The organism is Cyanobium sp. Aljojuca 7A6 (assembly GCF_024346455.1).
GTDB lineage: Bacteria > Cyanobacteriota > Cyanobacteriia > PCC-6307 > Cyanobiaceae > Cyanobium.
The window spans coordinates 1-110,757 of record NZ_JAGQCY010000012.1; the positions used below are offsets into that span (position 1 = coordinate 1).

The 110,757-nt window shown below is 67.3% G+C and carries 114 protein-coding genes, 2 tRNA genes and 1 pseudogene; 55 read left to right on the forward strand and 62 right to left on the reverse strand.

The annotated features are described in order from the left end of the window. Positions 1–124: pseudogene (locus KBY95_RS11090) on the reverse strand (photosystem II D2 protein (photosystem q(a) protein)); the annotation flags it as partial. A 153-nt stretch (positions 125–277) separates the two neighbouring features. Here KBY95_RS11090 and KBY95_RS11095 point away from each other — a divergent pair. Together KBY95_RS11095 and KBY95_RS11100 are read left to right on the forward strand one after the other, a co-directional pair. Beyond that, positions 278–844 carry a photosystem I assembly protein Ycf4 gene (locus KBY95_RS11095; RefSeq protein WP_254965065.1) on the forward strand — a complete coding sequence of 189 codons (567 nt, stop codon included), beginning with the start codon at positions 278–280 and terminating at the stop codon, positions 842–844. A 1-nt stretch (position 845) separates the two neighbouring features. After that, the gene (locus KBY95_RS11100; RefSeq protein WP_254965066.1) at positions 846–1,589 is read left to right on the forward strand and encodes a peptidylprolyl isomerase; all 744 of its coding nucleotides are present in this window, start codon (positions 846–848) and stop codon (positions 1,587–1,589) included. A 7-nt stretch (positions 1,590–1,596) separates the two neighbouring features. On the opposite strand, the gene ilvN is transcribed toward KBY95_RS11100, so the two are convergent. Then, entirely contained in the window at positions 1,597–2,127 is a 531-nt protein-coding gene (gene ilvN / locus KBY95_RS11105) for an acetolactate synthase small subunit (protein WP_254965067.1), read from the reverse strand. 88 nt (positions 2,128–2,215) lie between these two features. Next, positions 2,216–3,175 carry an alpha/beta fold hydrolase gene (locus tag KBY95_RS11110; protein ID WP_254965068.1) on the reverse strand — a complete coding sequence of 320 codons (960 nt, stop codon included), beginning with the start codon at positions 3,173–3,175 and terminating at the stop codon, positions 2,216–2,218. A gap of 25 nt (positions 3,176–3,200) precedes the next feature. On the opposite strand from KBY95_RS11110, the gene KBY95_RS11115 reads away from it, so the two are divergent. Genes KBY95_RS11115 through KBY95_RS11130 form a run of 4 tightly spaced genes read left to right on the forward strand, consistent with a single transcriptional unit; the run spans position 3,201 to position 5,782 of the window. After that, positions 3,201–4,367 carry a N2,N2-dimethylguanosine tRNA methyltransferase gene (locus KBY95_RS11115; RefSeq protein WP_254965069.1) on the forward strand — a complete coding sequence of 389 codons (1,167 nt, stop codon included), beginning with the start codon at positions 3,201–3,203 and terminating at the stop codon, positions 4,365–4,367. A gap of 26 nt (positions 4,368–4,393) precedes the next feature. Continuing rightward, on the forward strand, positions 4,394–4,492 hold the full coding sequence (gene petM / locus KBY95_RS11120) for a cytochrome b6-f complex subunit PetM (protein WP_015108796.1): 99 nt from the start codon (positions 4,394–4,396) through the stop codon (positions 4,490–4,492). 58 nt (positions 4,493–4,550) lie between these two features. Continuing rightward, positions 4,551–5,513 (forward strand): NAD(P)H-binding protein, encoded by a 963-nt coding sequence (locus tag KBY95_RS11125; protein ID WP_254965070.1) that lies wholly within the window; start codon positions 4,551–4,553, stop codon positions 5,511–5,513. A 53-nt stretch (positions 5,514–5,566) separates the two neighbouring features. After that, positions 5,567–5,782, forward strand: coding sequence for a hypothetical protein (locus tag KBY95_RS11130; protein WP_254965071.1), 216 nt, complete (start codon positions 5,567–5,569; stop codon positions 5,780–5,782). On the opposite strand, the gene KBY95_RS11135 is transcribed toward KBY95_RS11130, so the two are convergent. Next, positions 5,763–6,371 (reverse strand): pseudouridine synthase, encoded by a 609-nt coding sequence (locus KBY95_RS11135; RefSeq protein ID WP_254965072.1) that lies wholly within the window; start codon positions 6,369–6,371, stop codon positions 5,763–5,765. The two genes, KBY95_RS11130 and KBY95_RS11135, sit on opposite strands and share 20 nt — an antisense overlap. A 233-nt stretch (positions 6,372–6,604) precedes the next feature. On the opposite strand from KBY95_RS11135, the gene infA reads away from it, so the two are divergent. After that, on the forward strand, positions 6,605–6,874 hold the full coding sequence (gene infA / locus KBY95_RS11140) for a translation initiation factor IF-1 (protein WP_015108791.1): 270 nt from the start codon (positions 6,605–6,607) through the stop codon (positions 6,872–6,874). A 6-nt stretch (positions 6,875–6,880) separates the two neighbouring features. Here infA and KBY95_RS11145 read toward each other — a convergent pair whose 3' ends face one another. Beyond that, positions 6,881–7,171 (reverse strand): hypothetical protein, encoded by a 291-nt coding sequence (locus KBY95_RS11145; protein ID WP_254965073.1) that lies wholly within the window; start codon positions 7,169–7,171, stop codon positions 6,881–6,883. A 120-nt stretch (positions 7,172–7,291) separates the two neighbouring features. After that, positions 7,292–8,773, reverse strand: a complete 1,482-nt coding sequence (locus tag KBY95_RS11150) for a DEAD/DEAH box helicase (protein WP_254965074.1) — start codon at positions 8,771–8,773, stop codon at positions 7,292–7,294. 139 nt (positions 8,774–8,912) lie between these two features. Between KBY95_RS11150 and KBY95_RS11155 the strand changes: the two genes are divergently transcribed. The 4 genes from KBY95_RS11155 to KBY95_RS11170 are packed head-to-tail and all read left to right on the forward strand — an operon-like array spanning position 8,913 to position 12,814. Then, complete coding sequence (locus KBY95_RS11155) at positions 8,913–10,070, forward strand: NAD(P) transhydrogenase subunit alpha (RefSeq protein WP_254965075.1); 1,158 nt, start codon at positions 8,913–8,915, stop codon at positions 10,068–10,070. After that, positions 10,067–10,360, forward strand: a complete 294-nt coding sequence (locus KBY95_RS11160) for an NAD(P) transhydrogenase subunit alpha (protein ID WP_254949625.1) — start codon at positions 10,067–10,069, stop codon at positions 10,358–10,360. The genes KBY95_RS11155 and KBY95_RS11160 overlap by 4 nt, the downstream gene beginning before the upstream one ends. 8 nt (positions 10,361–10,368) lie before the next feature. Further along, positions 10,369–11,787, forward strand: coding sequence for an NAD(P)(+) transhydrogenase (Re/Si-specific) subunit beta (locus tag KBY95_RS11165; RefSeq protein WP_254965076.1), 1,419 nt, complete (start codon positions 10,369–10,371; stop codon positions 11,785–11,787). 16 nt (positions 11,788–11,803) lie between these two features. Beyond that, the gene (locus KBY95_RS11170) at positions 11,804–12,814 is read left to right on the forward strand and encodes an alpha/beta fold hydrolase (RefSeq protein ID WP_254965077.1); all 1,011 of its coding nucleotides are present in this window, start codon (positions 11,804–11,806) and stop codon (positions 12,812–12,814) included. Here KBY95_RS11170 and KBY95_RS11175 read toward each other — a convergent pair. After that, positions 12,789–13,139 (reverse strand): ferredoxin, encoded by a 351-nt coding sequence (locus tag KBY95_RS11175; protein ID WP_254965078.1) that lies wholly within the window; start codon positions 13,137–13,139, stop codon positions 12,789–12,791. The genes KBY95_RS11170 and KBY95_RS11175 overlap by 26 nt on opposite strands. Next, entirely contained in the window at positions 13,136–14,368 is a 1,233-nt protein-coding gene (locus KBY95_RS11180) for a 1-deoxy-D-xylulose-5-phosphate reductoisomerase (RefSeq protein ID WP_254965079.1), read from the reverse strand. The genes KBY95_RS11175 and KBY95_RS11180 overlap by 4 nt, the downstream gene beginning before the upstream one ends. 104 nt (positions 14,369–14,472) lie before the next feature. On the opposite strand from KBY95_RS11180, the gene KBY95_RS11185 reads away from it, so the two are divergent. Both KBY95_RS11185 and KBY95_RS11190 read left to right on the forward strand, forming a co-directional pair. Then, positions 14,473–14,691, forward strand: coding sequence for a hypothetical protein (locus tag KBY95_RS11185; protein ID WP_254965175.1), 219 nt, complete (start codon positions 14,473–14,475; stop codon positions 14,689–14,691). A 99-nt stretch (positions 14,692–14,790) separates the two neighbouring features. Then, the gene (locus KBY95_RS11190; protein ID WP_254965080.1) at positions 14,791–15,732 is read left to right on the forward strand and encodes a DUF368 domain-containing protein; all 942 of its coding nucleotides are present in this window, start codon (positions 14,791–14,793) and stop codon (positions 15,730–15,732) included. A gap of 16 nt (positions 15,733–15,748) precedes the next feature. Here KBY95_RS11190 and KBY95_RS11195 read toward each other — a convergent pair whose 3' ends face one another. From KBY95_RS11195 to KBY95_RS11205, 3 genes are read right to left on the reverse strand one after another with little or no spacing between them, the layout of a single operon-like run. Continuing rightward, positions 15,749–16,897: a glycosyltransferase family 9 protein gene (locus KBY95_RS11195; RefSeq protein ID WP_254965081.1), complete on the reverse strand. Its 1,149-nt coding sequence runs from the start codon at positions 16,895–16,897 to the stop codon at positions 15,749–15,751. Next, positions 16,894–17,931: a glycosyltransferase family 2 protein gene (locus KBY95_RS11200; protein ID WP_254965082.1), complete on the reverse strand. Its 1,038-nt coding sequence runs from the start codon at positions 17,929–17,931 to the stop codon at positions 16,894–16,896. Before KBY95_RS11200 ends, KBY95_RS11195 begins: the two co-directional genes overlap by 4 nt. Before the next feature lie 15 nt (positions 17,932–17,946). After that, positions 17,947–18,711, reverse strand: coding sequence for a hypothetical protein (locus tag KBY95_RS11205; RefSeq protein ID WP_254965083.1), 765 nt, complete (start codon positions 18,709–18,711; stop codon positions 17,947–17,949). 225 nt (positions 18,712–18,936) lie between these two features. Between KBY95_RS11205 and KBY95_RS11210 the strand changes: the two genes are divergently transcribed. Further along, complete coding sequence (locus KBY95_RS11210; RefSeq protein WP_254965084.1) at positions 18,937–20,301, forward strand: tetratricopeptide repeat-containing glycosyltransferase family protein; 1,365 nt, start codon at positions 18,937–18,939, stop codon at positions 20,299–20,301. On the opposite strand, the gene KBY95_RS11215 is transcribed toward KBY95_RS11210, so the two are convergent. Further along, a complete protein-coding gene (locus tag KBY95_RS11215; RefSeq protein WP_254965085.1) occupies positions 20,235–21,434 on the reverse strand; it encodes a glycosyltransferase in 1,200 nt (399 codons plus the stop codon). The two genes, KBY95_RS11210 and KBY95_RS11215, sit on opposite strands and share 67 nt — an antisense overlap. 137 nt (positions 21,435–21,571) lie before the next feature. Between KBY95_RS11215 and KBY95_RS11220 the strand changes: the two genes are divergently transcribed. Continuing rightward, positions 21,572–22,597, forward strand: coding sequence for a hypothetical protein (locus tag KBY95_RS11220; protein WP_254965086.1), 1,026 nt, complete (start codon positions 21,572–21,574; stop codon positions 22,595–22,597). A gap of 3 nt (positions 22,598–22,600) precedes the next feature. Here KBY95_RS11220 and KBY95_RS11225 read toward each other — a convergent pair whose 3' ends face one another. From KBY95_RS11225 to KBY95_RS11245, 5 genes are read right to left on the reverse strand one after another with little or no spacing between them, the layout of a single operon-like run. Beyond that, entirely contained in the window at positions 22,601–22,876 is a 276-nt protein-coding gene (locus KBY95_RS11225; protein WP_254965087.1) for a hypothetical protein, read from the reverse strand. After that, a complete protein-coding gene (locus KBY95_RS11230; protein WP_254965088.1) occupies positions 22,873–24,393 on the reverse strand; it encodes an HlyD family efflux transporter periplasmic adaptor subunit in 1,521 nt (506 codons plus the stop codon). Before KBY95_RS11230 ends, KBY95_RS11225 begins: the two co-directional genes overlap by 4 nt. Further along, entirely contained in the window at positions 24,393–27,344 is a 2,952-nt protein-coding gene (locus tag KBY95_RS11235) for a peptidase domain-containing ABC transporter (protein ID WP_254965089.1), read from the reverse strand. The genes KBY95_RS11230 and KBY95_RS11235 overlap by 1 nt, the downstream gene beginning before the upstream one ends. Continuing rightward, on the reverse strand, positions 27,341–28,171 hold the full coding sequence (locus KBY95_RS11240) for a peptidylprolyl isomerase (protein WP_254965090.1): 831 nt from the start codon (positions 28,169–28,171) through the stop codon (positions 27,341–27,343). The genes KBY95_RS11235 and KBY95_RS11240 overlap by 4 nt, the downstream gene beginning before the upstream one ends. After that, a complete protein-coding gene (locus tag KBY95_RS11245) occupies positions 28,168–31,080 on the reverse strand; it encodes a glycosyltransferase (RefSeq protein ID WP_254965091.1) in 2,913 nt (970 codons plus the stop codon). The genes KBY95_RS11240 and KBY95_RS11245 overlap by 4 nt, the downstream gene beginning before the upstream one ends. A 55-nt stretch (positions 31,081–31,135) precedes the next feature. Here KBY95_RS11245 and KBY95_RS11250 point away from each other — a divergent pair, with 55 nt between their 5' ends. From KBY95_RS11250 to KBY95_RS11280, 7 genes are all read left to right on the forward strand, one after another. Beyond that, positions 31,136–32,785, forward strand: a complete 1,650-nt coding sequence (locus KBY95_RS11250) for a hypothetical protein (RefSeq protein ID WP_254965092.1) — start codon at positions 31,136–31,138, stop codon at positions 32,783–32,785. Then, positions 32,782–33,096, forward strand: a complete 315-nt coding sequence (locus tag KBY95_RS11255) for a hypothetical protein (protein WP_254965093.1) — start codon at positions 32,782–32,784, stop codon at positions 33,094–33,096. The genes KBY95_RS11250 and KBY95_RS11255 overlap by 4 nt, the downstream gene beginning before the upstream one ends. A gap of 51 nt (positions 33,097–33,147) precedes the next feature. Next, positions 33,148–33,390, forward strand: a complete 243-nt coding sequence (locus tag KBY95_RS11260; RefSeq protein ID WP_254965094.1) for an AbrB/MazE/SpoVT family DNA-binding domain-containing protein — start codon at positions 33,148–33,150, stop codon at positions 33,388–33,390. After that, entirely contained in the window at positions 33,387–33,806 is a 420-nt protein-coding gene (locus tag KBY95_RS11265) for a type II toxin-antitoxin system VapC family toxin (RefSeq protein ID WP_254965095.1), read from the forward strand. The genes KBY95_RS11260 and KBY95_RS11265 overlap by 4 nt, the downstream gene beginning before the upstream one ends. Positions 33,807–33,988: 182 nt before the next feature. Then, on the forward strand, positions 33,989–34,237 hold the full coding sequence (locus KBY95_RS11270) for a CopG family transcriptional regulator (RefSeq protein WP_254965096.1): 249 nt from the start codon (positions 33,989–33,991) through the stop codon (positions 34,235–34,237). Next, on the forward strand, positions 34,222–34,599 hold the full coding sequence (locus tag KBY95_RS11275; RefSeq protein ID WP_254965097.1) for a type II toxin-antitoxin system VapC family toxin: 378 nt from the start codon (positions 34,222–34,224) through the stop codon (positions 34,597–34,599). The genes KBY95_RS11270 and KBY95_RS11275 overlap by 16 nt, the downstream gene beginning before the upstream one ends. A gap of 8 nt (positions 34,600–34,607) precedes the next feature. Then, positions 34,608–35,948 carry a DUF6880 family protein gene (locus KBY95_RS11280; protein WP_254965098.1) on the forward strand — a complete coding sequence of 447 codons (1,341 nt, stop codon included), beginning with the start codon at positions 34,608–34,610 and terminating at the stop codon, positions 35,946–35,948. 13 nt (positions 35,949–35,961) lie between these two features. Here KBY95_RS11280 and KBY95_RS11285 read toward each other — a convergent pair whose 3' ends face one another. After that, entirely contained in the window at positions 35,962–36,366 is a 405-nt protein-coding gene (locus tag KBY95_RS11285) for a type II toxin-antitoxin system VapC family toxin (RefSeq protein WP_254965099.1), read from the reverse strand. After that, the gene (locus KBY95_RS11290; RefSeq protein WP_254965100.1) at positions 36,363–36,614 is read right to left on the reverse strand and encodes an AbrB/MazE/SpoVT family DNA-binding domain-containing protein; all 252 of its coding nucleotides are present in this window, start codon (positions 36,612–36,614) and stop codon (positions 36,363–36,365) included. The genes KBY95_RS11285 and KBY95_RS11290 overlap by 4 nt, the downstream gene beginning before the upstream one ends. A gap of 347 nt (positions 36,615–36,961) precedes the next feature. Here KBY95_RS11290 and KBY95_RS11295 point away from each other — a divergent pair, with 347 nt between their 5' ends. Beyond that, positions 36,962–37,186 (forward strand): AbrB/MazE/SpoVT family DNA-binding domain-containing protein, encoded by a 225-nt coding sequence (locus KBY95_RS11295; protein WP_254965101.1) that lies wholly within the window; start codon positions 36,962–36,964, stop codon positions 37,184–37,186. After that, positions 37,183–37,527 (forward strand): type II toxin-antitoxin system PemK/MazF family toxin, encoded by a 345-nt coding sequence (locus KBY95_RS11300; RefSeq protein WP_254965102.1) that lies wholly within the window; start codon positions 37,183–37,185, stop codon positions 37,525–37,527. Before KBY95_RS11295 ends, KBY95_RS11300 begins: the two co-directional genes overlap by 4 nt. Before the next feature lie 14 nt (positions 37,528–37,541). Here KBY95_RS11300 and KBY95_RS11305 read toward each other — a convergent pair whose 3' ends face one another. The 3 genes from KBY95_RS11305 to KBY95_RS11315 form a co-directional block, all read right to left on the reverse strand. After that, positions 37,542–37,946, reverse strand: a complete 405-nt coding sequence (locus tag KBY95_RS11305; RefSeq protein ID WP_254965103.1) for a hypothetical protein — start codon at positions 37,944–37,946, stop codon at positions 37,542–37,544. A gap of 261 nt (positions 37,947–38,207) precedes the next feature. Next, positions 38,208–38,645 (reverse strand): hypothetical protein, encoded by a 438-nt coding sequence (locus KBY95_RS11310; RefSeq protein ID WP_254965104.1) that lies wholly within the window; start codon positions 38,643–38,645, stop codon positions 38,208–38,210. Further along, complete coding sequence (locus tag KBY95_RS11315) at positions 38,623–39,486, reverse strand: sterol desaturase family protein (RefSeq protein WP_254965105.1); 864 nt, start codon at positions 39,484–39,486, stop codon at positions 38,623–38,625. Before KBY95_RS11315 ends, KBY95_RS11310 begins: the two co-directional genes overlap by 23 nt. Positions 39,487–39,663: 177 nt before the next feature. Here KBY95_RS11315 and KBY95_RS11320 point away from each other — a divergent pair, with 177 nt between their 5' ends. The 5 genes from KBY95_RS11320 to KBY95_RS11340 all read left to right on the forward strand — a co-directional run bounded on the left by KBY95_RS11320 (position 39,664) and on the right by KBY95_RS11340 (position 46,400). Then, positions 39,664–40,386 carry a response regulator gene (locus KBY95_RS11320; protein ID WP_254965106.1) on the forward strand — a complete coding sequence of 241 codons (723 nt, stop codon included), beginning with the start codon at positions 39,664–39,666 and terminating at the stop codon, positions 40,384–40,386. After that, positions 40,383–41,753: a cell wall metabolism sensor histidine kinase WalK gene (locus KBY95_RS11325; RefSeq protein WP_254965107.1), complete on the forward strand. Its 1,371-nt coding sequence runs from the start codon at positions 40,383–40,385 to the stop codon at positions 41,751–41,753. Before KBY95_RS11320 ends, KBY95_RS11325 begins: the two co-directional genes overlap by 4 nt. Positions 41,754–42,354: 601 nt before the next feature. Further along, on the forward strand, positions 42,355–43,209 hold the full coding sequence (locus KBY95_RS11330) for a class I SAM-dependent methyltransferase (protein WP_254965108.1): 855 nt from the start codon (positions 42,355–42,357) through the stop codon (positions 43,207–43,209). 117 nt (positions 43,210–43,326) lie between these two features. Further along, positions 43,327–45,408 (forward strand): hypothetical protein, encoded by a 2,082-nt coding sequence (locus tag KBY95_RS11335; RefSeq protein WP_254965109.1) that lies wholly within the window; start codon positions 43,327–43,329, stop codon positions 45,406–45,408. 59 nt (positions 45,409–45,467) lie between these two features. Beyond that, positions 45,468–46,400 (forward strand): hypothetical protein, encoded by a 933-nt coding sequence (locus KBY95_RS11340; protein ID WP_254965110.1) that lies wholly within the window; start codon positions 45,468–45,470, stop codon positions 46,398–46,400. Positions 46,401–47,136: 736 nt separating this feature from the next. Here the strand turns inward: KBY95_RS11340 and KBY95_RS11345 are convergent. The 3 genes from KBY95_RS11345 to KBY95_RS11355 all read right to left on the reverse strand — a co-directional run bounded on the left by KBY95_RS11345 (position 47,137) and on the right by KBY95_RS11355 (position 51,687). Continuing rightward, complete coding sequence (locus KBY95_RS11345) at positions 47,137–48,714, reverse strand: sulfotransferase (RefSeq protein ID WP_254965111.1); 1,578 nt, start codon at positions 48,712–48,714, stop codon at positions 47,137–47,139. A 370-nt stretch (positions 48,715–49,084) separates the two neighbouring features. Beyond that, a complete protein-coding gene (rfbA, locus tag KBY95_RS11350) occupies positions 49,085–50,041 on the reverse strand; it encodes a glucose-1-phosphate thymidylyltransferase RfbA (RefSeq protein WP_254965112.1) in 957 nt (318 codons plus the stop codon). A gap of 170 nt (positions 50,042–50,211) precedes the next feature. Beyond that, a complete protein-coding gene (locus KBY95_RS11355; protein WP_254965113.1) occupies positions 50,212–51,687 on the reverse strand; it encodes a WcbI family polysaccharide biosynthesis putative acetyltransferase in 1,476 nt (491 codons plus the stop codon). A 94-nt stretch (positions 51,688–51,781) separates the two neighbouring features. Here KBY95_RS11355 and KBY95_RS11360 point away from each other — a divergent pair, with 94 nt between their 5' ends. After that, on the forward strand, positions 51,782–53,251 hold the full coding sequence (locus tag KBY95_RS11360) for a DUF563 domain-containing protein (RefSeq protein ID WP_254965114.1): 1,470 nt from the start codon (positions 51,782–51,784) through the stop codon (positions 53,249–53,251). 5 nt (positions 53,252–53,256) lie between these two features. On the opposite strand, the gene cysS is transcribed toward KBY95_RS11360, so the two are convergent. From cysS to polA, 4 genes are read right to left on the reverse strand one after another with little or no spacing between them, the layout of a single operon-like run. After that, on the reverse strand, positions 53,257–54,732 hold the full coding sequence (gene cysS / locus KBY95_RS11365; RefSeq protein ID WP_254965115.1) for a cysteine--tRNA ligase: 1,476 nt from the start codon (positions 54,730–54,732) through the stop codon (positions 53,257–53,259). Further along, positions 54,729–55,874: a dTDP-glucose 4,6-dehydratase gene (gene rfbB, locus KBY95_RS11370; protein ID WP_254965116.1), complete on the reverse strand. Its 1,146-nt coding sequence runs from the start codon at positions 55,872–55,874 to the stop codon at positions 54,729–54,731. The genes cysS and rfbB overlap by 4 nt, the downstream gene beginning before the upstream one ends. 31 nt (positions 55,875–55,905) lie before the next feature. Further along, complete coding sequence (gene rfbD / locus KBY95_RS11375) at positions 55,906–56,805, reverse strand: dTDP-4-dehydrorhamnose reductase (RefSeq protein ID WP_254965117.1); 900 nt, start codon at positions 56,803–56,805, stop codon at positions 55,906–55,908. Positions 56,806–56,848: 43 nt separating this feature from the next. Continuing rightward, on the reverse strand, positions 56,849–59,791 hold the full coding sequence (gene polA, locus KBY95_RS11380; protein WP_254965176.1) for a DNA polymerase I: 2,943 nt from the start codon (positions 59,789–59,791) through the stop codon (positions 56,849–56,851). A gap of 62 nt (positions 59,792–59,853) precedes the next feature. Here polA and KBY95_RS11385 point away from each other — a divergent pair, with 62 nt between their 5' ends. Both KBY95_RS11385 and KBY95_RS11390 read left to right on the forward strand, forming a co-directional pair. Continuing rightward, the gene (locus tag KBY95_RS11385) at positions 59,854–60,429 is read left to right on the forward strand and encodes a DUF1643 domain-containing protein (RefSeq protein ID WP_254965118.1); all 576 of its coding nucleotides are present in this window, start codon (positions 59,854–59,856) and stop codon (positions 60,427–60,429) included. Beyond that, entirely contained in the window at positions 60,387–60,629 is a 243-nt protein-coding gene (locus tag KBY95_RS11390) for a hypothetical protein (protein WP_254965119.1), read from the forward strand. Before KBY95_RS11385 ends, KBY95_RS11390 begins: the two co-directional genes overlap by 43 nt. Before the next feature lie 18 nt (positions 60,630–60,647). Here the strand turns inward: KBY95_RS11390 and gltX are convergent, their stop codons facing one another. The 6 genes from gltX to KBY95_RS11420 form a co-directional block, all read right to left on the reverse strand. Further along, on the reverse strand, positions 60,648–62,090 hold the full coding sequence (gene gltX, locus KBY95_RS11395; RefSeq protein ID WP_254965120.1) for a glutamate--tRNA ligase: 1,443 nt from the start codon (positions 62,088–62,090) through the stop codon (positions 60,648–60,650). Positions 62,091–62,114: 24 nt separating this feature from the next. Continuing rightward, positions 62,115–62,188 (reverse strand) — tRNA-Asp (locus KBY95_RS11400). Positions 62,189–62,449: 261 nt separating this feature from the next. Beyond that, complete coding sequence (locus KBY95_RS11405) at positions 62,450–62,638, reverse strand: hyperconserved protein Hcp (RefSeq protein WP_006043540.1); 189 nt, start codon at positions 62,636–62,638, stop codon at positions 62,450–62,452. A 36-nt stretch (positions 62,639–62,674) separates the two neighbouring features. Continuing rightward, a tRNA-Trp gene (locus KBY95_RS11410) sits at positions 62,675–62,747 on the reverse strand. Positions 62,748–62,812: 65 nt separating this feature from the next. Next, positions 62,813–63,283 carry a 50S ribosomal protein L19 gene (rplS, locus tag KBY95_RS11415; RefSeq protein WP_254965121.1) on the reverse strand — a complete coding sequence of 157 codons (471 nt, stop codon included), beginning with the start codon at positions 63,281–63,283 and terminating at the stop codon, positions 62,813–62,815. Between the two features lie 42 nt (positions 63,284–63,325). Beyond that, on the reverse strand, positions 63,326–63,688 hold the full coding sequence (locus KBY95_RS11420; RefSeq protein WP_254965122.1) for a peptidase: 363 nt from the start codon (positions 63,686–63,688) through the stop codon (positions 63,326–63,328). Positions 63,689–63,751: 63 nt separating this feature from the next. On the opposite strand from KBY95_RS11420, the gene map reads away from it, so the two are divergent. Beyond that, positions 63,752–64,612, forward strand: coding sequence for a type I methionyl aminopeptidase (map, locus tag KBY95_RS11425; RefSeq protein WP_254965177.1), 861 nt, complete (start codon positions 63,752–63,754; stop codon positions 64,610–64,612). Between the two features lie 4 nt (positions 64,613–64,616). Here map and KBY95_RS11430 read toward each other — a convergent pair whose 3' ends face one another. Then, entirely contained in the window at positions 64,617–65,333 is a 717-nt protein-coding gene (locus KBY95_RS11430) for a short-chain dehydrogenase (RefSeq protein WP_254965123.1), read from the reverse strand. A 63-nt stretch (positions 65,334–65,396) separates the two neighbouring features. Between KBY95_RS11430 and KBY95_RS11435 the strand changes: the two genes are divergently transcribed. Both KBY95_RS11435 and KBY95_RS11440 read left to right on the forward strand, forming a co-directional pair. Beyond that, positions 65,397–66,503 (forward strand): phosphotransacetylase family protein, encoded by a 1,107-nt coding sequence (locus KBY95_RS11435; protein WP_254965124.1) that lies wholly within the window; start codon positions 65,397–65,399, stop codon positions 66,501–66,503. Between the two features lie 39 nt (positions 66,504–66,542). Beyond that, the gene (locus tag KBY95_RS11440) at positions 66,543–67,055 is read left to right on the forward strand and encodes a DNA recombination-mediator protein A (RefSeq protein WP_254965125.1); all 513 of its coding nucleotides are present in this window, start codon (positions 66,543–66,545) and stop codon (positions 67,053–67,055) included. Between the two features lie 11 nt (positions 67,056–67,066). Here KBY95_RS11440 and KBY95_RS11445 read toward each other — a convergent pair whose 3' ends face one another. Continuing rightward, positions 67,067–67,516, reverse strand: coding sequence for an NfeD family protein (locus KBY95_RS11445; protein WP_254965126.1), 450 nt, complete (start codon positions 67,514–67,516; stop codon positions 67,067–67,069). 111 nt (positions 67,517–67,627) lie between these two features. On the opposite strand from KBY95_RS11445, the gene KBY95_RS11450 reads away from it, so the two are divergent. Both KBY95_RS11450 and KBY95_RS11455 read left to right on the forward strand, forming a co-directional pair. Then, the gene (locus tag KBY95_RS11450) at positions 67,628–68,536 is read left to right on the forward strand and encodes an SPFH domain-containing protein (RefSeq protein ID WP_254965127.1); all 909 of its coding nucleotides are present in this window, start codon (positions 67,628–67,630) and stop codon (positions 68,534–68,536) included. Positions 68,537–69,292: 756 nt separating this feature from the next. Continuing rightward, the gene (locus tag KBY95_RS11455; protein ID WP_254965128.1) at positions 69,293–70,273 is read left to right on the forward strand and encodes a hypothetical protein; all 981 of its coding nucleotides are present in this window, start codon (positions 69,293–69,295) and stop codon (positions 70,271–70,273) included. A gap of 86 nt (positions 70,274–70,359) precedes the next feature. On the opposite strand, the gene KBY95_RS11460 is transcribed toward KBY95_RS11455, so the two are convergent. After that, entirely contained in the window at positions 70,360–70,848 is a 489-nt protein-coding gene (locus tag KBY95_RS11460; RefSeq protein WP_254965129.1) for an MAPEG family protein, read from the reverse strand. 60 nt (positions 70,849–70,908) lie between these two features. Between KBY95_RS11460 and KBY95_RS11465 the strand changes: the two genes are divergently transcribed. After that, complete coding sequence (locus KBY95_RS11465; protein ID WP_254965130.1) at positions 70,909–71,400, forward strand: YajQ family cyclic di-GMP-binding protein; 492 nt, start codon at positions 70,909–70,911, stop codon at positions 71,398–71,400. On the opposite strand, the gene KBY95_RS11470 is transcribed toward KBY95_RS11465, so the two are convergent. Both KBY95_RS11470 and KBY95_RS11475 read right to left on the reverse strand, forming a co-directional pair. Beyond that, positions 71,391–72,047, reverse strand: coding sequence for a hypothetical protein (locus tag KBY95_RS11470; RefSeq protein ID WP_254965131.1), 657 nt, complete (start codon positions 72,045–72,047; stop codon positions 71,391–71,393). The genes KBY95_RS11465 and KBY95_RS11470 overlap by 10 nt on opposite strands. A gap of 135 nt (positions 72,048–72,182) precedes the next feature. Beyond that, complete coding sequence (locus tag KBY95_RS11475; protein WP_254965132.1) at positions 72,183–72,566, reverse strand: hypothetical protein; 384 nt, start codon at positions 72,564–72,566, stop codon at positions 72,183–72,185. A gap of 866 nt (positions 72,567–73,432) precedes the next feature. Between KBY95_RS11475 and KBY95_RS11480 the strand changes: the two genes are divergently transcribed. The 3 genes from KBY95_RS11480 to ggt are packed head-to-tail and all read left to right on the forward strand — an operon-like array spanning position 73,433 to position 79,850. Then, the gene (locus KBY95_RS11480) at positions 73,433–74,338 is read left to right on the forward strand and encodes an SHOCT domain-containing protein (RefSeq protein ID WP_254965133.1); all 906 of its coding nucleotides are present in this window, start codon (positions 73,433–73,435) and stop codon (positions 74,336–74,338) included. Between the two features lie 5 nt (positions 74,339–74,343). Beyond that, positions 74,344–78,060: a hydantoinase B/oxoprolinase family protein gene (locus tag KBY95_RS11485; RefSeq protein WP_254965134.1), complete on the forward strand. Its 3,717-nt coding sequence runs from the start codon at positions 74,344–74,346 to the stop codon at positions 78,058–78,060. Next, positions 78,057–79,850 (forward strand): gamma-glutamyltransferase, encoded by a 1,794-nt coding sequence (ggt, locus tag KBY95_RS11490; RefSeq protein ID WP_254965135.1) that lies wholly within the window; start codon positions 78,057–78,059, stop codon positions 79,848–79,850. Before KBY95_RS11485 ends, ggt begins: the two co-directional genes overlap by 4 nt. 3 nt (positions 79,851–79,853) lie before the next feature. Here the strand turns inward: ggt and KBY95_RS11495 are convergent, their stop codons facing one another. Genes KBY95_RS11495 through KBY95_RS11505 form a run of 3 tightly spaced genes read right to left on the reverse strand, consistent with a single transcriptional unit; the run spans position 79,854 to position 81,775 of the window. Further along, complete coding sequence (locus tag KBY95_RS11495; RefSeq protein ID WP_254965136.1) at positions 79,854–80,375, reverse strand: HdeD family acid-resistance protein; 522 nt, start codon at positions 80,373–80,375, stop codon at positions 79,854–79,856. 56 nt (positions 80,376–80,431) lie between these two features. Beyond that, entirely contained in the window at positions 80,432–80,818 is a 387-nt protein-coding gene (locus tag KBY95_RS11500) for a hypothetical protein (protein ID WP_254965137.1), read from the reverse strand. Between the two features lie 51 nt (positions 80,819–80,869). Further along, the gene (locus KBY95_RS11505) at positions 80,870–81,775 is read right to left on the reverse strand and encodes an SMP-30/gluconolactonase/LRE family protein (protein WP_254965138.1); all 906 of its coding nucleotides are present in this window, start codon (positions 81,773–81,775) and stop codon (positions 80,870–80,872) included. A 68-nt stretch (positions 81,776–81,843) separates the two neighbouring features. On the opposite strand from KBY95_RS11505, the gene KBY95_RS11510 reads away from it, so the two are divergent. Then, positions 81,844–82,611 (forward strand): potassium channel family protein, encoded by a 768-nt coding sequence (locus KBY95_RS11510; RefSeq protein ID WP_254965139.1) that lies wholly within the window; start codon positions 81,844–81,846, stop codon positions 82,609–82,611. On the opposite strand, the gene KBY95_RS11515 is transcribed toward KBY95_RS11510, so the two are convergent. Next, on the reverse strand, positions 82,539–84,023 hold the full coding sequence (locus tag KBY95_RS11515; RefSeq protein ID WP_254965141.1) for an NAD(P)/FAD-dependent oxidoreductase: 1,485 nt from the start codon (positions 84,021–84,023) through the stop codon (positions 82,539–82,541). The two genes, KBY95_RS11510 and KBY95_RS11515, sit on opposite strands and share 73 nt — an antisense overlap. Positions 84,024–84,178: 155 nt before the next feature. Between KBY95_RS11515 and KBY95_RS11520 the strand changes: the two genes are divergently transcribed. The 4 genes from KBY95_RS11520 to KBY95_RS11540 are packed head-to-tail and all read left to right on the forward strand — an operon-like array spanning position 84,179 to position 88,121. Continuing rightward, positions 84,179–85,147 (forward strand): GTP-binding protein, encoded by a 969-nt coding sequence (locus tag KBY95_RS11520; protein ID WP_254965142.1) that lies wholly within the window; start codon positions 84,179–84,181, stop codon positions 85,145–85,147. A 7-nt stretch (positions 85,148–85,154) separates the two neighbouring features. After that, positions 85,155–86,255 (forward strand): WD40 repeat domain-containing protein, encoded by a 1,101-nt coding sequence (locus KBY95_RS16295; protein WP_261353655.1) that lies wholly within the window; start codon positions 85,155–85,157, stop codon positions 86,253–86,255. Further along, positions 86,252–87,241 (forward strand): metal ABC transporter solute-binding protein, Zn/Mn family, encoded by a 990-nt coding sequence (locus KBY95_RS11535; protein ID WP_254965143.1) that lies wholly within the window; start codon positions 86,252–86,254, stop codon positions 87,239–87,241. Before KBY95_RS16295 ends, KBY95_RS11535 begins: the two co-directional genes overlap by 4 nt. A gap of 34 nt (positions 87,242–87,275) precedes the next feature. After that, positions 87,276–88,121 carry a metal ABC transporter permease gene (locus KBY95_RS11540; RefSeq protein ID WP_254965144.1) on the forward strand — a complete coding sequence of 282 codons (846 nt, stop codon included), beginning with the start codon at positions 87,276–87,278 and terminating at the stop codon, positions 88,119–88,121. Here the strand turns inward: KBY95_RS11540 and KBY95_RS11545 are convergent. From KBY95_RS11545 to hemL, 12 genes are all read right to left on the reverse strand, one after another. Next, positions 88,118–88,834 carry a 3'-5' exonuclease gene (locus KBY95_RS11545; RefSeq protein ID WP_254965145.1) on the reverse strand — a complete coding sequence of 239 codons (717 nt, stop codon included), beginning with the start codon at positions 88,832–88,834 and terminating at the stop codon, positions 88,118–88,120. The two genes, KBY95_RS11540 and KBY95_RS11545, sit on opposite strands and share 4 nt — an antisense overlap. A 32-nt stretch (positions 88,835–88,866) precedes the next feature. Then, positions 88,867–89,157 carry a hypothetical protein gene (locus tag KBY95_RS11550; protein WP_254965146.1) on the reverse strand — a complete coding sequence of 97 codons (291 nt, stop codon included), beginning with the start codon at positions 89,155–89,157 and terminating at the stop codon, positions 88,867–88,869. A gap of 83 nt (positions 89,158–89,240) precedes the next feature. Further along, positions 89,241–89,552 (reverse strand): hypothetical protein, encoded by a 312-nt coding sequence (locus KBY95_RS11555; RefSeq protein ID WP_254965147.1) that lies wholly within the window; start codon positions 89,550–89,552, stop codon positions 89,241–89,243. A 32-nt stretch (positions 89,553–89,584) separates the two neighbouring features. Next, entirely contained in the window at positions 89,585–89,905 is a 321-nt protein-coding gene (locus tag KBY95_RS11560; RefSeq protein WP_254965148.1) for a hypothetical protein, read from the reverse strand. Positions 89,906–89,934: 29 nt separating this feature from the next. Next, entirely contained in the window at positions 89,935–90,252 is a 318-nt protein-coding gene (locus tag KBY95_RS11565; protein WP_254965149.1) for a hypothetical protein, read from the reverse strand. A 376-nt stretch (positions 90,253–90,628) separates the two neighbouring features. After that, positions 90,629–91,510: an ion transporter gene (locus KBY95_RS11570; RefSeq protein WP_254965150.1), complete on the reverse strand. Its 882-nt coding sequence runs from the start codon at positions 91,508–91,510 to the stop codon at positions 90,629–90,631. After that, a complete protein-coding gene (locus KBY95_RS11575; RefSeq protein ID WP_254965151.1) occupies positions 91,510–92,229 on the reverse strand; it encodes an ABC transporter ATP-binding protein in 720 nt (239 codons plus the stop codon). Before KBY95_RS11575 ends, KBY95_RS11570 begins: the two co-directional genes overlap by 1 nt. Then, positions 92,226–93,059, reverse strand: coding sequence for an ABC transporter ATP-binding protein (locus KBY95_RS11580; RefSeq protein ID WP_254965152.1), 834 nt, complete (start codon positions 93,057–93,059; stop codon positions 92,226–92,228). Before KBY95_RS11580 ends, KBY95_RS11575 begins: the two co-directional genes overlap by 4 nt. Further along, entirely contained in the window at positions 93,056–93,946 is an 891-nt protein-coding gene (locus KBY95_RS11585) for a branched-chain amino acid ABC transporter permease (RefSeq protein ID WP_254965153.1), read from the reverse strand. The genes KBY95_RS11580 and KBY95_RS11585 overlap by 4 nt, the downstream gene beginning before the upstream one ends. Before the next feature lie 4 nt (positions 93,947–93,950). Further along, positions 93,951–94,880, reverse strand: a complete 930-nt coding sequence (locus KBY95_RS11590) for a branched-chain amino acid ABC transporter permease (RefSeq protein WP_254965154.1) — start codon at positions 94,878–94,880, stop codon at positions 93,951–93,953. A gap of 7 nt (positions 94,881–94,887) precedes the next feature. Next, positions 94,888–96,087: an ABC transporter substrate-binding protein gene (locus KBY95_RS11595; RefSeq protein ID WP_254965155.1), complete on the reverse strand. Its 1,200-nt coding sequence runs from the start codon at positions 96,085–96,087 to the stop codon at positions 94,888–94,890. Beyond that, the gene (gene hemL, locus KBY95_RS11600; RefSeq protein WP_254965156.1) at positions 96,084–97,412 is read right to left on the reverse strand and encodes a glutamate-1-semialdehyde 2,1-aminomutase; all 1,329 of its coding nucleotides are present in this window, start codon (positions 97,410–97,412) and stop codon (positions 96,084–96,086) included. The genes KBY95_RS11595 and hemL overlap by 4 nt, the downstream gene beginning before the upstream one ends. A gap of 123 nt (positions 97,413–97,535) precedes the next feature. On the opposite strand from hemL, the gene KBY95_RS11605 reads away from it, so the two are divergent. The 3 genes from KBY95_RS11605 (at position 97,536) to KBY95_RS11615 (ending at position 100,205) form a co-directional block, all read left to right on the forward strand. Continuing rightward, a complete protein-coding gene (locus KBY95_RS11605) occupies positions 97,536–99,014 on the forward strand; it encodes an FAD-linked oxidase C-terminal domain-containing protein (RefSeq protein WP_254965157.1) in 1,479 nt (492 codons plus the stop codon). A gap of 3 nt (positions 99,015–99,017) precedes the next feature. Then, positions 99,018–99,827 (forward strand): glycosyltransferase family 25 protein, encoded by an 810-nt coding sequence (locus KBY95_RS11610; RefSeq protein WP_254965158.1) that lies wholly within the window; start codon positions 99,018–99,020, stop codon positions 99,825–99,827. Positions 99,828–99,917: 90 nt separating this feature from the next. After that, on the forward strand, positions 99,918–100,205 hold the full coding sequence (locus tag KBY95_RS11615; protein ID WP_254965159.1) for a hypothetical protein: 288 nt from the start codon (positions 99,918–99,920) through the stop codon (positions 100,203–100,205). 23 nt (positions 100,206–100,228) lie between these two features. Here KBY95_RS11615 and chrA read toward each other — a convergent pair whose 3' ends face one another. The 4 genes from chrA to KBY95_RS11635 form a co-directional block, all read right to left on the reverse strand. Then, complete coding sequence (gene chrA, locus KBY95_RS11620; protein WP_254965160.1) at positions 100,229–101,557, reverse strand: chromate efflux transporter; 1,329 nt, start codon at positions 101,555–101,557, stop codon at positions 100,229–100,231. A gap of 648 nt (positions 101,558–102,205) precedes the next feature. After that, on the reverse strand, positions 102,206–103,009 hold the full coding sequence (locus KBY95_RS11625) for a class II glutamine amidotransferase (protein ID WP_254965161.1): 804 nt from the start codon (positions 103,007–103,009) through the stop codon (positions 102,206–102,208). A gap of 40 nt (positions 103,010–103,049) precedes the next feature. Next, positions 103,050–104,105 (reverse strand): sulfate ABC transporter substrate-binding protein, encoded by a 1,056-nt coding sequence (locus KBY95_RS11630; protein ID WP_254965162.1) that lies wholly within the window; start codon positions 104,103–104,105, stop codon positions 103,050–103,052. Positions 104,106–104,220: 115 nt separating this feature from the next. Then, positions 104,221–105,315, reverse strand: coding sequence for a sulfate ABC transporter substrate-binding protein (locus KBY95_RS11635; RefSeq protein ID WP_315858916.1), 1,095 nt, complete (start codon positions 105,313–105,315; stop codon positions 104,221–104,223). Positions 105,316–105,459: 144 nt separating this feature from the next. On the opposite strand from KBY95_RS11635, the gene KBY95_RS11640 reads away from it, so the two are divergent. The 4 genes from KBY95_RS11640 (at position 105,460) to KBY95_RS11655 (ending at position 106,883) form a co-directional block, all read left to right on the forward strand. Next, positions 105,460–105,891: an Rrf2 family transcriptional regulator gene (locus KBY95_RS11640; RefSeq protein ID WP_254965163.1), complete on the forward strand. Its 432-nt coding sequence runs from the start codon at positions 105,460–105,462 to the stop codon at positions 105,889–105,891. Positions 105,892–106,070: 179 nt separating this feature from the next. Next, positions 106,071–106,502: a Crp/Fnr family transcriptional regulator gene (locus KBY95_RS11645; RefSeq protein WP_254965164.1), complete on the forward strand. Its 432-nt coding sequence runs from the start codon at positions 106,071–106,073 to the stop codon at positions 106,500–106,502. A 12-nt stretch (positions 106,503–106,514) separates the two neighbouring features. Next, on the forward strand, positions 106,515–106,622 hold the full coding sequence (locus tag KBY95_RS11650) for a helix-turn-helix domain-containing protein (RefSeq protein WP_254965180.1): 108 nt from the start codon (positions 106,515–106,517) through the stop codon (positions 106,620–106,622). Positions 106,623–106,691: 69 nt separating this feature from the next. Beyond that, positions 106,692–106,883 (forward strand): hypothetical protein, encoded by a 192-nt coding sequence (locus KBY95_RS11655; protein ID WP_254965166.1) that lies wholly within the window; start codon positions 106,692–106,694, stop codon positions 106,881–106,883. Here KBY95_RS11655 and KBY95_RS11660 read toward each other — a convergent pair. Then, complete coding sequence (locus KBY95_RS11660) at positions 106,871–107,893, reverse strand: sulfate/molybdate ABC transporter ATP-binding protein (RefSeq protein WP_254965167.1); 1,023 nt, start codon at positions 107,891–107,893, stop codon at positions 106,871–106,873. The genes KBY95_RS11655 and KBY95_RS11660 overlap by 13 nt on opposite strands. 107 nt (positions 107,894–108,000) lie before the next feature. Between KBY95_RS11660 and cysT the strand changes: the two genes are divergently transcribed. Next, the gene (gene cysT, locus KBY95_RS11665) at positions 108,001–108,852 is read left to right on the forward strand and encodes a sulfate ABC transporter permease subunit CysT (RefSeq protein ID WP_254965168.1); all 852 of its coding nucleotides are present in this window, start codon (positions 108,001–108,003) and stop codon (positions 108,850–108,852) included. 36 nt (positions 108,853–108,888) lie between these two features. Then, positions 108,889–109,794 carry a sulfate ABC transporter permease subunit CysW gene (gene cysW, locus KBY95_RS11670; protein ID WP_254965169.1) on the forward strand — a complete coding sequence of 302 codons (906 nt, stop codon included), beginning with the start codon at positions 108,889–108,891 and terminating at the stop codon, positions 109,792–109,794. Here cysW and KBY95_RS11675 read toward each other — a convergent pair. Next, entirely contained in the window at positions 109,727–110,683 is a 957-nt protein-coding gene (locus KBY95_RS11675) for a cation diffusion facilitator family transporter (protein WP_254965170.1), read from the reverse strand. The two genes, cysW and KBY95_RS11675, sit on opposite strands and share 68 nt — an antisense overlap. Between the last annotated feature and the right edge of the window lie 74 nt (positions 110,684–110,757).

Consider the following 110,757-nt stretch of genomic DNA (forward strand, 5'->3'; position numbering starts at 1 on the left):
AGGCCGTTGGGAACAGCAGCAGACCGGACCACCCCACGAAAACGAAGCGGTCGCGCTTGAGCCAGTCGTCGAGGACGTCGAACCATCCACGGGTGGCCGGTGCACGCCCTAGGGCGATCGTCATGGGTGAAAGCGGTGCGGATGACCCGCAGGGCTGTGGGTTACCGGGGGATGGTAACAACGTTGATCCGCCCCCCGCGCCAGGCGACACGGGCTGAAACTGACGCCTCCGGCACGCTTCACGGCAGGATGGCCACCCACTGCCCTTTCGTCCCGCATGGCTTCGCCTGGCGTCGCTTCCCCTTCCGCCGACGAGCAGGTGCTGGAGCAACCGGTGCTCGGCTCCCGGCGTCTCTCCAACCTCCTGGTGGCGGCCGCCGTCAGCATCGGAGGCCTTGGTTTCGTGCTCACGAGCGCCTCCAGCCGCTTCGGCCGCGATCTGCTGCCCATTGGCCACCCCGCCGCCCTGGTCTGGGTGCCCCAGGGACTCGTGATGGGGCTCTACGGGGTGGCGGCGCTGTTGCTGGCCATCTACCTCTGGCTTGTGATCGGCATCAATGTGGGCTCGGGCAGCAACCGCTTCGACCGGGGGGCTGGCGAAGCCCGTATCAGCCGCCGCGGTTTCCGCCAGCTGATTGAGGTGGTGATTCCGCTGCGGGAGATCCAGGCGGTGAAGGTGGAGGTGCGGGACGGCCTCAGTCCGCAGCGGCGCCTGGCCCTGCGCGTCCAGGGTCGTCGGGACATGCCCCTGACCCGGGTGGGGGAACCGATGCCCCTGGCCGACCTTGAGCTGGCGGGTGCCCGCCTGGCCCGCTTTCTGGGTGTTCCCCTGGAGGGCCTCTGACATGCGACAGCGCGATGGACGACACCGCACGAACCCCGCGTCCCTGGGCTGGCGGCTGCTGCTGCTGCTGGTTCTCGGCCTGACACCCCTCGGACTGGCGGCCTGCGCCGCCGACACCGGCAACCGACCGCTGGGATGCGAAGCGGCCAACACCCCTTGCCTGGAGGGCACGGCGGTGGTGGCGATGGAGACCAGCAAGGGTCCTGTGGAGCTCCGGCTCGACGGCGCGGCGGCCCCCCTCACCGCGGGCAACTTCGTCGATCTGGTGCGGCGAGGTGCCTACAACGGCACCGTGTTTCACCGGGTTGTGAAGGAGCCGGTGCCCTTCGTGGTGCAGGGCGGCGATCCCAGCAGTGCCGACCCGAAAGTGGCCCCCGGTGACTACGGCTCGGGCAGCTTCGTGGACCCTGCCAGTGGCGAGTCCCGACTCATTCCCCTGGAGCTCAAGCTCAGCGGCGCCCCGGAACCACGCTACGGCGAGGAGATCACCACCCCGACAGCCACGCGCCAGCTGGCCCTCACCCACGAGCGCGGCGCCATCGCCATGGCCCGCTCCGCCGACCCCAATTCGGCCAGCGCCCAGTTTTATGTGGCCCTGCAGGCGCTGCCTGAGCTGGATGGCCGCTACGCGGTGTTCGGCCGGGTGAGCAAGGGCATGGAGGTGATCGACCGGATCCAGCAGGGGGACAAGTTGATCAGGGCCCGGGTGATCGAAGGGGGCACGCTGGTCAAGCAGAAGCCTTGAGGCCCTTTCAGGCCGGGACCCGCTTGTCGGAGACGGTGGCCTTGAGCAGCTCGGTGTTCACCCCCGAGGCTCGCTCCAGGGCCACCTTGCCCGTGCGGGCGATCTCCAGGATTCCGTAGGCCTCAAGCAGCCGCTCCAGGGCTACCAGCTTGCCCGGATCCCCCACCACTTCCAGGGTGAGGGCGTCATCGGCCACGTCCACCACCTTGGCCCGGAAGACCTGCACCAGATCGAAGATGGCGCCGCGATTCTCCGCGGGCGCCGACACCTTGAGGAGCATCAGCTCCCGCTCCACCGCCGGAATGGTGGAGAGGTCGATCACGCCGAGCACGTTGATCAGCTTGTTGAGCTGCTTCGTCATCTGCTCAAGGGTGCGGTCGTCCCCTTCCACCACCATGGTCAGGCGCGACATGCCCCGGTGCTCCGCCGGCCCCACGGCCAGGCTCTCAATGTTGAAACCCCGCCGGGCGAACAGACCGGAAATGCGGCTCAGGGCGCCCGATTCGTCTTCCACCAGCACCGAGAGGGTGTGCTTCATGTCGGGCTCGTGAGCGGGGTGCGGCGGGGGACCGGGGGGAAAGCCGGCACGGTCTAACCAACGGTACGCGCCAGGGGACGTCGTCCCTTCAGCCCGTCTCCAGACGCTCCAGCCAGCGGAGCACCGCGCCACCGAAGGCGTCAGGGGTTTCATCGTGGGGACAGTGGCCGCAGGAGGGGATCACGTGCAGGTCGAGGTCGCTGCGCAACCGCAGGCACTGCTGGGAGACCTCCAACGGCACCAGCCGATCCTGGCCGCCCCAGACCAGCAGGGTGGGCCGCCCCAGCCGTTGCAGCAGCGAGACGGCGGTGGCCCGGTAGGGCCGCAGGGCCATGCCGATGCTCATGGCCCGCAGGGCCCTGACCGCTCCGGGGCGTCGAGCGGGCCGGGCGATCAGCCGACGCAGCTCCTGGTCACCGATCACCGGGTGGTGGTAGGCCGACTGGATGCCCAGGTCGAGCAGGGGGGAATGGGCCAGCAGCGGAACCAGCAGCTCCAGGGGCAGGAGCCGCAGCAGGAGATGGATCACCCCCCGTTGCAGTCGCCGTCGCCAGGGGCGGCGGCGGGGCGGGCGCCGCCCGGCCATCAGCAGGCTGGGATCGGGGAGGGGAGCCGCCACCACGGCCCGCACCCACTGCGGGGCATAGACGCTGCAGGTCAGGGCCACCAGGCCACCGAGGGAATGGCCCACCAGCACCGCCGGCGCCTGGACCACCTCCGCCAGGAACGCCTGCACCTGGCGGGCCCACAGGCGGTTGTCCAGGGCCTGATGGCGATCCAGCCCCGGCTGGCTGGAGGCACCGAAGCCGATCAGATCGAGGCTGTAGACGCACCACCCCGCCGCCGCCAGGGGGCCGGCGTTGCGGCGCCAGTGGCCGCTGGCGGCTCCGAAGCCGTGCAACAACAGCAGCGCCGGTCGGTCAGGGCTCCCCAGGCGGCGCCAATGGCAGCTCTGGCCGCGCCAGAGCCACTGGGCGTGATCGCCCCACTCAGCTCCCTCCTGCGGTGCGACCTCCCCGGGGGCAGGCTGGGGGTCGGCGGACGACACCGATGGTTGCGGCAAGGACCTGGACTTGAGCGAACCCCCTCACTATTGCGAAGGTGCGGCCCTGGTGGAGACCGGTGACGGCTTCTTCCGAGCCGCCTCGCGGCCGGCCAGGGATTTCGGCGTGCTGCTGGCACGGACGCTGGCCGCCCGAGGGCTGGACGGTCCCTTGCGGGTCCTCGATGGCATGGCGGGCTGCGGCATCCGGGCTCTCCGTTATGGCCTGGAGGGTGGTGCCGGGGCGGTGTGGGCCAACGACGCCGACCCGGATCGCCTGCCCCTGCTGGAGCGGAATCTGTCCCGGTTGCCGGTGGGGGTGGAACGGCAGCTGAGCACCGCCACCGCCGAGCAGCTGCTGGCCGGTTGCCTGGTGGAGGGGCGTCGCTTCGAGCTGGTGGATCTGGATGCCTTCGGCTGTCCGGCCGCCCTGGTTCCCCTGGCCCTGGAGGCGGTGGCCTTCGGCGGCGTGCTCTACCTGGCCAGCACCGACGGACGTTCGGCCACGGGCCATGACCGCCGGGCTGCCGTGCGCCGTTTCGGTGCCGCCGCCAGGGCTCACCCCGCCAGCTGGGAGATCGCCCTGCGCCTCCAGCTGGGGTTGCTGGCCCGGACCGCCTGGGCGATGGGGCGGGGGATCCTCCCCATACTGAGCTTCAGCGAAGGGCGGGCGTTCCGCACCGCCGTGCGCCTGGAGCGGCATCCCGCCGGCGGAGAGGAGGCCCAGCTGGGCCTGGTGGCCCATTGCCACGGCTGCGGCGATCAGCAGGTGCAGAGCCTGCTGCGGCTCGGACGCTGGCGGCCTTGCGATTGCCCTGGAGCTGCATCGGGCGAGGCGCCGTCCCTGGCGGTGAGTGGCCCGCTCTGGATCGGCCCCCTCCAGGATCCCGCCACGCTCACGGCGATGCTGCAGGAGGCCGAGGCGGGCAAAGCCCACCTGGACCGGCCTGGACGGCGGCGGCTGGAGCGGCTCCGGGACGATCCGGCCACGACACCCCGCTGCTGGCCGGTGGACGCGATTGCCCGCCGCCTGGGTCAGGGTCCGCCGCCGCTGGCGGCGCTGGTGGCGGCGCTGACGGCGGAGGGTTTCGCCACGGCGGCCAGCGGGGTGATGGCCGGCCAGCTGCGCACGGAGGCCCCCTGGCCCCTGGTCGTGGCGACGGCCAGGAGGTTGGCGGCCGCAACGGCTGCTAGATAGGTAGCCCGTTCCCCTTTGTCCGGGCCATGGCCTCTGAAATCTTCGGCACCGCCGCCATCTTCTGGGTGCTGATCCCCGTCGGGCTGGCGGGCGGCGCCCTGCTGCTCAAGCTCCTCAACGACTGAGCAGCGCGCCGGGGACTGACGCACCCCTAGGCTCAATCTCCTTCCCTTGCAGGGGTCCATGAAGGTTCTGGTCATCGGTGGAACAGGAACCCTCGGTCGCCAGATCGCCCGTCGTGCCCTCGACGCCGGCCATGTTGTCCGCTGTGTGGTGCGCTCCCCTCGCAAGGCCGCCTTCCTTCAGGAATGGGGCTGTGATCTCACCCGCGGCGACCTGCTGGAGCCCGCCAGTCTGGATTACGCCCTGGAGGGCCAGGAGGCGGTGATCGATGCTGCCACGGCCCGGGCCACCGACGGTGGCAGTGCCTATGAGATCGATTGGGATGGCAAACAGAACCTCTTCGCGGCCTGTCGCCGCGCCGGCTTGAGCCGACTGGTTTTCATGTCGTTGCTGGGTGCCTCCAAGCACCGTGGCGTGCCGCTCATGGACATCAAGGCGTGCACCGAAGAGTGGCTTGAGGCCTCCGACCTCGACTACACGATCCTGCGCGGTGTCGCCTTCATGCAGGGCCTGATCAGCCAGTTTGCGATTCCGGTGCTGGAGAGCCAGACCGTCTGGGTGAGCGGGGCGCCGACGCCGATCGCCTACATGAACACCCAGGACGTGGCCCGTTTCGCCGTGGCGGCCCTGGAGCGACCCGACACGATCCGGCAGGCGTTCCCGGTCGTGGGTCCGAGGGCCTGGATCACCGGGGAGATCACCCAGCTTTGTGAGCGCTACAGCGGCCGCGAAGCCCGGGTGTTTCGGGTGCCGCCGGTGCTCCTGGGGCTGATGCAGTCGGTCACAGGCTTCTTCGAAGCCAGCCTCAACGTGGCCGAACGTCTCGCCTTCGCCGAAGTGGTGGGCGGAGGCGAGCCCCTGACGGCGCCGATGGAGGCCAGCTACGCCGCCTTCGGCCTCGATCCGGCCGAAACCACTCGGCTGGAGGATTACCTCAAGGAGTACTACGACACGATCCTGCGGCGCCTGCGGGAGATGGAGTCCGACCTCGACAAGGAAGCCAAGAAGAAGCTTCCCTTCTGAAGCGGTGCCACGCGCCAGTTCGTGTGTACTATTGCAGGGGTTTGCCGGCTGTCATGGCGATTTCCCAGATCAAGAACCTCCAGCGGCGTCTGGCCAACCTGGAGGAGGAGGCCATCGGAGAGCTCACACGGGCCTGTGGCCACGAGCTCTGGGCGTCGTTGGGCTTCGATGCCTTCGACACCCTTGAGGATCCCGATCGTCGTGCCCGGGCGAACTATTACTACGGTCAGCTTCAGACGGTCAGGGAGCTCAAGGACGCCCTGATCTGAGCAGGGCCGCCAGGCGTTCTTGCTCCAGGGGGCTCACGGCGCGCCAGGCGCCGGGGGCCAGGCCGACCAGATCCAGGGGCGGGCCTCCGTCCATCAGGTCGATCGCCGTCCGCAACAGGCGCAGCGTGGGGAGACCCACAGCGGCGGTCATGCGCCGTACCTGCCGGTTGCGCCCCTCGCGCAACTCCAGTTCCAACCAGTCGGTCGGCACCCGCAGGCGGTGGCGGATCGGCGGATCTCTCTCGGGAAGGGCGGGGTCCGCCACGGCCCGGGCACGGGCCGGCAGGGTGCGTCGCCCCTGCACCATCACCCCCTGGCAGAGGCTGTCGAGGGCCGCTGCGGTGATGACACCCTCCACCTGCACCAGATACCGGCGCCAGTGACCCCTGGCCGGATCGGTGAGCCTGGCCTGCAGTTGCCCATCGTCGGTGAGCACGAGCAGTCCTTCGCTGTCTGCGTCCAGGCGACCGGCGGCATAGACGCCCGGCTGATCAATCAGCTCGGCCAGGGTGCCCCAGGGGCTGCCCGGTTCCGGACGGAACTGGCTGAGCACCCCGTAGGGCTTGTGGAGCAGCAGGGTGGTGGTCACGGCCCCGCGGGATCAGGAGCTTTCCCGGGCCCGCCAGAGGTTGACCACGCCGATCGAGATGAGCAGCAGGCCCAGATCCATCGCGATGGGAGGAAGGATCATGGGGTGGGGCCTGGGCGCTTGGTCGGCTGACCCTATCGCTCCGGTCTTCTCACCGTGTGACGGGCTTTGGAGCAGGCACGGCCGACGCTTAAGCTGAACCTCTGTTGTTTTCCTCAGGCCACCCTTCCCGCATGATCGAAACGTCCGGTGTGATCGAAAAGGAGCAGGGCAACGGGTTCTACCTGGTCACCCTTGAGCAGCCTGCCGGTCACCAGTGTCTCTGCCGGGCGGCGGGCAAGCTCACCAAGTTCCGGATCAAGCTGCTGGCCGGCGACAAGGTGTTGGTGGAGATCAGCCCCTACGACCTGACCCGGGGCCGCATCACCTACCGGGAGCGCAACGCCGGAGCCACCGGCCCCCGGCCAGGGGGGAACCGTCCCGGCGGTCCCAGGCGTCGCTGAGCCGGCTCAGATCTCCAGCAGGCCGTCCGTTTCGGGACGGCGGCCGAGGTGCAAGTCTCTGGGCACCATCAGAACATTGGCCTGAAGCAGTTCGGGGTGGTCTTCCAATGTGAGGAGCCACTCACGGAATTCCTCGTTGATGGCATAGCTGTCTTCGAACAGCTCGCGGCCATCGAGGGCAGCCCGGCGGGCCAGGGCCCAGCAGACCGCCACGGTCACGCGGCGATGGACGGCAGCATCAAGGGGGGCATCAAAACATTCGTCCTGTTCGCTGGAATCGCCTCTTGGCCTGTCCATCGGAATGATCTCGGTGGATGTCCTGTGGTGCCCACGTTGGCGGCTGGTGGACGCGTCGACGGTGTTGGTTGTCACATCGTTGCAGGAAAAGCGCCTGCAACAAGTCAAATGAAGCCAATTTTAAGCCAATTGGCGACGAAACACCGGCAGTTCGGGGCCGCTGACGCTGAGCATTCGTCCGGCATCGTCCGCCAGGGCCTGCAGGGGCAGGCGCTGGTCGCCACCCAACGGGCCGGCCGTGCCAGAAGCCGCGTCCGTTGGGCGCGTCCGGATCACATAGGGCTCACTGACGGTCCAGCCCCGGGCATAGCCGATCAGCAGGGGATCGGCCGGTGCAAAGACATAGGACGGCCGTCGCGGGATGGTTTCCTGACTGGAGCGATCCCCATCCATGCGCACGGCCCTGGTGATCGCCTGAACGAAGCGGCTGCGGGTGACCACGGTGGTCAGGTAGGCCACCACCCGTAGTCGGGGGGCATCGAAGCCTTCGGCGCACATGTCGATGCTCACCAGCCAGTCGGCCTCCCCGGCCTGGAACGCTGCCAGGCGCTGGGCCGCCTCCGGGTCCTGGGAGTGCACCAGATGCACCCGGTCCCCTTCCTTGGCCAGCAGGTCGGCGATGGCGCCCGCATGGCCGATGTCGCGGGCGACCACCAGGCCGCCGGCCCCCGGATGCTCCAGCCGGACCCGCTCCAGGCGGCGGCGGGCCTGGAGAAGCAGCCGCAGGGCGATCCCGCCCCGATCCCCCGGCCGGATGGCCCGACGCAGGTTGCGGGCCCGCCAGCTCTCCCGCAGCTCCGCCGACAGGGGGGAGGTCTCGGTGTCCCGTCCGTCTTCCGGGCGCCCGTGTTCCACCCAGCCGTCCTGGAACCGGAATTCCAGGGGCCGCACATCGCCGGCAGCGATCAGGGCACGGGGCTCGACGCAGAGGTCCGGAATGATGCGCTCGGCCGGGCCGTCCTGGTCGTGCATCCGGATCCGGCGGGCGGAACAGAAGCCGAGGTTGTCGGCGCGGAAGGGGGTGCCGGTGAGCCCCAGGCGCAGCTGGGCGCCGCCGCTGAGGCTGCTGAAGGCATGCCCCCACGCCGTGGCCTCCGGTTCGAGGGGATCGAGGCCCAGGTGGTGCACTTCGTCGGCGATCGCCAGCCAGCGCCTGCCCTGATGTTGGCGGCCCAGCTCCCGCTCCAGGCGCAGCCGGTGCAGGGCGGCTGCCTGGTAGCTGAGCAGCAGGCCCTGGCCGGGCGGCGAGGTGGCGGCTCCGCCTGGGGTTTCCCACTCCTGCAAAACCAGGCCGAGGCGGGCGGCGGCGCTGATCCATTGGCGCGCGATGGCGCTGCGGTGGCAAAAAACCATGAACCGATCCAGCCGTCCTTCCCGTTGCAGCTGCTGGAAGGCAAGCAGGGCCCCCAGGGTCTTGCCGGCGCCGGGACCGGCGTGCAGCAGCACGTCCTGCCCCCCGGGACTCGCCGCGACCAGCCGGGCCCGCAGCAGCTGAATCAGGCGCCGTTGCCAGGCCCGGGGCTCGGGGCCGCGGGGGGCGCCGGGGCTCCCCGACACAGCGGCCTCGCGGCGCAGACCCAGATCGAAGGACGGTGGCGCCATGGGCTGATTCTGCTGGGCTGGCGAGGGGGCTGCCGCCAACGGCGGTCGCGTCCGGTGGGCGTGTCCGCACATTGGCGTCTGGGTGCTTGCCGTCCACGGCGGGGCTGTCTATCGCGGAAGAACTGTGTGTGGCCCCGCGTTGGTCAAATTGCTGATTCCCAGGGAGACGGCTCCCGGTGAGCGGAGGGTCGCCGCGACCCCCGAAACGGTCAGGCGGCTGGTGGCCAAGGGGGCGACCCTGCAGGTGCAGCGGGGGGCGGGCCAGTCGGCCGGCTTCCTTGATGACGACTACGCCGCCGTGGGTGCCGAGCTATGGGACGGGGAGGCTGGGGCCTGGGGGACGGTCGACGGGGTGCTCTGCGTGCAACCCCCCCCGAGCGAGGAACTGGGCCGCCTGCGCGATGGATCCCTGCTGGTGGGCCTGCTGGCCCCCTACGGCGCCACCGCCCTGGTCCAGGCCCTCAACGAACGGCGGGCCTCCGCCATCGCCCTCGAGCTGCTGCCCCGGATCACCCGGGCCCAGTCGATGGATGTGCTGTCGTCGCAGGCCAACATCGCCGGCTACAAGGCGGTGCTGCTGGCGGCGGCGGCCCTCGATCGCTACGTGCCGATGCTGATGACCGCGGCGGGCACGATCCAGCCCTCCCGGGTGCTGATCCTGGGGGCGGGCGTCGCTGGTCTGCAGGCCCTGGCCACTGCCCGTCGTCTGGGCGGTGTGGTGTACGTCTCGGATGTGCGGCCGGCGGTGAAGGAACAGGTGGAATCCCTTGGGGGCCGTTTCATCGACCCGCCCCAGCTGGAGGAGGCCCCGGCCGAGGTGGGGGGCTACGCCCGCCAGGCCAGTGAGGCCTTCCTGGCGGCCCAACGCCAGCAGCTGGCCGACCAGCTGGCCCTGGCCGACATGGTGATCTGCACCGCCCTGGTGCCCGGCCGGCCGGCTCCCCGCCTGATCAGTGAGGCGATGCTTGACGGCATGCGGCCCGGTGCGGTGGTGGTGGATCTGGCCGTGGCCCAGGGGGGCAACTGCTTCGGCACGATCCCCGGGGCCACGGTGGAGCGCCGGGGCGTGCTGCTGATCGGGGCCGACACCCTGCCCAGCACCGTGCCCAACCACGCCAGCGCCCTCTACGCCCGCAACATCGCCACCCTGGTGGAGCACGTGCTGGGCGAAGACGGCTTCCGGCTGGATCCGGAGGATCCGATCCTGGATGGCTGTCTGCTCACCCACGCCGGCGCCTGCCGCCGCGACGACATCGTCGTGACCGCCGGCCTGACCCCCATCGGAGCCCGTTCATGAGCGTTCTGACGCAGTCCCTCTGGGTGCTCCTGCTGGGCAGCCTGCTGGGTCTGGAATTGATCGGCAAGGTGCCCCCCACCCTGCACACCCCGCTGATGTCGGGGGCCAACGCCATCAGCGGCATCACCGTGCTGGCGTCCCTCACCCTCATCCAGCAGGCCGGAGACAACACGGCCCTGCTGGTGATCGGAGCCCTTTCCCTGGGCTTCGCCCTCTACAACGTGATCGGTGGCTTCCTCGTCACCGATCGCATGCTCGCCATGTTCCGCCGCAAGGGCGATAGCCGATGACCTTTTCCATGGATGCTTTCGCTGCCGGCATTGATCTGGCGGCCGTGCTCCTGCTGGCCCTTGGCATCAAGGGCCTCTCCAAGGTGAGTTCCGCCCGCGGGGCCAACGCCCTGGCTGCCCTGGCCATGGGACTGGCCGTGGTGGGGCTGCTGATCCAGATCCGGCCCGATCCGATCGCCTGGCTCTTGATCGCCGCCGGCAGTGCCGCCGGCGGCCTCGCCGGTCTGGTCACCGCCCGCCGGGTGCCGATGACCGCCATGCCGGAAACGGTGGCCCTCTTCAACGGCTGCGGCGGCATGGCCTCCCTGCTGGTGGCCATGGGTGTGGCCCTGTTCGATGGCGGCAAGTCCGACATCGTCGCCCTGGTGTCGATCGCCGTGTCGGTGTTCGTCGGCGCCATCACCTTCAGTGGCTCGATCGTGGCCATGGCCAAGCTTCAGGGCTGGCTGGACACCCCCGGCTGGACCCAGAGTCGCCTGCGCCACGGCGTCAACATCTCCCTGGCGGTGCTCTGCCTGGTATCGGCCCTGCTGCTGCCCGGAGATCCGTCCGGCCTGCCCCTGTGGCTGCTGATGGGGGGCTCCACCCTGCTGGGCATCGGCGTCACCCTGCCCATCGGCGGGGCCGACATGCCGGTGGTCATCTCCCTGCTCAACTCCTATTCCGGCGTGGCGGCCGCGGCGGCGGGCTTCGTGGTGGGCAGCCAGCTGCTGATCGTGGCTGGCGCCATGGTGGGCGCGGCGGGCCTGATCCTCACCCAGGTGATGTGCACGGCCATGAACCGCTCCCTGGTGTCGGTGCTCTTCGGTGGGGCCCTCGGGGCCAGCGCCGCAGCCGTGGGCGGTGGCGGCAGCGAGGCCGGCTACACCCGCATCACCAGCTGCAGTGCCGAGGAATGCGCCATGGCCCTGGAGCAGGCCGAGCGCGTCGTGTTCGTGCCTGGCTATGGCCTGGCGGTGGCCCAGGCCCAGCATTCCCTGCGGGAGCTGTCCAAGTTGCTGGAAAGCCATGGGGTGGAAGTGAGCTACGCCATCCATCCCGTGGCGGGACGCATGCCCGGTCACATGAACGTGCTGCTGGCCGAGGCCGACGTTCCCTACGAGCAGATGCTGGAGATGGATCTGGTCAATCCCGAGTTCCCCCGCACCGATGTGGTGATCGTGCTGGGGGCCAACGATGTGGTGAACCCCCAGGCCAAGAACGATCCCACCAGCCCCCTGTACGGCATGCCCGTGCTGGAGGTGGATCAGGCCCGCCAGGTGTTCGTCGTCAAGCGCAGCCTGGGGGCCGGTTATGCCGGCATCAACAACGCCCTGTTCGAAATGCCCCAGACCGCCATGGTCTTTGGTGACGCCAAGGCGGTGCTCAACGGCCTGCTGAGCGAGCTCCGTTCCATGGGCGTGGGCAAGACGAAGGTGGCGGCCTGAGGCTGGGGCCGGGGTGGTGAGCCAACTTCCCCACCATCTCGGCCTGCCGGCCTTCCGGCAGCGCACCCCCTGGATCGGGGGGGATCTGCAGACCCTGCGGGACACCCTGCGGCCCCTGCGCTTCCCCCCCGAGCGCGCCGAGGCGTTGTCCATCCCCCTGGCGGACGGCGGCCAGCTGTTCGGCCTGCTGGACCGCCCAGACGCCAAAGAGCCGCTAGGTCTGGTGGTGGTGCTGCATGGTCTGGGGGGCTCCAGCGATGGCCAGGGCCCGCGGCGCCTGGCCCTGGCCCTGGTCGCCGAAGGCTTCGCCGTGCTGCGCCTCAACCTGCGGGGCGCCGGGCGTGGCCGGCCCCTGGCCCGAGGCACCTACTGCGCCCTCTGCAACGAGGATCTCCGTCCGGCCGTGGCTTGGGCCCGGAAGCTGGCGGCCGAGCTGCCGCTGTTTGGCGCCGGCATTTCCCTGGGGGGCACGGTGCTGCTCAACGCCGGCCTGGGCGGCCTGGGCTTTGATGGCCTGGTCAGTGTCAGCGGTCCCCTTGATCTGGGGGTCTGCGCCGTGCAGTTTGAGCGCCGCCGCAACCGGGTGTACCAGCGCTGGCTGATGCAGCGCCTGCGGGAGCAGACCCTGGCCGATCCGGGGGGGCTCCAGGAGGCGGAACGTCAGGCGCTGGTGGGCCCGAAGCGTGCCCGCACGATCCGGGCCTTTGATGCGGCCATCACGGCGCCGCGTTGGGGGTTCGCCACGGTGGAGGCTTACTACGCCGCCGCCAGCCCCCTGGTCTCCCTGCTCGAAGGCCAGCCCCTGCCCCCCAGCCTTCTGCTCCATGCCGGCGACGATCCCTGGGTGCCGGTGGGCCCGCTGCGGCAGCTGACTGCTGCCGGCACGGGATCGGCCCTGGAGGTGCTGATCACGCCCCAGGGGGGCCACAACGGCTTCCATGCCCCCGGCGACGGGCCGGCCTGTTGGGCCGATCGGCTGGTGGTGGCCTGGCTGAAGCGCCTCAGCCGGGGGGAAGGGGGTGGTTGAAGGGGGTGCGGCGGACGATCCACTCCTCGATCGGCACCCCGCCGACCACATGCTCGCGGACGATCCGCTCGATCCGCTCGGGGGTGACGCCGCCGTAGGTGACTCCCTCCGGCCAGATCAGCAGCACTGGCCCATCGCAACAGAGGCGCAGGCAATCGGCCTTGGTGCGCAGCACCACGCCTTGGGGCCGCCCTGGCTCCTCCAGCCCCAGCTCGCGCACCAGCTGCTTGAGCCGGTCCCAGCTGGCCGCTCCGATGGCCGGGTCGCCACAGAGCGCCTTGGTGGGCGTGGCGCAGAGCAGCAGGTGGTGCTGAACGCCGCTCACGCCGGCAGCGCCTGCAGGGCGGCCGCCTCGACGGTGGCCTGGCGGGCCCAGGCGTCCACGGCCAGCACGTCGTCAAGGGACGGCTCGCCGTGGTGGTCGGCCCGGTGCCGGTCACAGACCCGCTCGATCAGTTCGGGGATGGCGAGGAAGGGAATCGCCTCCTCCAGGAACAGGGCCACGGCCTGTTCGTTGGCGGCATTGAGCACCGCCGGCATGGTGCCGCCGGCGCGTCCGGCGGCGTAGGCGAGCGCCATGCACGGGTATTTCTCCCGGTCGGGGGCACGGAAGGTGAGCTGGCCCACGGCGGTGAGATCGAGGCGGCGCCAGGGGGTGTCCAGCCGCTCCGGCCAGCTGAGGCAGTAGAGCAGGGGCAGCTTCATGTCGGGCCAGCCCAGCTGGGCCAGCACCGAGGAATCGGCCAGTTCCACCATCGAGTGGATGATGCTCTGGGGGTGGATGACGATCTCGATGTGGTCGTAGTCGAGCCCGAACAGGTAGTGGGCTTCGATCACCTCCAGACCCTTGTTCATCAAGGTGGCGGAATCCACCGTGATCTTGCGCCCCATGCTCCAGTTGGGGTGGCTGGTGGCATCGGCCACGGTGGCCTTGGCCAGGTCGGCGGCGGGCCAGTCGCGGAAGGCCCCGCCGGAGGCGGTGAGCTGGATCCGCCGCAGCCCTGGTGTCGGTACGCCGGTGGAGAGACGGGCGGTGTCGGCCCAGGGGGTGCCCTGCAGGCACTGGAACAGGGCCGAATGCTCCGAATCGGCGGGCAGCAGGCGGCTGCCGCTGCGCTTCAGCTCCGGCAGCACCACCGGGCCGGCGGCGATCAGGGTTTCCTTGTTGGCCAGGGCCAGGTCCTTGCCGGCCCGGATCGCCGCCAGGGTGGGCAGCAGACCGGCGCAGCCGACGATGCCGGTGACCACCAGATCGGCGCTGGGCCAGGCGGCCGCGGCCTCCAGCCCCTCCGGGCCGCCCAGCAGTTCCGGCAGACGGGCCGGGCGGGTGACGCTGTCAAGGCTGGTGAGACGGTCGCGCAGCTCGGGGAGGCGCTCGGCATCGGCCAGGGCCACCGCTTCGGGGGCGTGGCGCTGGATCTGCTCGATCAGCAGGTCGAGGTTGTTGCCGGCGGTCAGGGCCACCACCCGAAAGCGGTCGGGGAACTCCTCGACCAGTTCGAGCGTTTGGGTGCCGATCGAGCCGGTGGAGCCGAGCACGGAGAGGGCTTTCATCGGAACGGCCCGGAGCTGCAGGGCGCCAGTCTCCCATTGCCGGCTGCATGGCGACCTCGCCGGGTCTGCAGCGCGTCACACTGAAGCGACTTGCGGCGTGTTGCGTGCTCTGGCTGAAGCGCTGGAACTTCATCGAGCGGGCCCGTATGGAAAGGGAGCTGTGGGAGGCCTTCGAGCGCCGGGAGGACATCGAGGCGATGGTGGCCAGCTGTCCGGCAGACGACGCCTTTCGCCTTGAGGTGTGGCAGACAACCCTGGGCCGGATCCGCAAGATCGAACAACTGATGGCGGGCAAGGCGCCCACACCACCCACCGATTCCTGAGCCTCAGACGGCTGCCTTGGCGGGGGTTGCGCTGTTGCCCTTTTTGGAGCACCGGCCGCCCCTGCCCCGGCAAGATGCCCACACCTCAAGGCCCCTTCCATGGCTGACGCCCCTGCCGCCACACCCTCGCCCGGCTGGCCCTACGTGCTTGGCTGCGGCCTCGCCATGGGTGCGGCCGATGTTGTGCCGGGGGTGAGCGGCGGTTCGATGGCCTTCATCCTTGGCATCTACGGCCGGTTGCTGGAGGCGGTGGCGGGCTTCGATCTCAAGCTGTTGCGGCTGCTGGGCCAGGGGCGCTGGGCCGACGCGGCGGCGCAGGTGCACCTGGGTTTCCTGGTGCCCCTGCTGGCCGGAATCGCCAGCTCGGTGCTGTTGCTGGTGCGGCCGATCACCTGGCTGTACGTCGCCCATCCTGTGTGGCTGTTCGCCTTCTTCTTCGGCCTGATCGTGGGCTCGATCGTGTTGATCGCCCGCCATGCCCACTGGGGCGCCAGCGGTCTGGTGGCGATGGCGGTGGGCGCGGCGGGCGCCCTGGTGTTCGTCACCCTGGTGCCGGTGACGATGCCCCACGACCCCTTCACCCTGTTCTGGAGTGGCGCCGTGGCGATCATGGCGATGATCCTGCCGGGCATCTCCGGCTCGTTTCTGCTGCTGGTGCTGGGCCAGTACCAGCACGTGATGGAGGCGGTGAAGGGCCTTGATCTCGCCACCTTGGTGCCCTTTGCGGCCGGCTGCGCCATCGGTCTGGCGGTGTTTGTGCGGCTGCTGCGCTGGCTGCTGGCCCGCTGGCATGGCCAGACCGTGGCCCTGCTGGTGGGGGTGATGGCCGGTTCGCTCTGGAAGATCTGGCCGTTCCGCACCGTTCTGGAGAGTGCCACCAACGCCAGGGGAAAAGTGATCGTGCTGCGCGATGCCCTGGCGGCTCCCCCCGATGGCGGCGCCCTGGTGGCGGCACTGCTGCTCGCGGCGTTCGGCATCGTGCTGGTGATGGGCCTGGAGTGGCTGCAGCAGCGGGCGGGGGTGGCTGAGATGGGGGGCTGAGGCCGCCGTCGCTCAGTTAAGCGGGCCCGTTCTGTTGCCAGGCCCGCTGCACCAGGGGCCACACCGCCTCGGGGGGCAGACCCTCCATGCAGGCGTGCTGCTCCAGCGGGCAGGCGGGGTTCTCGAAGCGCAGCTGCTGGCAGCCGTTGCAGCGGTGCTGGCTGCGGCTGATCCAGACATGGTCGGCCCGGGGGGCCCAGAGATCCCGGGGGCTGGATCCGAGGCCGCCCGCGTCGGTGCCGAACAGGGCCACGGTGGGGCAGCCGGCGGCCGCCGCCAGATGCAGCGGCCCGGAATCGACGGCGATGCAGAGCCGGCTGTGGGCGAGGGCCCCCACCAGCGCAGGCAGGCTGAGGCGCCCGCGCAGATCACGCAGGCCGGCGGCGCGGGCGAGCAGGGCCCGTTCAAGCCGATCGCCGGGCTGGCGCGGTTCGGCGGGGGGAGGGCCGCCGATGAGGCCGATGCCTCTGGCGGCCAGGCCCAGTTCCAGCTGCAGCTTTTCGAGCAGGGCCAGCCAGTTCTCCAGCGGCCAGAGCTTGGCGGCTCGCTCGCCGTTGACGGCGATCAACACCGGTGGCAGCCCCGGGGGTGGGGTCTCGGCAGGGAGCTCCACCCGCTCGAAGTCGGTGTCCACCCAGGCGACGCGGCAGTGCAGTTCGCGGATGCTGTTGCTGCCGATCCAGCCGCCGTAGCGCTCCATCAGGGTGGGACTGGCCCAGTGGGGATCGAGGGCCAGGGCCTGGAGAGGGTGGTCGCCGGGGGGAATCGGTGCCGCTCCGACCACGAAGCGGGGCGCCAGGGCCCGGGTCCAGGCGGCGGTGTGGGGGGCGTGGCCGTCGGCGTTGATCACCAGAGCTACCCCGTCGCCGTTGGCCCGATCTGGCACAGACCGGCGCCACTGGGCCAGGGCCGCCAGGGCCGCGGGGCCCTGCTCCGCCAAGGGCAGGCTGGCATCGATCCAGGGGTTGAGCCGCTCCAGCTCCCGGGTGCGCTGGCTGCCCACGTAGGTGAGTTGGGCGCTGGGATACTTGTGGCGCAGCCCCCGCAGCAGCGGTTGCAGCACCACGTAGTTGCCCAGCTTGGCGGCCCCGAGCACCACGATCTGCGGCCGGGGGCCGAGGTCCTGGTTCTGGAAGCGGCGCATCAGGCCCGGCAGGGTGGTCATGGCAGCACCGCCTCGACGGGGGCTTCGGCGGCCTGGGGAGGGGCTGAATCCAGGTCCCACTGGCTCAACCACCGCCGTATCCAGCTGCCGCGGTGGGGCTGCTCCAGGCGCCTCTGGCTGTGCAGCCAGAGGCTGTTGAGCAGGAAGGTGGTGCGGTTGCAGGCTTCCAGCCGTGGATCACTGGCGATGGTGGCGCTGGCCGTGGGGTTGGCCCTCAGCTGCACGCTCTGGAGGTCGTCCGGGGTGATCCACGCGATGGCCTCGCAGGCGCGCAGGCGCTCGGCGTAGTCGAGGTCTTCGCAGTAGGCCGGGTGGAAGTTGGCATCAAAGAGCCCCACCCGGTTCCAGGCGGCCGGTGTGATGGCAAAGGCGGAGAACTCCTGCGGGGCCGGCAGCAGCGGCAGGAACTGGGGACGGGACGGCTCGATCCGCTCGATCACCTGGGCCAGGACCCCTGGGGCGAAGGCCACGTCGTTGTTGACCAGCAGGGCGAAGGGCGCCTCGGGAAAGGACGTGAGGATCGCGTTCCAGCTGGAGGCCACCCCCTGGTTGGCGAAGGGCCGCGCCACCCGCACCCGCCCGATGCCGGCGGGCGGCTCCCGCTCGAGTTGGGCCAGCAGCCGGCTGAGGGCGTCCGTGTCGGGGAGGCCTGAGGCGATGCTGTTGTCGACGATGGCGAGGGTCTCGACGGGGTGATCGAGGCTCTCGAGCAGCCGCAGAAGCAGATCGGGCCGGTTGAGAATCGGAATCCCCAGCAGGGGAATGGCCGTGGGCCTGCGGCTGTGGGGGCTGACGCCATCCAGCCGCTGCCAGAAGTCCTCGACCGGCGAAAGGTCGCCGCTGAGGGAGGCGTACTGGGCCAGGCAGCCCCAGAGATCGGGGTTGGTGAGGTCGCAGCGGCTCGGGGCCGCCGGCAGGGTGGAGAAGTAGGTCTTGATCCAGAGAAAAAGGAGGGACCTTGCAGCTGCAAGGTCCCTCCGCTCCAGACATGTGAGGTAGTTACGGGCGAAGCGGGTCTGTTCCAAGCGGGACACCGGTGGCTGGGGTCATCAGCCGAAGGTGATCGAGTCGCCCTGGGCGGAGATGAAGGCCGTCTGGCTGTAATCGAAGGCGTATTCCTCGCCGCCGATGATGAGCAGATCGCCGTCGCCGGCGCCGAAGATCTGGGTGCCGTTGCCGATGTCGCCCCTGGCGTTGAAGAACACCATGTCGATGGCGGAGTCGTTGCCGAGGTCGATCCAGGTGTTCTGAACCTTGGCGGAGAAGTCGAGAACGTCGGCCCCCAGGCCCAGCAGGAAGGTGGAACGCCTGACCTTGCCGCCGAAGATCAGGGTGTCATCACCGGCGCCGGCGCTGATCCTGACGGAATCGGCCTTGTCGGTGATGGTGAAACTGTCGGCACCATTGCCGGCCGAGAAGGTGGTGTCCTTGAGGGCACCTGTGATGGCGGTGTTATCACCTGTGCCGAGAGAAATGGTGCCCTTGGTGATGTCGGTGGCGATCAGGGTGTCATCGCCAGCGCCTGTGCTGATGGTGGTGTTTCTAGCATTGCCGGTGAAGGTGACAGTGTTGTCATCCCCGTTGCCGATATAGGAAGTGTCCTTGGAGGCTCGCGAGAACGTGGTACGCGTGTCACCGGCTGAGGGCTCCTTGATGCCCACATCATCGATTTTGCGGCCCTGGTTGGGGAAGACGCGGGAATTGACGGTGCCACCGTTGAGGCTGGTGAGGACCCTGGCCCCGGAATCGGTTGTTTGGGAGATCGTCTCGCCGGGGTTCGGCACGAAGATCGAAAGGGTATCGGAGGAAGCCATTCGACAAGAACTGCCGCTTATTTGGTTGAGAGCTTAGGGCATGGTTTTTGAGTTATGTGTATCCCAGACATCGTTTTCCTCGATAATTCTTGAACATCTCACCAGCAGTGGATGAAAACTTAACGTTGCCCTTGCTGGGCCTTTGGTGTCTTGTTAGCACCTACATGCAGGTATTCAGGAGATACATTGTTGTCGCTGGGTTCTTTCTGTTTCAGGATTGCTGTCATGCCAGCGCTTTCCGGTGATTCCGACTTTGAGCAGGTTCTTCAGGAAGCCAAGGAGGCGGAGAGCCGGCAGGAATGGTGCGAAGCCGCCTGCATTTACCAGGAACTGATTCAGGCCCATGCAGCAAATGGGCCTCTGCTGCTGCGGACCGCCAATGCCCTCTGGCTCTCGGATCAGCCCGAGGAGGCCCTGGCGCTCTACCGGCGGGCGTCCCTGCTGCTGCCGTCCAGCCCCGCCCCCTTCATGGGCCTCGGCAACAGCCTGCGCGACCTCAACCGCTTTGAGGCGGCGGATCGCGCCTTCCGGGCCAGCCGCCAGCTGCGGGACGGCCCGGAAGTGGCCTGCAACCATGCCTCGGTGCTGATCGGCCTGGAGGCTTACGACGAGGCCTATGCCCTGGCGGAGCGCCGTTTCGAGCTTGCCAGCCACGCCCCAGGACCGGAGGGGGGCGTGGGGGCGGTGGTGGCCAGGGCGCGGCGGCTGCAGGTGCGCACCGAGCAGGGCCTCGGGGATGGCCTGCAGTACCTGCGCTGGATTCCCCCCCTGATGGTGCAGGCGGCGGCCCGGGGCCAGCAGGTGGTGCTGGAGGTGGAGCCATCGCTGGTGGCGCTGCTGCAGGTGGGGCTGGCCTGGTTGCCCCAGCCACCGGAGGTGCGGGCCCGACCCGAACCCAACGGAGACGGCCAGGGGGATCCCGTTGGTCCGGACGTGGTGAGCCTGCTGTCGCTGCCGGCGGCCCTGGGTGGTGCCCCCTGCCCCCAGCCGCCGGGGCCGGATGGGCGGGGCACCTACCTGCAGGGCCTGGACCCCGCCGCCTCTGCTGATGGCTACGGCCGGCCACCGCGGATCGGGCTCACCTGGGCCAGCGGCCGCAAACTCAGTGATGGCTTCACCCGCCGGGAATACCGCAAGCGCAGCCTGCCTGCCGCTGCTCTGGTGCGGCTGGTGGAGGGGCTGGTGGCCCTGGGGTGCGAGCCGGTGCTGCTGCAGCAGGGGGAGGACCGGCAACTGGCGGAGCCGGTTGGCCACCTGTTCGGCGCGGCCATCGATCCAACGGGTGATTTTCTCGCCACGGCCAGGGTGCTGGCCGGCACCGATCTGCTGATCACGGTGGACACGGCCATGGCCCACCTGGCCGGCGCGATGGGCCATCCGACCTGGGTGCTGCTGCCCTTCAGCGCCGATCCCCGCTGGCTGAGGCAGCGGCACGACAGCCCCTGGTACCCGAGCCTGTGCCTGTTCCGCCAGGGCGATGACCGCGACTGGCGGCCGGTGCTGGAGGCGGTGCTGCAGGCCCTTCAGCGCAGCAGGCGCAGGCTGCGGATCAGGGCTTCGAAGGCTTCGGCGGACCGGTTCACCTCGTAGCGGGCCGCGACGGTGGCCCGGCCGGCTGCGGCCACGGTCGCGAAGGCGGGCGGGTCGGCCAGCACGGCCAGCAGGGTTTCGGCGAGGCGATCGGAGTCGTTGAAGGGCACCAGCAGCCCGTTGTGGCCGTGCTGGATCACCTCGTTCAGCGGTGGGTTGTCGGAGGCCACCACCAGGGCGCCGGAGGCCATCGCCTCCAGCAGGCTCCAGGAGAGGGCGTAGGGATAGGAGAGATGGACGTGGGCGGCACTGATGCGGAACAGGGCCAGCAGGTCGCGGTGCGCCAGGGGCGGCAGGACATGGACGCGATCCAGGGGCAGTCGGTGACCGAGCAGGGCCAGCAGTTCGCCCTTGTGGCCCTCAGGGTGGGACGAGGGGGCGCCGTAGCCGCTGCCGGTGCCCCCCACGATGACGGCCCGGGCGTCCGGGCGGGCGGCCAGCACGGCCGGCAGGGCCCGCAGCAGGCTGCGGAAACCGCGCAGGGGTTCGAGGGTGCGGCTGGCGAAGCTGATCACCGGATCGCCCTTGACCAGGGTGGGGCCGCCCTCCAGCCGCAGGCTTGTGCTGCCGCTGGCGGCGGGCGGCAGGGCGAGGCCTTCGTGCAGCACGTGGAAGCGGCGGCGCAGGTGGGCGGGAAAGGTGTCGCGGGCGAAGCGGGTGGGCACGACGCAGGCGTCGGCGTCGGCTACGGCCGCCAGGCCCATCAGGTTGCCGCGGCGCCACTGGGCCCGCAGGGCCAGGGAGGGTTCGCCCAGATCGGCATCGAAGCCGTAGCCAAGCAGCAGCGGGTTGGCAAAGAGCTCGGGGTAGGCGATCAGCACCGCCTCGGGCCAGATGTCGCGCAGGTAGAGACATTCCCCCCAGCCGCTGTGGGCGAGCACGGCCTGCGGGCGGTAGCCCTGGTCACGCAGCTGCAGGCAGCGCTCCTGGACCCGGGCGGCCCGGTGCAGGTTGGTCTCCAGCAGCGGATCCACCAGTCCCGCCGGCAGGGCGGGCGTCTGCCAGGCGTAATCGAGCCGCTGGCCGCGAGGCGTGGCACCCAGACCGAGGACGCGGTGGCCGCGGCGTTCAAGGGCGGGGGTCAGATCACGAAACTGGCCGGGATGGTTCTGATGGATCAGCAACAGTTCCATCTGCTAACGCTATTACAATCCCGCTGCCTGAACTGACCTGCGTGATGTCGCTCTGGAGCCGTCTGTTCGGACGCCGGGATACGGTGAGCTGGGGTGAAAAAAAGCTGCAAAAAGATAGCGGTCTCCTGGATACACTGGTGAGTGATCCAGGCACCATCCCGATGGAGATGGATCGCCGGCCCCAGATCACGCCCTGGTCGGCGGCGCGGCTGGGCACGATCTTCATGGATTTCGCCCACGAAGCCACCCCCACCCGGCTGGCGGAGGCGCGGCTGGCACGCCAGTGCCTGTCGAAGTTCTGGTTGAGTGCACCGATCGATGCGCTGGAGCTTCTCTATGGCTCGGCGGTGGGCCAGAGCTATCGCCAGATGATCGGGACTGAGCTGGCCTCCCAGCCCCTGCTGCGCGATGAAGAGAGTTGGAGAGACCATCTCTCCGAACGGCTCCAGAGCGGCTTCGATCGGCCGGAAATGGCCAATGTGTTGCTGGCGGTGATGCCCTATTTCCGCCGCGGCAAGATGAAAGTGCGCAACTGCGAACAGAATCTTCCCGACTGGCTGCTCGAGGACTACGCCAGCCTGTTCGAACCGGAACTGCTGCCGCGCCTGCGCCAACCCAGCCCCCTCGAGCGCCGGGCCCTGGCGCCGGCTGGAGCTGGGGCTGGGGGTGTGGCGTCGGTGGCCCCAGAGCCGGAGCTGCCACCGTTGCCGCAGCTCTCGGCCTTCACCGGTGCCCAGGCCCTGCAGCTCACCGGCAGCGAGGAGTTCCTCACCCGCCTCAACGGGCTGGTGAATCTGTTCGAGATCGACCCGGACGACGGGGCCATCCTCAAGGAGCTGGGCGGTTTCCGTCGCCAGCTTGGCCAGATCTGGCTGGACACCCCCGACGACCAGCTGCAGCCCCTGTTCGAGAGCAGCTTCGGCGACCTTTACCGCAAGTTCCTGCGCAGCGGCTACGCCGGAACCCCCCTGGCGGAGGAAGACCGGCAGCTGCGGGGCCAGCTGGCCCACTACGTGCGCAACATGACCCGCCCCAAGGCCACCCAGGTGGTGCTGGCGGTGCTGCCCTTCTATCCCCCCGGCAAGATCGGCTTCGCCGGCGGCGAGCAGTTCATGCCCCAGTGGCTGCTGGGGGCCCTGCCCAGCCTCTACGCGAAAAGCTAGTCCTCATTCGTGGAACTCCTTCCACAGCAGCCAGTAGGTGAGGTAGCCGAGCAGGGGCAGCAGGATCATCGGGGCCAGGGCGAACAGGGCCACCACCGGCGGCAGGTGCAGCACCAGCCAGAGCAGCACCAGGCCGTAGGCGAGGAAGGCCACGGTGATGCCCACCGACCGTCGGCGCAGGCGTTCCCTGAGGCGCAGGCGCCAGGCCTTGAAGCGCCGCCGGCGGCGTTGCTCGGGCGGCACGAAGCGCCACCAGTCGCCTTTGGGCCTGTCGCTCACTGGAAGCGCAGACGCTGGAGATTGCGGCGCTGATCTTCAAACAGGCCGGTGAGCAGGCTGATCACGCGCCGCTCGCGCAGCTTGATGTCGGCGGTGAGGGCCATGCCGGCCTGGAGCGGCACGCTGCCCGCGTCGGGCAGGGGGATGGTCTGGCGGCCGAGCTTGAGGATGACCGGAAAGTGGAGACCCTCCGCCTGGGTGCCGAGCACCTTGGTCTGCTCCTCGGGGGTGAGGGCATCGGAGCCGATGCGCTCCACCTTGGCCGGCAGATAGCCGAAGGTGCTGGCGGGGAAGGTCTCGATCGAGAGCTCGGCGCTCTGGCCCACCTGCACGAAGCCGATGGCCTTGTTGGGCAGGTACACCTTGGCCCGCAGGGAATCCTGGGGAACCACCTTCAGCAGGGGCGTGGTGGCGGCGGCGCCGACCACGCTGCCGGCGCTGGCGTCGACGTCGAAGACGAGCCCATCGGCGGGGGCGGTGAGCAGGCCGTACTGGATCTGGAGGCGGGCCTGGCGGATCTGGGCGTCGAGATCACTGATCTGGCGCAGGTTGGCTTCGATCGTGGTGCGCAGCTCCACATCGGTGCCGGAACCGGTGTTGACCAGCTGGGAGCGCAGGCGGGCGATCTCGCTCTCCTCTTCGGCCAAGTTGGTGCGCAGGTCCTGCATCCTGTTGCGGGCCTCGAGCAGCTGCACCTCGCTGACGGCGCCATCACGCACCAGGGACTGGTAACGGCGTTCGATGTCGGCGTAGATGCGCAGGGAATCGCGGTAGCCGGCCAGGCGGGTGGTGCTCTTGGCCAGTTCCTCGCGGGCGGCCTGCAGGCGGCTGCTGAGCTCGCGGGCGCGGTCGCTCAGCTGGCGCTGCTGGTTGGCGGTGAGGCCGGCGGTGGCGGCCTCTTCGCCCAGGGTCACCTTGGCGACGCGGTTCTCGTTGAGCAGCCGCTCGCGGATGCTCTCGGCGGCGGCCAGCTTGCTGCGGGGTTCGCGCAGGTCGAAGCGGATCAGGGGCTGGCCCTTGGTCACCGCTTGGCCTTCCTTCACCAGCACCTCCTCCACCACACCAGGGACAGGGGAGGCGACGTCCTTGACGGTGCTGGTGGGCTCGAGCTTGCCCGGCACGGCCACGGTTTCGGAAATCGGCGCGGTGACACTCCAGAGGCCGAGGGCGGCCACCCCGCCCACCCCCGCCCAGACCAGCAGGCTGGAGCTGCGGCGGCTCTTGCGCAGCACCACCGTTTCCCGGAATGACCACTCCTGGACGTTCTCGGAGCCGGTGGTGGCCAGGCCACTGCCGAAGGGGTGGCTGACGGTCGAGGGATCGCTGGGGTCGCCGGGGGGTGGGGTCTCCACCGTGGGGGCTCCGGCGGGCAGGGAGCCCTGGCCCACCAGATCGACGCGCACCGGAATCACCGGGTGGCGGCGGCGGGCGCGGGGGGAGCGCAGCCAGTCGACGCAGCCGTCGAGCAGGGAGACCAGGCGGGAGGCGGGATCGGAGGAACGTGGTGGGGCGGCCATCAGCTGAGACCCTCCTGGTTCTGGCTGCGGAAGAGGGCGTAGTACCAGCCGCGTTGTTGCATCAGCTGGCGGTGGTTGCCCTGCTCCATCACGGCGCCTTTGTCCATCAGCACGATCAGATCGGCGGGCTGGACGGTGGAGAGGCGGTGGGTGATGAAGAAGACCGTGCGGCCGCGGAAGGCCTCGAACAGGTTGATGCACACCTGGCGCTCGGTGCTGGCGTCGAGGGCGCTGGTGGCCTCGTCGAGGATCAGCATCCGGGGGTTCTGGAGCACGGCCCGGGCCAGGGCGAGGCGCTGGCGCTGGCCGCCGGAGAGGCCGGCACCCCGTTCGCCGACGCTGGAGTTGTAGCCCTGGGGCATCTGCATGATGAAGTCGTGGGCGCAGGCGATGCGGGCGGCGCGGATCATCTCGGCGGCGGTGGCATCGGGCTTCACCATCAGCAGGTTTTCGCGGATGGTGCCGTCGAAGAGGAGCGAATCCTGGGGCACCACGCCGATCTGGCGGCGCAGGGAATAGAGCTCCACCTTGCCGATGTCGAGGCCATCGATCAGCACGCTGCCCCGCAGGGGGGCGTAGAAGCGGGAGAGCAGCTTGAGCAGGGTGGATTTGCCGCTGCCGGAGCCCCCCACCAGTCCCACGAAAGAGCCGGCGGGGACCTCCAGATCCACGCCATCCAGCACCAGGGGGCCCTGGTCGCGGAAGCGGAAGCCCACATCCACGAACTGCACCCGGCCCTGCAGGGCGGGCAGGGGAATGTTGCTGGCCTGTTCGGCGGTCTGCTCGGTGTCGCGGTCGACAACGTCGGCCACCATGCGAAGGGCCTGGGTGTTGAACTGGAAGTCCTGCCAGGTGCCCACCAGCTGCACCAGGGGCTGGCGGATGTAACTGGCGAGGATGTTGAAGGCGAACAGGGCGCCAATGTTGAGTTGGCCCTGGATGATCAGCCAGATCGCCACGGCGATCACCACCAGCTGACCGAGGTTGCTGAGGAAGTTGGACAGGTTGGCGATCGCTTCGCGGGTCACCTTGAGCTTGAAGTCTTCGCCGATGTAGGCGGAATAGCGGTTCTGAAATTCCCAGCGGGTCTTGAGTTCGGCGTTCTGGGATTTGATCGTCTGGATGCCGGTGATCGCTTCGTTGAGGAAACTGGAGGCCCGCACGGCCTGGGCCATGGTGCGGTTGATCTGGCTGCGCACCAGGGGATTGCTGACCAGGCCCACGGCGGCGATCAGGGGCAGGGTGGCCAGGGTCACCAGGGTCAGCAGGGGGCTGATGGCGAAGAGGATCGCCAGGTAGATCAGGCTGAAGGCGAAGTCCACCAGGGTGGGCAGGGTCTGGCCGAGCAGGAAATCGCGCAGGCGATCGAGCTGGGAGAAGTAGAAGGTGATCTGGCCCACGGGGCGGGCATCGAAGAAGCCCTGGGGCAGCCGCACCATCTGGTCGAGGATCGTGGCCTTGGCGTCCTGGTCGACGCGGTTGGCCAGATCGGTGAACAGGAAGCTGCGCAGCGTTTTGAAAATGCTCTCCAGCAAGGTGGCGAGCAGCATCACGCTGGCGATGCTGACCAGGGCGCCGATGTTGCGGCTGGCCACCACGCTCTGGATCAGCACCATCAGGCCGAGGGGGAAGACAATCCGCAGGGCGTTGATCAGCACCGAGGCCGCCAGCACCTCGATCAGCTCGCGGCGGTGCTGGCGCAGAAAGGGGAAGTACCAGCTCCAGCTGAAGCGCTGCTGCTTGGCATCCGGTTTGCGATCGAAGAGCAGCAGCTCCACCAGGCCGCCGTCGTGGGTGATCAGCTCCTCGGCCGGCACCAGCAGGGCGCCGAGCTCGGCCTCCAGCAGGCGGGCACGGCCATCGGGCTCCACACCATCGAGCAGGCCGAAGTGGCCGTTCTGGTACAGCAGGGCCGGGGCGGGCACGCGAGCCAGGCGGCTGGCGGGCACGCGGGAGAGCACCACCCGCAGGCCGAGGGTGTCCATGATCTGACCGATGTTGACCAGGTTGAGCTGGTCCTGGCGCTGCAGGATGGCGTCCACTTGATCGGCGAGGGCGTCGCGGTTCAGGGGCAGACCGAAGTAGTCGGCCAGGGCCTGGCAGAGGGCGATCGGTACGGCGCGGTTGCCGCTGGCGCGGCCCAGGGCGAGCTGGCCGCTGCGGTCGCCGGCGCGGCGCGGCGGCGGTTCGAGGGCGGGGGCATAGGTGCCGCCGGACTCCTCGGCCAGCACGGTGGGAGCGAGGGGTTCGGGGCCGAGGCTGATCGGTGCTTCCGCCTCCCGGGGGATCGCCAGGCCCACCAGCCGCAGCCAGGGGGCCTCGGGGCCAGGGGGCACCAGCGGCCGATCCGACCAGGGCTCGGCCAGGGGGAGGCCGCTGCTGGCGTACCAGCGGAAGCCGGGGGGCAGGCCCAGCTCGCCCGGGGCGCCGGGGCGCAGGCTGCGCAGGCGCACCTGCTCGGCGGGCAGGGGCCAGTCGTCGAGGAGGGCTTCGCCGTAGGCCTCCCGCTGGGCCAGGGCCAGCAGCAGGGTGTGGAGCTCGGCGGCGCTGGGCTGGTTGGCGAACCAGGCGGCGAAATCGGGATGGCCGGCCAGCAGATCGCGGAAGGCGGCCGCCGGGAGCTGGAGGGCCTCCACTTCGGTGGTGGCGCGCAGGTGTTCGCAGGGGTCGCGGCGCAGCAGGCCGGCCCAGCCGGCCAGGGATCCGGGGCCGAGGCGCTCGATCGTGCGCAGGCCCCGGCCGCTGGGGCTGGGGCCGAGGCTGCGCAGCTGGCCGCTGCAGAGCAGCAGCAGGCCATCGGGCAGCACATCCGGGCGCAGGACCGTCTGGCCGAGGCGGAAGCGCAGGGGCTCCAGCAGGGAATCGATCGCGTCGCGGCGGGCGGGGGGGAGGCGGTCGAAGGGGGCGAAGTCGTTGAGCAGGCCGCTGATGGCTCCGGGGGAGGAGGTCATGGGCTGTCGTCCTCCTGCAGCAGGGCGAGCATCGCGTCGAGGGGCGGCAGCGGCTGGCCTTCGAGGAGGAGCCGCGCCCGCTGCTCGAGCCATTCCTCGAAGAGTTCGCCCATCATGCGCTCCCTGGTGGGTTCGTTCAACTCGGCGGGCAGGAACTGTTCGAGCCTGAGCACCACCCAGCTCTCGCCGGCCTGGAAGGGTTCGAACAGCTGGCCGGGGCGGCCGCGGCGCAGGCGGCTGACCAGGCTCTCGTGGCCGGCGGCCAGCGGCAGGGGGCCGATCTGGCCGCGGCAGTGGCGCTCGGGGCCTTCGGAATGGAGTGGCGCCAGGCCGTCGAAATCGGCTTCCCCCTCGGCGATCTGGTGGTGCAGTTCGGCGGCGAGGTCCTCGCTGTCGACGCGCAGCAGCGAATAGACCACCTGGTCGAGCTCGGGCTTGCGCTGCAGGAAGCGCACTTCCACCTCGTCCTCCCAGCGGCAGCGCACCAGGCGCTGCAGGCGCTGCTTCTGGGTGGCGAGGATGCGCAGGTCGTCGAAGACCAGGCCGCGCTCCTGGAGCCAGCCGGGCACGTGCTCGTCGTCGTGGATGCCGCGGCGCTCCAGGAAGGCGGCCATCAGGGTCTTTTCCTCCTCGATGGGCAGGGGGATGGCGTGGACGAGCTGGTCGAGCACCCAGGCGCGGGCCAGGGGCCTGGCCTGGCCCTGCTGGCGGATGAGGCGGTTGAGCTCGGAGAGGGCCATCCAGGGGCGGCCGGGGGGCAGTTCCACCACCGCCGGCTCGGGCAGGCCGGAGAGGGGTTCGGGCAGGGTGTCGCGGGCGGTGCTCATGGGGAGGGCGGCCGGTGGGGCAGCTGCAGGCGGGTCAGCGCGTCGGCCATCAGGGCCAGGCCGCGCTCCCGGCTCCAGGTGGCGCGGGCGTAGTGGAAGGCGGCGGCGGCCATGGTGCGCCAGGTGTCGTCGTCGTCGGTGAGCTGGAGCACGGCCTGGCACCAGTCGTCGGGGTTGCGGGCGATCAGCACCTCCTGGCCGTGGCGCAGGCCGGTGGCTTCGGCGGCCAGGGGGCTGAGCACCTGGGGCAGGCCGTGGGCGGCGGCGGCCACCACCTTGCCCTTGAGACCCGCACCGGAACGCAATGGCGCCACGAAGACGCGATGGCGGGCATACACCGTGGCCGGATCGGCCACCCAGCCCTCCACGACCACGCCGGCTTCGGCAGCCCAGCGGGCGGCAAGTTCAGCTTCGAGGCCGCTGCCATAGAGGTGCAGCCGCAGTTCGGGCCGCCTCTGCTGCAGCGCGGGCCACACCTGCAGCAGGAAGGCCTCGACGGCGTCGCGGTTGGGGGGATGGCCGTAGCTGCCCAGGAAGGCGAGGCCCGTGCGGCCCTCGAGGGGGGCGGGAGCCTCCGGGCCGTGCACCACCCAGGGGCAGGCGGCGGTGGCGGCCTCGCCGAGGGTTTCGGCCTCGATCACCGCCCGCTCCACCTCGGAATAGCTGAAGGTGAGATCCACCTGGCGCATCACCGCCAGCTCCTGGCGCTTCACCTCCTCCACCGCTTCGAGGGCGCGGCGGCCCGCCTCGCCCTCCAGAGCCTCGGCGCGGGCGGCCCGCAGCTGGCGTAGGTGGTGCAGATCGGCATTGCAGAAGAGCAGGCGGGCCTGGGGGGCGTGGCGCTGGATCAGGGGCCGGGCCGGGGCGGCCACCGTGTGGCGGGTGAGATAGATGAGGTCGAACTCGCCGCCCCGTTCGCTCAGGAACTGCTCCAGGGACAACACGAAGGGGGCGTGGAGGCACTCGATGCCGCGGCGCTGCAGCGCGTCGCTGTAGTTGGCCAGCCAGGCCAGGTTGAGGGGGAGGAGTGACACCTTCCAGCCCAGGGCCTGGAGCAGTTCGATCTCCACCAGGGCGGCGTGGCTGCCGGCATCGCGATCGGGCCGGGGGGTTTCCTGGTCGAGGAACAGGGCGCGGCCGAGGATGCCCCGGTCCTTGATGGTTTCGGCGCCGGCGTGGCTGGGCTCAAGGCTGCCCTCAAAGGCCGCGGCCCATTTCTGCTGGAAGACGGGGCCGTTGACCGCCTGGAAACGCTTGAGGCCGGTGGCGGCACCCGTGTCGGTGCCGCAGCTCAGGCCCTCGTGGTGGATCACCCGGGCCAGGGGGGCATAGCGCACGGTGTGGCCGGCCTGGCGCACCTTGAAGGCCAGGTCGGTGTCTTCGTAGTAGGCGGGGGAGAATTCGGGGCTGAAGCCGCCGAGCTGGTTCCAGAGCTCGCGGCGGATGGCGAGGGCGGCGGCGCTGACGTAATCCACCTGGCGGCCATAGGCCATGCGGGGGTCGTGGGGGTTGCCGCCGCGGCCGTAATTCCAAGGCTCGCCGTTGCCCCAGACGATGCCGCCGGCCTCCTGCAGGCGGCCGTCGGGATAGAGCAGCTGGGCCCCCACCAGGCCGATGTCGCCCCAACGGTCGAAGGGATCGAGCAACTCCTCCAGCCAGGCGGCGCAGGGTTCGGTGTCGTTGTTGAGCAGCACCAGAAAGGGGGCGCGGGCGGCGGCGGCGCCGCTGCAGCAGGCCTGGTTGAAGCCGCGGGAAAAGTCGTGGCGGATGACCTTCACCCCGGGGGCCTCGGCGGCCAGGGCGTCCGCCGTGCCGTCGCTGGAGCCGTCGTCGACCACCAGCACCTCGAAGGGAACACGGGTGGGGGCGTAGGCGATCGCCGCCAGGCAGCGGCGGGTGACGCCGTACTGGTTATGCACCGGGATCACGATCGACACCAGGGGATCGGCCGCGATCGGCAGCTGCAGGGGCTGGCGCGGCACGGCGCCGCCGTCGGGGCCGGTTTCCTGGTTTGAGGCGCCGCGGGGCAGGGGGTGCTCGAGCAGGCGCTGCAGCAGGGGCAGGTCGGCGGGCAGGGGCGTGCCGTGGGCATCGGCCCAGCAGAGCCAGGTGCGCAGGCTGCGGTAGCGCTCGCGGGCCAGGGGCGAAAGCTCGTCGGGGAAGGGGGGACGGGCGTGCTGCTGCAGGGCCGCCCAGGGGGTGAGGTGGAAGGGCAGCAGCTCGAAGCGCTGATCCAGCACCTGGCCGGCACCGGTTTCCAGCTGCAGGTGGTGGATGGTGCCGTCGGCGAGGGCGGTGGGCAGCAGCAGCTGGAAGGGCCAGGGCCCCTGGGGCAGGGGCTCGGGGGGGGCGATCGGCAGGGTGGTGCTGCCGTCGAGGCGCAGCAGCAGGGGCTCGGGGCCGCGGCCCCAGCCGTGCAGCAGGGGGGTCTGCAGCTGGGTGAAGGCGCCTTCGCGGATGGGACCGTGCTGGCGCTGCTGGTCGATCTGGCTGTAGGTGTCGGCATCAAGGCGCATCGGACTGCCGGGCAGTTCGGTGCCGCTGGCCTCGACCAGCACCCGCAGCACCAGCCCCTGGGAATAGGCGGGCAGGGGGTGGGAGGGGCCCCACCAGAAGCGGAAGCCGCAGGGTTGCTCGATGCCCAGTTGCAGCAGATCAGGCCGGGCCTGGGCCGCCATCAGCTCGGCGATCAGCCGGCGCTGGCCTGGATCGAGCAGGTCGTCGAGCACCAGCTGCAGGCGCAGGGGCGCGGCCTGGGGCTGCAGGGGCCAGGGGCAGGCCCAGCCGGCCAGGCCGCTCTGGGGGCTCCAACCCTCCAGCTGGCCCACCAGGCCGGGGCGACGCCATTCGGCGAGGGAGGCGGTGGTGGGTTCCAGGGTGCCGGGCGGCTCGGCGAGCATCGCAGCCATGCTGGAATCGTTGGCGGAACCCTATTGCCCCTGTCCCGCTTTGTCTCGTTCCGCCATGGACCCGGCAGGCGGTGAACCGATGCTGCGGGTGCCGTTGCGGTTGCTGCGGGAGCTGGCGCTGCCCTACCCGGCGTATCACCAGCTGATCGCCGCGCTGCGGGCCGAGGCGGGCGTCGCTGCCGACGATCCCCTGCTGGCGGAACTGACCGAAGCCAGTGCCACGGCCCTGCGGCAGGCCCTGGAGCAGCGCCAGCTGGAGGCGGCCCTGGCCGCCCACGACGACCTGCTGGACCACCTGATCGAGCTGGCGGCGGTGCGGCCGCAGGTGGCGGCGGTGCTGTGGCAGCGCTACGGCGATCTGCTCGGCCAGCTGACGGGTCAGGTGCACGAGCGGTTGGTCCCCCGCGACGGGGCGCCGGTGGATTTCAGCCTTGCCGAGCGGGCCGGCGACGGGGCGCTCTGCCTGCGCATGGCGGCGATCCTGGAGCCGACGGCGGCCCAGCCCTGGGCGGTGCCCGATTGGTTGCCGGTGCTGGAGCAGCAGCTGGTGCAGCATGGCGCCCTGGCCTGGCAGCAGAGGGTCCCGGTGGAGGCGGCCGCCGCCGGGCCCTGCCTGGATCTGTTCCTGCGCCTGGGCCAGCTGCTGGATCCCGTGCCTGCGTGGGTGGAGCTCGCCTGCCGCGCCGCGATGGGCCAGGTGATCGAAGCGGTGCCCCCCGCCGGCGCCCTGGAGGAGTCGGAGCTGGCCCTGCTGGTGGCGCGGGTGGGGCGGCTGCCGGTGGCGGCGGAGCAGCGCGCGGCCTTCGATGCCGCCCTGCTGCGGGCCCGCTTCAGCCTGGAGCTGCTGCAGCAGGGCCGCGGCACGGTGGGCCGACCTGCCGCCGAGGGCCTGGAGGTGCTCGAGGCCGAGTGGCTGGAGGAGGACGACGAGGCGCCGGCGCCCTCCCTGCCGGCGGTGGAGTGGCGCCCCGGCGCTCTGGTGGTGGAGCTGGATGCGCTGGAGCTGCAGCTGCTGCGCCACGCCGAAGGCCCCCCCGAGAGCCTGGAGGAGGCCCTGGCCGAGCTGCGCCGCCGCCACCACGACAGCGACTTCTGGGGCGCGGCCGCTGGGGAGCCCGACCCGCTGGAGCTGCTGCGCCGCTTCGAGCTGGAGGCCGGCTTCTACGCCACCACCCAGGCGCCGCTGGAGAGCCTGCGGCAGTGGGCCCGGCCGGCGCTGCAGGCCTTGCTGCAGGCCCAGGTGTGGAGCGGCGACGGGGCCACCCTGGAGCTGTGGGAACCGTGGGGGCAGGCGGGCCAGCGGCGCCAGCCGCCGCGCGGCTCCGAGCTGCTGGAGCGGCTGGGTGGTGGTGAGGTGCTGCTGGTGGGCGAGACCCCCGAAGCGTCCGAGGTGCTGCTGGCGGCCCATCGGGCCGGCCGGCTGTTTGCGGGGGGGGCGTTTGGCCTGCGCTGCCTGGCGGTGCCCGAGAGCCGGCATCCGCAGCGGCCCGCGGCTGGCTTCGAATACAGCCTGGAGGCCCTGGTGGCGGCGGTGGAGGCGCTGTACCAGGAGAGGCCGTTCACGGTGCTGCTGGCCGGGGGCGGGGCCTACCGGCTGCCCCTGGCCCAGACCATCGGCAGCCGCTACGGCGTGCTGGCGGTGGCGGGGGCCACGTCGCTGGCGGCGTGGCTGGGGGGCGAGGCGGTGCCGGAGCTGGGCCGATGAGCGACCCGAGCGGCAGGCAGACCGACTGGCGGGCGGTGATCGCGGCCCACCCGCTGGAGAGCCACGAGGCGGCTGAGTGGTTGCGGTACGGGGTGGCCCTGAGCCAGCTGATCGAGCCCTCGGCCGAGGAGCGGCAACAGCAGCAGCAGGTGGGGCTGGCCTTTGCCCACGCCGAGGCGCTGGGGGCGTCGAAGGAGGCGGTTGCGCTGAGCCAGCGGCAGGCGACGCTGCTGAGCCTGGCCCAGGCCCTGGAGCTGGCCGGCGCGGGAACCGCGGCGGCGGCGCTGGGGCGCCTGGTGGACTGGCCGTGAATGGCGGCGTACCTGGCTTACTCTGGTAAGGCTCCGCGCCGGAGGCCGCCCATGGATGCCCTGCTCACGTTGTCTTCCAAGGGGCAACTGGTGATCCCGGCCAGGTTGCGTCAGCTGCTGGGGCTGCGGACGGGGGATCGGCTGGCCCTGAGCCTGGAACCGGATGGGCTGCGCCTCACGCCACTGGGCACCAGCGCAGGAACATCGGCCCATGCGCTCATCGGCTGCCTTGGCTACCGCGGACCAGCCGTGCCGCTGCAGCAGATGGATCCGGCCTTGTATGCCGCCCGATGAGCCTGCCTGTCGCCCTCGACACGAATGTTCTGGTGAGGCTGCTCACCAATGACGATGCGGAGCAGGCCCGGCGTGCGGCAGACCTGATTGATGCGAGTGTCGGCTGTTTTGTGCCGATCACGGTGGTGCTGGAGCTGGAGTGGGTGCTTCGAGGCGCCTATCGGCTGCCACGGGAGGCCGTGATCCAGGCGGTCGAAGGCTTGATGGCCATCCGCCAGGTGCATGTGGAGCAGGAGGAGCTGGTGCGACGCGCTCTGGGCTGGCATCGGCAAGGCATGGACTTTGCCGATGCCATGCACCTGGAGCGCAGCGAGGGCTGTGGAGCCATGGTCAGTTTCGATCGTTCCTTTGCCAGCCTGGTGGTGGATCTGGAGATCTCGCCCAGGGTGACGGAGCCTCCAGAGGCGCTGACGTAAGGCTTCCTCACAGCGACGCGGGCATCTTGGTATTGGAGAAGCGCACCAGCTGTTGGTGCCGGGCGTGAATGGCGGCGGGCGCGGCGTTGTGTACAGCCTGTACAGGTCTGTCGTCGGCCCCCGCGAACCCGGCGTGTTCCCCTCGGGATCCTCCGGACGGTCTGGCGTCCACGGCGCTTACGATGACGTCATCTGATGACGGGCATGTCGTGCGCACCATCGTGGATTTGCCCGAGGGCGAGCGCGATCAGCTGGATGCCCTCTGCTCCCAGCGGGGCATTTCCCGGGCCCAGGCGCTCCGGGAGGCCCTGACCCTCTGGCTGGAGCGGGAGCGGCCACGCCACGGGGAGGTGTTCGGGCTCTGGAGCGAGCGTGACCTCGATGGGGTGGCCCTGCAGCGGCGGATGCGGCAGGAGTGGGACGAGCGCTGATGGGGTTGCTGCTCGACTCCAACATCCTCATTGATGTGTTGCTGGGCAAGGATGTTGCCTTGCGGTGGATCCAGGCCCAGCCCCGCTGTTCCATCAGCGTGATCACCTGGATCGAGGTGCTGGTGGGTTGCGGCCCTGGCGAAAGCGAGGCGGTGGAGGTGTGGTTGCGAGGGTTCCACTGCCTGCCGCTCGATGGCGCCGTGGCCCGGGAAGCGGTCGACTGCCGTCGCGCCCTGGGGCTGAAGGTGCCGGACGCCATCATCCTGGCCACCGCCCGTTGCCATCAGCTGCGGCTGGCCACGCGCAACACCCGGGATTTTCCGGAGGAGCTGGTGGGTGTGGTTGTCCCCTACACCCTCTGAGGCATCCCGTGGCCAGCAAGCGCAGCCTCAATGCCCGCAACCTGGAGGCCCTGGGGGCGGCGGCGTTGGCGGAGCTGCTGATCGAGGTGTCCAGTGGCCAGGCGGTGATCCAGCGGCGGCTGCGCCTGGCGCTGGCGGCGGCGGAGGGGGCCAGTGGCGCGGCGCAGGAGGTGCGCAAGCGGCTGGCGGCGATCGATCGGGCCCGCACGTTTGTGAGCTCGGCCCGGCGCCCGGCGCTGCTCAGGGATCTGGAGGCCCAGCGGCAGGCGATCACCGGCCCGATCGCCGCCGAAGACCCGCGGGGGGCCTGCGAGCTGCTGCTGCGCTTTCTGGAGATCTCCGCCGGGGTGCTGGCGCGCTGCTCCGACAGCACCGGCGCGGTGAGCGGCGTGTTTGAACGGGCCGCTGAACAGCTAGGACCGCTGGCGCTGGACGCCCAGCTGGCGCCCGAGACCCTGGCCGAGCACGCCGCCGAGCTGCTGCTGGACAACGACCACGGCCCGTTCGATGGGCTGGTGCCGGCCCTGGCGGAGGCGCTCGGCGACGCTGGCCTGCAGCGGCTGGAGCGCTGCTGCCGTGAGGGCGGCGCCCGCGGCGGCAGCCGGCTGCTGATCCAGATCGCCGTGGCACGGGGGGATGTGGAGGGCTACCTGGGCCAGTTCAGCGCCGCGGATCTGCGCCGGCGCCCGATCGCCGCCGCGGTGGCCCAGGTGCTGCTGGCCAACGGTCGGGCGGTGCAGGCCCTGGAGATCCTGGATGGCGCCAGCGCAGACAACCCAGGCCGGCTCGATGGCGCCTGGCTGGACAGCCGCCTGGCCGTTCTCGAGGCCCTGGAGCGCCCCGCCGAAGCCCAGGAGCTGCGCTGGCAGTGGTTCAGCCGCTCCCTCTCGATCCCGCATCTGCGCGACTACCTGCGGCGCCTGGAGGCCTTCGAGGATGGCGAGGCGGAGGAGCGCGCCTTTGGGGTGGCCGAGCAGCATCCCAGCCGCCTGCTGGCGCTGGAGTTCCTGGTGGGCTGGGGGGCGCTGGCCCGGGCCGCCCGGCTGGTGCTGGCCCACACCACGGAGTGGGACGGGGAGGCTGTTGCGATCCACAGCGCCGCCGCCGAGCGACTCAGTGCCGACCACCCCTTGGCGGCCACGCTGCTGCTGCGGGCGATGGTGTGGGGGGCGCTGGAGCTGGGCCGCAGCCAGCGCTACCGCTACGCCGCCGAGCACCTGCGCAGCTGCGATCTGCTGGCCGACCGCCTCGACGACTGGCAGGGCCACCCCGACCATGCCGCCTTCGTGGCGCGGCTGCGGGAGCGCTTCGGGGGGCGCTGGGGCTTCTGGAGGTTGGTGGAGGCGTGAGGAGTCGGATGGGCTAGGGGACGTGGAGCAGCTCAGCGGCGAGGCCCTGTTGCTGCAGAAGGGTCACGGCCTGCCGATCAAAGGACAGGAACGTGTCGCCACCGAGCCACTGACCCTGGTGGGCGATGACCGCATCGGCGAAATCACCGCCGGCCTCCAGTTGCCACAGACCCACCTCCACGGCAGCGCGATCGAGGCTGACGTTGCCGGCGGCCATCAGGGCCCGGATCGCGGCGGCGATCTCAGCCACCTGGAAGGCGTAAACGCGGCGCAGCACCCAGACGAACTCGCAGAGGGCCGGCAGGGCCACGGCGATCTGCTCGGCGCTGCGCAGTGCCGCGATCGCCGCTTTCGACTGGGAGGGGTCGTCGCCCACCACGGCGCGTACCAGCACGTTGGTGTCGGCGGTGATCCTCATGGCTCCCCGGCCCAGCCGGCCGCGGCGGCCGCCTGGATCTCCTCGAGGCTGGCCACCTTCGGGCTGCGGCCCGCGAGGTGGCCGATGAAGGCCTCGATGCTGCCGGGGGGCTGGGCGGCGCGCACCTCGATCCGTCCGCCCGGAAGCGTCGTCACCTCGATCTGCTGGCCCGGCTGCACCCCGAGATGGCGCAGCAGCTCGCGGCGGAGAGTGACCTGGCCCTTGGCGGTGACGGTGAGATGGGCCATGGGTACACACCACCAGCCATTCAATTGTAAGGCATTCTGCCCTTACTGCCGATGGCCGATGGCACCAAGCGCTCTAGGCAGGTCGCCTGTCGGCTGCAGGTGGGTGCCGGGGCTGCGGTTGGTGGGGCTGCGTTCGGTGGGGTGGGGTCGGCGGATGGATGCGGCGATCTGTACAGGCTGTACAGGTCTGGGCCCGGCCGGGCGGACAGGACCCTATGGCCTTGAAGCCCCGGAGATGGATCAGCGTCAGCCCGCAGCTTTGCCGCATGCTCGTAAGGACGCCTTACGACAAGGAGGCTTCCGGCCTAGGGTGAAGTCCAGTGATTGGTTTGCCAGCGATGCCATCGATGGAAGTCGCCACACTCACCGCCAAGGGGCAGGTCACGGTGCCGAAGGCGGTGCGTGAGGCCCTGGGATTGCGGCAAGGCGATCAGCTCAGTTGGGAGTTGGAGGACGGCTCGGTGCGTGTGCGGGCCGTGGCGCCGTTGGATCTTGTCTATCTGCAGGGGCTGGAGAGCAGCCTGGGCGAGTGGAGCAGCTCGGAGGATGAGGAGGCGTTCCGCGATCTATGAGCACCTTCGACAGGTACGCGGTGGTACGGGTGCCGTTCCCTTTCACGGATCGGCAGGTCCAGAAGCTGCGGCCCGCGGTGGTGCTCTCCCAGAGCGACTTCCAGCGTGGTTGCGGCCATCTGCTGCTGGCGATGATCACCTCAGCGCGGCAATCCTCGTGGCCCCTCGATTGGCCCCTGGCAGATCTGCAGGCTGCAGGTCTGCCCCAGCCCTGCCTGGTGCGCTTCAAGTTGTTCACCCTTGATGAGCGGCTGGTGTCGGGGGGCTTGGGTTCTTTGGCCCCCGCCGATCGCGCCGGTGTGGAGGCCCAACTGGGCAAGCTGTTGCCCACCGCGACCTGAGCGCTGCCAAGGCCTCATGGTGGTGGTGGTCCTGCGGAAGGATCCGGCGTTCTGTACAGGCTGTACAGATCCGGGATCTGGCCGGGCGGACAGGAGCGGATCGCGCCCGCAGGCTTCAGCACCGTGCCCTGATTGATGTGCTGGAGGGCCGCGAGCCGTGGGTCCATGGCGTCAAGCAGGCGCTGGCCGAGCTGGTGGCCACCGACCTTCGCGGGCAACACAGCTTGCGCGCGCCGGATGCGCTGCAGGCCGCCTGTTGCTTGCCGCTCGGCAGGTGCCGGGGCTGCGGTTGCTGGTGGTGTCCTGAGTCGATCCGCTGTGCACCCCTTCACAATGGCGTGATGAACCGTTCCGCTGACTGGCTGCACCAGGCGTCCGCCGATCTGGACCAGGCCCTGGTCAGTGCCGGGGCGGGTCATCACGAATGGGCCTGCTGCACCTCAGCCTCGGACAGCAGGTGTGGGGTCATGGGCTGGCCCGATCAGGTGATGCGCCAGGTCAAAACCTGGGCGGTGCAGCAGGGTGAGCAGGCTCCCTCGCGCTCACCCCCGAGGAGCACGCCGCCCTGATGGCGGCTGGATCACGCTTCGCGATGGCGCTGGGACGCGAGGCCCGCTGGGTGTGGTTCCGCCGGCCGGGCGAGGCCAACGGCGACTGAGGCCCAGCGGGGGTGATGACCACTACTGGGCCTGGACCTCAATTTCCTGTTTCGAAACGACGCCATCACCGTTCTCATCGGTCATGCTGAAGGCCCGGCTATACATGCCGAAGCGTCGGATCCTGGGCGCCCGGCCGAGGCCCTGGTCTGCGTTGAGATTGACGAAGGCCTTGAATTCAGCGAAATCGAGTTGCTTGTCCTGATTGGCGTCGGCCTTGAGGAAATTGGCCTGGGCCTGGGCGCGCTCGGATGTGGCGGTTGCCGGCAGTGCCAGCGCCATCCACAGGGCCGTTGCCGAGGCAAGACGGGTGGCGAAAGAGCGTTTGGTGTTCATGGTGGTAACTCCGATGGGATTGACTGAGGTTGACTGTTGGGTGGCGGCAGCCGCTGATGACGACAGACCGATTAACGATGGCTTTGGATGCGAACGCAAACGATTAGGCGGACTGGTGTCCAGCACCCGGGGGCCCGAACAGGATGGAAAGCCGTTGTTTCCAGCCGGACTTCGCTGCCCTGAATTCAGCGAACATGGCCAGCCACTCGCCAAACACGATCTTGAAAGGATTGAGCGTTCTGGCTTGGCCGGCCAGTCCGTAGCGGAGCGTTTCCTTGGCCGGATGCTCCGTGAAGGTGCCGAAGAGCCGGTCGAAGACAATCAGTGTGCCACCAAAATTCTTGTCGAGGCATGTTTCGTTGCAGGCATGGTGGAGCCGGTGATGGGACGGGCTGTTCAAGATCCATTCCAGGAACCCAAGGCGTGGCAGCCACTCGGAATGGATGAAGAACTGGTAGCCGAGGTTGAGGCTGAGAGCGATCAGAATGGCGATCGGGTGGAACCCAATCAGAGCCAGCGGGACGTAAAAGAGATAGTGACCGGATAATCCCGCCGTCCATCCGAGCCGAATGCCAGCGGTCAGATTGATCCGGGTGGGGGAGTGGTGCACCGCGTGGGACGCCCACAACCAGCGCACCTGGTGGGAGGCACGGTGATGCCAATAGTAGACAAACTCCACGATCACAAAGAACGCGATCCAGGCCAGTGGCGATGCCAGATCAATGTCGAAAAGTCGATGGTTGTAGGCCAGGAAAAGGGGCACCGAGACGATCGCGGCCTCCATCGTCCGGATGATCTGGTGGCCGAAGGCGATCACGAAGGACGCCGCGGTTTCATCGATGTCATGGGTGTCGACACGGGCGAGGCGGCTGGCGGTGTATTCCAGTGCCATGAGCCCGACGACGATGGCGAGTAACAGGGGCCCCAATGCAGTGCGGGCGGCCGCAATCGGACTGGGATCAACCATGGGATTCAGCACGTGGTGCGAGGTGGCCAACCAAGAAGGTAAGGGGCCAACTTGACGGGGGTTTTTCCGTGTGGAGGCGTTTTGCGGAGATTTGTGGCCAGACCTTGTCAGTTTGTGCATGAGCCACACCAACGCCTGCCGAACGGCTACAGAGGGTGCACCTCGCCGAGCCTGGGAATGGGCGCAGAGCCAGCCAAGATCCTTGTGGTCGATGATGATGACGATATCCGAGGGCTCCTCATCGGCGCCCTGAGCGAGGAGGGGTTTGCTGCCAGGGGCGTTCCCGATGCGGGACGCATGGACGCCGCCATCGCGCTCGAGCGACCCGACCTCGTCATCCTCGATCTGATGCTCCCCGGTGAGGACGGCCTGTCGATCTGCCGGCGGCTGCGCGCGGCCTCGTCGATTCCCGTGATCATGCTCACGGCCCGAAGTGCCGAAGTCGATCGCATCGTGGGACTCGAACTCGGTGCCGATGACTATGTGACGAAGCCGTTCTCCAAACGGGAACTGGTGGCCCGGATTCGATCCGTGTTGCGCCGTGGCGGACCGCCGGCAGGACGCAACCCGCCCCAGGAGGTGCTCCGGTTCCATCAATACACGGTGGATGTGAATGCGCGACGTCTTTCCGATGCATCAGGACGGGACATTGCCCTGACCAGCGCTGAATTTGATTTGCTTGTCTGCTTCGTGCAGGCACCCCAGCGCGTGCTTTCGAGGGATCTGCTGCTGGAGAAGGTCCATCAGCGCCGAGGGGATCCCTTTGACCGCTCCATCGATACCTTGGTGTCGCGGCTGCGGAAGAAGATCGAAGCGGCCAGCGACAACGAACGGCTCATCGCCACGATCCGAAGTCATGGCTATCTGTTCACGCCAACGGTGCAGGTTGTGACGGGATGAAAACGTCCCTTGTCGTTCGCCTCGGCCTGACCCTGGTGGTCACGCTGCTCACGATCTCCGTGATGGCCGCGGCCTATGTGTTGCGTCGGTCGCCCATCAACGGGCAGGCAACGCTCCCCTCGCCGGCCAAGGTGGCGGCGATGGCTGATCTGCTCGACGGGCTCTCCGACGAGGCGCGGGCGAAGATCCTGCCGGCGCTGTCGACTCCAACCCTCGAAGTCACGCTCGAACCCCATCCGGGGCCCGCGCTCAGTCCGGCGGCGCCGGACGAGCGGCCACGGAACGAGCTTGCCGCTGCCTACCGGGCGGCGATGCCGAACCGTTCCATCGGGCTGGATGTCTGGCGAACCGGGCGGCCGATGGACGGCCTGCCATCGCTGCTGCGCAGCGCCGATGAACGACGCGTTCTGAGCACCAGCTTGGACCGCAACACGCTGCTCGTTCTGCGATCCCGGGAGCTGTTTCCTGTGACCAATCTCGGCTTACCCCTCGGCTTCGGCGCCGGGCTGCTGGGGACGATCTTCGCCACGCTCATGCTGGTGTTCCTGTTGCGTCAGATCCGTCCGCTGGAAGAGCTGGCGCGTGCCGTCGACAGCATTGATCTGAACGCTGACCCCCAACCGATCCGGGACGTGGGGTCAGCGGCGCCGGAGATCCGCGCCCTCGTGGGAGCCTTCAACCGGCAACAGGAGCGGCTGTCGCGGCTGTTGCAGGCGCGCCTTGCCCTTGTCGGCGGTCTCCAGCACGATGTCAGGACATTGGCCACCAAGGTACGGCTGCGTTTGGAGAACGCACCCACCTCCCAGGGGCTGGACCATGCCATCGCGGACCTCGACGACATGGTGCGCCTGCTGGATGATGCCCTGCTCGCCACCCAAGGGACCGAGACAGCGACGGAGGATGGGCTCGAACTGGTCGACATCCACGCCTTGCTGAGCCTGGAACTGGAGGCGCGACTGGACCAGGGCGTCAGCCTCGACGGGGTTGGGGATGGGCCGACGCCTCGGCTCTACGTGCTGGGGAACCGCCTCGCCCTGCGGCGGGTTTTTGCCAACCTGATCGACAACGCCCTGAAGCATGGTCACCAGGCGCGGATCGGGGTGGCCAGGATGCCGCCTGATCGGGTCGTGGTGACCATTGATGACCGCGGGCCCGGCATTCCAGCGGCGATGCGTGAGTGGGTGCGCGAGCCGTTCGTTCGGCTTGAGCGTTCGCGGGCGCGAACGACCGGTGGCTCCGGGCTTGGTCTCGCCATTGTCAGCAACCTGGTGGCCCGTCACCATGGCCTCTTCACGATTGCGGACGCACCTGGGGGCGGTGCCAGGGTCACCGTGGAACTGCCGCAGTTCCGGGCTGATCGGGCTTGAGGGCCACGGTGGCCGGGCGGCAGGGTGAGCCGCTTCTCGTTGTCGAGTGCTCTGATCGGCGCCTCGAACGTTGGATGCGAATGTTCCGTCGCCGAGATTGATGATGACGTGGTCTCCAAAGTCTTCGACATGGCCGTAGCGGCGCCAAGTCCGGACTGCTTGACTAGTACGCCAGTACCAGGGGAGGCGCATCCGTGGTTCCCCTTGGTGATGGGTTCTGTGGGCGGATCCGGCGTTGTGTACAGGCTGTACAGGTCTGGGATGTGGCCGGGCGGACAGGGTCGGATCGCGCTCAGCTCTCCGCTTCGAGCCGAGCATGGTGTTGGCGGCCAGGTGCTGCGGGGGAGTCACCGCCCACAGGCCGGCAACCCAGGCATCAGGCGGCACAGGGATGGATGCAGCGGCGACCCCGGCGGCAGCCAGAGCGGGCTGGAGCCGCGAAGGACGGACAGGCCGATCAGCAGGGCCCAGAGCCAGGTGAAGCGGGAACCACCGGGGAGAATCATTGGCTGATGGTGGTGGCGCACGTGGCGACTCCTGCTTAGGCTTCCACCATCAATCATGAGTAGTATTGGTGCAAGCTGGAATCCGTCCGCAGCTTATGCCCAACGAAGGGATCTTGGCGCTGCACGATTTGCGGCGCAGCTACAGCAGCTTTGAGGAGTTTCAGCCTGATCTTCCGTCGCTTCTGCAACAGGGGAGCCTGCTGCCCGATTGCATCGAGGTAACCCGGGCTTTGGGGATGCTGGAGCCGCTCACTGGCGAGCACATCCCACCGGAGTTGATTGAGGTCCAGGGCACCAACTACCGCGAATCACTGATCGCCAATGGGCTGTTGAGTCGTAACCGGGCGCTTCTGCTCGTACTAGAGCAGGCCTACGGAACCCTAGACAAACTGGCTAAGCAGGACATTTACTTGGTGGAGGCTCTCTCTGGCTTCGCTTTGTGGTTGCAGCATCACTTGGGAGAAGAGAGATTAATTTGCAGCGAGTATCTTGAGCAGGCAGAGCAGACATTCACTGACATTCTCCACCAAGATCTATGCGCCCTCACCTTCAGTGATGCCAGCTTCGACTTGGTGATCTGCAATGAGCTTTTCGAGCACGTGGCTGATTTGGAGCTAGCCTTTAGGGAAATTGCTCGGGTGCTGCGGCCCGGGGGGCGGCTGCTGGCTACCTGCCCGATGGCATTCGGGCAATGGGAGTCGATCGAGAAGGCTCAGTCTGATCCTCACGGAGGCCAACCGCTGCTGTTTTCTGAAGCTGAGTTGCATGGGGATCCGATTCGGCCTGAGCTGGGCTCGCTTGTGTTCCGGATCCCTGGGTGGGAGGTGCTTGAGAAGTTGAATGCTGCAGCCTTCGGAGTGGTTACGATCGAGCACGTTGCTAGCTGGAAGCACGGGGTTTTGGGCTCTGATCTTCCAGGGGTGTTGGTGATTAATGCAGTGGCAGTATAGAACTCTGAGCGCCTTCAATCCGCTCGCTTGCCAATCCATTTATGCTTTTCCATTCAATTCACCTGTAAGCGTCAACAACAATCTGAGCTAATGAAAGTCCTAGAACAGGAAACACTGATGGATCTCCGGATCGATATATTGAGGGAGCCAATGATTCTTGATCACTGGCGGAAGCTTTACAGGAATTACTCAGACACTAGAGACGCAAGAGCAACAGATCTTGCGAATATCGTATCAAGACTTTCCAGGGCAGAGATTGACCTCAAGCCATTGGGAGCCAATCCGTATCTCATCGACATTCTCACTTCAGGTGATTCCAAGCACATCCAAAATGAAGATATTTCTGGCGCTGCTGATGATCAATCTGACCTTGAACCTGAACTTGAAGAGGCTCATAGACTTTGCGATTCTGGCGACTTTATTAAGGCGAAGCGAATCTTGGTAAAGCTGGTCAAGTCGAAACAGATGCACATCAGCTCTTGGGCACAATACTTTCTTGGAAAGTGCCTGTACGATCAATATCAACTGGTCGCTGCGTTGAGCACTTGTCAGAATCTTCTATCTGCTGAAGCGGCTCCATTTGATGTGGTTGCTCGCGCTCAGGAGCTTATGAGGTCAATTCAGGATGGCCTTAACTATCAAGTAGAAACATGTTCAAGTCATATAAAGCCTTCATTTTATCATAAGCAGCTGCTCAAAATGAGACCTCTTACTACGATCTTGCTCGAAACTAGCTATGAATGCTATCTCCACTATCAACGCGTTGGATTCAGACTTGGCATCAATCCAACGCCGTGGTTCGAAACTAGAACGTATCTTAAGAATAACCAAGACATATCTCATGCAGGATGTTGCCCCTTCTTCCACTATCTTGCAGCTGGTCAAAAAGAGGGGCGTATCGCCGCTGATCATGGTTCAAGATTTTCTTCTCAAGTGCGCAATCAGGCATCTTTGACGAAGGATCTGTATGAAGAGGCTCGAGGATGGCTAAAGACTCTAGAGTGTGATAAGCAATTATCGGACGACGAGCTAGCGAAACTTCTTGAAACTCCTTATGTCTTATCTATTTCACACGATAGCTACTATTCGTCGCCAGGAGGTATTCAGCTTTGCATCCAAAGAGAACAATTATGCTTCGAAAAAAAGGGAATCCAGTACGTCCATATTTACCCAAGGCAGCCATCGCCGATGCCTCTGCATGAAAGAAATCCATACTCAGAGATAGTTGTCAGCCGAAACGGTGTTAAGCAGGGAATTTCAACAATGCATAGCTTTTGGCATGCAATCAGTTGCTATCCATCAGAAGCATTTGTGATTCACAGCTTGCTCGGCATTTCTCCAGAAGACATTGTATTGCTGATATCTCAATGCCCAGCAAATGTCCGACTCCTCTATTGGATGCATGATTACTCTGCTCTATGTAGCTCTTATCAGCTATTGAGAAATAAGGTCTCATTCTGTGGGGCACCATCTCTTGATTCAAAACAGTGCACATACTGCTTTTTTGGTAATAGTAGAATTGGTAATGTGCGTGGTCTCAGCATGCTCCTAGGTCTTCCCCAGGCTGAGGTTATTTTCCCGTCCCATGCAGCGCTGACAGTATGGAGGAATGGCGCGGATGCTTCATCTTTGATGTTTCCAACAAAGTATAGTGTTATTAACCATATCTGCTTGAATAGATCAGAAAGTATAAGCCGAGACTATGAAAAGCGACTTCCTCGGATTGGATATCTTGGGCATCCGACCTACGCGAAGGGCTGGGATACCTTTGAGAGCCTTATTAGAGATCCGGAACTTTTTAACCGATTTGACTGGTTCCATCTTGGTGCGACTACTGCAAGTCTTTCGGCTGACATTGAGTTTGTTGATGTGAATATATCGGACTCTTTAGATGCCATGATTCGTGGGGTGAGGGATGCAGAAATAGACTTTGCTTTGATTTGGCCTCAATGGCCTGAAACCTTCTGCTTGACTGCCTATGAAGCGGTCATTGGAGGTGCTAACATTATTACGAATGTAGACTCGGGCAATGTTGCCGCTTTTGCGGCGTCAATTCCCTATGGCCATGTTTTGAAAAATGATTACTCAACCCTAAAGTCATTTCTTTTGGACCTGACTTCTGAAATGCTGTTAGCACTTAGCTTCCCATATCAGGTAGAGTATGAATATAGTCAAATGACGGCAGAGATGTTCCAATGAATATGAAAAAGTGCTGCTACACCTCTGTAAATCTCGCGTATTTGTCGCGAGCACGTGTCTTGGCGTCTACATTTAAGAGCTTCCATTCAGACATCGACTTTATTCTCGTACTTTCAGATATTTATCCGACTGGCATTTCTCTTGACATACAAGCAGAGCCATTTGATCAGATTGTTTTTAGCCATGAGTTGGGTATTCCCGATTTCTGGCAGTGGAGCTTTAAACACAACGTTGTTGAGCTGTGCACAGCTGTAAAGCCTGCCGCGGGCCTATTCTTTCTTTCTCTTGGCTACGATCAGGTGATGTATATTGACCCTGACATAGCTGTGTTTGCATCGCTTGAGTCCCTCTTTGCTCTGCTTGGTACGCACTCCGGATTACTAACGCCTCACCAACTCACCGTGGCACCAGGAGATCTGCTATCGATTAAGGATATTGAGTTGTGTACTTTAAAGCATGGTCTTTATAACTTAGGATTCTACGCTGCTCGAAATGATCAACAAGGCCGAAGCTTTTTGGAGTGGTGGAACTCAAGAGTCCAAAGATTTTGCTACGAAGACGTTCCATCTGGAATCTTCACAGATCAGAAATGGTGTGACTTTGCTCCCATTTATTTCGACAACTTCTTTGTGGTAAGAGATCCTGGATGCAATGTCGCTAGCTGGAATATTCATGAACGAGCAATCTCAATCACAGATACCGGCCCTGTAGTCAACACGAACTATCCGTTAAGATTTTATCACTTCACGAAGTTTGGCGGGGCTGGACTTGTAATGACGCAGCAATATGCAAAGACAGCCGAAACTATTGAGATCTGGTTCTGGTATGGGAGAATGCTACAAGAGATGTCACATAATCTTCCTCCTAGTGGTCATTACTACTATGGACATTACCAGGACGGCCATAAGATTCCACAGGCAGAGAGAGATCTGTATCGTACATGCCCTGAAATATTCCCGTCAATTCCATATAAGGCCCGAAGATCTGCTTGAGGTTAGATATCGTTATCATGACTTGAGGAGCTTGTAAGCCCTTAAACTACCACATGAGTCTTTTCAAACTTTCAAAGCCCGCTTTGGGTAAGCTAAGTTACTTCCTAGCCCATTAATGTCTCCTATATGACTTAGATCACACATTTATACCACTTGCTCTCTACCAAAGTAACTAGATTCATCTATCTTGATTCCAACATGCAGCATCTGATAATAGAGTGAGCATGTTCGATACAGTGTCACTTTGATTTGCGGCCGACTAGCAGTCTTTAAGCTAGTTAGTGGTGACATCTTCTTTTGGAGCTGCTAAACATCTGGGTTCTAAATCATTCAACGTGCTGCATTGGATCTCACGTCCTTCATTCTTGAGAAGCATCAATTACATATAGGCGTACATGGCCATATTGAATTGGATTGATGCGCTAGCCGCGTCAATGGATTCTAATTAGTGTTCTCCGCTAGACAGGAGACTTATGACTTGGCTAAGGCTGACTTATAATCTTGTTAGACGTCTGCATTTCCGCTGTTGTCCCTTGGTTTTAAGACTTGCCGTTATACTTGCTTATGAAGCCTCACGGCTCGTAGAGATCTTCCTCAAGCCGTTGTGGCGTTCCGTTGCTGGTAAAGGCAGGTTCCTTAGATCTACACAAGTAATCTATTAACCTGTCTAATCATTATCCCAATCAAACGAGCATAGAAGCACACTATCATGAAAGACCTGTCAATCAACTGTGAGCTATGTGCTTGCAAAGTTGCATACAAAGCGATCGGCTGTAATCACAATCACAAAATCTGGACATACTTGCCGAATAATTGCTGAACGCAGATCAAAGCCACGGTCCCAAATAGATATTACTTCATTAAAAATGAGAGATAGAGAGGGCAGGATATTTGTTGCAGTGTAATCTCGGAAGACTAGAACTCTCTTTTGTATGGGTGCTTGAGGATTTCTGAATACCAGCTTTGGCCGTGTTGGCGAAAGGAAGGAGAAGGCCGTTGTGTCAAAATCGCTTTGATGAACAAAATCTGGAAGATTTTGCGGGAAGTGAACAATGTATGATGTATTCTGAAGGCCTGTCTGGTCACGTGGGAGATTTTTGAAGTGACTGTAACAGATCCTTGTGTAGGATCGAAGATCTTCTTGCGTCTGTACTGCAAGATCTCCAAGCCAGCTTCCAAGGCAAGGAACTGAGAAATTGTCTGGGATATCATCTAGATATATTTTAAGATCTGAAAGCATAATTGTTACCATTAGCCTCAGGAGCTGCAGGGACCCTAATGCAGTTGTATGCGTATCTCCATGATAGTATAAATCACCATATCCCTTTTTTGTTACTAAGAACGGAGCGGTATTAACAAAGTAAGGGCGATTACTGCCAATATGCATTGATGGATGATCTTTTATGGCCTGCTGAATATCGCTAATCCACGGGCCAGAGAGGCAATATGGAAGAAACTCGGGATATACTGTATATTTCTCGGGAATTGAGAATACTCCATATGGAATATTCATTGATAAGCATGAATCGCCAAGTTCATCAAAATGAATAGTATTTGCTTTGAGTTTAGCGTTGTTGGGGCCATTCAGCCCCAAGTACTGTCTTATTGAGTATGATGCGTCATTGATTAAGTAATAGTGTGAGCTCTCAGCGGGCATGCTCTTGGTTGGCGAACAGGCCTGTTCGAGATAGCAAGCAGTTTCGTAGAGGCTAGATCCACTTGGTGGTGTGTATAGCGAGTAAAACCCAATTCTCATCCTTGCGACGCCTGGAAGACTATCAATGTAGGAAACTCCATACTTGTGAGAAGACTGATTCTCCCTTCCAAGGATAATTGTTTTGCTTGAATCTAGGCATAGAAAACATCTCAACAACTCAGCTGCATTAGGCTCGGAACTAAGATCGATGTTGAGGAAACTTAGATGTGAGTTCTCAGAGAAGAAGCACGTTATCTCTTCCTCCTGCTTTTTGTGATCTTCAAGCCACTTAAGGGCTGTGCTGTTGTCAAAGCCGAAGTAACTGGATACTGACTTTCTAAGTAAGTCTGTGCTCCGATATGTATTAATAAAGAAAGCATCAGGATGTGCCAGGCTAAGCGCCTTGTAGTGTCTTCTTGTCGGGTGGTCGGTAAATGCTTCATAACCAGAATTGGCAACATAGCTGAGAATGGCTTCAGTCTCATTTTTGTTAGACATCTCAATCTGTTGTTTGACCGCCCATTCATAATGATGAATTGACTTGAATCCTGCAGCTTTCAAAAAATAGTGCATAGATGTTGTGCCCGTCCTGGAATTGCCAATGCAGAAGATCTTCACTGATGGACCCCTCTCATCAAGAGTATTGGCAGGACTTTAGCACTCTTGGGTGTCTCCGTCAAAGTATATGTTGCTTCAATGATTCTGTCGGTATTCCTTTAGTGAAGGCTGAGGTTTTGTGTGCTTCCTTCAGTGGCCTGCGGTGCCTATTGATGCATGCTTTACGTCCTGCCGACCCGCTGCGCACCATCAGATGCCCCAGCGTGAAGAATGTAATAATTCAAGCCCGGGCATTGCGGAGTAGACATGGACCCAAATGCAGGCAAAGTTTATTTTAAGGGCAATACTATAGGCCGGTAATGGTAGGGTCAAGCGCCAAGAATCACAAATGCTACAACCGAAAGTCGCCTATTCTCTTGGAAATCTGTGTCTACCTATGTGCATCTGATAGGCATGCATTAATGGTGTCTGCTGTGTTTTGGGGCATTGCTTCAGTATTGCGTTTGTCCTCCAGAATCTGTATCAAGTGATGGCCGTACCCGGATTTCTTCAACGGCTGGGCAAGTCGCTCTAGTTGAGGGTCACTGATCCAGCCCTGGCGCCAAGCTACTTCTTCGGGGCATCCCACCTTGAGCGCTTGGCGGTGCTCAAGTGTGCGGATATAGCTGCTGGCCTCATGCAGTGAATCGCACGTGCCGGTATCCAGCCATGCCATTCCTCGTCCCATCAGCTCAACCCGCAGCAGTCCGTCATCGAGATACTGCTGGTTGAGGTCGGTGATCTCAAGCTCGCCCCGCGCCGAGGGCCGCACACGTTCAGCCCTCTCCACCACAGTATGGTCGTAGAAGTAAAGTCCTGTCACTGCATAGCGCGACTTGGCCCGAGTAGGCTTCTCCTCCAGACTCAGCACTCGGCCTTCAGCATCAAACTCCACCACCCCATAGCGCTCTGGATCACTCACTGGGTATGCGAACACCGTGGCCCCCTTCCCACTGCCATTACAGGTTTTCAGTTGCCTACTGAGGTCATGGCCGTGGAACAGATTGTCACCCAACACCAGCGCCGCCGGTGCGCCAGCCAGGAAATCAGCTCCGATCAAAAAGGCTTGGGCCAGCCCATCCGGGCTTGGTTGCGGTGCGTACCTGATTGTCATCCCCCAGGCACTGCCATCGCCAAGCAGTCTTTCAAAGGCTGCTTGATCCACCGCCGTGGTGATCACCAGCACCTCCCGAATTCCCGCCAGCATTAGGGTGCTCAGCGGGTAGTAGATCATCGGCTTGTCGTAAACGGGTAGCAACTGCTTGCTCACCGCCCTGGTGATCGGATGAAGCCGTGTTCCGCTCCCGCCCGCCAGGATGATGCCTTTACGATCGTCCGTATTGCTCAAACTAGATCAGCTTCCTTTCGACACACTCTGACCCAGATTCGCCGCTGAGCCGTGTCGTAAAACACAGATGCTGACGATTGTGATCCAGCCCTGACCTTCCAATCATGTACGGCCATGGGCCAAGCGTTTGCCGTAGTGATCAAACCCCATCGCACCTGATCGCCCTTCGCTCAGTTTCCGCCCTTGGCCAGCTCCAAAAGCTGGTCAGCTAATAGATACTTCTCCTGCTGGCGATTGCCGTCCACCAGCCAGCGATGCCGCCGGTAGAAGGCGATTGAGGCGCCCAGCTGCTCCTCCAGCGTCCAGCTGTTCTCCCAGTCGCGGCGCCCCTCGGCGGCCGCCCACCCCGGCAGGGCGAGCGCCTGGCGCGTCCAGGGCAGGATGGCGTGCCGCTGCCGGCCCAGTTGCTCCACCGGGCTGCCCAGGCCAGGCCGCTCCCCGCCGGGTTCCTGCCCCAGCCGGCCGATCAGATCCTCCAGCAGCGTCTCCAGCACCTGGTTGCTGGGGTGGTTGAACGTGTGGAACAGGGCCATCGGATGGCCTTCCCCGTTGTGGTTCGCCTCCAGCCACGGGGAGATCCGCAGGTCGCATTCCTGTTCCCGTCGCGCCAGCTCCTGCAGGGAGCGCCGGTGCCAGGCCTGCAGCAGCGCCTCCATCTCCAGGGTGCAGGCCAGCGCCAGGATCTCATCGGCCTCCAGGCCGCGCTCGGCGGCCGCCATCGCCAGGAAATCGTGATAGTCGCCCAGGGGAGATTCGCTCGCCAGGCCGGGCAGTTCGCCCCGGTCGTCGTGGGCGTAGCCGATCGTGGGGTGGTAACCCTCGTAGTGCAGATTCGGCAGCACCACAGCGCCAGCCCCCTTCGGCAGCAGGGCCTGCAGGGTGGCCCCATCCAGGCCGATGCCGTCGCGGTAGCCCGGTGTCACGCGGTGCATCACCAGCACCTGCGTGTCGCCCAGCACCCGGTGCAGCTCCGCCACATCCTCCGCCGTGGCCATGTGCACCGGCGCGCAGTAATGGAAGCGATGGGAGGGCAGGGCCCGCTCCAGCCCCAGAAAGATCGGGTGGCTCTGGCAGTTCCCCACGATCGTGATCAGGCTGTCCGCCGCGGGCCAGGGGGGCGCTCCGGCGCCGGCACCGGGCATCGCCAGAAGCGCCTCCCGGTACACCGGCACCCAGTCCGGCAGGGGATCGTGATACGTCCCCAGCGTCTCGAGCATCTCCAGGGCCGTGGCGCCCAGCTCCTGCCGTTGCCGGGCGGGGGTGTCGTCGTCGCGGCTGGTCAGTTGCCGATGGATCCAGATGGATCCGTAGCGGCAGAACTGCTCATGGTGGATCGCCACCCACGCCGCCTGGGGGGAGCCCTGATCCAGCAGGTGGCCGAACAGCCGTGCGCCCCAGCAGGCCAGGGCAATCGCTTCATCGGGGTCGCTCTCGGCCACCGCCAGCATCTGCTGGTAGCAGGCCAGGCCCAGGTCCCTGAGCAGCTCCTGCTCGTCGGCCTCCAGCGGGGCCTCGGAGGCGGTCACCCCGTCCCACACCAGCTCCGCCACCCTGGCCAGCCCCTGGCGCCGCAGGCATTCCCTGGCCAGATCCAGACAGGCGGCCCGACCCCTGGGCGTTTCGGCTGGCAACGGGGTGTGTGCCATCCAGAGGCTTCGGCCCCCCTGCCGGATCGATCAGGATCGGCCCATGATGGCGGCGACGCACGGGTGCCAGAGTTGGCTGTGCTGCACCGAAGCCATGGGTGACGCCCGCCAGCTCGCGGAGGCCTGCCGGCAGCTGTCACCCCTGGCCGTGCTGGAACCGGCCGAACGCGACCGGTTGCGCCAGCTTGGTGCCGCCGGCCATCAGCGCATGCTGGACCTGCCCGAGGAGCAGCGCTACGAGGCCATCGCCCTCGCCCTCGATGGCGCCCGGCTCTACCGCTGGCTGCAGGACACCAGCCCCGAGGAGCCCGGCTGGGTCGCCGTGTTCGAGGAACAGTTCTGCCGCTATGGCGCGCTCTGGATCAAGGACCAGGGCCGATCCGATCCCCATCTGGCCGCTCAGGCGCTGCCGCTGATCGACCGTCTGCTGCAGTTCCATCCGGCGCAGCACGACTGGATCCACGCCACCCGCCAGCAGCTGGAGCAGGCCGCTGCCCCCATCCCCCTGGGCTTCTTTGCACCGCCCCCGGCTCCAGCCCCCTTCCCCTGGCCGGAACCCCTCCACACCTACCGGCTCAGCCACCGCCTGGCCGGCAACGCCATCGTGCTGCCCATCGGCGCCATCGCCGACGGGGAATGGTTCAGCGACTGCCTCCAGTACCTCCCCGCCGGCTGGCCCGAGGCCCCCTGGATGCAGCAGCTCGCCGGCTACCAGCTGCAGCGCGATGGCGACAGCCTCAGCCTCCGCCCCCTGCCCGATCCGGAGCCCGCACCCCTTCGCCTGGAGGGCACCTGGTGCGTTCTCAACGACATCGTCGGCCACCGCAACCTGGGCCACTTCTTCCACGACACCCTCCCCCAGCTGGCGGCCATCCGCCGGCTTTCCAGCGAGCTGGGGGAGTTGAAGCTGCTGGCCAACCGTGAACGCTTCGCCAACCTCGCCCACCTGCGTCGCCTGCTCTGGCCCGGCGCGGTGCAGTTCAGGGACGAACTGCCGGCCTCCTTCAGCGTCGAGCGCCTCGTGCTCCAGCCGGTGGCCTGCAACGGCGGCAGTGGCTTCCATCCCCATCACCAGCGCACCTGGACCTTCGCCATCGAGGACTACCGCGACGGGGTGGACCTGCTGCGCCGGGAGCTGCATCAGCCCACGCCGCCTTTCGCGCTGCAGGATCACTGGATCTACTTCAGCCGCAATCTGGCGGCCCCCACCGAAGTTCCCCATGGTCGTGACTTCAGCAACCACGCCGAACTGCTCGAGCAGCTCAGCAACCACGGCGTGCTGCTCCTCGATCCGGGATTCCACGACATCCGGGCTCTCCATGGCCTGATCAGCCAGGCCCGGGGCTTCCTCGGCATCCATGGGGCCGGCCTGGCCAATGCCCTGCTCGCCCCGGAAGGCACCCCGGTGATCGAAATCCGCCCCCACGGCGGCGCCTGGCTGATGCTGGAACTGGCGGGCCGCTCCGCCGGCCTCGACTGGCAGGTGCTCAACTGCCCCGCCGATCCAACCGTGCCAGGACGCAGCGTGCTGCCCATCCAGGACCTGCTCGAGCGGCTCCGGTAGGCGCCTCAGCTCCGCACCCAGTCGGTCACGCCGCCCGGCCGGTCGATCAGCTCGATGCCCTCGGTGGCCAGTTCGGCCCGGATGCGGTCGGCGGTGGCGAAATCCCTGGCGGCCTTGGCGGCCCGGCGCTCCTCGATCCGCTGCTGGATCGCCGTTTCCGCCGCCGCCGCCTCGGCCGGCGTGCCGTCCGCCGCGCTGCTCGCCGCCTCCGCCGCCAGCCCCAGCACACCGGCCAGTTCGCCCAGCAGCCGCCAGCGGGGTTCCAGCGTCTCCGCCTCTCCGGCCGCCCCGGCTTCGGTGTCGCCCCGCTCCAGCCGGTTGGCCAGGGCCCGCAGGGGCCGGGCCAGCTCGAACAGCACGGCCACGGCCGCCGAGGTGTTGAGGTCGTCGTCCATGGCGGCGGCGAAGCGGCCGCGGGCCGCGGCCAGCTCCTCGCTGATCTCGGCCGCTGGCGTCGCTCCCCAGCCCAGGGCCGCCCCGTGGCGGTCCCCTAGCCCCAGGGCGGCGTCCAGACCCTTCCAGCCCGTGGCGGCCGCCGCCAGGGCCTCGGCGGTGAAGTCCAGCGGCTTGCGGTAGTGGGCCTGCAGCACGAACAGCCGCAGCGTCATCGGGCTGACGCCGCTCTCCAGCAGGGCGCGGATCGTGGTGAAGTTTCCCAGCGACTTGGACATCTTCTCGCCGCCCACGTTCACCATGCCGTTGTGCAGCCAGAAGCGGGCCAGGGGCTGGCCGCTGGCCGCCTCCGACTGGGCGATCTCGTTCTCGTGGTGGGGAAAGATCAGATCGGCCCCGCCCAGGTGGATGTCGATCGTGGTGCCCAGCTCCTCGCGCACCATCGCGGAACACTCGATGTGCCAGCCCGGCCGCCCCGGCCCCCAGGGCGACGGGAAGCTGGGTTCCCCGGGCTTGGCCCCCTTCCACAGGGCGAAATCAAACGGATGCCGTTTGCGCGCCTCCTCCGCTTCGTTGGTGCGGCCGCTGGCCCCCTCCTGCTGCTCCTCCAGGGTGCGGCCGCTGAGCTTGCCGTAGCCGGCCTGGCGCATCACCGTGAAATACACATCGCCATCGGCGGAATAGGCCGCCCCCTTGGCCTCCAGTTCGCCGATCAGCTGCCGGATCGCGTCCAGGCTGCGGGTGGCCCGCGGCATCCGGTCGGGGGGAAGGATGTGCAGGGCGGCCATGTCGGTCTGGAAGGCGGCGATGTTGCGCTCGCTCACCACCGCCATCGAGCTGCCCTCCTCTTCGGCCCGCTGGAGGATCTTGTCGTCGATGTCGGTGAAGTTCTGCACGAAGGTGACGGCATAGCCGCTCCACAGCAGATACCGCCGCAGCACGTCCCAGACGATGTAGCTGCGGGCGTGGCCCAGGTGGCACAGGTCGTACACCGTGACGCCGCAGCAGTAGATCGACACCTGCCCGGGCACCTGCGGCTCGAAGGTCTCGCAGCGGCGGCTGAGGGTGTTGGTGAGCCGCAGGGTCAATGCCTTGCCCCTGTTGTCGCCTGGCCCAGGCGGCCGCCGCCGTAGCCGGCCCGGCTGCGCACGTTGGTGCACCAGTCGCCGTGCTCCAGATACCACTGCACCGTTTCCCGCAGGCCCTGCTCGAAGTCGTGGCGGGGCTGCCAGCCCAGTTCGGTGCTGATCCGCGCCGGGTCGATGGCGTAGCGCCGGTCGTGGCCCGGCCGGTCGGCCACCGGCGTGATCAGGCCGGCGTGGGGAGAGCCGGCGGGCCGCAGCTCGTCCATCAGGGCGCAGATGGCGTGCACCACCTCCTTGTTGGTGCGTTCGCCGTGGCCACCGACGCAGTAGCTGCGCCCCACCTCGCCGCTGGTGGCCGCCAGCAGCAGGGCCTCCACGTGGTCCTTCACGTACAGCCAGTCGCGCACGTTGGCCCCGTCGCCATACAGGGGGATCGGCTCACCGGCGGCGGCCTTGAGGATCACCACCGGGATCAGCTTCTCCGGAAACTGCCAGGGGCCGTAGTTGTTGCTGCAATTGGTCAGCACCACCGGCAGCCCGTAGGTGTGGTGCCAGGCCTGCACCAGGTGGTCGCTGCCCGCCTTGCTGGCCGAGTAGGGGCTGCGCGGGTCGTAGGGGGTGGTCTCCGAGAACCGCCCCGTGGCCCCCAGCGAGCCGAACACCTCGTCGGTGCTGATGTGGTGGAAGCGGAACTGCTCCCGCCGCTCCGTCTTCAGCCCCTCCCAGTGGGCCCGCACCGCCTGCAGCAGGTGGTAGGTGCCCATCACGTTGCTCACCAGGAAGGCGCCCGGATCGTCGATGGAACGGTCGACGTGGCTTTCCGCCGCCAGGTGAAGCACCAGATCCGGATCGGCCTGCCGCACCGCCGCCGCCACCGCCTCCCCGTCGGCCAGGTCCACCTGCAGCAGCCGGTGCCGCGGCCCATCGGAGCGTTCGGCCGCCTCGCCCAGTTCCGCCAGGGTGTTGTACACGCCCAGCAGATCGCTGGCGTAGCCCATCTTGTCGAGGTTGAACACCGTCACGGTGCTGTCCCGCAGCAGCCGCCGCACCAGCGCCCCGCCGATGAAGCCCGCCCCCCCCGTCACCAGGATGCGGCGACGGCCGGCGAGCAGCACCGGCAGGTCGAGGCTGGAGTAGGGGTTCATCGGGGTGGGGTGAGACGACGTCAGGAGGTGTTCAAGCCGGGGGCAGGGGGATCTGGGCCAGCACCTCGGCCAGGGCGGCCTGCCAGTGCTGGCCCTCCAGCTCCAGTGCATGGCGGGTGGTGCTGGTCTCCAGAAGCGAATAGGCGGGACGCCGGGCCGGGGTGGGGTAGTCGGCGGTGGTGATCGGTTTCACCCGGGCCGGGGCGTCGATCAGCCCCCGCGCCGCCGCCTGGGCGCCGATCGCCACGGCGAAGTCGTACCAGCTGGCGGCGCCGCAGTCGCTCCAGTGGTGCCGCCCGCTGAGGCCCCCCTCGATCACCCGCCAGCAGGCGGCCGCCAGCCCGGATGTGGCCGTGGGGCAGCCCACCTGGTCGGCCACCACCTTCAGGGGTTCGCCGGCGGCGGCCTTGGCCCGGTGCAGCCGCAGCATCGTCAGGCAGAAATTGGCCCCCACCGGCCCGTACACCCAGCTGGTGCGCAGCAGGCAGAGGCGCTCCGCTGGCAGGGCCGCCGCCGCCCGCCGTTCCCCCTCGGCCTTGCTGGCGCCGTACACCCCCAGGGGCGCCAGGGGCTGATCGGGCGCGTAGGGGTGGCCCTGCTCCCCGTCAAACACAAAATCGGTGCTCACCTGCAGCAGCCGCCCGCCGCCGCTGGCCAGGGCTGCGGCGAAGGCCCCGGGGGCGCCGGCGTTCACCGCCTCGGCCAGCTCCGGTTCCGACTCGGCCCGGTCCACCGCCGTGTAGGCGCCGGCATTCAGCACCCAGTCAGGCCGGTGCTGCTCCACCGCCGAGCGGCAGGCGGCCGCATCGGCCAGATCCAGCGCGTCCCGGCCCGTGGCGATCAGCTCCACGCCGGCCGGCACCGAGGCCACCAGGGCCTGGCCCAGCTGGCCGTGGCGGCCGGTCAGCAGCACCCGCACCGGTTCAGGCATCGATGGCGGGGGAAAAGCTCAGGCGCAGCCTACCTTCGCGTGGCTATTTCGCCTCCATCCAGTTGGGGCCGACCCCGGTGTCCACCGCCAGCGGCACCGTTAATTGCACCGCCTGCTCCATCGTGCGCCGGGTGAGCTGTCGCACCTCCTCCAGTGCCTCCGGCGCCGCCTCCAGCACCAGTTCGTCGTGCACCTGCAGCAGCAGCCGCGCCGGCAGGCCCGCCGCCGTGAGCGCGTGCTGCAGGCTCACCATCGCCAGCTTGATGATGTCGGCACTCGACCCCTGGATCGGGGCATTGGCGGCCGCCCGCAGCTGCTGGGCCTCCATCCCGCCGCGGCGCGCCACCTCCAGGTCGATCTCCAGCGGATCCTTGCCCCGCAGCCGCCCCAGGCCGCCGGGGTCGAAGTGGAACGGCCGCCGCCGCCCCAGGATCGTTTCGACGTAGCCGCGGCTGAGGGCCAGCCGCTCCTGCAGCTCCAGGTACAGGAACACCCGGGGGTAACGCTGCTTGTACAGGCTCAGGAACTCCTTGGCCCGTGCCTGGCCCATGCCGGTTTCCCGCGCCAGCCGCTGGGCCCCCATGCCGTAGATCACGCCGAAGTTGATCGTCTTGCCCAGCCGCCGTTCCTCCGGCGTCACCGTGTCGGTTTCCAGCAGCAGCCGGGCCGTCAGGGCGTGGACGTCGTCGCCCTCGTTGTAGGCCTGCACCAGCACCGGTTCGCCCGAGAGGTGGGTGAGGATGCGCAGCTCGATCTGGGAGTAGTCGGCGCTGATCATCCGCCAGCCCTCCTGGGGCAGGAAGGCCTTGCGGATGCGGCGGCTGAACTCGGTGCGGATGGGGATGTTCTGCAGGTTGGGGTTGCTGCTCGACAGGCGCCCGGTGGCGGTCACCGCCTGGTTGAAATCCGTGTGCACCCGCCCGGTCTCCGGCTCCACCAGCGCCGGCAACGCCTCCACATAGGTGCTCAGCAGCTTGCTGAGCGTGCGGTGCTCCAGCACCAGCTTCACCACCGCATGGTCGTCCTCCAGCTTCTCCAGCACCGCCGCGTCGGTGCTCCAGCCGGTCTTGGTGCGCCGCGACTTCTTCCGGTCCAGCCCCAGGGTGTCGAACAGCAGTTCACCGAGCTGTTTGGGGGAGGCCAGGTTGAAGTCCACCCCCGCCGTTTCCTGGGCCTCCCGCTCCAGCCGCACCAGGGTGCTGCTCAGCTCCTCGGCCAGCTCCTTGAGGTAGGGCACATCGATGCGGATGCCGGTGGCCTCCATCTGGGCCAGCACCGGCTCCAGGGGCAGTTCCACCTGTTGCAGCAGCACCGGCAGCTCCGGCCCCATCGCCGCCAGCTGCGCCGCCAGCAACGCCCCCAGGCGCCGGGTGAGGTGCACGTCCATCCCGCAGTAGAGGGCCGCCGCCTCGATCGGCACGTCGGCGAAGTTCTGCCCCTTGGCCACCAGATCGCCGTAGGCGGTGGGCTGGAAGCCGAATTCGCGGGCTGCCATCGCCTCCAGGCCATGCTTGTCGTTGGCATCCCGCAGGTAGTCCGCCAGCAGGGTGTCCATCACCACACCGGCCAGGGGCAGCCCATGGCGCAGCAGGATCAGGCGGTCGTACTTGGCGTTCTGGAGCGCTTTGGGGTGGTCGGCGCTGGCCAGCCAGGGTCCCAGGGCCAGCAGCACCGCATCCAGGGGCAACTGCTCCGGCGCCGGCGGCGGCGTGCTGAGCAGATCGGCGGCCGGCGGGCTGTGGTGACCGATGGGCACGTAGGCCAGATCCGCCAGCCCCTCCCCCCAGCAGACGCCGATCCCCACCAGCTCGGCCTTGAAGGGATTCAGCGAGGTGGTCTCGGTGTCGAGGGCCACCGGCGCCGCCGGATCGGTGCAGGCCAGCAGCCGCCCCACCAGGGCGGCCAGGGCCTCGGGGGTGGTGACCAGCTCCGGCCGCAGGGCGGGCAGGCCGTCCGTGGTCGCGGGGCTCACGGGGCTCTCGGGGCTCTCGGGGGCCTCCGGTGCCGCCGGATCGTTGGCGGGGGCGTCCGTGGCTGCGGCGGTGGCGGCGGGCTCGGGGGGGTCCGCCGAGAACAGGCGGGCGAAGCCCTCGGTCTGCTTCACCAGGCTGAACAGCTCCAGCTCGGCCAGACGCGCCCCCAGCCCCTCGCTGTCCACCCGGCCCAGGGCCAGGCGCGGCTCTTCGGGCAGGGGGATCTGCACCAGGATCTCCGCCAGCATGCGGGAGCGGAAGGCGTTCTCCCGGTCGGTTTCCAGCTTGGTTTTCAGCGCCCCCTTCTGCTGGTCGAGGGCGGCGTAGATGCCGTCGAGGTCGCCGTGGGCCTTGAGCAGGGTGAGGGCCGTTTTAGGGCCCACCCCCTTCACCCCGGGGATGTTGTCGGAGCTGTCGCCGGTGAGGGCCTTGAGGTCCACCACCCCCTCCGGCGGCACCCCCAGCTTCTCGATCACCTGGGCGCGGCGGATCTGGGTCGGGCCGCTGTTCTTGGCGTAGGGGCCGCCGCCCATGTACAGCACGGCGATGTCGCGCGCGTCGTCCACCAGCTGGAACAGGTCGCGGTCGCCGGAGAGGATCCGCACCCGCCAGCCCTCGCCCGCCGCCCGGTTGGCCAGGGTGCCGAGCACGTCGTCGGCCTCGTAGCCCGGCGCCATCGACAGGGGCAGGTCGAGGCAGTCCTTGAGGATGGCCTGCAGGTTGGTCAGGTCGGCGAAGAAGTGCTCCGGCGCCTCCTCGCGGTGGGCTTTGTAGGCGGCATCCGCCTCATGGCGGAAGGTGGGTTCGGCCGTGTCGAAGGCGATCACCACCCCCTGGGGGGCCAGGCCCTTGCAGTTGTCGAGCAGGGCCTTGAGGAAGCCGTAGGTGACGCTGGTGGGCACCCCGTCCTTGGTGGCCAGTCCCCCCTCGCCGCCCTTGGCGAAGGCGTAGAAGCTGCGGAAGGCCAGGGAGTGGCCGTCCACCAGCAGCAACAGGGGCTTGTCCCGCTCCATGGCCGTTTCCGGGATCCGTCCGCCGTCCGCCACAGCCTGCCATCCGGCGGCCCGACAGCGCCGTGACCGCCACCGGCCGGGCCGCCTTCAGCCGCTGCCGCCAGTACCGCTGGTGGCTGGAGCGGGTGTGGCAGCCACAGGGCAGCCGCCTGCTGTTCATCGGCCTCAACCCCTCCCGCGCCGACCACCGCCACGACGACCCCACCCTGCGGCGGCTGATGGCCTTCGCCGCTGGCTGGGGTTACGGCGGCCTGGAGGTGCTCAACCTCTTCGCCCGCATCAGCCCCAGCCCGGCGGCCCTGGCCCACAGCGACGATCCGGTGGGCGCCGCCAACGGGGCCTGGCTGCGGCGGCGCCTGCGGGCCGCTGATCGGTGCGCCAGCCCCAGGCTGATCTGGCTGGGCTGGGGCAACGGCGGCCGCCGGCTGGGCCAGGACGCCCGGGTGCTGGCGCTGCTGGCCCCCCACCAGCCGCGGCTGGTCTGCCTCGGCCTCACCGCCTCTGGCGCCCCGCTCCATCCCCTCTACCAACCGGCGGCGAGCCTGTTGCGGCCGTATGGGCCATCCTGTGGGCGTTCAGCCGCAGCCGCTGCTCCATGGCCCGCACCCCCCGCCGCTATGCCATCCACCTGTTCCTGATCGGCGGTCACCACCAGGAGGTGCACTTCAACACCCTCGAAGACTTCCAGGCCTGGTACGGCGGGGTGCTGAACGCGGCGGCCCTCGACGCCTTCGTCAACGTGCCGATCAACGACCTGACCAGCGAATTCCTCGTGCTGCGGGCCGGCAGCGTCCAGGCGATCCGGGTGGAGCCGATCTACGGCGCCCTCGACGACTAAGGCTCAGAGGGCTGGGGGTCAGAGGGCCGTGGCGATCCGCTCCCGGTCGCTGCCCAGCCGGTGCAGCAGCAGCCAGGTGGTGAGCAGGTCGGGCCCTTTGAGGCTGCCCAGCAGGGCGGCCCGCAGCCCCTTCATCAGCACCCCCTTTTTAACGCCGGCGGCCGTGGCGGCCTCCGCCAGCAGCCCCTGGGCGGTCGCGGCATCGAGCGGGCCCTCCGGCAGCCGCTCCAGCAGGGCGCCCAGGGCGCCGCGGCTGCCGGCATCGGCCCGCAGTGCCAGGGCCGCCTCATCCGGCTCCGGGGCGGCGAAGAAGGGGGCGGCCTGGTCGACCCCGTCCGCCAGCAGGCTGAGCGAGGGTCCCAGCAGGGCGCAGAGATCCTCCTGCCAGGCGGCGTCGGCGCCGGCCACCGCGTCCCAGCCCCGGGCCTGCCAGAGGGGCAGCAGCCGCTGGCGCAGCTCGCCGGCCGCCAGCCCGTGCAGCACCTGGGCGTTGAGCCAGTTGAGCTTGTCCCAGTCGAAGCGCGCCCCGGCCCGGTTCACCCGCTCAAACGAGAACACCGCCGCCGCCTGCTCCAGGCTGAAGCGCTCGCCGATCCCCTCCGGCGGCGACCAGCCCAGCAGGGTCATGTAGTTGACCAGGGCCTCGGCGGTGTAGCCCATGGCGCGGAAGTCGCCCACGGAGGTGACGCCATCGCGCTTGGAGAGCTTGCGGCCCTCCGGGTTGAGGATCAACGGGGTATGGGCGAACACCGGCGGCGTCAGCCCCAGGGCGGCGTAGAGCAGCAGCTGTTTGCCGGTGTTGGCGATGTGGTCCTCGCCCCGGATCACATGGCTGATGGCCATGGCGGCGTCGTCCACCACCACCACCAGGTTGTAGAGGGGGTCGCCGATGGCATCGGCGGGCGCCCGGCGGGCGATCACCATGTCGCCGCCCAGGTCGCTGCCCGCCCAGCGCATTTCGCCCCGCACCAGGTCGTTCCAGGTGATCGTGGCGCCGTCGTCGATGCGGAAGCGGATCACCGCCTCGCGGCCCTCGGCGATGTAGGCCTGCTGCTGCTCGGGGCTGAGGTCGCGGTGCAGGTTGTCGTAGCGGGGGGCGCGGCCCTCGGCCTGCTGGCGCTCCCGCATCGCTGAGAGCTCGGCGTCGCTGGCAAAGCAGCGATAGGCGTGGCCGCTTTCGAGCAGCTGGCCGATGGCCTGCCGGTGGGCCTCGATGCGCTCGCTCTGCACCACCGGTTCCTCGTCCCAGCTCAGGCCCAGCCAGCCCAGGCCATCGAGGATGTTGGCAGTGAATTCCGGCTTGGACCGTTCCCGGTCGGTGTCCTCGATGCGGAGCAGGAAGGCGCCCCCCAGGTGGCGGGCGAACAGCCAGTTGAACACCGCCGTACGGGCGGTGCCGATGTGCAGGGTGCCGGTGGGGCTGGGGGCCAGACGAACGCGTACAGGAACCGTTGCGGGCACGGAAGCGGCTCCAGATGGTGAGAACGGGACTGACGGGGCTCGAACCCGCAACTTCCGCCGTGACAGGGCGGTGCTCTAACCGATTGAACTACAGTCCCAGACCGTCTTTCGAGGCTCGAATCGCCCCGTGGGGTGGATCCGGCGCCGAGGGGCGATCGCGACGACGCGGACGCCGACTAGGGAAGTATCCATCGTCACCCGTCCTCCCGTCAACGCAGCCCGTGAACGCTGGCTGGCGCGAGAGCAGGGCGCCGCTGGCCACACAAAAAGCCCCGTGCAGGGCACGGGGCAAATTGAGCGATGCTGCCGGGAAGGCAGGCTTGGACGGCGGTGCCGGAACGCCAGAAAGCCCTGGGCCCTCAGGGGCGGAAGCCGGCAGGTTCAATCAGGCGCACCTGATTGCCCCGGGCGGTGAATTCCCGCCCCTGGTCGCTCTGAACCACGACCCGACCTCCGGACTTGACCCGGATCACCCGGGCCCGGACCCAGCCAAGGGCAGCTGATTCCAGCACCTTGACCACATCACCGGGCTGTAGATCCAACTCCATGTTCGGAACCACGAAACTGCAAATGGGACCATCGAACGCGCCGTGGAGGACTTGAACCCCCGACATCAGGTTTTGGAGACCTGCGTTCTACCAACTGAACTAACGGCGCAAGGCGATGGTTCCTGGAAAGCGTGAGAGGGAGACGCGGGCAATGAAATCCCGTGCAACCAGGCTTCAGCGATCGAAGCGCTGTTTGACGCGAGTGGCTTTACCCACCCGGTCACGCAGATAGAAGAGCTTCGCCCGACGCACCTTACCGCGCCGCTCCACCTTGACGGAAGCGACCTGGGGGCTGTGCAGCATGAACACCCGCTCCACACCGATGCCCTGGAAAATGCGGCGCACGGTGATGGTCTGGTTGAGGCCGCCGTGGCGCTTGGCGATCACCACGCCCTCGTAGGGCTGCACCCGCTCCTTGTTGCCTTCCCGGATCCGCACGCCCACCTTGACGGTGTCGCCCACGTAGATCTCGGGCAGGTCGCTCTTCAGCTGGGCCGCCTCGAACGCGTCGATCAGGGCCCGGGCGCTGAGCTTGCCGGTGGTGACCGTCACGCTCTCAGAGCTGGTTTCCGCTTGCACCGACTGGGGCTCCGCGTCTGGGGTTTGTGGGTCCACTTCTGTGGACGGATCGATCTCGGTTGCCATCCCTGTTCTCGGAGCGCCAGGCCAAACCAACACCCTACCGCCTCAGGTGACCCCCTTCCCCCCACGCCGCCGCCAGTCCCGCCGCAATCGCTCCCAGGCCATGAAGCCGCCGGTGACGAGCATCCACAACAGCCCCAGGCCGTTGAGCAGCACGTAAAGCGTCTCGCCCACTTCGCCCACCCAGCCCTGGAGCCATTCGCCTTCGTGCAGCACCATCAGCGGATGGGCCTGGTCCCGGCTCAGTCCGCCCCAGTCGCGCAGCAGCCGGTAGCCCACCCCCGTGACGGCCGAGAGCAGCAGGGGGGCGAGCACCAGCGGCGCCAGCCAGGCATGGGCCTGCCGCAGACGGGCGCCCCAGGACGGTGAGGCGGGCCGTGGGGGTGCGCTGGGGGTGGGGCTCGACACGGGGAACCGACGGCGGAAGGGACGCCATTGATAACTTGAATGTCCGGCTCCGACTCCCACCGCATGAACCTGTTCGCCGATCTGCTGGCCAGCACCAACGGCGTCAAGGGCGGTGGCACCCCTCTCACCCAGGCCGGCCCCCGCATCCAGAAGGGCCGCCGCGGTGTCGAGGTGAAATCGGCCAGAGAGATCGCGATCATGCGCCAGGCCAGCCGCATCGTCGCCACGGTGCTGCGGGAGATCATCGACATGGCCGCCCCGGGCATGACCACCGGTGACCTCGACCGCCACGCCGAAACCCGTATCCGCGCCATGGGGGCCACCCCGAGCTTCAAGGGCTACCACGGGTTCCCCGCCAGCATCTGCGCCAGCATCAACAACGAGGTCGTCCACGGCATCCCCAGCGCCAAACGGGTGATCAAGGCCGGCGACCTGGTCAAGATCGACACCGGCGCCTACTTCGAGGGCTTCCATGGCGACAGCTGCGTCACCCTCTGCGTCGGCGAGGGCGTGCCCGAGGAGGCCCGCCGCCTCAGCCGCGTCGCCCAGGAATCGCTGATGCAGGGCCTGGCCACGGTCAAGGCCGGCAGCACCCTGCTGGACCTCGCCGGTGCCGTCCAGGACCATGTCGAGGCCCACGGCTACGCCATCGTTGAGGACTACACGGGCCACGGCGTCGGCCGCAACCTGCACGAGGAGCCCTCGGTGTTCAACTACCGCACCAGGGATCTGCCCAACATGCAGCTGCGGGCGGGCATGACCCTGGCGGTGGAGCCGATCCTCAACGCCGGTGGCAAGGGCTGCCGCACCCTCAAGGACCGCTGGACCGTGGTGACAGCCGACGGCAGCCTCTCGGCCCAGTGGGAGCACACGATCGTCGTCACCGGCGACGGCTGCGACATCCTCACCGACCGCGACTTCTAGGCCCTCACGGCCGCCTCAGCAGGCCCACATAGGCCCAGCGGCCCAGGGTGGCCAGGGGCATCAGCAGGTAGGTGAGCGGGTTCGGCGTCACGATGATCAGGCTGCAGTTCCAGTCGGCCTGCCGCAGGATCTCGCCGGCCACCCAGTCGGCCCCCATCACCCCCACCGGATTGAGGGCGGAGCGGAATGGCCCCAGCACCAGCCGCCGCAGCCGCAACGTGGGCGCCAGCTCCGGCGCCCGCAGGCTGAGCAGCTGGCCCAGCAGCCGCTTGCTGATTTCGTAGAGGGGGCTCACGGCCGGCTGGATCTCCGCCTCCGAGGTGTTCACCCACACCTCCGCCCGCCGGCGCCCTTCGCGTCGCGCCGCCACCACGGCGAACAGCTCCAGCAGCCGCCAGGCGCTCAGGGCGTTCACCTCCAGCGAACAGCCGGTGGCCGCGGCGCTGCAATCGCCATGGACGTTGATGCCGTGGTTGATCACCAGCACGTCCACCTGCGCCAGCAGGGGCTCCAGGGCCGCCTCCTCCCCCACCTGCCAGTGCACCTGGCGCAGGGGGATCGGCGGCCCGTCCGGGCCGGCCAGCTGCAGCGGCGCGAGGCCGTGGCAGAGGGCGATCAGCTGGGCCCCGCGGCCGTGGAAGCGGCGCAGCAGGGCCTGGCCCAGGGCGCCGCTGGCCCCGGTGATGGCCACGGTGAGGGATGGGCTCGACGGGTCCGGCATGGGCCTGCGGTGGACGTGCTGCCTAGATTGCCCCCCACCTGCAGGACCCGGCGAGGTCAACCCATGTCCATCCCCCTGCTGATCGGCTCCTGCGAACCCTTCAGCGGCAAGTCGGCGGTGGTGCTCGGTCTTGGCCGCCAGCTCGCCCGTGGGGGGGTGCCCCTCGCCTTCGGCAAGCCGCTGGTCACCTGCATGGATGACCCGCTCGATAACTTTCCCGATGCGGCGCCGGGGAATCCCCTGCTGGATCCCGATGTCCGTTTCATCGGTGAGACCCTCGGGCTCTCCCAGGAGCAATTGATCCCTTCGCTGCATGTGCTGGATCCGGCGGCCGCCCGGGAGCGGCTGCTGGCGGGGGATCTGACCCCGGGGGAGGGGCTGGCGCTGCTGCAGCGGCGCATCCACGACGACGCCGATCGCCTGGTGCTGCTCGAAGGGGCCGGCAGCCTCAGCGAAGGCCAGCTCTACGGCCTCGGCCTGGTGCAGCTGGCCCAGGCTCTGCAGGCGCCGGTGCTGCTGGTGCATCCCTGGAGCGACAGCCGCAGCGTCGATGCCCTGCTGGAAGCCAGGCGCCAGCTGGGCGATCTGCTGGCCGGTGTGGTGCTCAACGCCGTGCTGCCCGAGATGGTGCCGGAGGTGCGGGAGGCGGTGCAGCCGGCCCTGGAGCGGCTTGGGATTCCGGTGCTGGGCGTCATGCCCCGCAGCCCCCTGCTGCGCAGCGTCACGGTGGAGGAGCTGGCCCGCCGCCTCGAGGCCACCGTGCTCTGCTGCCACGACGGCCTCGACCTGCTGGTGGAGACCCTCTCGATCGGCGCCATGAACGTCAATTCGGCGATGGAGTTCTTCCGGCGCCGCCGCAACATGGCCGTGGTCACCGGCGCCGACCGCACCGACATCCAGCTGGCGGCCCTGGAGGCCTCCACCCAGTGCCTGATCCTCACAGGGGCCGGCGAACCCCTGCCCCAGCTGATCAGCCGGGCCGAGGAACTGGAGGTGCCGGTGCTCAAGGTCGACCACGACACTCTCACCACCGTGGAGGTGATTGATGGCGCCATTGGCCATGTGCGGCTGCATGAAGCGGTGAAAGCCACCTACGCGATCCGCCTGGTGGAGGAGAACTGCCACTTCGAACGGCTGTTCGGCCGGCTGCGCCTGGCGGTCCCTGCCTGAGGGCGCTGCTAGTTTCAGTTCGTTGGTTGTCGATAACGGGTGACCCGGTCCCTAGATATTCCGGCCCTGGACCGGATCGATACGCTCGCCCAGGAGCTGGCCATGCTCCAGGACCGGGGCAAACGCAGAATCGCTTTCCTCGGCAGCCGCCATGTGCCGGTGGTGTCGATCCATCTGGTGGAGCTGGTGGCCCGCTCCCTGGCCCAGGAGGGCCACAACCTGATCACCTCCGGTGCCCAGGGCGTCAACGCCGCCGTGATCCGCAGCGTGCTGGAGGTGGATCCGGCCCGGCTCACCGTGCTGCTGCCCCAGAGTCTGGAGCGCCAGCCCGGCGAATCCCGCAGCCAGCTGGAGCGGGTGCTGCATCTGGTGGAGAAGCCGGAGCACGACGAGCTGCCCCTGCCCATGGCCAGCAGCCTCTGCAATCAGGAGATCATCAACCGCTGCGACCAGCTGATCTGCTACGCCTTCCACGACAGCGAAACCCTGCTGTCCAGCTGCCGCACCGCTGAGGACATGGGCAAGGTGGTCAGCCTGATGTTCTTCGATTAGCCCGGCCTGATCTAGCCCGGCAGCGACCCCTGACGCGGCAGCACCTGCAGCCGCGTCCCCTCCCGGCCCATCACGGTCACCTGGGCGCCGGGGAGCAGGAGCTGGTCCGGGGCGAGGTTCTGGGCGGCCCAGCTCTGCCCCTGCCAGCGCACACGGCCATCACCGTTGATGTCGAACGCGGTGGTCACCTCCGCCAGTTCGGCGTGTTCACCGGGGGGGATCGGCTGGGCCTGGCGGCGGGCCGACCAGCGCCGCATCCACCCGTAGCCCGCCCCCACCAAGGCGCCGAACAGCAGCACCTGCATCAGCGGCGGCACCACCGGCACCAGAACGGCAAAGAGGGTGAGCAGCAGGGCGGCCACGCCGCCGATGAGCAGCAGGCCGTCCGTGTCGGCGCCCACCAGCTCCAGCAGCAGCAGCACCCCCGCCAGGGCCAGCCAGAGGATCGGGGGTGCGGGCATCAGCAGGGGGCGAAGGGGCGCAGACTGAGCGGAGACGGTGGCAACGAAAGCAACGGGACCGTTGGCCTTCCCCCCCATCCTGCCTAGCGTTGCCCCAGTGAAGAAGCCTGCATGGAAGCGCTCATCATTCCGGTGCTGGTGGTGCTGGCCGGCCTGGGCATCAGTGGTGTCAAGGTCACCAGCAGCAGCCGCTCGATGCTGGTGGAGCGCCTCGGCAAGTATGACCGGCAGCTGCGCCCCGGCCTTTCCCTGGTGATTCCCGGCCTGGAGCGGGTGGTGAGCCACGAATCCCTGAAGGAGCGGGTCCTCGACATCCCCCCCCAGCAGTGCATCACCCGCGACAACGTCTCGATCGAGGTGGATGCGGTGGTGTACTGGCAGCTGCTGGAGCACGCCCGCGCCTACTACGGCGTCGACAACCTGCAGGCGGCCATGGTCAACCTGGTGCTCACCCAGATCCGGGCCGAGATGGGCAAGCTCGACCTCGACCAGACCTTCACCACCCGGCAGGAAGTGAACGAGACCCTGCTCAAGGAACTCGATCAGGCCACCGATCCCTGGGGCGTGAAGGTGACCCGGGTGGAACTGCGCGACATCCAGCCCTCCAAGGGGGTGCAGCAGGCGATGGAGCAGCAGATGACCGCCGAACGGGAGAAGCGGGCGGCGATCCTGCGCTCCGAGGGGGAGCGGGAATCCCAGGTGAACGCGGCCCGGGGCCGGGCCGAGGCCCTGGTGCTGGATGCGAAGGCCAAGCAGGAGGCGGTGCTCCTGGATGCCGATGCCCAGGCCAAGCAGCAGTTGCTTCTGGCCAAGGCACGGGCCGAGGCGGCCACCGAACTGGCCGCCGTGATCGAGGCCCATCCGGCGGCCGCCGAGGGTCTGCGGTTGCTACTGGCCAAGGACTGGATGGCCATGGGCCAGCAGATGGCCGCCTCCCAGGGGGGATCGGTGCTGATGGTGGATCCCCAGAGCCCGGCGTCGCTGCTGGCGGCCCTCAAGGGGTTTCAGGAACGGGGATAGACCTGATTCTCCAAGGTGCATTCTGCGACCAGCGGCTGGTTTGGCCTCCTCCTAATGTCTTGGGCCATGCCGCTTCTGACATCGGCTCGCGGAGGCCCATTGGTCCAGAGGCAGTCAGTGGCTTCGGCGTTTCTTTGATTTCGATGGCTGCCAATCTGTCGATCTGGCGATCGGGAACGCAGCTCTGTGATCAGCATCCAAGGGGTGTCTTGGTCGTGACCAAGGGCGGAAACAGAAACCCTGTCACCTCCCATGGCGTTCGCCAAGACGGTAGATGTTGAACAAGGACACATCAAGTCATTGGGGTCTGAACGAAGTAGCATGGGGTGCGATCCAAGGTCATTCCTAGGAATAGAGGAGATAGGAACAGCCCAGTATCGCCGTTGTTGCGTGTTGCTCCTTCAACCAAGTCATCAGATGATTTCCAAGCCCGGCTGGTGCTGCTTCGGAGACGGGTTTCTGTTCCTCGTCTTTGGAACTCCATTTCTTCTGACCCTGGTGGCGCAACTTCTCTATCTTGTCAGCTTGGTTGGCGATCCGGTAGGCCTCGTTAAGGGGTAAGGGATAACGGAATGGCTAGTTAATTATGAAGCTGGATTTGTGCGTCGGGGGCTGCCGGGGTCCATTCTGCATTTCTTTTATGAGAGGTTTGCACTCAATCCTTCTGCCCTGATTGTCTTCTCTTCCATTGTCCTTTACTTCTTTCTCTTCGCGTACATATGGAAGGCGTCACGGTTAATGATTCCTCGCTGGGCTTTGTTCACGACTCCCTTGCTGGGGTATCCAGTTTATGTGGATGACATTCTCATTCGTAAGGATATTCTGATTTTGCTGATCTTCGCTGTGGTGGTGAAATTTATTCTTCATGTCCCCTCGGCTCGCGCTAGGGACGCCATGGCAGTTTTGATTCTGACAGCAGGAGTTCTTAGCCATGAGTTGCTTGCATTCATTGGCTTGCCTTCCGTAGCCATGATCATGCTGATCTCGTCTCAGTTGCATCATTGGGACGCCAAGGAATTGAGTCAGAAGCAGGCTGTCCTTCATGCGCCCGTTCGGTTCAGAAGCCTCAGGTCCTTGTTGTGGCTGCTCATTCCACTGGGCGGCATGCTGTCCATCCTGGCTTGGAAAGGGACCCGAGCTCAGGCTTACAGGATTGGTTTGTCCTGGATTGACTCCAGGCTGGCAGCCAATCCACAAGGGATTCAAGGTGGTGCCATCGGCTGGATCGGCATGCCTAGCGAGAAATTTGTTGAGGATACCCAGAAGATGATCTCTCAGCTTCACTTCGGTATCCCCACATGGAGCCTTGTGATCGTGCTGAGTGCTGGTGGTGTGTTTCTGGTTGCCAGTGCGATTGCGCGCAGGGATGCCCAACGCGCATGGCTCTATGTCCTTGCGTGTCTTTTCCAATTTACGGTGATGATTCCTATCTTCTATCACGCGATGGATACGGGAAGATGGGTGATCATGTGCCTGTTTAGCGCCTTCATTCTCACTATTGAGACTCCCGACCCTTTGATAGATAGGCTGGGTCAACTTGTCCCATGTCCATCTTTTCTGTATCGCTTTTCTACTCCTCCATGGCTGTGCCCTGTGTTTCTTGCCTTGTGGGGGATGCCGATCACATTATGGAAACCATGGCAATTTGTGTTGCATGCTCCCGTGGGCTTCGTGGCGAAAACTTATTTTTATCTGAGGATCCTGGGAATGCCGCGGCCAACCGAGCTCTTGGGGTGAGGGTGATGAAGGGAACGAATGCCAAAAGAATGGCTGTGCAGGCGTGGGCTCCTGCAAGCAGAAAAGACAGAGAAAGGACGCGTTGATCATCCAGCCAGCACGGCCCGCAAGCCTTCGCTGTAGAGCAGGGCAGTGCAGAGGATGCCGCCGGCCCAGCAGAGGCTGCGCACGGGCGGGATGTTGGCCACGTAGGCCGCCAGGTAGCCCAGCCGCAGCAGGGGGTGCAGCCAGGCCGCCAGCGCCAGCCACGGCGCCGCCGCCAGCACCGAAGGCGCCACCACCAGGCACAGCAGGCAGGCCGGCGCGTGCAGGGTGAAGGCTTCGAAGCTGTTCTGGTGGGCCCAGTTGGCCCGCTTGCCCCAGGCCGGTAGTCGCTCGAACATCGCCCGGGGGGCGGCCAGGTCGGAGGGTTTGAAATCGGCCTGGGAGCGGGCGGCCCCCAGGGGGATCAGGCTGAGCACCACCACGGCGCCCGAGAGCACCAGGGACCAGGCGAAGGGCCCGCCCGCCGCCGCCGGCAGCACCGGCAGGGCGATGCTGGCCGCCAGGAGGGGGCTGAGCAGGGAGGTGGCCATCGGGACAGGGCGGCAGGGGTCTCTTTTCTAGGCTGGCGCTGCCTTGCCTTCGCCCGCCCCATGGCCGACAGCTATTCCTTCGACGTCGTCTCTGACTTCGACCGCCAGGAGCTGGTGAATGCTGTCGACCAGGTGCGCCGGGAGGTAGGCCAGCGCTACGACCTCAAGGACTCCAACACCGAGATTGAGGTGGAGGAGGCCAGCCTGACGATCACCACCGCCAGCGACATGACCCTCGACGCGGTGATGGACGTGCTGCGCCAGAAGGCCACCAAGCGCAACCTGTCGCTGAAGATCTTCGACCTGCAGACCCCCGAGCCGGTGGGCGGCAACCGGGTGAAGCAGGTGGTGAGGCTGCGCAAGGGCCTCAGCCAGGAGCTGGCCAAGACGCTCAGCAAGCTGGTGCGCGATCAGATCAAGAAGGTCACCGTGGCGATCCAGGGCGAGAGCCTGCGGATCACCGGCAAAAACAAGGACGACCTCCAGCAGGTGATCACCCTGCTGCGGGCAGAGGACCTGGAGGTGCCCCTGCAGTTCGAGAACTACCGCTGAGGGGTGGCGCGGATCCTGCTTTTCAGCTTGCGGCTGAATCGGAAGGCGGCGGCGACGCCGAGCAAGGAAAGCGGGCCGGGGACGGATGGGTCAGTGGGGTCGCCGCGTGGGGGCGGATCCAGCCGACCACCCATCGGCTCAAGGCCCGGGCCAGGGATCGGACATTGATCAAGATCGCCAGCCTGTTCATAGCCTGGGCAATAGATCAGTGATCCGTAGAGAGTGGTGTCATCCGGCAATGGATTGGTAGAAGTACTGGGGGCACCTTGTCGTCGTGCGTCAGGAGCATTCGGTGGCGAGGATGTGATCAGAAGCTGCCAGCCAGCGTTGTGGCCATGAAAGAAGGCTGGGGTTGTGAACTTGGAACCATCGACAGTCACCGATACAAATCCACAGTCTGGAAGCAGGCATCGAGGTGCCGTGGCATACAGCCCCTTGGCAGATCCCGAAGATGAAGCGAAGCTGATCTCGACTTCGCCTGGTGGAAAACCGTTGGACACTCCAGGTGCTAGTCGGCGGAACGTGCCCAGCGCTCCTTCAAAGACAAATTTCAACTCCAGCGCGTGGGTGGACGGCGGGGCCAGCAGGATGATGGCGAACGCTGTAAAGATGGCAGGGGGAAAGGCCAGAAGGCTTGCCGGCTTCATGGCGGCTGACTCTTAACTCCATATCATCATCCCGTGATAGGGCTCCCCGCGCTGTTCGATTGACTGCATCTTTATCATTCATTCAGATGTGTTGCCGGGGTGCATCACATCGGGCGTGTGTGCCGTTGGCTGGGGTCAGTTGGGGTCGCTGCCCTTGTTCCCAGAAAGGGTCCTGCCGTTGATCCTTTCCTTTGGCTTGCGGCTGTAGCCGAAGCAGGCGGCCGCACCCAGGAAAGGGAGTGGTCTTGGAACGGCTGACGTTTCAGGATTGACGAGATCAGGGAAGCTAGGCACAAGCGTGTTCTTGTTGCGCAGGGTACGGCCGCCATCCAGGCGGAAGCTGATCGAGCTGATCGTGATCGGTCTATGAAGGATCGTGGTGCCCTTGCTGCGATGGTCGTCGAAGATGATCGTTGACGCTCCGGTCACCGTCACCGTACCGATGCAGGAGAAGCTGCCAGAGTTCTGAGCGACCGTATTAGAACTACTTGCACCATGCAGGAAGAGAGTGATCGCCAACCATGGAACGATCGAAACCGACAGATGCCGCGCCGGGTTAAACTCAGAACACCTCCACAATCGGTCAGATTGCTTCCTGATATAAGCGTCTTTATCTTGAGGCTAGTACGAGGAGCCAATCCGTTAAAGATCGCTGTCCCCTAACCTGCCGCCATCAGAATATCATCGCAAGAACTGGAAGAATGTTCGTATCCCAGCTTTCTGGCAAGTTTCCAAGACCGCTAGCTGCTCCACTATCCCATGTCCTGGATGCCATGGCTGACATCTGGCTTTGCGACAGGTTCTTTCTGGCTTACAAAATGGTTGATGTTGCTGAGTATGGCGATAGCATGGAGGCTGGATAAAGCCATTGGGTCACACCTTTTGGTGCCGAATAGTAAGGTTGAGATCAGTATTGGAATTGGCCACACCGACGGCACACCAGAGGAAGCCAAAAATAGACTCGCTGATCAATAGCAGCCGTCCTACTCTTCAAGTTGCCGCCCTTCACCTATGGTATCAGCGCCACCATGCCTCGTGTGAATAATGAATGATGTCATGACTGCTTACTTCTAAACGATGCAAAAGCACTCATGGCTCTTCATGGGCTGGACCGCTAGTTTAGTGGCATGTCACCAGAAGGTACGTCCCCGTTCTCCAAGAATTTGGTTGTAGCTATCTCTACCGGATGGCCACGTCAGTGCCGAGAGGCCACGACCAGCTTGCTGCAGGAGAGCCAGGCCGATCGGGAGCCGGACCACCAACAGCGTCATCCCCACAGCCTCCAAGACTTCAGATAAGGGCCAGGCATAAGTGGTAGCTTTGGCCATCGCCTTTACACAATATGTCCGGCTTTTCGCCGGGCTTGGCTCTGCCAGGACATCGCCATGGAACAACTAACGGCCCAAGGTTTTGAGGTCGTCAACGACCTGGCTCAGCGTTATGGCTTCAGCCAGGACGCCGTGTTGCACATGACCTTTGCGATGCTCAAGGGCCGTGGCGGCATGGCCCAGTTCAACCACCCGGAATTTGCCGGCTCCGGCCAGTGGATGAACGGCGGCATGATGATGCTGGGCGACATGTTCAACCATGGGCTCAAGGCCCGCGTCGATGGCCTCTGCCGCGAGCTCGCCGCGGTGATCGCCAGCCAGCCCGAGCTGTTTCCGCGCGGAAGCTTTCAGTCGCAGAGCCAGAGCGGCGGCGCCCAGCAGGTGTTGGTGGGGGCTCCCGGTTTGCAGCAACAGGCCAGCAGCGGTGGCGGTCAGCAGATGCAGGTGAGTAGTGGCATGGCGCCTATGGCCCCGATGCCGCCGATGGGTTTCGGCTCCGGTCCGCTGTTCACCCCGGATCCCCTCGACAACTGGTGGCCCCCCGAGCTGGGAACCCCCAGCTCCAGCGGCGCCCAGAACGAGGTGCGCTACGCCTACTTCCCCGCGGCCGGGCGACTGGCGGTGGAAGTCAACGGACAGGTGATTGTCTACGACACCAGCGGCCATCGCATCGCCGGCATCTCCTCCCAGCAGCAGTCCGCTGGAGGCGGTCTGGTGTTCAGCACCGCCGACGGCAGCATCAGCCTGGCGCACCTGGCCGCCGTGGTGGCACCTCCGCAGTCTTCGCCCCCCGCCACAGCAACACCACCGGCAGCCGTTGCCGCCAAGCCCGAACCCACGGTTGGCGAGCCGGCCACCGACGTGTTCGCCACCCTGGAGCGTCTAGCGGCGCTGCAGCAGAAGGGCATCCTTACCGAGGAGGAATTCGCCGCCAAGAAGGCCGAGTTACTCAGCCGTCTCTGACGCCCGTGGCGAACGGCTGGCGCTTCTGGATCGACCGCGGAGGCACCTTCACCGACGTGGTGGCCCGTGCCCCCAGCGGTGAACTTCTGGTGCGAAAACGACTCTCCGATCCACCGCGCCTGCCAAACGGTGCACCCCCGCAGGATCCCGCCGTCGCCGCCCTGCGCGAGCTGCTCGCCCTGGCGCCTGACCAACCCATCCCCCCCGGCCTCGTTGCGGAGGTGCGTCTGGGCACCACCGTGGCCACCAACGCCCTGCTGGAGCGTCAGGGGGCACCGGTGCTGCTGCTGGTGAATCGTGGCTTCGCCGACCTGCAGCGCATCGGTGACCAGCACCGCCCCGATCTCTTCGCCCTGGAAATCCGGCGGCCCGTTCCCCTGCCCCTGCGGCTGATCGAAGTGGGCGGCCGGCTGGCGGCGGATGGCGCGGAACTGGAGCCCCTGCAGCTCGATGACGCCCTGGAGCAGGCTCTGGAGCAGGCCCGGGCGGATGGCTACCGCAGCGTCGCCGTGGCCCTGCTGCATGCCGGCCGCTATCCGCTCCATGAGCAGGCCCTGGGCCGCTGGCTGCAGGCAAAGGGCTTCGCCCCTGTGCTGCTCTCCCACCAGCTCAGCCGCCAGCCCCGGTTGGTGCCCCGTCTCGACACCACCGTGCTGGAGGCGGCCCTGGCCCCGGTGCTGGGCGCCTATCTCGATCAGGTACGCGCCGCCATCGGGGCGGACATCCCGCTGCGGGTGATGACTTCCGCTGGAGCCCTGCGCGCCCCCGCCCTGCTGCAGGCCAAGGACACGATCCTCTCCGGCCCCGCCGGCGGCATGGTGGCGGCCGTGGCGGTGGCGGCGGCCGCCGGCTTCGGCACCGATCCGATCCTCGGCTTCGACATGGGCGGCACCTCCACCGATGTCTTCCACTTCGATGGCAGCCGCGGTGAGGCCGCCTGGGAACGCAGCAACGACACCGAGATCGATGGTCTGAGGCTGCTGGCACCGATGCTGCCGATCCACACCGTGGCGGCCGGCGGTGGCTCGGTGCTGCACGTGCAGGACGGTCGCCTGCAGGTGGGTCCCCGGTCCGCCGGCGCCAACCCCGGCCCCGCCTGCTACGGCCGCGGTGGTCCCCTGGCGATCACCGACGCCAACCTGCTGCTGGGCCGGCTGCCGGTGAGCGCGCTGCCGCGGCTGTTCGGCCCCGGCGGCGACCAGCCGGCCGATCGGGAGGTGGTGATCCAGCGCTTCGAGACCCTGGCCCGAGAGCTGGGGGCGGGCGGGCCGGAGGCGGCGGCCCAGGGGGCGCTGACGATCGCCATCGAGCGCATGGCCGAGGCGATCCGGCGCATCTCGATCCAGCGGGGCCACGACCTGCGCGGCGCCGTGCTCGTCACCTTCGGCAGCGCCGGCGGCCAGCTGACCTGCCCCCTGGCGGACGCCCTGGGGATCACCCGGGTGCTGCTCCACCCCCTGGCCGGGGTGCTCTCGGCCTACGGCATCGGCCTGGCCCGCCCGTCCCTGCTGCGGGAGCGCACCCTGCGCCAGCCCCTCGATGAGGCCCTGGGGCCTCGCCTGGAGCTGGAGATCGAGGCGGTGGTGGACGAAGCCACCGCCGCCCTGCGCGGCTCCGGTGATCTGGCGCCCGACCAGGAGCCGCGCTGGCAGGCCCGCCTGGAGCTGCGCTACCAGGGCAGCGACCAGGGGCTGGAGCTGCCCCGGCCCGCCATTGCTGCGGACGGCCTGCTGGCCGAGCTGCGCGCCGGTTTCGAAGCCCGCCACCGGCAGCGCTTCGGCTTTGCGGTCCCCGGCGAGCCGCTGGTGCTGGAGCGGCTCCAGGTGGAGGTGGGCGCCCCGCCGCCCGAGGTGGCCGCGCCAACGGCGTTGGCGGAGGCCCCCGAAATGCCGCTGCCGGCCGAGCCCGCCGAAACGGTGCCGCTCTGCCTGGGCGAGGCGCACGGTGCCGGGATGCACTGGCGGCAGGTGCCCCTCTGGCGCCGGCAGCAGCTGGTGGCGGGCCAGCGGATCGCCGGGCCGGCCCTGGTGGTGGAGACCACGGGCACCACCGTGCTGGAGCCGGGCTGGGGCGGCCGGGTGCTGGCGGGGGGCGAGCTGCTGCTGGAGCGGCAGGCGCCGCCCGCTGGTGCGGCGCTGGCCAGCAGCAGCGACCAGGCGGTGGATCCGGTGCGGCTGGAGCTGTACAACCACCGCTTCAGTGCCATCGCCGAGCAGATGGGGGAGCGGCTGCGCCAGTGCAGCCGCTCGGTGAACATCCGCGAGCGGCTCGACTTCTCCTGCGCCCTGTTCGACGGGGCGGGCCGGCTGGTGGCCAATGCCCCCCACATCCCTGTGCACCTCGGCTCGATGGGGGACAGCGTCGCCAGCCTGCTGGCCGCCGTGGCCGCCGGCACCCTGCCGCCGCTGGCGCCGGGCGATGCCTACGCCGCCAACGACCCCTTCGACGGCGGCACCCACCTGCCCGACATCACCGTGATCACGCCGGTGTTCGCCCCCGAGGGCGGGGCGGCGCCGCTGCTGTTCGTGGCCTGCCGCGGGCACCACGCCGACGTGGGCGGTCTCACCCCGGGCTCGATGCCCCCCTTCAGCCGCCATATCGCGGAGGAGGGGCTGCTGCTGCGCCACGTGCCGTTGCTGCGCCAGGGCCAGTTCGATGCGCCGGCCTGGCGTCAGCGCCTGGCCGCCGGTCCCCATCCGGTGCGCAACCCCGACCAGCTCCTGGCCGACCTCCAGGCCCAGGCGGCCGCCAACCAGCTGGGGGTGGACGAACTGCAGCGGCTGCTGGCCCGCGACGGCACCGGCGAGGTGCGCGCCTACATGGGCCACGTGCTGGCCAACGCCGAGGCGGCGGTGGCCGAGGCGATCGCCGGCCTCACCGGTGGCGAGCACACGCTGGAGCTCGACAACGGCAGCCGTATCGTCGTGGCCGTGCGCATCGACCGGGCCGCCCGCCGCGCCCGCATCGATTTCAGCGGCACCTCCCCCCAGCAGCAGGGCAACTTCAACGCCCCGCTGGCGATCACCAAGGCAGCGGTGCTCTACGTGTTCCGCTGCCTGGTGGGCCGCTCCATCCCGCTCAACGCCGGCTGCTTCGCGCCGATCGATCTGGTGGTGCCCGAGGGGTGCCTGCTGCACCCGCTGCCGCCGGCGGCGGTGGTGGCCGGCAACGTCGAAACCTCCCAGGCGGTCACCAACGCCCTGTTCGGGGCGCTGGGGGTGATGGCGGCGGCCCAGGGCACGATGAACAACCTCAGCTTCGGCGATGCCCGCTGCCAGTATTACGAGACGATCTGCGGCGGCACCGGCGCCGGGGTGCGGGCGGATGGAAGTGGTTTCGCCGGAGCCAGCGCGGTGCAGAGCCACATGACCAACTCGCGCCTCACCGATCCGGAGATCCTCGAGGACCGTTTCCCGGTGCGCCTGGAGCGCTTCGCCATCCGCCGCGGCAGCGGCGGTGCCGGCCGCTGGAGGGGCGGGGAGGGGGTGGTGCGGCGGATTCGCTTCCTGGCGCCGATGACCGCCTCGATCCTCTCCGGGTCCCGGCGGGTGCCGCCCTTCGGCCTGGCCGGGGGCGGTGCCGGCGCCGTGGGGCGCAACCGGCTGGAGCGGGCCGATGGTTCCTTCGAGGAGCTGGGCGGTTGCGCCCAGGTGAGCGTCCAGCCCGGTGATCTGCTGGAGATCGCTACCCCCGGCGGCGGCGGCTACGGAGCGCCGCTGTGAAGGCGGTACTGCTGCCGCTGCTGCTGCTGGCGGGGACGCTGGCCGTGCCGGGGGCCCAGGCCCAGGCGCCTGCGGTGCTCGCCGCATCGGAAAGCAACGTGCTGCTGGAGGGTGAGCAGCGCTTCCGGCCCCAGTGGTCGGCCCGGGGGCTGGTGGCGGCCCAGGAGCCGCTGGCCTCGGCGGCGGGGGCGGCGATCCTGCGCCAGGGGGGCAACGCGGTGGACGGGGCGGTGGCCACCGCCTTCGCCCTGGCGGTCACCCTGCCCCAGGCCGGCAACCTGGGCGGCGGCGGGTTTCTGCTGCTCTGGCTGCCGGGCCCCTCGCCGGCTCGCCAGCGGGGCTGCCTGGCCGGAGCGGCCCCCGAGCTGGCCATCGGCGGCGGCACGGCGGTGGCGGTGAACTTCCGCGAAACGGCCCCGGCGGCGGCCACGGCCACCCTGTTCCTGGGCCCCGATGGCCAGGTCGACCGGGCCCGGGCCACCCGCAGCCTGCTCAGCACCGCCGTGCCCGGCAGCGTCGCCGGCCTGGCCCTGGCCCAGCGCTGCTACGGCCGCCTGCCGCTGCCCCAGGTGATGGCGCCGGCGATCCGCCTGGCGGCGGACGGCTTTCCGGTGAGCAAGGAGCTCAGCGATTCGCTCGCCGCCGCCGCCCCGCGGCTGCAGGCCGATCCTGTCTCCCGCCGCCAGTTCCTCCCGCCCCCGCTGCCGGGCACGCGGCTGCGCCAGAGCGAGCTGGCGGCCACCCTGCGGCGCATCGCCGCCGAAGGGGAGAACGGCTTCTATCGGGGGCCAGTGGCGAATGCCCTGGTGGCGGCCATGGCGCGCGGCGGCGGCCTGATCAGCCACAACGACCTGCGCGCCTACCGCGCCCGGCTGGTGCGGCCGCTGCGGCGGGAGTTCCGCGGCCATCCGGTGCTCTCGATGCCGCCACCCGGGGGCGGGCTGACCCTGCTGCAGCTGCTGGGGATCCTCGAGCCCTTCGACCTGGCCGGCAGCGGCCTGAATGCCGCCGCCAGCCTGCATCCCATGGCGGAGGCCATGAACCTGGCCTACCGCGACCGCAACGCCCTGCTGGGCGACCCCGACCAGGTGCCGGTGCCGGTGGAGCGGCTGCTGTCGGCCGCCCATCTCGACGCCCTGCGCCGCCGCCTCGATCCCCGCCGCCACATCCCGGCCCCGGCGCTGGAGGCGGCCGCCGCCCGCGAAGGCACCAACACCACCCACCTCTCGGTGGCCGATCGGCAGGGCGGCCTGGCGGCCCTCACCACCACCCTCAACTTCCCCTACGGCAACGGCATCAGCGTGCCGGGGATGGGCTTCCTGCTCAACAACGAGATGGACGATTTCACCGCCCTCCCGGGCAGCGCCAACGCCTTCGGGCTGCGCCAGGGGGCGGCCAACGCCATCGCCCCCGGCCGGCGGCCGCTCAGCTCGATGGCCCCCACCCTGGTGTTCCGCCCCGATGGCCGCCCCTGGATCGCCACCGGCAGCCCCGGCGGCAGCCGCATCATCACCACCGTGCTCCAGGTGCTGCTCAACCGGATGGTGCATGGCCTCAACCTGGCGGGCGCCGTCGCCGCGCCCCGGATCCACAGCCAGCTGTGGCCCGATCGGATCGATGCGGAGGAGGGGCTCAGCCCCGACAGCCGCCGCCTGCTGGAGGCCATGGGCCACAGCGTCCGCCAGGCCCCGGCCATGGGCGCGGCCAACAGCGTCGAGGTGCTGGCGGCGGGCGGCAGCCTGGGCGCGGTGGACCCCCGCCGGGCCGAAGGCCCGGCCGTGGCCGAATGAACCTCAGCCCTCGGGCGCGGGCGCGGTTGGGGCGGTGATCAGGTTGAAGGCGGAGAAGGCCAGTCCGAAGCCGAACAGGGTGCCGATGGCCCAGAGGCTGTCGGAGGGCCACTCGGCGATCAGCATCCCCCCCAGCACCACGGTGACGATGCCATCGAGCAGCACCAGGCCCCGGGCCGGCCCGGCGCCGGCGGCGGCGCCCGCCAGCTCCATCACCCCCTCGACGGCCAGCAGGACGCCGATGAACAGGGTCAGGCTCACGGTGCTGGCCACCGGGAAGGCCACCAGGCCGATGCCGCCGACCACGTAGAGCACCCCGGAGATGGCCCGGAACACCTTGCTGCGGGTGTCATCGGCCGAGGTGAGCCGCAGCAGCTGGGAGACGCCCGCCGCCGCTGCCACCCCGCCCAGGGCGATGGTCAGCAGGGTGGCCGACACGAAGGGAAGCGCCAGGCAGAGGACGGCCGCCACCAGCAGCAGACCGGCGGTGACCCAGCGCAGGGTGGGAGAAGCGGGGACGGACAAGGGCTTGGGGAGGCTGGTGGGAGGTTAGGCCGCTTTCCCCGGGCCGACCGCCATGCTCAGCTGGTGCGCGGCGGGCCGTTGTAGAGGATCGCCACCACCCGGCGGCCGTCCGGGGCGATCTTGATCTCGGTTTCCGTGGTGGCGGGGAGCCCCTTGGCTTCCCAGCCGGGGGGGCCTCCGAGGAAGCGGTAGACGAAGCCGTCAGCGTCGCTGCGCACCAGGCAGGGGTTGGTGGCCGCCGAGGTGGTGAACATGCAGTTGGCCGGGGTGTACACCGTCAGCCCGCCGTTGCTGAGCACGGCCGCGTTGCGGGCCAGGTTGAGGGCCCGGATCTCGTTGAAGGGGACTCCCTGGGACAGGGCCGGGGCCAGGGGGGCCATCGCCAGCAGCAGTCCCGCGGCAGCGGGCAGCAGGCGGGTCGCGGGTCGGAAGCGGAAGGCCATCGGAGTCCTTGCGGATGTCTCCAGTATCACGGTGGTATCCGAATCCGCGTCTCAAGGCTGCTGGGCTCCGCGGGTGTTGAGGAAAAGGGAGTACAGGGATGATGTGGCGCAGATGAACAGCCGGTTGCGGAAGGGCCCCCCGAAGCAGAGATTGGCCACCCGCTCCGGCACCAGCACCCTGCCCAGCAGGGTGCCGTCGGGGGCGAGGCAGTGGACGCCGTCGCCGGCGCTGCTCCAGACGTTGCCGTGTTCATCGACCCGCAGACCGTCGGCCCAGCCGGGCTCGATCGTGTGGAACACACGGCCACCGCTGAGGCTGCAGCAGTCGGCCGCCACGTCGTACAGCCGGATGTGCCGCTGCGGCGACGGATCCCCCGCAGCCCCACTCTCCACCAGGTAGAGCCTGCGCTCGTCGGGGGAGAAGGCCAGACCGTTGGGGCCGCCCACGTCGCTTACCACCCGCCGCAGCGCGCCGCTGACGGGATCGAAGCGGTACACAGCGGCCGGCTGCTCGGATGCCTGTCGGCCCCCTGTGTAGTCGTTGGCGATGCCATAGAGGGGATCGGTGAACCAGAGGGTTCCGTCCGAGTGCACCACCACGTCGTTGGGGGAGTTGAGTCGCTTGCCGTCAAAGTGGCTCACCAGGGTGGTGAGACGCCCGTCGATCTCCTGCCTGGTGAGGCTGCGGGAGCGGTGATGGCAGGTGATCAGCCGGCCCAGAAGGTCCCGGCACTGACCGTTGCTGAAGTCGGTGCCGGTACGGAACAGCGTCAGCCCGCCCTCCTCGCTCCAGCGCAGGGTGCGGTCGTTGGGGATGTCGTTGAAGAGCAGGCAGCGGTGGTCAGCCAGCCACACCGGTCCTTCGCACCAGCGCATGCCGCCGGCGAGTGTCTCCAGCTCGGCGTTGAACAACACCAGGGCGTCGAAGCGCGGATCGTGGCTGACGGTGCAGGTCATCGGACAAGTCTGCAGCGGGTCACAGCCGAGTCTCGGCCTACCTTGTCGTTTCTGAGTCCACCGCGTCCGTGATCCGACCCCTGGCAGCGCCGGTCACGCCGGAAGCTCTGGCGCGACGGCGGCATCGTTTCTACCGCCGCCTGCTGGTTCTGTGTCTGCTGGTGATGCTGAGCCTGGCGTTTCCCCGCACGCTGCGCCTGGCAGGGGCTGCGGGCTACTTCCTGATCACGGCGCTCACCACCGTGGAGCTGAGCGGCTTCCTCGCCGGCCGGCTCGGACGCACCTGGAGTGATCGGCTGTTCCTGGCGCTGGGCTGCGCCAACCTTCTCTCCCAGCTGTTCTGGTTGCTGACACCCGAGGGGCAGCGCCTGTCGGGAGTGCCCCTGCTGCTGATCACCACACTGTTCATCGGCTGGAGCCTGCTGCGGCTGGTGCGGGTCCTCGGCCGTGAACCCCGGGCCACCCAGGCGGTGGTGAGCGGTGCGGTGGCCGGTTACCTGCTGCTCGGCCTCAGTGGTGGCCTGGTGCTGAGCGTGCTGGAGACGATCGAGCCCGGCAGCTTCCTGGCCAACACCGCCGATGGCCAGGCCGCCATCGTTCGCTCCGATGCGGGGGTGGCTGTCAGAAGCCGATGGGAGCTGGACTTCGCCCGCATCAATTACTTCGCCTTCGTCAGTCTCACCACCACCGGCTATGGCGATATCACCCCGGCCCGGCCCCCGGCGCGGATGGCCAGTGTGGTGCTGGGGATCACCGGGCCGCTCTACATCGCTGTGATCCTGGGGGTGCTGATTAACCGGTTCAAGGGTTCGGAGGGGAGCGCCCCCGGCGACTGAGTCACGCGATCCGGCGGCACGGCCCGCTCCAGGCCCACATCGACGCCGATGTGCTGGTCGGGCCGGCCGGTGATCAGCAGCGCCGTGCGCTGGCGGGTGGCGATCTGCCACATCCATTTGCTGAACAGGGCGATGCGGTTTTCCGTGTCGGGGATGAAGGCGAGGTGGGCCAGGGCCCAGAGCACCCAGCCCGCCAGCCCGCTCACATGCAGCCCGCGCAGATCGGCCACCGCGTACCAGGGGCCGATCACGGCCATGCTGCCGAGATCGAACCAGCGGAAGGGGTCGCTGCGGCGCCCCTCGAGCCCCGCCAGGATGTCCCGCGCCACCCAGGCGCCCATCTGCACGGCTGGGCCCGCCATGCCCGGCAGCACCGTGCCGTCATTGGTGTGGGCGTAGTGGCAGAGGTCGCCCACCGCCCGGATCTCCGGATGACCCGGCAACGAGAAGTCGGCCTCCACCTGCAGCCGGCCGCCCCGATCCACGGGGGCGCCGGTGCGTTCCGCCAGCAGCCGGCCGAGGCGGGAGGCGCGCACGCCGGCGGTCCAGCAGATCGTGGCGGCCTCCAGCTCGCCGATTCCATCGGCGCCGGCGTCCGCCTCGCCAGCGGCGGCGTTCGAGGGGCGCTTGAGGATCACCCGACCGGGCTCGATCGAGGCCACCATCGTGTTCAGGCGCAGTTCGACGCCAGCCCGCTCCAGGTAGTCCGCCGCGTCCTTGGACAGGTTGGCGGCCATCGCCGGCAGCACCCGGTCCACCGCATCCAGCAGGATCACCCGGCACTGGGCGCGTTCGAGCTGCTTGAAGTCCCGGTCCACGGCGCGATGCATCAGCTCGATCAGGGAGCCGGCCAGTTCGCAGCCCGCCGGCCCTGCTCCCACCACCACCACCGATTGCAGGAAGCGGCGCCGCTGGGGGTCGAGGGTCTGCTCGGCTTCTTCGAGGGCCATCAGCAGCCGGCGGCGGATCTCATCGGCGTGCTCCAGGATCTTCATCGGCGGCGCCAGGGGGCGCCATTCCTCATGGCCGAAGTAGGTGCTGCCCGAACCGCTGGCCAGGATCAGGTGGTCGTAGGCGTAGCGGTGGTCGTTGAACACCACCTCCCTGGCCTCGGTGTCGATGTCGACCACCTCGCCCAGCAGGATCTGGATGTTGGCGGCCTCCCCCACCATCTGGCGCAGGGGCGAGGCCACGTCGGCCTCCGACACCAGACCGGAGGCCACCTGGTACAGCAGGGGCTGGAAGAGGTTGAAGTTGCGCTTGTCGATCAGGGTGACGCGCACCGGCTTTCCGGCCAGGGCGTTGCAGGCCTTGAGCCCGGCGAAGCCACCGCCCACGATCACCACGTGGGGCCAGTCGCGCATGGCCTCCAGGGGCGGATCCAGCTGGAGGAAAAAGCGTTCAGGGGCCATCGTCCGCCATCCTCAGAACCCGACCGTAGGCAGCCCGCCCTTCCGGGGCGGTAGTGAAGGACGCGGTTTGCGTTGAAGCGCGGACGCCCATCCCGAGACTGCTAGTTTGATAATGATTCCCATACCTGGCCCGGCGCTGTCGGGACACTGCCCCCATGGCCTCCCCTCGGGATCGCTTGCCTGTCACCGTCCTGACCGGCTACCTCGGCTCCGGCAAGACCACGCTGCTGAACCGGATCCTCACCCACGAGCACGGCATGAAGGTGGCCGTGATCGTCAACGAGTTCGGTGATGTGGGCATCGACAACCAGCTGGTGATCGAGGCCGATGAGGAGATCTTCGAGATGAACAATGGCTGCATCTGTTGCACTGTCCGTGGTGATCTCATCCGCATCATCGGCAACCTGATGAAGCGCCGCGACCGTTTCGACCACCTGGTGATCGAAACCACCGGCCTGGCCGATCCCGCCCCGGTGATTCAGACCTTCTTCGTTGATGAGGACCTGCGCGATCAGCTCAAGCTCGACGCCGTGGTCACCCTGGTTGATCTCAAGCATGTCGAGCAGCACTGGGACAGCGAGGAGGTCCAGGAGCAGCTCGCCTTCGCCGATGTGCTGCTGCTCAACAAGATCGATCTGGTCGATGTTGAGGCCTGCCTGGCCATCCAGCAGCGGACCCGGGCTCTGAATCCATTGGCCCGGGTGATTCCCACCTGCCAGGCCGATGCGGCCATGGATCAGATCCTTGGCGTGGAAGCCTTCAGCCTGGAGCGGGCCCTGGCGATCGATCCGGAGTTTCTGACCTCCGACCACGACCACGAACACGACGGGGCCATCGGCGCGGTGGCCTTCATCGAAGAGCGTCCGATGAGTTACAAGAAATTGGGGCTATGGATCGATCGGTTGGTGACGGAACGGGGCCCGGATCTGTTTCGGATGAAAGGCATCATTCAGTTCGCGGGAGAAACCAACCGCTACGTCCTGCAGTCGGTGCACATGTTGGTGGACAGCGCCATGGATCGCCCCTGGCGCGACGGCGAAACCCCCAGCACCCAGTTCGTCATCATTGGCCGCGATCTCGATGAGGCCGCCCTGCGGGCCGGCTTCGAGGCCTGTGTGGCCTGAGCGCGCCATGGCTCCCCCCCAGACCCTGGTGCAGGAACGCCTGGGCGGTGCCTGCAGCAACGCCATCACCGCCCAGGCCTGGTCGGCCGATGGCGAGCTGCTGGCCATGGCGACGGCTGGCGGTGAGCTGCTGCTGATCGATTTCCGCGCCGGCTGCGAGGAGCTGCTGCGCGGTGAGCGGGACAGCAGCCTCAATGTGGTGGGCTTCAGCGCCGACGACCGCTTTCTGATGGCGGCGGGCCAGGGCGGGGAGCTGCTGCTGTGGGAGCTGGGGGGCTCAGGCGTGCGCCCGATCGCCTTCGATCCCTTGCCCCTGGGGGGCCACTGGCTGGATGCGGCGGCCTGGCAGCCCCAGGGCTGCCTGCTGGCGGTGGGGGCCGGCAAACAGGTGCGGCTGTGGGATGGCGCCAGCCGGACGCTGCGGGTGGAAAGCCAGGAGCTGGAGGGCACGGTGCTGGCCCTGGCCTGGAGCCGTGATGGCCGGCGGCTGGCGGCGTCCTGCCATGGTGCGGTGCTGCTCTGGTCTCCGGACGACCCTGGCCAGCCGCCCCAGCGCTGCGCCACCGCTTCGGCGGGGCTGGCCCTGGGCTGGTCCGGCCAGGGCAACCTGCTGGCCAGCGGTCAGCTGGACGGCTCGCTGATGCTCTGGCCCGACGGCGGGGCCGGCCGCGGCTGGCAGTTCAGTGGCTTCCCCGGCAAGGCACGGGCGCTGAGCTGGTGTGATCAGCCGGGGCGCCTGGCGCCGCTGCTGGCTGTCGCCTCCGCCGACATCGCCGTGATCTGGAGCCAGCAGGATCCCGGTGCCAAAGGCTGGAAGCCGGAACCTCTGGTTCTGCATGAAGGCCGCGTCCATGCGGTCGCCTTTGCCCCCGGCAGCCGCCTGCTGGCCACCGCCTCCAGCGATGGCACGGTGGCGCTCTGGGATGGCCGGGGCCGGCTGCAGCAGCTGCTCGAGGGCGACGGCCAGCCCTTCAACAGCCTCAGCTGGCGACCCGACGGCCGCCATCTGGTCGCCGGTGGTGCGCAGGGCCAGTGGTGGCTCTGGCCCGTCGCCCTGCCCGCATCCGTTCGTACCCGACCGCCCCGTTCCGGAGGATTTGCCCCATGAACCAGTCCCGAGCCCGTCGTCCCCTGCTGGCCCTGGCCGCGGGTCTGTCCGCCCTGGTGTTGGGCTGCCGTCCGGCGGTGGAGTCCCCGGCGCCCCAGGCCGGCCGCGCCGATCGCCCCAAGGTGGTCACCACTTTCCTGCCGATCACCCTGTTCACCCGCGCCGTGGCCGGCGATTGCGCCGAGGTGACGGCGCTGATCCCCGCCGCCAGCGGCCCCCACGACTTCCAGGCCAGGCCGGGGGATGTGGCCGCCATCAGGAACGCCAAGGTGCTGGTGAAGAACGGGCTGGGCATGGAGTCGTTCCTCGACAAGCTGGTCAAGGGCGCCGAAAACCCCGCTCTCCAGGTGATCGACTCCAGCCGCGGCGTCGCCACCCTGGAGAACCCGGACAAGCCCGGTGGGGACCACGACCACGACCACGGCCATGATCACGACCACGGCCACGACCACGGCCACGACCACGGCCCGATCAATCCCCACATCTGGCTCGATCCGGTGCGCGCCGCCCAGCAGGTGGACAACATCCGTGATGGCCTGATCGCGGCCGATCCGGCCTGCGCCGATGGCTACCGCCGCAATGCCGCCGCCTTCAGCGGCGAGCTGCGCCAGCTCAACACCGAGTTCGAGACGCAGCTGGCGCCATTCCGGGGCAAGACCTTCGTGGTGGTCCACGATTTCGCCCCCTACTTCGCCGAGCGCTATGGCCTCAAGGCCGAGTCCATGGTGGATGTGCCGGAGCAGAACCCCTCCCCGGCGGATCTGGCGCGGGTGGCCGAGACGGTGCAGCGCAGCCAGCTGCGGGCCCTGCTCAGCGAACCCCAGGAAGGCAACCGCTCCTTCAACGCCCTGGCCGGCGATCTGGGGATCCGCATCAGCGTCTTCGACCCCCTGGAAACCGGCACTGAGGAGGCCTCCTTGACCCCGGCCACCTACGCAGAGGTGATGCGCCGCAATGTCACCGACCTGGTGAGTGCGTTCCGCTGATGGCCGTTCTGGAGCTCAAGGGTCTGCGGATCGGATGACGGAGTTCTCCCCGCTGGGCACGGTGATCGGCCAACCCTTCATGCAGCGCGCCCTGGTGGGGGGGCTGCTGACAGGGACGCTGGGTGGGCTGCTGGGCAGTTTCGCGGTGCTGCGCCAGCTGTCGTTCTTCAGTGATGCCCTGGGCCATTCCGCGCTGCTGGGCCTCAGCCTGGGCATCCTGCTGGGTCTCAACCCGATCCTGGTGCTGATCCCCTTCGCGGTGGTCTTCGCCCTGCTGGTGAATCTGCTGGTGGAGCGCAGCCAGCTGCCGGCCGACGCGCTGCTGAACATCGTCTATTCCACGTCCCTGGCCTTTGCCGTGGTGGCCCTCAGCCTGGTCACCACCTACCGGGGCGGCATCCAGCAGCTGCTGTTCGGCGACATCCTGGGCATCTCCTGGCTGGATCTCGGCCTGATCGCCGTGCTGTTGCTGGTGGCGGTGGCCTACCTGCTGGTGAGCCTGCGGGCCCAGGTGCTCGTCACCCTGCATGCCGATCTGGCCGGGGCCTTTGGTGTCGGCAATCAATGGCATCGCATCGCCTTCATCCTGCTGCTCGCGGTGGTGGTGGCCGTGTCAATCAAGGCGGTGGGGGTGCTGCTGATCAGCGCCTTCGTGGTGATTCCCGCCTGTGCCTCGCGGCTGGTCAGTCGCCACTTCGGGTCCTATCTGGTGCTCTCTTCGCTGATCGGTGGCAGTTGCGCCGTGCTGGGACTGCTCGGCTCGGGCCTCACCAACCTGCCCTCGGGCCCCTGCGTGGTGATCGTGCAGTTCTTTGGATTCCTGTTGGCCCTGGGCGTGAGCTTGTGGCGGCGGCAGCGGGGCCGATCGGCCCTGGCCTAGCCGGCCGTCGCGTCCTGGCCCGCCGCCAGCACGATATTGGCGCAGGCTTCGGCGTCGGAGAGGGCGTCGTGATGCTGGAGCGGCAGACCCAGATGGCGGCACACATCCGGCAACTTGGTGGGCCGAAGGTTCCAGACCCGCCTGGCCACCTGGACCGTGCAGACAAAGGGTTGGCTGGGAGGCCGCAGGCCGGCCTGCTCGCAGCAGGCCCGCATCACGCCGGCATCAAAACTGGCGTTGTGGGCGGCGATGAAGTGCGCCCCCTCCAGGCAAGCCGCCAGCTGCGGCCAGAGTTCGCCAAACGTGGGTGCATTGGACACCTGCAACCAGCTGATGCCGTGGATGGAGGTGAACTGGAAGGTCCGCCGCGGCGGGCGAATCAAGTGGTGCTCGCGCTGCACGATCCTTCCCTTCTCCACCCGAACCAAGGCAATCGAGCAGGCGCTGTCCCGGCCCTGATCGGCCGTCTCGAAATCCAGAGCCACGAAGCAACCCTGTGGAACGTTCCCCAGGGCAGGGCCGATCACGGGCGCGGGCGATGGTTGCCGCCGGGGCAGGGCGGCTTCGGCGCTGCGCAGAAAGCGCCGCTCGTCGCGGTCCAGATTCGCGGCACCCCAGCGGCTGCGGTACGCCGACAGTTGCTCATAGCGACGGACGTCCTGCTCCGCCCAGCCCACCGCCCTGAGTGCAGCGCCAAGGCTTGGCTCATCCATGGGTCTGACGGCTGGCGTTGGCTCCTCCCTGCTTACCAGAGGCCGCGGATCGACGGGGTGGCAGCCGCTCGGGGGGCACCGCCGAAGCGCCAGCGCACACCGCCGCCGTAGCTGAGCTCATTGACGTTGCTCCTGAAAGAACCCCCCCCGGCGTAAAGGGAGAACTGATCGAAGGTTTCCAGTTCCACGTTCAAGGCGACGTTGAGGTCGTTGGCCCCGGAGTTTCTGAAGTTGAGGCTGCCCTCGAGGCCGGCCTGATCCGCGAACACACCAATGAAGGTGCCGTTGTTGAGCGGCAGGATGGGCCAGGGCCGCGGCGCCACCACTTCCTTGGCCAGCCACGTGGTGCTGGACGTGGACGTGCCGGTGAAGCTGGTCCAGACTCCCCCTCTGGCAAAGGATCTGTTCAGGACCGGATCCCACACAAACCCATCGAAAGGAAGGGCGCTGGCGTTGAACTGGGCAGCACTTCCTGACGGCCAGACAACATTTGGCCCCAGGCCCGTTCCCAGGACAGGATTGGGAAGTCCCAGCTGATCTCCTGTGGCTGCCGAAAGTGCGTGGCTCCACTGCAGCCGCCCAGGACCGTGCCAGGGGCGAAAAACTTGGACAGATCGATGGTATCAATCAAGCCATTGAATGTGCCTTCCAGTGGCGCTGCACTGGAAGGCAGCGGCAGGACCGGCATCAGAAGGCCCATGGCCGTGGGCATGGCCATGGCGTCTGGCACCGCAACTCTGAGTGGCTCTTTCAGGAGTTGTCGGTGTTGGCTTTGCCCTGCACATCGCACCTGGACTTCTTGGCGCTGTCTATCACGACAGTTGACCATCTTCTGCTGAGGGCTTGGGTTGGCCACATGCCTTTGCCCTCTATCGGCACGGTATCAGAATGCACTAAGTCTGTGGCCAATGCCTGTTCAATGTGACTTCTTTTGTTGTCTTTGCCGTTGAAATGTAAGGGAAGCGCACATTTCTGATCCATCGCAGCACGTTGGCGGTGGTTTGTGGCTGGGGTTGCCTTGAGCGTCTTGGCTGTTGCCGCTCCCGTCCTCAGTGCTGGAACCCAGGCCATGGCCTGGATGCGCCATCGATGGACCATGGCTAATCGATTCGCTTGACATCAATGTTCGCTATCTGAAGATGGTTATTGGCTTTGCAGATGGCCGATCCTTTGCCAATTTCTCCGTTCTTCTGAAGGCTTGAAAACGTCCAGCGGATGGTGCGCTGTGCCCCATCATCATCAGTCTCAGAAAAGCCGCTGGTCATGATGTGACTTTCTGGAAACAGAAGTTTCTCCTTCAAAAGATCCTCACAAAGGGTCCGTTGCTCTGTAAGCTTCTCCTTACCCGCCTTTGCTGGTGATGGGGGATTGAAGAAAGTAGAACTGGCAAGCAGACCCAGGCTGCCGAACAGGATCAAGCCAAGAACGAGAACTCCCCGCTTGAGTATTGTTGAATGTTGGCCGACTTGACGACTTCGGTTGCCACGAGGCGTACGGAGACTGCTTGGCCTCTTGACAGGGCTCTTTCTGGCTGAGCTCGCCTTGCGTGCCTGGCGACGTCGCGCTCTGCGTTTGTACCAGGCTGAGAAAGGATTGACGGGATGGGGCATAAATCGAGCGAAAGGATTGTACCGATGTGATTCGGAGGATAAGACCCAAGATCTTGGGATATCGTTTGCGTAGCTGCAGCCTCCAATAATACGATTCTGACGAGCTTCGGAAACACTCTGTTTCTAACAGAGGGCTGGCCCCTCACCGACAAGCCTCGTGGCTGGAGCCAAGGGACGCAACAGTTCATAGTCCCTCCCCACAGAACTTGCAGTGACGAGCATCCTGATCGTGCCCTGTCCTCAGGCACTTCTGGCATACCACTTCCGTCTTCAGGCTCTCCTCGTGCTGGCGGACGCTGGCTTGGCCGATCTCGGCACTGATGATGCCCGTGGGGACGGCGATGATGCTGTAGCCCAGCAACATCACCACCGAGGCCAGGAAACGGCCCAGGGTGGTCTGCGGCGTCACGTCGCCATAGCCCACGGTGGTGATGGTGACGATCGCCCAGTAGATCCCCACGGGGATGCTGCGGAAGCCCCGTTCCGGGCCCTCGATCACGTACATCAATGAACCGATCACTGTGACCAGGGTGATCATCGCCAGCAGGAACACCGAGATCTTGCGCCGACCCGCCACGATCGCCTCCCAGAGAAGATTGGATTCCCTCAGGTATTCGCCAAGCTTCAACACACGAAAGACGCGCATCACCCGCAGCATCCGCACCACCAGGAACACCTGGGCGCCACTGACCAGCAGGCCCAGGAAGCTGGGCACGATCGAGAGCAGATCCACCACGCCAAAGAAGCTGCGGGCATAGAGCAGCGGCGATCTCACGCACAGCAGTCGCAGCAGGTATTCGAGCGTGAACAGCAGCGTGAATCCCCACTCCAGCAACTGGAACTGGCGGCTCCAGGCCAACCGCAGCACCGGATCACTTTCGATCACCACGGCCCCCACACTCAGCACAATCGCGATCAGCAGCACCACGTCGAACGTCTTGCCGGCGGGAGTGTCGGTTTCGAAGATCATGCGGTAGAGAAACACCTTCCCGACCGTTCGGCGGATCAGCAAGGCCAGCAGCAGCAGGCCGCCCAGGATGATGGCGATCAGTTGGACCGGTGGCATCAGCTGCTGTCCCCCAGGTACGAGGCCCGCAGCCCCGCATCAGCCAGCAGGGACTCAGCGCGGCCTTCCAGGCTGATGCTGCCAGCCTCCAGCACCACGCCGCGGTCGGCGATCTCCAGGGCGGCGGTGGCGTTCTGCTCCACCAGCAGCATCGACAGTCCTTCGCGGTGCAGCGCCGCCAAAGCGGCCATCACCTCGGCCACGAGCTTCGGCGCCAGCCCCAGGCTGGGCTCATCCAGCAGCAGCAGGCTGGGCCGGCCCATCAGGGCCCGGGCGATCGCCAGCATCTGCTGCTCGCCCCCCGACAGATGGCCGGCCAGCTGGCGGCGCCGTTCCGCCAGACGCGGAAACAGGCTGTAGCAGCGCTCCAGGTCGGCGGCGATGCCGGCCCGATCGCGCCGCAGCCAGGCGCCCAGCTCCAGGTTGGTGGCCACGGTCTGGCGGGCCAGCACCCGCCGCCCCTCCGGGCAGTGGCCGATGCCGAGTCGCACCGTGCGGTGGGTGGGCACTCCCGCCAGGTCGACGCCGCGCCACAGCACCTGGCCGGCGGCGGCGCCCACCAGCCGGGAGATGGCCCGCAAGGTGGTGCTCTTGCCGGCGCCGTTGGCCCCGAGCAGGGTCACCAGCTCGCCTTCCTGCAGCTGCAGATCGAGGCCGCGCAGGGCGGTGAGGGGTCCATAGCGCACGGTGAGTCGGCGCAGCTCCAGCAGCGGCGTCATCGCCCCTCTCCGGCGGCGCTTCCCTGGCCGCCGCCCGAGCCGCCCAGGTAGGCCTCGATCACGAGCGGGTCGCGGCGCACCTCGGCGGGGCTGCCGAGGGCGATCCGTCTGCCGAAGTTGAGCACCGCCAGCCGATCGCAGAGGCGCATCATCAGCGGCACGTGGTGCTCGATGATCAGCACCGTCAGGGAGTAGTGGTCGCGGATCCGGCCGATCAGCTGCCGCAGGTCGTCCTTCTCGGCCGGGTTCATGCCGGCGGCGGGTTCATCCAGCAGCAGCAGCCGTGGCGCCGTCGCCAGGGCCCGGGCGATCTCCAGCCGGCGGCGGTCGCCATAGGGCAGATCCCCGGCCCGCTGCTCGGCCAGGGCTTCGAGCTCCAGCAGCGCCAGCAGTTCCATCGCCCGGGCCTCCAGCCGCCCCTGGTGGCGGCGAAAGGCCCCATGGCCCAGCAGCGCCCCCAGCAGGGGGGCGCGGGCGGCGTGGTGCAGACCCACCAGTACGTTCTCGCGCACCGAGAGGCTCTCGAACAGGCGCAGGTTCTGGAAGGTGCGGGCGATGCCAAGCCGGTTGAGGCGGCAGGCCCCCAGCCCCGCGGTGGGCACACCCCGCCACAGGCAGCGGCCGCTGCTGGCGGTGGTGAGGCCGGAGATCACGTTGAACAGGGTGGTCTTGCCGGCGCCGTTGGGCCCGATCAGGCCGAAGATCTCCCCCTCCACCAGCTCCAGGCTCACCCGATCGAGGGCCAGCAGGCCGCCGAAGCGGCAGCTGATCCCCTCCACCTGCAACAGGGGAGCTGCGGCCGCGGCGATGCCATCGGAGCTGGCGCTCATGGGGCCTGCGGCGCTCGGCCCAGCAGGGCGCCCAGCCCCCGCAGCCGCTCTGCCGTCACCAGTCCCTGGGGAAAGAACAGCGGTCCGAGCAGGATGACGGAGCCGAACAGGATCAGGCGCAGGTCCCCCACGGGCCGCAGCAGCTCCGGCAGGGCGGTGAGCACCAGGCCCCCCAGCACCGGCCCCAGCCAGTACCGCGAACCGCCGAACACCACGAAGGCCAGGGTGGTGATGCTGGCGTCGAAGCTGCCGGCCCGGGCGTTCCAGGCGTTGAGGAAATGGGCCGCCAGTGCCCCGGTGACGCCGGCGAGCACGGCACTGGCCACGAAAGCGATCAGCTTGGTGCGCGGCGTGTCGATGCCCACGCTGGCGGCCGCCAGTTCGTCGTCGCGGATGGCGGCCATCGCCCGCCCCAGCCGCAGGACCTCCAGCCGCTGACACAGCCAGCAGGCCAGGGCCAGCAGAACCAGGGTGAACAGCACGTAGCCGTCGGCCTGCTCGAAGGGCTGGGGGATGGCGAAGATGCCCATGGCGCCGCCGGTGAAGGGCAGGTTGAGGTTGAGCACCCGCAGGATCTCCACAAGAGCGATGGTGGCGATGGCCAGGTAGATGCCCCGCAGCTGCAGCACCGGGCCGCCGATCGCCAGGGCGATCAGTCCCGCCAGGATCCCCCCCAGCACCATCTCCGCCACCAGGGCCCACAGCGGTGAGGTGGCACCGCTGCCGGCGAAGGCGGCAACGCGGGTGGAGAGCAGGGCCGCCACATAGCCCCCCACCGCATAGAAGCCGGGGGTGGCCAGCGACAGCTGGCCGCAGCGCAGGGGCAGGTAGACCGAGAGCGCCAGCAGGGCGCCGAGCAGCATCTGTTCGAGCAGGGCGGCGTCCATGGCCTCACACCTTGGTGGGCAGGGGCCGGCCCAGCAGCCCCCGGGGCCGCAGCAGCAGCACCAGGAACAGAAAGCCATAGCTCACCGCATCCTTGTAACCCGACCAGTCGGCCGGCACGAAGGCTTCCGCCAGGCCGACGATCAGCCCGCCCAGCACCGCCCCCGGCACGCTGCCCAGCCCCCCCAGCACCAGCACCGCCAGCCCCTTGAGGCCGTAGCCGATGCCGAAGTAGGGGCCGGCGATGCTGACGCTCAGCCCCACCAGCCCGCCGGCCACCCCGGCCAGGAAGCCGCTGAGCCCGAAGGCCAGCCGCACCATCGCCGTGCTGTCGATGCCCAGCAGCTGGGCGGTTTCGGGGTCCTCGGCCACCGCCTGCAGCCCCCTGCCGTTGCGGCTGCCCTCCAGCCAGAGGCTGAGCAGGGCCAGCAGCAGCACGGCGACCCCCAGCAGCAGGGCCTGCACCGTGCGCACCCGGGCGCCCAGCAGGGGGAAGGAGGCCGGCAGGCCGCCGAGGACGCTGGTGGGGATGGCGTAGCTCTCCGCCCCCACCAGCAGCTGGATCAGGTTCACCAGGATCACGCCGGCCCCCAGGCTGGTGATCAGGGCCAGCAGCGGATCGGCCCGGCGGCGACGCAACGGGCGGAAGGCCACCCGCTCCACCAGCAGGGCCACCAGCGCCGCCCCCAGCCCCGCCAGGGGCAGGGCGCCCCAGAACGGCAGGGCGAATGGCAACTGGAATCCAGCCATCAGACCATTGGCCCCTATCGCGCCGCCGATCAGCAGATACGTGAAGTAGGCCCCGAGGGTGAACACGGCCCCGTGGGCGAAGTTGATCACCCCGAGCACCGAGAACACCAGGGTGTAGCCCAGGGCGAACAGCCCGTACACCGCCCCCACCGACAGACCGTTGACCAGGATCTGGATCAGGTCCACCCGGCGATCACTTCAACAGGGCGAAGCGTCCGGAGCGCCCGCCGGGATCCATGCGCACCTGGGCCACGGAGAACTGGCTCTGGATCACTTCACCCTCGGGGGTGAAACGGATCTCGCCCAGGGGGGTGGCATAGGTGCCGGCCAGGATCTCCTGCATCAGCTGCTTGCGGGCCGCCGCCAGGGGGGCGCCGGCCAGGGGCTGGCGTTTGTCGAGGCGCACCAGGGCCTCGCCGATCACCTGCAGGGCCGTGTAGGCCTGGGCGGTGAGCTGGGGCGGGATGGCGCCGCCTTTGGCCGCCTTGAAGGCCTTCAGGAAGGCCGCATTGGCGGGGGTGTCCAGCTCGGGGCTGTAGGCCTGGGCGATCAGCAGCCCGTCGCAGTACTTCTGGCAGATCGGATAGATGTTGGGGGTGTTCATGCCGTTGCCGGCCACGATCAGGCCCCGATACCCCAGCTCCCGCAGCTGGCGGATCAGGTTGCCCCCATCCACCGCCTGCAGCGACACCACGATCAGATCGGGTTTTTCCCGCAGGGCCGCGCTGATCTGGTTCTGGAAGTCCTGGTCGTTGAGCTGGGTGCGCTGCACCGTCACCGGTTCGAGGCCCTTCTCCTTGAGGGAGGCCTGGAAGATGGTGGTTTCGGCGGTGCTGTAAGCGTCGTCCTGGGCATAGAACACAGCCGCCCGCTTCAGCCCCGGCTGCATCTTCAGGGCCTGCGCGATGGCCATCGGCGCGATCACCGCACTGGAGGCGGAGACCCGGCTGATGAAGAAACCGATCTCGGGGATGCCGTCGGCGGTGTTGGAGGGGGCCACCACGGGGACACCGCGGCGCTGGGCGATGGGGTCGGCGGAGAAGGCCTGCTGGGAGAGGGTGGGGCCGACGAGCGCCAGCACGCCCCGGTTGATCTGCAGGGTGAAGGCCGCATTGGCCCCCGGTTCGTCGCTGCCGCTGTCCTCCAGGGCCAGCGTCAGGGGGCGGCCGTTGATGCCGCCACTGGTGTTGCGCTGCTGGAGGGCCAGTTCCAGGCCAACCTTCTGGTCCTGGCCGTAAACGTTGGCGTTGCCGGTAAGGGCCAGCACCGCTCCCACCGGCACTCCGCCCGCCAGAGCAACGGGCTGGTCGCCGGGATCGGAGGCACAGCCCGCGAGCAGCAGGGTCAGGGTCAGCAGCCCCGTGCCGACCCGCTGCAGACCGCCGACGCTCACGCCAGCGAGAGGAAGACGTCGCGGAAGGCGGCGATGGTCGCGTCGATGTCGGCGTCGCTGTGGGCCAGGGAGGTGAAGCCGGCCTCAAAAGCGCTTGGTGCCAGATAGACACCACGCTCGAGCATGCCGCGGTGCAGCCGACCGAAGCGGGCCGTATCGGCGGCCTTGGCCTGCTCAAAGTTGTGCACCGGCCCCTCGCAGAGGAAGAAGCCGAACATGGCGCTGATGCTGCTGCCACAGCAGGGCACACCCGCCTCGGCGGCGGCGGCGCGGATGCCGTCGCTGAGCCGGCGGGTGATCGTCTCCAGCCGCTCGTAGGTGCCGGGTTGCTTCAGCAGCTGCAGGGTCTTGATGCCGGCGGTCATGGCCAAGGGGTTGCCGCTCAGGGTGCCGGCCTGATACATCGGCCCTGCCGGCGCCACCATGGCCATGATGTCGGCCCGACCGCCGTAGGCCCCCACCGGCAGGCCGCCGCCGATCACCTTGCCCATGGTGGTGAGGTCCGGGGTGACGCCGAAGCGGGCCTGGGCACCGCCGTAGCTGATGCGGAAGCCTGTCATGACTTCGTCGAACACCAGCAGGGCGCCGTTCTCCGTGGTGAGCTCACGCAGGCCTTCGAGGAAGCCGGGCTCGGGGGTGATGAAGCCCGCGTTGCCCACCACCGGCTCGAGGATCACCCCGGAGATCTCACCGGGGTTGTTGGCGAACAGCTCTTTGACCGATTCCAGACAGTTGTAGGGAGCGGTGAGGGTGCCGGCCGTGACCGCCCGCGGCACCCCGGGGGAATCGGGCAGGCCAAGGGTGGCCACCCCGGAGCCCGCCTTGACCAGGAACATGTCCGCGTGACCGTGGTAGCAGCCCTCGAACTTGATCACCTTCTCGCGGCCGGTGAAGGCGCGCATCAGCCGCAGCACCGCCATGCAGGCCTCGGTGCCGGAATTCACAAAGCGCACCATCTCCACCGACGGCACGGCGGCGATCACCAGCTCGGCCAGCTCGTTCTCGAGCACGCAGGGGGCACCGAAGCTGGTGCCCTTCTCCAGGGCCTCGTGAAGGGCGGCGATCACTTCCGGGTGGCTGTGGCCGCAGATGGCGGGCCCCCAGCTGCCGACGTAATCGATGTAGCGGTTGCCGTCCACATCCCAGGCGTAGGCGCCCTTCACGCGGTCGAACACGATCGGCTGGCCGCCCACCGACTTGAAGGCGCGCACCGGCGAGTTGACGCCGCCGGGCATGAGGGTCTGGGCGGCGGCGAAGATCTCCTCGGAGCGGGTGGTGAGGAGAGCAGGGGCCGAGGTGGGCGCTGAAGGGGTGGCCGAACTCAAGGCGGGATCCGCGGAGGGTGGACGCATTCGTTTCCCATCCTGACCCAGAAGGGTGCCGGGGTGTCTGGCCTCAGTAAGTTCGGAAGCAATGCCCCCCCTTCCCCGTCCCAACGGAGCCCCTGTGTGACGATCGACTGGGCCGCGATGGAGCGCCACTGCCGCGCCCTGCTGCCGGCACGGGCGGTGGTGGCGGCGCCCCAGGAACTGCTGGCCTACGACTGCGACGGGCTCACCCTGCACCGGGCCCAGCCGTCGCTGGTGGTGCTGCCGGAGACCACCGAGCAGGTGGCCGCGGTCCTGCGGCTCTGCCACCGCTTGGGGGTGCCCTTCGTGGCGAGGGGCAGCGGCACCGGTCTCTCCGGTGGTGCCCTGGCCGAGAACGGGGCGCTGGTGATCGCCACCACCCGCATGCGCTCGATCCTGGAGGTGGATCTCGCCAACCGGCGCATCACCGTGCAGCCCGGGGTGATCAATGGCTGGGTCACCCGGGCGGTGGCCGGCGACGGCTTCTATTACGCCCCTGACCCCTCCAGCCAGGTGGTGTGCAGCATCGGCGGCAACGTGGCTGAGAACTCCGGTGGGGTGCACTGCCTCAAGTACGGCGTCACCAGCAACCACGTGCTGGAGATGGAGGTGGTGCTGCCCGATGGCACAGTCACCACCCTGGGCAGCGGCCTGGCCGAAACCCCCGAGCTGGATCTGCGCGGGGTGTTCATCGGCAGCGAGGGCACCCTCGGCATCGCCACTGCGATCACCCTGCGGCTGCTGCGGGCCCCCCAGGGCGTGGCGGTGCTGCTGGCCGATTTCACCGCCATGGAGGCCGCCGGTGAGGCGGTGCGCCTGGTCACCGCCGCCGGGGTGCTGCCGGCGGGGATGGAGATCATGGACAACGTCACCATCAACGCCGTCGACGATCTGTTCGGCCACGACGAATACCCCCGGGATGCGGCGGCGGTGCTGCTGATCGAACTGGATGGGCAGGAGCGGGAGGTGTCGGCGGCCGTGGAGATCGCCGGTGAGCTGTGCCGCCAGGCCGGCGCCCGCACGATCCGGCGCGCCTCCAGCGAGGCCGACCGGGCCCTGCTGTGGAAGGGCCGCAAGTCCGCCTTTGCCGCCGTTGGCCGGATCACCCCCACCTATTACGTGCAGGACGGCGTGGTGCCCCGCAGTGCCCTGCCCTCCGTGCTGGCGGCGATCGAGGAGCTCAGCCGCCGCTACGCGCTACCGGTGGCCAACGTGTTCCATGCCGGTGATGGCAATCTCCACCCCCTGATCCTCTACCGGGCCGACGAACCCGGCGTGATCGACCGGGTGCAGGCCCTCGGTGCCGACATCCTGCGCCTCTGCATCGAGGCCGGCGGCAGCATCACCGGCGAGCACGGGGTGGGCAGCGACAAGCGCTGCTACCTCGACTGGATGTTCGCCCCCGACGACCTGGCCACCATGCGTCTGGTGCGGGAGGCCTTCGATCCGGCGGGTCTGGCCAACCCCGGCAAGATCTTCCCCACGCCGCGCAGCTGCGGCGAATCGGCGCGGCGCCAGGTTGCGTTGCAGACGGTTCGGCTGGAGGAGGCCTGCCGCGAGCCGATGGACGTCTACTGAGCCATGTCCAGCTGGCAGACGTTTCTCTCCAGTCCCGCCTATGTCATCAATCTGGCCTCCCGCCCCCAGCGGCTGGAGCCAACGATTCAGCGTCTTCAGGAAGCGGGATTCTGCAATGTCAGACGGTGGCCGGCGGTGGATGGAACCACGGCGGATCTAGCGGCTCTGTTCGCGAGTCATGGGTTCAAGGCGCTGGCCGATGTTGATGACTTTCTGATTCGACCAGGTTCCCAGGGATGCTTCTTGTCCCACTTCAGATTGATGAAACATGCCATCGAAGCAGGCCATGAGCTGGTGCATATCTTCGAGGACGATATCGTTTTCCCCTCCTTCTGGCGAAGTTACGCCGAGCGCTTCCATGCCGCCACCCCCCGGGACTGGAACGTGCTTTTCATGGGGTCCCAGCTCGATTTCGACTATCTTCCCCGGCTCTCGTTGGCGCGGGTTCTGGGTAAGTGCCAACGGAAGATCCCTCGCTTTCCTGCCATCCATGGGCCCGTTGCCTGGATGCACGATGTGGTGCGCTTGCCGTTGTTCTGCACCCATGCCTATACCTTGACACGCAAAGCCTGCATGGAACTGACCGAGTGGATCGGGAGCCAGGCCCATCCCTACGCGATCGATTTCATGTATTACGACGGCATGAGGGGGCATCCGCGCATCAGCTGTTTCCCATTGGCTTGGTATGCCTGGAACAGCAGGCGTCTGTTTCCCCACACCAAAGAGAGAGGCAGGACGATTCACTGGATCAGGCGAAATTCGGGGCTGGTGTTTCAAGACGAGGATTACGGCTCGGACATCATTCAGCGCTGAGCCTTGACGGATGGACCCAGGCGCAGCAGCCGTTCAGTGAACGGCCTTGCGGCAGAGTCCATCGACGCACCGTGCCGCCGTCCCATCCCTATGCCTCGCCCCCTCCCCGCTACCCTGGCTCTTGGCCTCCTGATCGGGGCGGCCGCCCCAGCCCATGCCCAGTCCCCGGTTGTCAACCTGGTGGCCAAAAGGGTGGTGGAGCGCTACCAGAAATCCACCTGTGACCAACTCTGGGCCGCCCGCAGTGAGCGGCGTGGGTCGCAGGAACAGCGGGTGCTCGACATGCTCAATGACGATCCCCAGATGCGCCAGACCTTCATCGATCAGATCGCCGGCCCGGTGATGAACAAGTTGATCGTCTGCGGGATGATCCCCTGAGCGGCCCCCTCGGCTGGCAGCCCTCAGCCAGCAGCCGTGAGCCACCAGCGCCCCAGGCCCACCACGGTGGCGATGCCGATCACGGGCAGGGCCCCGAGGCCCCGTCCCAGCAGCGCCACAGCCGCCAGCAGCACCGCCACGGCGCCGCCATCGAGAGTTCCGGCTGGGGCCAGGGCAGGCCCGGCCAGGTAGAGCGCCAGGCTCAGGATCACCCCCACCACGGCGGCGGTGATGGCGGTGAGGGGTGCGCCGACGCGCAGGTCCTCGCGGCTCGCCTCGACCAGGGGACCGCCGGCCAGGATGAACAGGAACGACGGCAGGAAGGTGAACCACACCACCACCAGGGCGGCCACCACGCCGGCCGAAAGGGTGCCGCTGCCGTTCCAGCCCCCCATGAAGCCCACGAAGGCCACCACCATGATCAATGGCCCAGGTGTGGTCTCCCCGAGGGCCAGGCCGTCCACCATCTGGCCGGCCTCCAGCCAGCCGAAGCTCTCCACCGCCCCCTGGGCCACGTAGGGGAGCACGGCGTAGGCGCCCCCGAAGCTGATCAGGGCCACCTTGGTGAAGAACCGGGCCATGGTGGCGAGCTGGCCGTTCCAGCCGCCCGCCAGGCTCAGCAGGGCCAGGGGCAGGCCGAGGGCCACCCCGCCCCCCAGCAGGGTGAGGCCGAAGCGGCGCCAGTGGAAGCGGGCATGGGCGGGCGTGGGCGTGTCATCGCCGTGCAGGGCGGCGCCAGGGGGAGTGGCCCCTGGCGTGGCATTCGGAGTGGCGCTGGCTACAGCCCGCGACGGGGCCTGGAACAGGGCTGGTCGCAGCCGGCCACCGATCCAGCCCACCAGGGCCGTGGCGAGGATCAGGGCCGGGTAGGGCACCCGAGCCACACTCAGGGCCAGACAGGCCGCCGCCGCGATCAGCACCAGGGCGGGGTTGTGGAGCGTGCGCCGCCCCAGCCGCCAGGTCGCCTGGAGCACGATCCCCAGCACGGCCGGTTTGAGCGCCCAGAACACCGCCACCAGCACCGGAAGCTGGCCCCAGAGGGCATAGATCGCCGAGAGGCTCAGCAGCACCAGCACCGAGGGCAGCAGGAACAGGCCCCCGGCGATCAGGGCGCCGCCCAGGCCGTGCATCAGCCAGCCGAGATAGGTGGCCAGCTGGGTGGCTTCCGGCCCCGGCAGCAGCATGCAGTAGTTGAGCGCGTGCAGAAAGCGCCGCTCCGACAGCCAGCGCCGGCGCTCCACTAGCTCGGCGTGCAGCAGCCCGATCTGACCGGCCGGCCCACCGAAGCTGACCAGCCCCAGCCGCAGCCAGAAGCGGGCGGCGCTGGCGAGGCTGAAAGGATCCTGCGTCATCGTTCAGCCATTCCAGGTGCACACCTTAATCAGCCTGGCGGTTGTCGAAGCCAGCTCACGGAGTCCATCATCGGGCCTGGGAATCTGATGTGCTTTCACTTACACCTTGCCGACCAAAGTGGAAGCAAGATTCGCTCAGTTCTGGTGTCTGTCTCGCCAGCCTGAAGCCGATGCGACGCCAACCCCGGATCGATGAGTTATCGGAGCCATCAGGGGAATCCAGTGACCGTACCTTCTTCAGTCCCTGGACGAATTGGCGGGCCTGGGTCGTGATTCTTGGTGGTGTTGTCATCGGTTATGGGATCGGCTTTTCGCCCCAGTTGTTCATCGTCCTGGCGATGGTGTGTCTGGCTTGCGGCTGGTTCTTCGGGCGTTGATCCGCACCCAAAGTCTTTTCACACCCTGTGGCCATCCATGCTCATGTCAGTTGATTCGACTCCATCGTCAGTGGTCCATGCCCCGGCGCTTCAGCCCCTGCCCAACATCCTCGGCCCGACCCTGCTGCTGGTTGTTGGGTTCCTGATGGTCCCCATCAACCCACCCCCTGCTCTGTGTCGGATTCGGCCATCAGGACGCGATTCAATCCTCAGCCGTGCAGCTGGCGGAGCAGCTGCTCAACCTCGGCTACCGCCATGTCTTCTGTCTGGCCTAGGCGATTCGGGGGGTGACGGGATCCGGTGGCTGGTGCCGCACCACCTCTCCGTCCACCAGCAGCACGGCTTCCCCCGCCTGCAATGGAAGCCATTCCTCGTCCGTGGTGAGTGGTTCGGTGCTGACGATCGTCACGACGTCATCAGCGCCGGCCAGCTCGGAGAAGTCGACGCTGAGGTCGTCATCGGCGAGGGTGGCCCGGCCGAAGGGAGACCGGCGTGTGATCCGGTGCAGCCGGCTGCTGGCGTGGGCGAACAGCCAGCTGCCGTTGCTGATCAGGCAGTTGAATGTGCCCAGCTTCGCGAGTCGCCGCGAACTCTCCACCAGCGTGGCGAAGCTGGCATCGAGGTCCTCCGGATCGGCCCCGGCGGCGTTCAGCTGCTCCAGGATCCAGCAGAAGGCGATTTCGCTGTCGGTGGATCCCTCCGGCCGAAACAGGTGCGTGTCCGGCAGGCCCCCCAGCAGGTTGCCGTTATGGGCGAACACCCACTCGCGGCCGCGCCAGCGGCGGTGGAAGGGGTGGCAGTTCTCCAGGGCCACCACCCCCTGGGTGGCCTTGCGGATGTGGGCGATCGAGCAGCGGGAGCGCAGATCCAGGCGGGCCACTTTGGCGGCGATGGGCGAGAAGGCAGCCGGGGCGTCCTCCCGGTACAGATGCACCCCACGGCCGTCGGGGTCGAAGCTGGCCACCCCCCAACCGTCGGCATGGCACCCGGTGGCTCCTCCCCGCCGGGTGAGGCCATGGAAGGAGAAGCGCATGTCGGTGGGGGTGTTGGCGCTGAGGGCCAGCAGTTCACACATCTCCCGAGGTCCACCGTCGCCCCCATTGTCTCCGTCCGGATCAGCGCGAGCTTCTGAACAGCTGGTCCCAGACCCCGTCCTTGGCGAAGAAGGTGGCGTTGATCGTGTTCCAGCCTCCGAAGTCGCCGGCCGAGAAGACCTGCTTCACGGGGGCGAAGCGGCCCTTGACCCGGCTCCAGACGCCGGGATTGACCGGACGGAAGCCCTCCTCGGCGAAGATCTCCTGGGCCGGCTCGCTTTGCAGGTAGGCGGCCAGAGCTTCGGCGGCCTTGCGGGTGCCCTTGCGGTCCACGTTGCGGTCGATGACGGTCACCGGGCCCTCGATGCGGATGTTCACCTCCGGCACGATGAAGGGCGCTTTGAGATCACCGGTCCGTGTCGCCAGGATCGCTGCGTTCTCGTAATTCAGCAGCACGTCGCCCTGGCCGCGCTTGAGGAACACGTCGCTGGCCTCGCGGGCGTCCCTGGGCAGGTTGTCGACGTTGCGGTAGACCGAATTCACGTAGGACTTCGCCTGGGCCTCGCTGCCCCCGGTCTGGCTGATGGAGCCCCAGAGGCCCAGGAAGTTCCAGCGGGCGCCGCCGGAGGTCTTGGGATTGGCCGTCACCACGGTGACGCTGGGCTTGGCCAGATCCGCCCAGGTGCGAACACCTTTGGGATTGCCGTCGCGCGTGACGAAGGCCACCACCGAGTGGGTGATGATCGATCCGCCCGGCAGGTCCTTCTCCCAGCCCGGCTGCACCAGGCCCTCCTCCTGAAGTTTGAGCACGTCACCGGCCAGGGCCAGGGTGGCCACGTCGGCATCGAGGCCATCGATGATCGCCCGGGACTGGGAACCGGAGCCGCCGTAGCTGGCCTTGACGGCAATGGCCTGGCCGGTTCTGGCCTTCCAGTCGGCTTCGAACTTGGGCAGGATCCGGTCGTAGGCCCCCTTGGTCACGGCGTAGCTCACCAGCAGCAGCTCCTGGGGAGCGTTGCTGCCGCCGGCACCGGCGCCTTCCTCGGGCCGGGGGCTGCAGCCGGTCAGGGCCAGGCCCCCGAGCAGGAGACCGCTGATGGCGAGGGGGGCGGTGGAACGAGCGAAGCGGGAAACCACGGTTCTTTGATCGACAATTCGGCAGAGCATACACCGGTTTTCCGATCGTCTATTCAGTCTCCTGTGCCCCTGGCTTCCCCCCCCCCCCCCCCCGCTCAGGGGGTCAGCTCCTGGATCAGCGGGACTTGGAGAAGATCGAATCCCAGAGACCTCCTTTGCCGAAGAACCGCTTGTTGATGGTCTCCCAGCCGCCGAAGTCCCTGGCAGTGAACAGCTTCGAGACCGGAGCGAATCGAGATCTCGTCTCGCCCTTCACCTTGGCGGTGACGGGCCTGAATCCTTCCTCGGCGAAGGCCCTCTGGGCGGAATCGGTGTAGAGATAGCGGGCGAAGGCTTCAGCCACCTTGCGGGTTCCCTTGCGGTCCACGTTCTTGTCGACCACGGCGATCGGCCCCTCGATCAGGATGTTGGTGGTGGGAACGATGTACGGGGTCTTCCAGGTGCCGCTCTTCCTGGCCAGGATCGCTTCGTTTTCGTAGTTGAGCAGCACGTCACCCTGGCTGCGCTTCACGAAGACGTCGGTCGCCTCCCGGGCATCCTTGGGCAGGGTTTCCACATTTCGGTAGACGTTGGTGACGAAGGCGCGGGCTTTGGCCTCAGTGCCGCCGGTTTCCGTCACCGAGCCCCACAGGCCGAGAAAGTTCCAGCGGGCGCCGCCGGAGGTCTTGGGATTGGCAGAGATCACTTCAACGTTCTTGTTGTCGAGATCGCTCCAGTTGCGGATCTTCTTGGGATTGCCGGGCCGCACGAAGAAGGCGACCACCGAGTTGGTGATGATGCTGTTGTTGGGGTTTTCCTTTTCCCAGCCGGGACGGATCAGGCCCGCCTCCTGGAGCTTGAGGGTGTCGGCCGTCAGGGCCAGGCCCACCACATCCGCCGCCAGGCCGTCGATCACCGCCCGGGTCTGGGATCCTGACCCGCCGTAGCTGACGCGGATGAGGACGTTCTGGCCGGTTCGCTTCTTCCAGTCGGCCGTGAAACGGGGGATGATCTTGTCGTAGGCCGCCTTGGTGACGGCGTAGGAGACCAGCAGCAGTTCCTGATTTTTCGCCGGTTGCTGGGCCTGGGCCTGCAGGGGCAGCAGGGTGCCGGAACCCCCCAGGGCAAGGGCGACCGCCAGCGGAGTGGCGGCCAGGGGGGCGGCCACCAGGCCGGGAAGCCAGGGGCGGCGGGTGGCTGGGGCGGCCGGCGAGGAGAACGAACCAAGCACGGTTATCCGATGGGTGAACCGCCGAAAGCTATCCGGCGGTCCGGCGCTTCGATGTAGGGCGGATTACAGCGGCATGGGGCCTGGCAGGCGGCTTCGGCAGGGTCGGTGGCTGTCACAATCCCCGTACGACAACCGGGGAATCCCTTGGCCTTCAGTGCGAAAACCGGCTACGGCCTCGTCTCGCTCATGGAGCTGGCCGCCATCCATTCCCGCGGCGGGGTGCTGCAGGTGGCGGAGATCGCCCAACGCCAGGGCATCCCCGATCGCTACCTGGAGCAGATGCTGGCCAGCCTGCGGCGGGGTCAGATCCTGCGCAGCATCCGTGGCCCGAAGGGCGGCTACCAGCTGGCCCGGCCGCCGGCAGAGATCCGCGTCGATGCCATCGTCAGCTGCCTGGAGGGGGACGTTGCCCCCCGCTCCGGTGGCGAGAGCGCCACGCCCGAATTCGAGGTACTCAGCCGGCTGGAGCAGCGGTTGGAGGAGGCCCGTCTCGAGATTCTCTCCGGTACCACCCTGCAGGACCTGCTTGACCAGCGGGACCACCTGGCCCAGGCCCAGGCGATGTACTTCATCTGAACCAGGGCCCGCTCTGGATCGTTAAATAGACCACATTACCGATGGGGAATGTGAGGTATGGTTTGGGGGTCCCCGCAGGCTCCCCATGTGCTGTTGTCGGCGAATGCCTGTTGCCAGCCGATCGCTGGCCGTTCGCTCTGCCCAGATGACCCCGACCCCATCCCTTCTTTCCTGCGGCCATGACCACCTCACGAACACCCCAGGTTCTCCGCCTCACGCTCCTGCCCAATGACGTGCTGCCCGATGGGCTGCACTGGCGAATCCAGGACGGCTACATCCGCACCGTCTCCCACGACGAGGAAGGGGACTCCTTCACCCTGGGCCTCTGGGGTCCCGGCGACTGGGTGACCAATGCCTACTCAGCGCTGCGGCCGGTGGAGATCCAGTGCCTGTCCACCGTCGTGGTGGAGCAGGCCCATCCCAGCGAGGCCGAGATCCTGGCCTTTCTGCATCACCAGATCCGGAACACCGAGGAGCTGTTCGAGATCAACCGTGTCCGTGGTGCTGACTCACGGCTGCTGAGGCTGCTGAGCTGGATCGGCATCCGCTTCGGACAGGTCAGCAGCCGGGGCTACAGGCTCTCGCTTCGCGACATGAACCTCACCCACTAGGCCCTGGCGGAGATCTGCGGCCTCACCCGGGTGACGGTCACCAAGACCCTCAACCATTTCAAGCGCCTCGGCTTGCTGAATCAGGTGAGTGACACCGACCTGATGGTCAGCATCACCTGAGCGCTCCTGCGGGCCTTCCCCTGCGGGGGGCCTGCCACTCCTGCTGACCCCATCCACCCCACGACATCCATGGCCGCCCAGTACTTCCGCTCCAGGCTCAATGAGCCCCAGCCCCAACGCTTCACCCTCGTCTTCCGCAACGGCGAGCTGCTGCGCCACCAGGATCCCCTGGCCGTGGCCCAGTACCTCGCCGATGCCCGCCTGGCGGAGGTTCATTCCGAACCTCCCCGCCGCCGCGCCGCCGCATCTCAGATCGAGTAGTCCGGCTGGAAGGCGTGGGCCTGGCGACTGATCACATGCAGTCGGTCGCCAGGTTTCAGGTTGGCGTAGTCGACTTCTTCGCGGGGGAACTGGGCCACCACCACTTCTTCGGTATCGAGCACCAGTTCCGCCTGCAGGTCGCGACCCATGTGGGTGAGGCGACGCAGGCGTGCCGGCACGGTGCCCGGCTGGGGGGTGGCATGAACCTGCACGTGGTGGGGGCGCACGAAGATCCGCCCCTCCGTCGGCAGCGGCGGCACGGCGCCACGGTGCACGGGAAGGGCGCCGCTGGGCAGCTCGTTGACGGCCCCCACGAAGCTCATCACGAAGGGGGAGGTGGGATGGTCGTAGATCTCGGCCGGGGAGCCGATCTGCTCCACCCGCCCTTCGTTCATCACCACGATCCGATCGGCCACCTCCATGGCCTCCTCCTGGTCGTGGGTCACGATCACGGTGGTGACGTGCATCTCGTCGTGGAGGTTGCGCAGCCAGGCGCGCAGTTCCTTGCGCACCTTGGCATCGAGGGCGCTGAAGGGCTCATCGAGCAGCAGCACCCGGGGCTGCACCGCCAGGGCCCGGGCCAGGGCCACCCGCTGGCGCTGGCCGCCGGACAGCTGGGAGGGGAAGCGGCTGCCATAACCCCGCAGGTGCACGAGGTCGAGCAGCTCGTCCACCCGGCGCCGGATCGCCTCGGGCTTCCAGCGGCGCAGTTCGAGGCCGAAGGCCACATTGCGGCGCACATTGCGGTGCTTGAACAGGGCGAAATGCTGGAACACGAAGCCCACCTGACGCTCCTGCACCGACCGCTGGGTGGCCTCTTCGCCAGTGATCCAGATGCGGCCCGTATCGGCCTCCTCCAGCCCGGCGATCAGGCGCAGCAGGGTGCTCTTGCCCGACCCGGACGGCCCCAGCAAGGCCACCAGGGAGCCGCTTTCCACGTCGACGCTGACGTCGTCCACGGCGCGGAAATCGCCGAAGCTCTTGCTGACGTTGGCGACGCGAATGCCCATCGGAACGGCCTGGGTGGCGGTGGAGAGCCGAATATACCGCTAAACGCACCGTCAAACCGTCCTTTGGGGTGATACGGTCAGCGCCTCCCCGCCGATCCGGCGCCTTGATGACCCCCGCCCTCCTGCGCCGCTGGCGCCCGCCTGCCCTCAGCCTGCCCAGCTGGCCCTGGCGCCTCACCTGGACCTACCTGGGCCTGATCCTGTTTCTGCCCCTGGGGGCCATGCTGCTCAAGGCCGCCCGTGTCGGGCCCGTCGGCTTCTGGGAGATGGCCACCACCCCGGAGGCCCTCGCCACTTACAGGGTCAGCTTCGGCCTCGCCCTGGTGGCCAGCCTGATCAACGGCGTCTTCGGGCTGGTGGTGGCCTGGGCCCTGGTGCGCAGCAGCTTCCCAGGCCAGCGCCTGCTGGATGCCCTGATCGATCTGCCCTTCGCCCTGCCCACCGCCGTGGCCGGTCTGGCGCTCACGGCCGTGTACAGCACCAATGGCTGGCTGGGGCAACCGCTGAACGAGGCCTTCGGCTTCAAGGTGGCCTTCGCCGCTCCGGGCGTGACGGTGGCGATGGTGTTCATTTCGCTGCCCTTCGTGGTACGCACGGTGGAGCCGGTGCTGCGATCCCTGGAAAAGGAGCAGGAGGAAGCCTCCTGGTGCCTGGGGGCCACGCCCCTGCAGACCACCGTGCGGGTGGTGCTGCCCCAGCTGATGCCGGCGATCCTCGGCGGGGTGGCCCAGGGCTACAGCCGGGCGGTGGGGGAATACGGCTCGGTGGTGATGATCTCCAGCAACGTGCCTTTCCGTGACCTGATCACCCCCACCCTGATCATCCAGAAACTCGAGGAGTACGACTTCGAGGCCGCCACCGTGATCGGTTCGGTGATGTTGATCTTCTCCCTGTTCAGCTTGCTGGTGATCAACCTGCTGCAGGTGTGGGGCCAGCGCTACCAGGGCGATGCGGCCTGATGGATCTTCTGTCTTCCTTCCATTGATGTCTTCACCATGACGATCGTCGTTCCCAGCCTGGAGAGCCCCAGGCCCACTCCCGCTCCAGCCAGGCGATCGCGCCGCCAGGGCCTCGACCTGCCCGGGATCCTGATTCCCCTGATCGCCTGCCTCTATGTGGGGGTGGTGATCCTGCTGCCTGCCCTGAGTGTGGTGGTCTCGGCCTTCGCCAAGGGGGTGGGCCCCTTCCTGGAGAACTTCCGTTCCCCAGAACTGCTCTCGGCCCTGAGGCTCACCCTGTTCGCCACCGCCGTGGCCGTGCCCTGCAACGTCATCTTCGGGCTGGCTGCCGCCACGGCCATCGCCCGCCGTGAGTTTCGCGGCAAGGCGTTGCTGCTCAGCGTCATCGACCTGCCCTTCTCGATCTCGCCGGTGGTGGTGGGCCTGATGCTGGTACTGCTCTACAGCCCCACTCAGGGGTTGCTGGGCCGTGTGGTGGAGAGCTTGGGCTGGCGCATCATCTTCTCCTGGCCAGGCATCGTGCTGGCCACGATCATCGTCACCTTCCCCTTCATGGCCAGGGAAGTGATCCCTTTGCTGGAGGAGGAGGGCTGGGAGCAGGAGGAGGCGGCCCGCACCCTGGGGGCCACGAGCTGGGAGGTGTTCTGGAAGGTGACGCTCCCCTCGGTGCGCTGGGCGGCCCTCTATGGCCTGATCCTCACCACGGCCCGGGCCCTGGGGGAATTCGGGGCTGTGGCTGTGGTCAGCGGCAACATCGAGGGCCAGACCCAGACCCTGCCGCTGTTCGTGGAGGACGCTTACAAGAACTACCAGACCGAACTGGCCTTCGGCGCGGCGATGGTGCTGGGAGGTGTGGCAATCGTGTCGTTGCTGCTCAAGATCCTGGTGGAGCAGGTCCTGGAGCAGGACAGGAAGGCGAGCCGGAACCCTCTGGACGGCTGATCCGCTCTTCCGAGCAGCCCCCGGGCGGTTCGATCTGGATCGTGCTGTGGGTGATGCCCAGGTCGGCCAGCCGTTCCTGGGCCAGCTGCAGCAGCTCCCCATCACCTCCGCCAGCGGTGGCGCGGCCCAGGTGGGCCGTGAGCGCAGTGCGGGAGGTGCTCATGCCCCAGACATGCAGATGGTGCACGTTCTCCACACCGGGCAGGCTGCGCAGGGCCGCTTCCACCGCGGCCAGGTTGATGTCCCGGGGCACGGCGTCGAGGGTGGCACTGAGGGCCTCACCCAGCAGCTCCCAGCCGCTCCAGGCCACGGCCAGCCCCACGCCGATGGCGGTGGCGGCATCCAGCCACATCCAGCCCAGCAGCCCCACCAGCACGGCGCTGACAAGAACTGCGGCTGAGACGGCGGCATCGGTGAGCAGGTGCACCACCGCAGCCCGCCGGTTGAGATCGTGGTGGTGGCCGCTGCCGAACAGGCGGGCCGAGAGCAGATTCACCACGATCCCGGCCGCCGCCGCCCAGGCCACCGGGCCGCTCACCACCGGCACCGGATCGATCAGCCGTTGCACGCCTTCCACGATCACCACCCCGGCTGCCATCAGGATCAGGGCCGCGTTCATCAGCGACGCCAGCTGGGTGCTGCGGCCGAAGCCGTAGGTGAAGCGGGCCGTGGCCGGACGGGAGCTGAGCCGCTCGGCCCCCCAGCCGAACAGCAGTCCGGCCACGTCACCGAGGTTGTGAATGGCATCACCGATCAGGGCCAGGGAGCCGAAGCCGATGCCGATCGCCAACTGCAGCCCTGAGAGGGCGCTGTTGAGCACCACCCCCCAGAAGAAGGCCCTGGGTGCGCCCCGCTGGTGTTCGTGCGGGGAGTGGGAATGGCTCGTCATGCAGGCGTCTTAGCAACGTTGCCGCCCTGGGGACGTCAGCTGTTGAAGTGGGAATCAACCCAGCAGCCGGGCCA

Bases quoted from the DNA above. Each gene is read 5' to 3' on its own strand.
- KBY95_RS11095 (WP_254965065.1), top strand. From the start codon at position 278: ATGGCTTCGCCTGGCGTCGCTTCCCCTTCCGCCGACGAGCAGGTGCTG.
- KBY95_RS11100 (WP_254965066.1), top strand. From the start codon at position 846: ATGCGACAGCGCGATGGACGACACCGCACGAACCCCGCGTCCCTGGGC.
- ilvN (WP_254965067.1), bottom strand. From the start codon at position 2,127: ATGAAGCACACCCTCTCGGTGCTGGTGGAAGACGAATCGGGCGCCCTG.
- petM (WP_015108796.1), top strand. From the start codon at position 4,394: ATGGCCTCTGAAATCTTCGGCACCGCCGCCATCTTCTGGGTGCTGATC.
- KBY95_RS11125 (WP_254965070.1), top strand. From the start codon at position 4,551: ATGAAGGTTCTGGTCATCGGTGGAACAGGAACCCTCGGTCGCCAGATC.
- KBY95_RS11130 (WP_254965071.1), top strand. From the start codon at position 5,567: ATGGCGATTTCCCAGATCAAGAACCTCCAGCGGCGTCTGGCCAACCTG.
- infA (WP_015108791.1), top strand. From the start codon at position 6,605: ATGATCGAAACGTCCGGTGTGATCGAAAAGGAGCAGGGCAACGGGTTC.
- KBY95_RS11145 (WP_254965073.1), bottom strand. From the start codon at position 7,171: ATGGACAGGCCAAGAGGCGATTCCAGCGAACAGGACGAATGTTTTGAT.
- KBY95_RS11150 (WP_254965074.1), bottom strand. From the start codon at position 8,773: ATGGCGCCACCGTCCTTCGATCTGGGTCTGCGCCGCGAGGCCGCTGTG.
- KBY95_RS11160 (WP_254949625.1), top strand. From the start codon at position 10,067: ATGAGCGTTCTGACGCAGTCCCTCTGGGTGCTCCTGCTGGGCAGCCTG.
- KBY95_RS11165 (WP_254965076.1), top strand. From the start codon at position 10,369: ATGGATGCTTTCGCTGCCGGCATTGATCTGGCGGCCGTGCTCCTGCTG.
- KBY95_RS11180 (WP_254965079.1), bottom strand. From the start codon at position 14,368: ATGAAAGCCCTCTCCGTGCTCGGCTCCACCGGCTCGATCGGCACCCAA.
- KBY95_RS11190 (WP_254965080.1), top strand. From the start codon at position 14,791: ATGGCTGACGCCCCTGCCGCCACACCCTCGCCCGGCTGGCCCTACGTG.
- KBY95_RS11195 (WP_254965081.1), bottom strand. From the start codon at position 16,897: ATGACCACCCTGCCGGGCCTGATGCGCCGCTTCCAGAACCAGGACCTC.
- KBY95_RS11205 (WP_254965083.1), bottom strand. From the start codon at position 18,711: ATGGCTTCCTCCGATACCCTTTCGATCTTCGTGCCGAACCCCGGCGAG.
- KBY95_RS11210 (WP_254965084.1), top strand. From the start codon at position 18,937: ATGCCAGCGCTTTCCGGTGATTCCGACTTTGAGCAGGTTCTTCAGGAA.
- KBY95_RS11215 (WP_254965085.1), bottom strand. From the start codon at position 21,434: ATGGAACTGTTGCTGATCCATCAGAACCATCCCGGCCAGTTTCGTGAT.
- KBY95_RS11230 (WP_254965088.1), bottom strand. From the start codon at position 24,393: ATGGCCGCCCCACCACGTTCCTCCGATCCCGCCTCCCGCCTGGTCTCC.
- KBY95_RS11235 (WP_254965089.1), bottom strand. From the start codon at position 27,344: ATGACCTCCTCCCCCGGAGCCATCAGCGGCCTGCTCAACGACTTCGCC.
- KBY95_RS11240 (WP_254965090.1), bottom strand. From the start codon at position 28,171: ATGAGCACCGCCCGCGACACCCTGCCCGAACCCCTCTCCGGCCTGCCC.
- KBY95_RS11245 (WP_254965091.1), bottom strand. From the start codon at position 31,080: ATGGCTGCGATGCTCGCCGAGCCGCCCGGCACCCTGGAACCCACCACC.
- KBY95_RS11250 (WP_254965092.1), top strand. From the start codon at position 31,136: ATGGACCCGGCAGGCGGTGAACCGATGCTGCGGGTGCCGTTGCGGTTG.
- KBY95_RS11255 (WP_254965093.1), top strand. From the start codon at position 32,782: ATGAGCGACCCGAGCGGCAGGCAGACCGACTGGCGGGCGGTGATCGCG.
- KBY95_RS11260 (WP_254965094.1), top strand. From the start codon at position 33,148: ATGGATGCCCTGCTCACGTTGTCTTCCAAGGGGCAACTGGTGATCCCG.
- KBY95_RS11265 (WP_254965095.1), top strand. From the start codon at position 33,387: ATGAGCCTGCCTGTCGCCCTCGACACGAATGTTCTGGTGAGGCTGCTC.
- KBY95_RS11270 (WP_254965096.1), top strand. From the start codon at position 33,989: ATGACGTCATCTGATGACGGGCATGTCGTGCGCACCATCGTGGATTTG.
- KBY95_RS11285 (WP_254965099.1), bottom strand. From the start codon at position 36,366: ATGAGGATCACCGCCGACACCAACGTGCTGGTACGCGCCGTGGTGGGC.
- KBY95_RS11290 (WP_254965100.1), bottom strand. From the start codon at position 36,614: ATGGCCCATCTCACCGTCACCGCCAAGGGCCAGGTCACTCTCCGCCGC.
- KBY95_RS11295 (WP_254965101.1), top strand. From the start codon at position 36,962: ATGGAAGTCGCCACACTCACCGCCAAGGGGCAGGTCACGGTGCCGAAG.
- KBY95_RS11300 (WP_254965102.1), top strand. From the start codon at position 37,183: ATGAGCACCTTCGACAGGTACGCGGTGGTACGGGTGCCGTTCCCTTTC.
- KBY95_RS11305 (WP_254965103.1), bottom strand. From the start codon at position 37,946: ATGACCCGCCCCGGCACTGACCAGGGCCTGGTCCAGATCGGCGGACGC.
- KBY95_RS11315 (WP_254965105.1), bottom strand. From the start codon at position 39,486: ATGGTTGATCCCAGTCCGATTGCGGCCGCCCGCACTGCATTGGGGCCC.
- KBY95_RS11320 (WP_254965106.1), top strand. From the start codon at position 39,664: ATGGGCGCAGAGCCAGCCAAGATCCTTGTGGTCGATGATGATGACGAT.
- KBY95_RS11325 (WP_254965107.1), top strand. From the start codon at position 40,383: ATGAAAACGTCCCTTGTCGTTCGCCTCGGCCTGACCCTGGTGGTCACG.
- KBY95_RS11330 (WP_254965108.1), top strand. From the start codon at position 42,355: ATGCCCAACGAAGGGATCTTGGCGCTGCACGATTTGCGGCGCAGCTAC.
- KBY95_RS11335 (WP_254965109.1), top strand. From the start codon at position 43,327: ATGGATCTCCGGATCGATATATTGAGGGAGCCAATGATTCTTGATCAC.
- KBY95_RS11355 (WP_254965113.1), bottom strand. From the start codon at position 51,687: ATGGCACACACCCCGTTGCCAGCCGAAACGCCCAGGGGTCGGGCCGCC.
- KBY95_RS11360 (WP_254965114.1), top strand. From the start codon at position 51,782: ATGGGTGACGCCCGCCAGCTCGCGGAGGCCTGCCGGCAGCTGTCACCC.
- rfbB (WP_254965116.1), bottom strand. From the start codon at position 55,874: ATGAACCCCTACTCCAGCCTCGACCTGCCGGTGCTGCTCGCCGGCCGT.
- rfbD (WP_254965117.1), bottom strand. From the start codon at position 56,805: ATGCCTGAACCGGTGCGGGTGCTGCTGACCGGCCGCCACGGCCAGCTG.
- polA (WP_254965176.1), bottom strand. From the start codon at position 59,791: ATGGAGCGGGACAAGCCCCTGTTGCTGCTGGTGGACGGCCACTCCCTG.
- KBY95_RS11390 (WP_254965119.1), top strand. From the start codon at position 60,387: ATGGCCCGCACCCCCCGCCGCTATGCCATCCACCTGTTCCTGATCGGC.
- KBY95_RS11405 (WP_006043540.1), bottom strand. From the start codon at position 62,638: ATGGAGTTGGATCTACAGCCCGGTGATGTGGTCAAGGTGCTGGAATCA.
- rplS (WP_254965121.1), bottom strand. From the start codon at position 63,283: ATGGCAACCGAGATCGATCCGTCCACAGAAGTGGACCCACAAACCCCA.
- map (WP_254965177.1), top strand. From the start codon at position 63,752: ATGAACCTGTTCGCCGATCTGCTGGCCAGCACCAACGGCGTCAAGGGC.
- KBY95_RS11430 (WP_254965123.1), bottom strand. From the start codon at position 65,333: ATGCCGGACCCGTCGAGCCCATCCCTCACCGTGGCCATCACCGGGGCC.
- KBY95_RS11435 (WP_254965124.1), top strand. From the start codon at position 65,397: ATGTCCATCCCCCTGCTGATCGGCTCCTGCGAACCCTTCAGCGGCAAG.
- KBY95_RS11445 (WP_254965126.1), bottom strand. From the start codon at position 67,516: ATGCCCGCACCCCCGATCCTCTGGCTGGCCCTGGCGGGGGTGCTGCTG.
- KBY95_RS11450 (WP_254965127.1), top strand. From the start codon at position 67,628: ATGGAAGCGCTCATCATTCCGGTGCTGGTGGTGCTGGCCGGCCTGGGC.
- KBY95_RS11460 (WP_254965129.1), bottom strand. From the start codon at position 70,848: ATGGCCACCTCCCTGCTCAGCCCCCTCCTGGCGGCCAGCATCGCCCTG.
- KBY95_RS11465 (WP_254965130.1), top strand. From the start codon at position 70,909: ATGGCCGACAGCTATTCCTTCGACGTCGTCTCTGACTTCGACCGCCAG.
- KBY95_RS11470 (WP_254965131.1), bottom strand. From the start codon at position 72,047: ATGAAGCCGGCAAGCCTTCTGGCCTTTCCCCCTGCCATCTTTACAGCG.
- KBY95_RS11480 (WP_254965133.1), top strand. From the start codon at position 73,433: ATGGAACAACTAACGGCCCAAGGTTTTGAGGTCGTCAACGACCTGGCT.
- KBY95_RS11500 (WP_254965137.1), bottom strand. From the start codon at position 80,818: ATGGCCTTCCGCTTCCGACCCGCGACCCGCCTGCTGCCCGCTGCCGCG.
- KBY95_RS11505 (WP_254965138.1), bottom strand. From the start codon at position 81,775: ATGACCTGCACCGTCAGCCACGATCCGCGCTTCGACGCCCTGGTGTTG.
- KBY95_RS11515 (WP_254965141.1), bottom strand. From the start codon at position 84,023: ATGGCCCCTGAACGCTTTTTCCTCCAGCTGGATCCGCCCCTGGAGGCC.
- KBY95_RS11520 (WP_254965142.1), top strand. From the start codon at position 84,179: ATGGCCTCCCCTCGGGATCGCTTGCCTGTCACCGTCCTGACCGGCTAC.
- KBY95_RS16295 (WP_261353655.1), top strand. From the start codon at position 85,155: ATGGCTCCCCCCCAGACCCTGGTGCAGGAACGCCTGGGCGGTGCCTGC.
- KBY95_RS11535 (WP_254965143.1), top strand. From the start codon at position 86,252: ATGAACCAGTCCCGAGCCCGTCGTCCCCTGCTGGCCCTGGCCGCGGGT.
- KBY95_RS11540 (WP_254965144.1), top strand. From the start codon at position 87,276: ATGACGGAGTTCTCCCCGCTGGGCACGGTGATCGGCCAACCCTTCATG.
- KBY95_RS11545 (WP_254965145.1), bottom strand. From the start codon at position 88,834: ATGGATGAGCCAAGCCTTGGCGCTGCACTCAGGGCGGTGGGCTGGGCG.
- KBY95_RS11555 (WP_254965147.1), bottom strand. From the start codon at position 89,552: ATGGCCATGCCCACGGCCATGGGCCTTCTGATGCCGGTCCTGCCGCTG.
- KBY95_RS11560 (WP_254965148.1), bottom strand. From the start codon at position 89,905: ATGGCCTGGGTTCCAGCACTGAGGACGGGAGCGGCAACAGCCAAGACG.
- KBY95_RS11570 (WP_254965150.1), bottom strand. From the start codon at position 91,510: ATGCCACCGGTCCAACTGATCGCCATCATCCTGGGCGGCCTGCTGCTG.
- KBY95_RS11575 (WP_254965151.1), bottom strand. From the start codon at position 92,229: ATGACGCCGCTGCTGGAGCTGCGCCGACTCACCGTGCGCTATGGACCC.
- KBY95_RS11580 (WP_254965152.1), bottom strand. From the start codon at position 93,059: ATGAGCGCCAGCTCCGATGGCATCGCCGCGGCCGCAGCTCCCCTGTTG.
- KBY95_RS11585 (WP_254965153.1), bottom strand. From the start codon at position 93,946: ATGGACGCCGCCCTGCTCGAACAGATGCTGCTCGGCGCCCTGCTGGCG.
- KBY95_RS11610 (WP_254965158.1), top strand. From the start codon at position 99,018: ATGTCCAGCTGGCAGACGTTTCTCTCCAGTCCCGCCTATGTCATCAAT.
- KBY95_RS11615 (WP_254965159.1), top strand. From the start codon at position 99,918: ATGCCTCGCCCCCTCCCCGCTACCCTGGCTCTTGGCCTCCTGATCGGG.
- chrA (WP_254965160.1), bottom strand. From the start codon at position 101,557: ATGACGCAGGATCCTTTCAGCCTCGCCAGCGCCGCCCGCTTCTGGCTG.
- KBY95_RS11625 (WP_254965161.1), bottom strand. From the start codon at position 103,009: ATGTGTGAACTGCTGGCCCTCAGCGCCAACACCCCCACCGACATGCGC.
- KBY95_RS11645 (WP_254965164.1), top strand. From the start codon at position 106,071: ATGACCACCTCACGAACACCCCAGGTTCTCCGCCTCACGCTCCTGCCC.
- KBY95_RS11655 (WP_254965166.1), top strand. From the start codon at position 106,692: ATGGCCGCCCAGTACTTCCGCTCCAGGCTCAATGAGCCCCAGCCCCAA.
- KBY95_RS11660 (WP_254965167.1), bottom strand. From the start codon at position 107,893: ATGGGCATTCGCGTCGCCAACGTCAGCAAGAGCTTCGGCGATTTCCGC.
- cysT (WP_254965168.1), top strand. From the start codon at position 108,001: ATGACCCCCGCCCTCCTGCGCCGCTGGCGCCCGCCTGCCCTCAGCCTG.
- cysW (WP_254965169.1), top strand. From the start codon at position 108,889: ATGACGATCGTCGTTCCCAGCCTGGAGAGCCCCAGGCCCACTCCCGCT.
- KBY95_RS11675 (WP_254965170.1), bottom strand. From the start codon at position 110,683: ATGACGAGCCATTCCCACTCCCCGCACGAACACCAGCGGGGCGCACCC.